This is a genomic window from Arthrobacter sp. 05T45, assembly GCF_056395875.1.
Genome location: NZ_JBFTKI010000007.1, coordinates 1 through 115,343, shown reverse-complemented (window position 1 = coordinate 115,343; position 115,343 = coordinate 1). Strand labels below are relative to the sequence as shown.

The 115,343-nt window shown below is 68.0% G+C and carries 87 protein-coding genes, 2 tRNA genes and 1 pseudogene (1 of these 90 running past the window's edge); 34 read left to right on the top strand and 56 right to left on the bottom strand.

All coding sequences use genetic code 11. From position 1 onward, the window contains the following. The 7 genes from AC1DGD_RS09985 to AC1DGD_RS09955 form a co-directional block, all read left to right on the top strand. Positions 1–1,236, top strand: the 3' portion of a protein-coding gene (locus AC1DGD_RS09985) for a polysaccharide biosynthesis protein (protein ID WP_476856698.1). The gene continues 15 nt to the left of window position 1, outside the view; only the last 1,236 of its 1,251 coding nucleotides appear in the window; its start codon lies beyond the left edge, outside the window; the stop codon is at positions 1,234–1,236. A gap of 123 nt (positions 1,237–1,359) precedes the next feature. Continuing rightward, positions 1,360–2,112 carry a glycosyltransferase family 2 protein gene (locus AC1DGD_RS09980; protein ID WP_476848800.1) on the top strand — a complete coding sequence of 251 codons (753 nt, stop codon included), beginning with the start codon at positions 1,360–1,362 and terminating at the stop codon, positions 2,110–2,112. Further along, on the top strand, positions 2,112–2,486 hold the full coding sequence (locus AC1DGD_RS09975) for a DUF2304 domain-containing protein (RefSeq protein ID WP_043435190.1): 375 nt from the start codon (positions 2,112–2,114) through the stop codon (positions 2,484–2,486). The genes AC1DGD_RS09980 and AC1DGD_RS09975 overlap by 1 nt, the downstream gene beginning before the upstream one ends. 9 nt (positions 2,487–2,495) lie before the next feature. Then, positions 2,496–3,383 carry a glycosyltransferase gene (locus AC1DGD_RS09970; protein ID WP_476856697.1) on the top strand — a complete coding sequence of 296 codons (888 nt, stop codon included), beginning with the start codon at positions 2,496–2,498 and terminating at the stop codon, positions 3,381–3,383. Next, positions 3,380–4,315, top strand: coding sequence for a glycosyltransferase (locus AC1DGD_RS09965; RefSeq protein ID WP_476856696.1), 936 nt, complete (start codon positions 3,380–3,382; stop codon positions 4,313–4,315). The genes AC1DGD_RS09970 and AC1DGD_RS09965 overlap by 4 nt, the downstream gene beginning before the upstream one ends. Positions 4,316–4,390: 75 nt before the next feature. Next, a complete protein-coding gene (rfbA, locus tag AC1DGD_RS09960; protein ID WP_028276020.1) occupies positions 4,391–5,254 on the top strand; it encodes a glucose-1-phosphate thymidylyltransferase RfbA in 864 nt (287 codons plus the stop codon). Between the two features lie 12 nt (positions 5,255–5,266). After that, positions 5,267–7,255 carry a DUF6541 family protein gene (locus AC1DGD_RS09955; protein ID WP_476856695.1) on the top strand — a complete coding sequence of 663 codons (1,989 nt, stop codon included), beginning with the start codon at positions 5,267–5,269 and terminating at the stop codon, positions 7,253–7,255. Between the two features lie 130 nt (positions 7,256–7,385). Here the strand turns inward: AC1DGD_RS09955 and AC1DGD_RS09950 are convergent, their stop codons facing one another. From AC1DGD_RS09950 to glf, 5 genes are all read right to left on the bottom strand, one after another. Next, positions 7,386–9,548: an acyltransferase family protein gene (locus tag AC1DGD_RS09950; RefSeq protein WP_476856694.1), complete on the bottom strand. Its 2,163-nt coding sequence runs from the start codon at positions 9,546–9,548 to the stop codon at positions 7,386–7,388. Positions 9,549–9,678: 130 nt separating this feature from the next. Further along, positions 9,679–10,404 (bottom strand): ABC transporter ATP-binding protein, encoded by a 726-nt coding sequence (locus AC1DGD_RS09945; RefSeq protein ID WP_243181203.1) that lies wholly within the window; start codon positions 10,402–10,404, stop codon positions 9,679–9,681. After that, positions 10,405–11,286 (bottom strand): ABC transporter permease, encoded by an 882-nt coding sequence (locus AC1DGD_RS09940; RefSeq protein ID WP_476848794.1) that lies wholly within the window; start codon positions 11,284–11,286, stop codon positions 10,405–10,407. Position 11,287: 1 nt separating this feature from the next. Beyond that, positions 11,288–13,285 carry a glycosyltransferase gene (locus AC1DGD_RS09935; protein WP_476848793.1) on the bottom strand — a complete coding sequence of 666 codons (1,998 nt, stop codon included), beginning with the start codon at positions 13,283–13,285 and terminating at the stop codon, positions 11,288–11,290. Then, positions 13,282–14,469 carry a UDP-galactopyranose mutase gene (gene glf / locus AC1DGD_RS09930; RefSeq protein WP_223916143.1) on the bottom strand — a complete coding sequence of 396 codons (1,188 nt, stop codon included), beginning with the start codon at positions 14,467–14,469 and terminating at the stop codon, positions 13,282–13,284. The genes AC1DGD_RS09935 and glf overlap by 4 nt, the downstream gene beginning before the upstream one ends. A gap of 289 nt (positions 14,470–14,758) precedes the next feature. Between glf and AC1DGD_RS09925 the strand changes: the two genes are divergently transcribed. After that, on the top strand, positions 14,759–19,198 hold the full coding sequence (locus tag AC1DGD_RS09925; protein ID WP_476856693.1) for an FtsK/SpoIIIE domain-containing protein: 4,440 nt from the start codon (positions 14,759–14,761) through the stop codon (positions 19,196–19,198). On the opposite strand, the gene AC1DGD_RS09920 is transcribed toward AC1DGD_RS09925, so the two are convergent. Beyond that, positions 19,166–19,525, bottom strand: coding sequence for a hypothetical protein (locus tag AC1DGD_RS09920; protein WP_476856692.1), 360 nt, complete (start codon positions 19,523–19,525; stop codon positions 19,166–19,168). The genes AC1DGD_RS09925 and AC1DGD_RS09920 overlap by 33 nt on opposite strands. A gap of 440 nt (positions 19,526–19,965) precedes the next feature. Between AC1DGD_RS09920 and AC1DGD_RS09915 the strand changes: the two genes are divergently transcribed. After that, complete coding sequence (locus AC1DGD_RS09915; RefSeq protein ID WP_003804966.1) at positions 19,966–20,214, top strand: WhiB family transcriptional regulator; 249 nt, start codon at positions 19,966–19,968, stop codon at positions 20,212–20,214. A gap of 153 nt (positions 20,215–20,367) precedes the next feature. Here AC1DGD_RS09915 and AC1DGD_RS09910 read toward each other — a convergent pair whose 3' ends face one another. The 4 genes from AC1DGD_RS09910 to AC1DGD_RS09895 are packed head-to-tail and all read right to left on the bottom strand — an operon-like array spanning position 20,368 to position 28,757. Beyond that, the gene (locus AC1DGD_RS09910) at positions 20,368–21,837 is read right to left on the bottom strand and encodes a sensor histidine kinase (protein ID WP_223916150.1); all 1,470 of its coding nucleotides are present in this window, start codon (positions 21,835–21,837) and stop codon (positions 20,368–20,370) included. Positions 21,838–21,873: 36 nt separating this feature from the next. After that, positions 21,874–26,739 carry an NAD-glutamate dehydrogenase gene (locus AC1DGD_RS09905; RefSeq protein ID WP_476856691.1) on the bottom strand — a complete coding sequence of 1,622 codons (4,866 nt, stop codon included), beginning with the start codon at positions 26,737–26,739 and terminating at the stop codon, positions 21,874–21,876. Positions 26,740–26,796: 57 nt separating this feature from the next. After that, entirely contained in the window at positions 26,797–28,116 is a 1,320-nt protein-coding gene (locus AC1DGD_RS09900) for a CpaE/TadZ family protein (RefSeq protein WP_476856728.1), read from the bottom strand. After that, positions 28,113–28,757, bottom strand: a complete 645-nt coding sequence (locus AC1DGD_RS09895; RefSeq protein WP_476856690.1) for a CpaB family protein — start codon at positions 28,755–28,757, stop codon at positions 28,113–28,115. Before AC1DGD_RS09895 ends, AC1DGD_RS09900 begins: the two co-directional genes overlap by 4 nt. Positions 28,758–28,908: 151 nt before the next feature. On the opposite strand from AC1DGD_RS09895, the gene AC1DGD_RS09890 reads away from it, so the two are divergent. Continuing rightward, a complete protein-coding gene (locus tag AC1DGD_RS09890) occupies positions 28,909–29,130 on the top strand; it encodes a helix-turn-helix domain-containing protein (protein WP_018775212.1) in 222 nt (73 codons plus the stop codon). 14 nt (positions 29,131–29,144) lie between these two features. Here AC1DGD_RS09890 and AC1DGD_RS09885 read toward each other — a convergent pair whose 3' ends face one another. Further along, the gene (locus tag AC1DGD_RS09885) at positions 29,145–29,714 is read right to left on the bottom strand and encodes a hypothetical protein (protein ID WP_476856689.1); all 570 of its coding nucleotides are present in this window, start codon (positions 29,712–29,714) and stop codon (positions 29,145–29,147) included. 129 nt (positions 29,715–29,843) lie between these two features. Here AC1DGD_RS09885 and AC1DGD_RS09880 point away from each other — a divergent pair, with 129 nt between their 5' ends. Beyond that, on the top strand, positions 29,844–30,704 hold the full coding sequence (locus AC1DGD_RS09880; protein ID WP_476856688.1) for a LysM peptidoglycan-binding domain-containing protein: 861 nt from the start codon (positions 29,844–29,846) through the stop codon (positions 30,702–30,704). Positions 30,705–30,849: 145 nt separating this feature from the next. Continuing rightward, the gene (locus tag AC1DGD_RS09875) at positions 30,850–31,335 is read left to right on the top strand and encodes an Rv3235 family protein (RefSeq protein WP_476856687.1); all 486 of its coding nucleotides are present in this window, start codon (positions 30,850–30,852) and stop codon (positions 31,333–31,335) included. A gap of 233 nt (positions 31,336–31,568) precedes the next feature. Here the strand turns inward: AC1DGD_RS09875 and secA are convergent, their stop codons facing one another. From secA to mtrA, 7 genes are all read right to left on the bottom strand, one after another. After that, positions 31,569–34,307, bottom strand: a complete 2,739-nt coding sequence (secA, locus tag AC1DGD_RS09870; protein WP_476856686.1) for a preprotein translocase subunit SecA — start codon at positions 34,305–34,307, stop codon at positions 31,569–31,571. Between the two features lie 103 nt (positions 34,308–34,410). Then, positions 34,411–35,628 carry a winged helix-turn-helix domain-containing protein gene (locus AC1DGD_RS09865; RefSeq protein WP_476856685.1) on the bottom strand — a complete coding sequence of 406 codons (1,218 nt, stop codon included), beginning with the start codon at positions 35,626–35,628 and terminating at the stop codon, positions 34,411–34,413. Positions 35,629–35,661: 33 nt separating this feature from the next. Then, entirely contained in the window at positions 35,662–36,387 is a 726-nt protein-coding gene (gene hpf, locus AC1DGD_RS09860; RefSeq protein ID WP_476856684.1) for a ribosome hibernation-promoting factor, HPF/YfiA family, read from the bottom strand. A gap of 171 nt (positions 36,388–36,558) precedes the next feature. After that, a complete protein-coding gene (locus AC1DGD_RS09855) occupies positions 36,559–37,509 on the bottom strand; it encodes a ComF family protein (RefSeq protein ID WP_476856683.1) in 951 nt (316 codons plus the stop codon). 202 nt (positions 37,510–37,711) lie between these two features. Then, positions 37,712–39,430, bottom strand: a complete 1,719-nt coding sequence (locus AC1DGD_RS09850) for an LpqB family beta-propeller domain-containing protein (protein WP_476848783.1) — start codon at positions 39,428–39,430, stop codon at positions 37,712–37,714. Continuing rightward, positions 39,427–41,346 (bottom strand): MtrAB system histidine kinase MtrB, encoded by a 1,920-nt coding sequence (gene mtrB / locus AC1DGD_RS09845; RefSeq protein WP_476848782.1) that lies wholly within the window; start codon positions 41,344–41,346, stop codon positions 39,427–39,429. The genes AC1DGD_RS09850 and mtrB overlap by 4 nt, the downstream gene beginning before the upstream one ends. 178 nt (positions 41,347–41,524) lie before the next feature. After that, positions 41,525–42,199 (bottom strand): MtrAB system response regulator MtrA, encoded by a 675-nt coding sequence (gene mtrA, locus AC1DGD_RS09840; protein WP_026538469.1) that lies wholly within the window; start codon positions 42,197–42,199, stop codon positions 41,525–41,527. A gap of 202 nt (positions 42,200–42,401) precedes the next feature. Between mtrA and AC1DGD_RS09835 the strand changes: the two genes are divergently transcribed. Then, positions 42,402–43,109, top strand: coding sequence for a DUF4166 domain-containing protein (locus AC1DGD_RS09835; RefSeq protein ID WP_476848781.1), 708 nt, complete (start codon positions 42,402–42,404; stop codon positions 43,107–43,109). Positions 43,110–43,185: 76 nt separating this feature from the next. On the opposite strand, the gene AC1DGD_RS09830 is transcribed toward AC1DGD_RS09835, so the two are convergent. The 7 genes from AC1DGD_RS09830 to mnmA form a co-directional block, all read right to left on the bottom strand. Continuing rightward, entirely contained in the window at positions 43,186–44,229 is a 1,044-nt protein-coding gene (locus AC1DGD_RS09830) for a uroporphyrinogen decarboxylase/cobalamine-independent methonine synthase family protein (RefSeq protein WP_476856682.1), read from the bottom strand. Positions 44,230–44,231: 2 nt separating this feature from the next. Beyond that, positions 44,232–44,648 (bottom strand): chorismate mutase, encoded by a 417-nt coding sequence (locus tag AC1DGD_RS09825; protein ID WP_230011813.1) that lies wholly within the window; start codon positions 44,646–44,648, stop codon positions 44,232–44,234. A 196-nt stretch (positions 44,649–44,844) separates the two neighbouring features. Continuing rightward, a complete protein-coding gene (locus AC1DGD_RS09820; protein WP_476856681.1) occupies positions 44,845–46,548 on the bottom strand; it encodes an ABC transporter ATP-binding protein in 1,704 nt (567 codons plus the stop codon). Next, positions 46,545–47,558: an ABC transporter permease gene (locus AC1DGD_RS09815; protein ID WP_476848779.1), complete on the bottom strand. Its 1,014-nt coding sequence runs from the start codon at positions 47,556–47,558 to the stop codon at positions 46,545–46,547. Before AC1DGD_RS09815 ends, AC1DGD_RS09820 begins: the two co-directional genes overlap by 4 nt. A 2-nt stretch (positions 47,559–47,560) precedes the next feature. Continuing rightward, entirely contained in the window at positions 47,561–48,652 is a 1,092-nt protein-coding gene (locus AC1DGD_RS09810) for an ABC transporter permease (protein WP_476856680.1), read from the bottom strand. 135 nt (positions 48,653–48,787) lie between these two features. Then, the gene (locus AC1DGD_RS09805) at positions 48,788–50,416 is read right to left on the bottom strand and encodes an ABC transporter substrate-binding protein (protein WP_476856679.1); all 1,629 of its coding nucleotides are present in this window, start codon (positions 50,414–50,416) and stop codon (positions 48,788–48,790) included. A gap of 319 nt (positions 50,417–50,735) precedes the next feature. Next, complete coding sequence (gene mnmA, locus AC1DGD_RS09800; RefSeq protein ID WP_476856678.1) at positions 50,736–51,848, bottom strand: tRNA 2-thiouridine(34) synthase MnmA; 1,113 nt, start codon at positions 51,846–51,848, stop codon at positions 50,736–50,738. Between the two features lie 280 nt (positions 51,849–52,128). On the opposite strand from mnmA, the gene AC1DGD_RS09795 reads away from it, so the two are divergent. Next, complete coding sequence (locus tag AC1DGD_RS09795) at positions 52,129–53,367, top strand: NAD(P)/FAD-dependent oxidoreductase (protein WP_476856677.1); 1,239 nt, start codon at positions 52,129–52,131, stop codon at positions 53,365–53,367. Positions 53,368–53,375: 8 nt separating this feature from the next. Here AC1DGD_RS09795 and AC1DGD_RS09790 read toward each other — a convergent pair whose 3' ends face one another. Further along, complete coding sequence (locus AC1DGD_RS09790) at positions 53,376–54,617, bottom strand: cysteine desulfurase family protein (RefSeq protein WP_476856676.1); 1,242 nt, start codon at positions 54,615–54,617, stop codon at positions 53,376–53,378. Between the two features lie 151 nt (positions 54,618–54,768). Between AC1DGD_RS09790 and AC1DGD_RS09785 the strand changes: the two genes are divergently transcribed. Further along, positions 54,769–55,770 (top strand): DMT family transporter, encoded by a 1,002-nt coding sequence (locus AC1DGD_RS09785; protein ID WP_476856675.1) that lies wholly within the window; start codon positions 54,769–54,771, stop codon positions 55,768–55,770. Here AC1DGD_RS09785 and AC1DGD_RS09780 read toward each other — a convergent pair. After that, positions 55,712–56,482, bottom strand: a complete 771-nt coding sequence (locus AC1DGD_RS09780; RefSeq protein ID WP_476856674.1) for a helix-turn-helix transcriptional regulator — start codon at positions 56,480–56,482, stop codon at positions 55,712–55,714. The two genes, AC1DGD_RS09785 and AC1DGD_RS09780, sit on opposite strands and share 59 nt — an antisense overlap. Positions 56,483–56,574: 92 nt before the next feature. Between AC1DGD_RS09780 and AC1DGD_RS09775 the strand changes: the two genes are divergently transcribed. Beyond that, positions 56,575–57,003, top strand: a complete 429-nt coding sequence (locus tag AC1DGD_RS09775; RefSeq protein ID WP_476856673.1) for a hypothetical protein — start codon at positions 56,575–56,577, stop codon at positions 57,001–57,003. Between the two features lie 61 nt (positions 57,004–57,064). Here AC1DGD_RS09775 and AC1DGD_RS09770 read toward each other — a convergent pair whose 3' ends face one another. Then, positions 57,065–57,982, bottom strand: a complete 918-nt coding sequence (locus AC1DGD_RS09770) for a diacylglycerol/lipid kinase family protein (protein WP_476856672.1) — start codon at positions 57,980–57,982, stop codon at positions 57,065–57,067. 141 nt (positions 57,983–58,123) lie between these two features. Between AC1DGD_RS09770 and AC1DGD_RS09765 the strand changes: the two genes are divergently transcribed. From AC1DGD_RS09765 to AC1DGD_RS09750, 4 genes are all read left to right on the top strand, one after another. Further along, on the top strand, positions 58,124–59,110 hold the full coding sequence (locus AC1DGD_RS09765; protein ID WP_476848771.1) for a J domain-containing protein: 987 nt from the start codon (positions 58,124–58,126) through the stop codon (positions 59,108–59,110). 83 nt (positions 59,111–59,193) lie between these two features. Next, on the top strand, positions 59,194–59,661 hold the full coding sequence (locus AC1DGD_RS09760) for a tRNA (cytidine(34)-2'-O)-methyltransferase (RefSeq protein WP_476856671.1): 468 nt from the start codon (positions 59,194–59,196) through the stop codon (positions 59,659–59,661). A gap of 306 nt (positions 59,662–59,967) precedes the next feature. After that, positions 59,968–60,573 carry an ECF RNA polymerase sigma factor SigK gene (sigK, locus tag AC1DGD_RS09755; protein WP_223913940.1) on the top strand — a complete coding sequence of 202 codons (606 nt, stop codon included), beginning with the start codon at positions 59,968–59,970 and terminating at the stop codon, positions 60,571–60,573. Between the two features lie 10 nt (positions 60,574–60,583). Next, positions 60,584–61,483 (top strand): anti-sigma factor, encoded by a 900-nt coding sequence (locus AC1DGD_RS09750; protein WP_476856670.1) that lies wholly within the window; start codon positions 60,584–60,586, stop codon positions 61,481–61,483. Positions 61,484–61,598: 115 nt separating this feature from the next. Here the strand turns inward: AC1DGD_RS09750 and AC1DGD_RS09745 are convergent, their stop codons facing one another. The 6 genes from AC1DGD_RS09745 to AC1DGD_RS09720 form a co-directional block, all read right to left on the bottom strand. Continuing rightward, complete coding sequence (locus tag AC1DGD_RS09745; protein ID WP_223913985.1) at positions 61,599–62,993, bottom strand: GntT/GntP/DsdX family permease; 1,395 nt, start codon at positions 62,991–62,993, stop codon at positions 61,599–61,601. Positions 62,994–63,047: 54 nt separating this feature from the next. Then, on the bottom strand, positions 63,048–63,578 hold the full coding sequence (locus AC1DGD_RS09740; protein WP_476856669.1) for a gluconokinase: 531 nt from the start codon (positions 63,576–63,578) through the stop codon (positions 63,048–63,050). A gap of 74 nt (positions 63,579–63,652) precedes the next feature. Then, positions 63,653–64,432, bottom strand: a complete 780-nt coding sequence (locus tag AC1DGD_RS09735; protein ID WP_459385285.1) for a PIG-L deacetylase family protein — start codon at positions 64,430–64,432, stop codon at positions 63,653–63,655. A 4-nt stretch (positions 64,433–64,436) separates the two neighbouring features. Next, positions 64,437–65,387: an electron transfer flavoprotein subunit alpha/FixB family protein gene (locus AC1DGD_RS09730; protein WP_223913937.1), complete on the bottom strand. Its 951-nt coding sequence runs from the start codon at positions 65,385–65,387 to the stop codon at positions 64,437–64,439. A gap of 16 nt (positions 65,388–65,403) precedes the next feature. Further along, the gene (locus AC1DGD_RS09725; protein ID WP_476856727.1) at positions 65,404–66,204 is read right to left on the bottom strand and encodes an electron transfer flavoprotein subunit beta/FixA family protein; all 801 of its coding nucleotides are present in this window, start codon (positions 66,202–66,204) and stop codon (positions 65,404–65,406) included. Positions 66,205–66,459: 255 nt separating this feature from the next. Continuing rightward, the gene (locus AC1DGD_RS09720) at positions 66,460–68,190 is read right to left on the bottom strand and encodes a S1C family serine protease (RefSeq protein WP_476848767.1); all 1,731 of its coding nucleotides are present in this window, start codon (positions 68,188–68,190) and stop codon (positions 66,460–66,462) included. Between the two features lie 296 nt (positions 68,191–68,486). Between AC1DGD_RS09720 and AC1DGD_RS09715 the strand changes: the two genes are divergently transcribed. The 3 genes from AC1DGD_RS09715 to AC1DGD_RS09705 all read left to right on the top strand — a co-directional run bounded on the left by AC1DGD_RS09715 (position 68,487) and on the right by AC1DGD_RS09705 (position 73,084). Then, positions 68,487–70,532 carry a TPM domain-containing protein gene (locus tag AC1DGD_RS09715; RefSeq protein ID WP_476856668.1) on the top strand — a complete coding sequence of 682 codons (2,046 nt, stop codon included), beginning with the start codon at positions 68,487–68,489 and terminating at the stop codon, positions 70,530–70,532. A 155-nt stretch (positions 70,533–70,687) separates the two neighbouring features. After that, positions 70,688–71,479: a PspA/IM30 family protein gene (locus AC1DGD_RS09710; protein ID WP_223913934.1), complete on the top strand. Its 792-nt coding sequence runs from the start codon at positions 70,688–70,690 to the stop codon at positions 71,477–71,479. A gap of 180 nt (positions 71,480–71,659) precedes the next feature. After that, positions 71,660–73,084, top strand: a complete 1,425-nt coding sequence (locus tag AC1DGD_RS09705) for a cryptochrome/photolyase family protein (RefSeq protein ID WP_476856667.1) — start codon at positions 71,660–71,662, stop codon at positions 73,082–73,084. A 97-nt stretch (positions 73,085–73,181) separates the two neighbouring features. Here the strand turns inward: AC1DGD_RS09705 and AC1DGD_RS09700 are convergent. The 4 genes from AC1DGD_RS09700 to AC1DGD_RS09685 all read right to left on the bottom strand — a co-directional run bounded on the left by AC1DGD_RS09700 (position 73,182) and on the right by AC1DGD_RS09685 (position 78,192). Next, positions 73,182–73,255 (bottom strand) — tRNA-Met (locus AC1DGD_RS09700). Between the two features lie 239 nt (positions 73,256–73,494). Continuing rightward, positions 73,495–73,568: transfer RNA gene (locus AC1DGD_RS09695), tRNA-Met, on the bottom strand. A 264-nt stretch (positions 73,569–73,832) separates the two neighbouring features. Next, entirely contained in the window at positions 73,833–76,829 is a 2,997-nt protein-coding gene (locus AC1DGD_RS09690) for a UPF0182 family membrane protein (RefSeq protein ID WP_476856666.1), read from the bottom strand. Positions 76,830–77,043: 214 nt separating this feature from the next. Then, positions 77,044–78,192 (bottom strand): YlbL family protein, encoded by a 1,149-nt coding sequence (locus tag AC1DGD_RS09685; RefSeq protein WP_476856665.1) that lies wholly within the window; start codon positions 78,190–78,192, stop codon positions 77,044–77,046. Between the two features lie 257 nt (positions 78,193–78,449). Between AC1DGD_RS09685 and AC1DGD_RS09680 the strand changes: the two genes are divergently transcribed. Continuing rightward, positions 78,450–79,940, top strand: coding sequence for a zinc-dependent metalloprotease (locus tag AC1DGD_RS09680; protein ID WP_476856664.1), 1,491 nt, complete (start codon positions 78,450–78,452; stop codon positions 79,938–79,940). 7 nt (positions 79,941–79,947) lie between these two features. On the opposite strand, the gene AC1DGD_RS09675 is transcribed toward AC1DGD_RS09680, so the two are convergent. The 3 genes from AC1DGD_RS09675 to nudC form a co-directional block, all read right to left on the bottom strand. Continuing rightward, positions 79,948–80,592 (bottom strand): M48 metallopeptidase family protein, encoded by a 645-nt coding sequence (locus tag AC1DGD_RS09675; protein ID WP_476856663.1) that lies wholly within the window; start codon positions 80,590–80,592, stop codon positions 79,948–79,950. Next, positions 80,592–82,694, bottom strand: coding sequence for an ATP-dependent DNA helicase UvrD2 (locus AC1DGD_RS09670; RefSeq protein WP_223913982.1), 2,103 nt, complete (start codon positions 82,692–82,694; stop codon positions 80,592–80,594). The genes AC1DGD_RS09675 and AC1DGD_RS09670 overlap by 1 nt, the downstream gene beginning before the upstream one ends. Positions 82,695–82,875: 181 nt before the next feature. After that, positions 82,876–83,967 (bottom strand): NAD(+) diphosphatase, encoded by a 1,092-nt coding sequence (gene nudC / locus AC1DGD_RS09665; protein ID WP_476856662.1) that lies wholly within the window; start codon positions 83,965–83,967, stop codon positions 82,876–82,878. A 187-nt stretch (positions 83,968–84,154) separates the two neighbouring features. Between nudC and AC1DGD_RS09660 the strand changes: the two are divergent. Next, positions 84,155–85,423, top strand: a pseudogene (locus tag AC1DGD_RS09660) (macrolide 2'-phosphotransferase); the annotation flags it as partial. Between the two features lie 377 nt (positions 85,424–85,800). Here the strand turns inward: AC1DGD_RS09660 and AC1DGD_RS09655 are convergent. From AC1DGD_RS09655 to AC1DGD_RS09645, 3 genes are read right to left on the bottom strand one after another with little or no spacing between them, the layout of a single operon-like run. Further along, positions 85,801–89,376: an ATP-dependent helicase gene (locus AC1DGD_RS09655; protein ID WP_476856661.1), complete on the bottom strand. Its 3,576-nt coding sequence runs from the start codon at positions 89,374–89,376 to the stop codon at positions 85,801–85,803. Next, positions 89,373–92,726 carry an ATP-dependent helicase gene (locus tag AC1DGD_RS09650; protein WP_476856726.1) on the bottom strand — a complete coding sequence of 1,118 codons (3,354 nt, stop codon included), beginning with the start codon at positions 92,724–92,726 and terminating at the stop codon, positions 89,373–89,375. Before AC1DGD_RS09650 ends, AC1DGD_RS09655 begins: the two co-directional genes overlap by 4 nt. 26 nt (positions 92,727–92,752) lie before the next feature. Beyond that, positions 92,753–93,169 (bottom strand): MGMT family protein, encoded by a 417-nt coding sequence (locus AC1DGD_RS09645; protein ID WP_476856660.1) that lies wholly within the window; start codon positions 93,167–93,169, stop codon positions 92,753–92,755. Between the two features lie 110 nt (positions 93,170–93,279). On the opposite strand from AC1DGD_RS09645, the gene AC1DGD_RS09640 reads away from it, so the two are divergent. The 4 genes from AC1DGD_RS09640 to AC1DGD_RS09625 all read left to right on the top strand — a co-directional run bounded on the left by AC1DGD_RS09640 (position 93,280) and on the right by AC1DGD_RS09625 (position 96,836). Continuing rightward, the gene (locus tag AC1DGD_RS09640) at positions 93,280–93,990 is read left to right on the top strand and encodes a 3'-5' exonuclease (protein ID WP_028277186.1); all 711 of its coding nucleotides are present in this window, start codon (positions 93,280–93,282) and stop codon (positions 93,988–93,990) included. 408 nt (positions 93,991–94,398) lie between these two features. Next, complete coding sequence (locus AC1DGD_RS09635) at positions 94,399–95,334, top strand: ABC transporter substrate-binding protein (protein WP_223913927.1); 936 nt, start codon at positions 94,399–94,401, stop codon at positions 95,332–95,334. 3 nt (positions 95,335–95,337) lie between these two features. Next, positions 95,338–96,102, top strand: coding sequence for an amino acid ABC transporter permease (locus AC1DGD_RS09630; protein WP_028277188.1), 765 nt, complete (start codon positions 95,338–95,340; stop codon positions 96,100–96,102). Continuing rightward, positions 96,099–96,836, top strand: coding sequence for an amino acid ABC transporter ATP-binding protein (locus AC1DGD_RS09625; protein ID WP_028277189.1), 738 nt, complete (start codon positions 96,099–96,101; stop codon positions 96,834–96,836). The genes AC1DGD_RS09630 and AC1DGD_RS09625 overlap by 4 nt, the downstream gene beginning before the upstream one ends. A 79-nt stretch (positions 96,837–96,915) precedes the next feature. Here the strand turns inward: AC1DGD_RS09625 and hemL are convergent, their stop codons facing one another. From hemL to hemE, 10 genes are all read right to left on the bottom strand, one after another. Beyond that, entirely contained in the window at positions 96,916–98,247 is a 1,332-nt protein-coding gene (hemL, locus tag AC1DGD_RS09620) for a glutamate-1-semialdehyde 2,1-aminomutase (RefSeq protein ID WP_476856659.1), read from the bottom strand. Between the two features lie 45 nt (positions 98,248–98,292). After that, positions 98,293–99,393 carry an LLM class flavin-dependent oxidoreductase gene (locus AC1DGD_RS09615; protein WP_476856658.1) on the bottom strand — a complete coding sequence of 367 codons (1,101 nt, stop codon included), beginning with the start codon at positions 99,391–99,393 and terminating at the stop codon, positions 98,293–98,295. Then, positions 99,390–100,373 (bottom strand): porphobilinogen synthase, encoded by a 984-nt coding sequence (gene hemB, locus AC1DGD_RS09610; RefSeq protein ID WP_476856657.1) that lies wholly within the window; start codon positions 100,371–100,373, stop codon positions 99,390–99,392. Before hemB ends, AC1DGD_RS09615 begins: the two co-directional genes overlap by 4 nt. Beyond that, positions 100,370–101,338 carry a uroporphyrinogen-III synthase gene (locus tag AC1DGD_RS09605; RefSeq protein WP_476856656.1) on the bottom strand — a complete coding sequence of 323 codons (969 nt, stop codon included), beginning with the start codon at positions 101,336–101,338 and terminating at the stop codon, positions 100,370–100,372. Before AC1DGD_RS09605 ends, hemB begins: the two co-directional genes overlap by 4 nt. Positions 101,339–101,357: 19 nt before the next feature. Beyond that, positions 101,358–102,356, bottom strand: coding sequence for a hydroxymethylbilane synthase (hemC, locus tag AC1DGD_RS09600; protein ID WP_230010623.1), 999 nt, complete (start codon positions 102,354–102,356; stop codon positions 101,358–101,360). Next, entirely contained in the window at positions 102,353–103,636 is a 1,284-nt protein-coding gene (locus AC1DGD_RS09595; RefSeq protein ID WP_476856655.1) for a ferrochelatase, read from the bottom strand. The genes hemC and AC1DGD_RS09595 overlap by 4 nt, the downstream gene beginning before the upstream one ends. Further along, positions 103,633–104,379: a hydrogen peroxide-dependent heme synthase gene (hemQ, locus tag AC1DGD_RS09590; protein ID WP_476856654.1), complete on the bottom strand. Its 747-nt coding sequence runs from the start codon at positions 104,377–104,379 to the stop codon at positions 103,633–103,635. The genes AC1DGD_RS09595 and hemQ overlap by 4 nt, the downstream gene beginning before the upstream one ends. Before the next feature lie 157 nt (positions 104,380–104,536). Next, on the bottom strand, positions 104,537–105,403 hold the full coding sequence (locus AC1DGD_RS09585; protein ID WP_476856653.1) for a hypothetical protein: 867 nt from the start codon (positions 105,401–105,403) through the stop codon (positions 104,537–104,539). Positions 105,404–105,650: 247 nt separating this feature from the next. Beyond that, positions 105,651–107,186: a protoporphyrinogen/coproporphyrinogen oxidase gene (locus AC1DGD_RS09580; RefSeq protein WP_476856652.1), complete on the bottom strand. Its 1,536-nt coding sequence runs from the start codon at positions 107,184–107,186 to the stop codon at positions 105,651–105,653. A 4-nt stretch (positions 107,187–107,190) separates the two neighbouring features. After that, on the bottom strand, positions 107,191–108,348 hold the full coding sequence (gene hemE, locus AC1DGD_RS09575) for a uroporphyrinogen decarboxylase (RefSeq protein WP_476848750.1): 1,158 nt from the start codon (positions 108,346–108,348) through the stop codon (positions 107,191–107,193). A 170-nt stretch (positions 108,349–108,518) separates the two neighbouring features. Here hemE and AC1DGD_RS09570 point away from each other — a divergent pair, with 170 nt between their 5' ends. Further along, entirely contained in the window at positions 108,519–109,913 is a 1,395-nt protein-coding gene (locus AC1DGD_RS09570; protein WP_476856651.1) for a glutamyl-tRNA reductase, read from the top strand. A gap of 38 nt (positions 109,914–109,951) precedes the next feature. On the opposite strand, the gene AC1DGD_RS09565 is transcribed toward AC1DGD_RS09570, so the two are convergent. Next, positions 109,952–111,001 carry an SDR family NAD(P)-dependent oxidoreductase gene (locus tag AC1DGD_RS09565; RefSeq protein WP_476856650.1) on the bottom strand — a complete coding sequence of 350 codons (1,050 nt, stop codon included), beginning with the start codon at positions 110,999–111,001 and terminating at the stop codon, positions 109,952–109,954. Between the two features lie 85 nt (positions 111,002–111,086). Then, the gene (gene moeB / locus AC1DGD_RS09560; RefSeq protein ID WP_476856649.1) at positions 111,087–112,310 is read right to left on the bottom strand and encodes a molybdopterin-synthase adenylyltransferase MoeB; all 1,224 of its coding nucleotides are present in this window, start codon (positions 112,308–112,310) and stop codon (positions 111,087–111,089) included. Between the two features lie 156 nt (positions 112,311–112,466). Here moeB and AC1DGD_RS09555 point away from each other — a divergent pair, with 156 nt between their 5' ends. From AC1DGD_RS09555 to AC1DGD_RS09540, 4 genes are all read left to right on the top strand, one after another. Then, complete coding sequence (locus AC1DGD_RS09555) at positions 112,467–113,114, top strand: TetR/AcrR family transcriptional regulator (protein WP_476856725.1); 648 nt, start codon at positions 112,467–112,469, stop codon at positions 113,112–113,114. Between the two features lie 61 nt (positions 113,115–113,175). Continuing rightward, a complete protein-coding gene (locus AC1DGD_RS09550) occupies positions 113,176–113,400 on the top strand; it encodes a DUF3107 domain-containing protein (protein WP_028278253.1) in 225 nt (74 codons plus the stop codon). A 57-nt stretch (positions 113,401–113,457) separates the two neighbouring features. Further along, positions 113,458–113,760, top strand: coding sequence for a hypothetical protein (locus tag AC1DGD_RS09545; RefSeq protein ID WP_476848746.1), 303 nt, complete (start codon positions 113,458–113,460; stop codon positions 113,758–113,760). A gap of 167 nt (positions 113,761–113,927) precedes the next feature. Next, positions 113,928–115,343, top strand: a 1,416-nt coding sequence (locus AC1DGD_RS09540; protein ID WP_476856648.1) for a DUF222 domain-containing protein, incomplete at its 3' end; no start/stop codon positions are given.

Genomic DNA, 115,343 nt, shown 5'->3' with positions numbered 1-115,343 from the left:
TTCAGGCTTGCAGGCTTCACCCTGTTGCCGCTGCTGGCACTGGTCTTGCCGTTCCTGCTCCTCCCGGTCGTTTCGCGCGTCGTGGGGGCCGCCGGTTGGTCCAGCATCACCTCCGGCCAGGCCATTGGCATCTTTGCGTCGACCATCATTCTCTGGAGCTGGAACATCTCCGGCCCGGTCGAGATTGCCCGTGCCGGCGCCTTCCCGCTGCGGGCGGCACTTTATTCCAGGAGCGTCCGTTCGCGGATCCTGCTCGCGGTCGTCGTGCTGCCCGTCATGAGCGTGATCGTCGCGCTCGTGGCCCGGGAGGGTTTCCGCCTCGATGCCATCACCATGGCCTGGGCCACGGCGCTGACCGGTTTCTCGCCGGCGTGGTACGGCATCGGCACCGGCCAGCCCCGGATCCTCGCCGTCTACGACACCCTCCCCCGCTTCTTCGCGGCCATCATCAGCGCCCCGGTCATCCTGCTCACCGGACAAGTCTGGACCTACGGGCTGGTCTCGGTCTTTACGACGCTCGTGGCATTGATCGCATTCCACCGCCGGTTCGGCGAACCCCGGACCTGGCTGCCCCGGAGCCCGCGGACCGTCGTGCGGGAGATCGTGCCCACCGCGGGTACGGCCGGCATCAACTTCACGGGAAGCGCCTACGGCTCGTCCCCGGTTCCGATCGCCACCGCGACGGTGCCGTCGGCCGCTGCCACGGCCGGTTTCGCCTCGGCGGACGCCATCTACCGCCTGGGGCTCTTCACGATCGTGGCGCTCGGCAACACGTTCCAGGGCTGGACCCTGGAGCACGATGCCGCCGACCCGCGCCGCCGCCACTTCGCGGCCATGGCTGCCCACGCGGCCCTGGGGCTCGCGGGCGGGATCTTCCTCACACTGTTCGGCCCGTGGGTCTCCGGCGTGATGTTCGGCGAAGCTGTCCGCGCGGACACCCTGACCTGCCTGTTCTACGGGGTGTCCTTCTTCTTCATCTCCTCATCGACGCCCCTGATCCGGAATGTGCTGATCCCGGCCCAGCGCCAGAAGTCGGTGCTGATGTGGACCGCGGTTTCCGCCGTCGTCGGCGTGCTGCTCATGGTGGCGGCCGGGCTGGCGGCCAACGTTCCCGGCATCGCCCTGGGCATGGCAGTGAGCGAGGCCGTCCTGTTCCTGGGCCTGCTGCGCCCTTCCCTCCGGATCCTGCCAGCGGGCGCCCGCGGCCGGGGCCGGAAGGTAGGATCAGCAGCGTGATCGCCGGATGCCCGCGGCCGGTCGCCGCCGTCAACACCGCATGCCCCCGGGTGATCACGAATCCCGAGCCGGACGCCGCCCACTCCGTCAGCCGCCTCCGGGCCGTTGATATATTGGAGAACTATGAAAATTCTTGACTCGACCCGTGTGCTGGTCATAATGCCGGCGTGGAACGAAGCCGAGTCCGTGGGGAATACCGTCCGGGAAGTGCTCAGCGTCGGCCGGCCCTACGATGTCCTGGTGGTCAATGATGGCTCTGCGGATGCCACCGCGACGGTCGCGAAAGACGCTGGCGCCACCGTCCTGACGCTGCCGTTCAACCTGGGCGTCGGCGGTGCCATGAGGGCCGGTTTCAAGTACGCCCAGCGCCTCGGTTACCAGCGCGTGATCCAGGTGGACGCCGACGGACAGCACGATCCCCGCAATATCCACGAGGTCCTGGCAGGCCTGGAGCACGCGGACATCTCCATCGGTGCCCGCTTTGCCGACCGCGGCGACTATTCGGTCAGCGGACCCCGCAAGTGGGCCATGCAGCTCCTCGCCAAGGTCATCTCAGGACTGGCCAAGACCCGGCTCACGGACGTGACCAGCGGCTTCCGGGCCGCGAACGGGCGCGCCATCAACCAGTACCTGGACCACTACCCTGCGGAGTATCTGGGTGACACCATCGACTCCCTGGTGGTGGCGATCCGCTCCGGCTGCCGGGTCACCCAGGTCCCGGTGGAAATGCGCCCGCGCCAAGGCGGGACTCCCAGTCACAACCCCGTCAAGTCCGCCGTCTACCTCGGCCGGTCCGTCTTCGCCCTCATGTTCGCGCTGACCCGCAAGCGGTCCACCATTTCCGACCCCGCACTGGCCGCCAAAGGAGCCGTCTAATGGGCAACTGGCCCGCCTTTTTCCTTGCCCTGGCGATCGTCGGCGTCGTCTTCGAGATGCTCCGCCGGAAGAAGCTTCGCGAGAAATACGCAGCACTCTGGCTCTTCGTGGGCATCGGCACGCTGGTTCTGGCCGCGTTTCCGAGCCTGCTGACGATCGTGGCCGAACGCGTCGGCGTCCAGCTGCCGTCCAATCTGCTGTTCATCATCAGCATCCTGCTGCTGCTCGGTGTCTGCCTGCACTTGTCCTGGGAGCTGTCCGTGGTCGAGGACGAGACCCGCACCCTCGCGGAGGAAGTGGCCATCCTCCGGACCATGGTCGAGGACATGTCCTCCCGGGACGGCGACGCTCCGGCGACGCCGACGACGAAGTAGGAGGCCCCGGTGGCACTGGACATCTTTATCCCCTACTGGGGCGACGTTAACTACATGAAACTGGCCGTCGACAGCGTCCTGGCCCAGACCAGCCCGGACTGGCGCCTGACGGTGGTTGACGACGCTTACCCGGGCGACGACGTCAGACGCTACGTCGAGGCCGCGGACGATCCCCGGATCACGTATATCCGCAAGGACAAGAACGAGGGCATCACCGAGAACTTCAGGACCTGCGTCTCGCTGGCCAGCCAGGACGTCCTGGTGGTCATGGGATGCGACGACCTTCTGCTGCCGAACTTCGTGGACGTCGTGCTCCGCGCCCACGCCGAATTCCCCGACGCCTGGATTATCCAGCCCGGCGTCCAGATCATCGACGAGGACGGCAAACCCTCCGTTCCCCTGGTGGACATCGTCAAGCAGCGGCTGGTCAAACCGCGCGGCACCGGGTCCCGGCTCGTGGGCGGCGAGCGGCTGGCGGTCAGCCTCCTGCACGGCGACTGGCTCTACTGGCCCTCCCTGGCCTTCCGCCGCGACCGGATCCGGGACTACGATTTCCGTGACGGTTTCCCCGTCATCCAGGATCTCGCCCTCGTCATGGACATGGTGCTTGGCGGGGCCGAGCTGCTGATCGTCCCGGATATCTGCTTCGAATACCGCCGGCACACTCACAGCGCGTCGTCCGCGAAACTCGTCGACGGGTCCCGCTTCATCGGTGAGCGCGACTTCTTCGACCTGGCCGCGGCGCTGTGCACGGCGAAGGGCTGGCGCAAGGCGGCCCGCGCGGCCCGGCTGCGGCTCACGTCCCGTGCGCACGCACTCCTGATCCTCGCCGGCACGCTCCGGCAAAGTGCCTCCGGGACGCTCGGCATCCTCCTGCGGCATTCCTTCGGAAAGTGAGCGAACCCCACGTGACCGGCGAGTCCCCCGTCCCTGCCACGGGCGCCACCGGCGTCACCGGCGTCGTCACCGCGTTCCGGCCCACGGCGGCGCTGATCGGCAACGTCGAATCGCTGCGGGAGCAGGTGGACGCCGTCGTGGTGGTTGACGACGGCGGCGGCCCCGGCTTCGAGCCGATCTTCGCCGCGTTGGCCGCGGCCGGCGCAGAAGTGGTGCGCCTCCCGGAGAACGCCGGCATCGGCGCCGCCTTGAACGCCGGCATCCGCACGGCACGCCGGCACGGGAACCCGGACTTCATCCTGACCGTGGACCAGGACTCCCTGCTGCCCGCGGGTTATGTGCAGGCGCTGCGCCGTGCCGCTGCGGACGCGCGGGCCGCCGGCCTCGAGCCCGGTCTCATCTCCCCGTCCAGGATCCACGGAAACCCGGTGCTGCGCGCCGGGACCCGGAACGGCGTCGCCCTGGGCCGGGAGCCGATCCAGTCGGGCCTCCTGATCCCGGCCGGCACGCTGGACGCCCTTGGCGGGTTCTGGGAAGAGCTCTTCATCGACCTGGTCGACACCGAGTACTATTACCGCGCACTCGCCGCGGGCCTGCCCACCGTCCTCGCGGCGGCGGAGTTCGACCACTCCCTGGGAACGATGGTGGAGGCCAAGGTGTTCGGCCGGCCCGTCCCGGCGGGCGGCCGCCCGCTGCAGGTGCGCACCGCCGCGACCTGGCGCTACTACTACATCTTCAGGAACCGCCTCGTCACGGGCCGCCGGTACGCGGTGCGGTATCCCGCCTGGGTGGCCGGCGGGATGTGGGGCGATCTGCGGCACCTGCTGATCGTGACCCTGCTGGCGCCCGGCCGCACCGCCCGGCTCGGCTCGGCGCTCCGCGGCACCGCCGACGGCCTCCGCGGACGGACCGGGCGCCGGCATTCGGCCTGACACCACCGGGCACGCGGGCCGGCAGGGCCTCCACGGGTTTGGCCGAGTGCAGACCGGTAGGAGAGTATGTATACCATGCGCGGAATAATTCTTGCCGGCGGGACCGGTTCTCGTCTTCATCCCATCACCCACGGCATCAGCAAGCAGCTCGTCCCGGTATACGACAAGCCGATGATCTACTACCCGCTGTCGACGCTGATCCTGGCCGGCATCCGGGACATCCTGATCATCACCACCCCGCATGACGCCGAGCAGTTCAAGCGCCTCCTCGGCGACGGTTCGCAGTTCGGCATCAACCTCAGCTACGTCCAGCAGGCCTCCCCCGACGGACTGGCGCAGGCCTTCATCCTCGGCGAGGAGCACATCGGCAACGAGACGGTTGCCCTGGTGCTGGGTGACAACATCTTCTACGGCCAGGGGATGGGAACCCAGCTGCGCAAGCATGAAAACATCGACGGCGGTGCCGTCTTCGGCTACTGGGTCAAGAACCCCAAAGCCTACGGTGTCGTGGAGTTCGACGACGCCGGCCAGGCCGTCTCGCTGGAGGAAAAGCCGGAGCGGCCCAAGTCCCACTACGCCGTGCCCGGCCTGTACTTCTACGACAACGACGTCGTCGGGATCGCCAAGGACCTGAAGCCCTCGCCCCGCGGCGAGCTGGAAATCACCGACGTCAACCGGACCTACCTCGAAAGGGGCAAGCTCCGCGTCGAAATCCTGCCCCGCGGCACGGCCTGGCTGGACACCGGAACCTTCGATGACCTCAACGACGCGTCGAACTTCATCCGGACGGTCGAGAACCGGCAGGGCCTGAAGATCGGCGCCCCGGAGGAGATCGCCTGGCGCCAGGGCTTCCTGAGCGACGATGAACTCCGCCAGCGCGCCGAGCCGCTGGTCAAGAGCGGGTACGGCGCGTACCTCCTCGAACTCCTGGAGCCGTAACCCTTCATGTGGATGTCCGTCTTACCGCAGGTCCTGATCGCCTGCGCTGTCCTGGTCCTGCCCGGGCTGATCATCTCCGTTGCCCTGCGATTCAGGGGATTCAGCGCCCTGGCGCTGGCCCCTGCACTGACCGTGGGTGTTGTGGTCATCACCTCCACGTTGGCCCCGTTCCTAAAGGTTAAGTTCGGGCTGCTCCCCGTGGCCGTGGTGGCGGTGGCTCTGTCCCTGCTCGGTTTGTGGGCGGCGCGGTTCCGGCCCTCCGGCCCGGCCGCAACCGGCCTGAATCCGTTGAGGGTGCCGGACGTCCGCGGCGACCTCGCGGCGCTGGCCGGAGCCGTCATCGCCGGCGGGCTCCTCGCCGTCCACACCGTCCACCTCATCGGCAGCCCGCAGGCCATTTCCCAGACGTATGACGCCGTCTTCCACCTGAATTCGGTCAGGTTTGCCCTGGATACCGGCCAGGCGTCGTCGTTGACCCTGGGTGCGATGACCGGCGGCGGCGCCTACCCGGCCGGCTGGAACGCTGTAGCCACCCTCGTCGCCATGGCAACGGGCGCGAGCGTCCCGCTCGCCGTCAATATCACCAGCATCGTCCTTGCGGCCGTGTTCTGGCCGTTGGGATGCCTCCTGTTGGCGCGGTCCGTGGTGGGGGGACGCCCGGCCGCGCTGGTCGCCGCAGGCATTGCGGCGGCGTCGCTGGGTGCCTTCCCGCTGCTCATGATGGACTTTGGGGTCCTGTATCCCAATCTGCTGGCCATTAGCGTGTTGCCCTCCAGCGTCGCCCTGGCGGCGGCGTGTGCCGGGTTGGCGCCCGGACTGGTCCGCCGCGATCTCGCGTCGATACTTGCCCTGCTGCTGGCGCTCACCGGCCTGATTGTCGCCCATCCCACGACGTTCATGGCCTGGCTGACGTGGACACTGCCCATGGTGGTGACGCTGGTGTGGCGCTCTGCGGCTGCCCTTCGGCGGAAGCAGGCCCGCGCCCGCTCGTACGTCTTGAGGCTGGCGTTGCCGGTCGCCGGGTACGCCGTCGCGTTCGACCTGCTGTGGACCAATCTGCGCCCGCCCTTGGAGGCTTCGTTCTGGGGCCCCTACCAGAGCATTCCGAAGGCCATCGGCGAAGCCGTCACCATCTCCCCCGATGGCCTGGCATTGGCCTGGCTCGTGGCCCCGCTGGTATTCCTCGGCCTCTGGGCGTGCTTCCAGGACCGCTGGCAGCGTTTGTGGATCGCCGCCGTCTTCGCCTTGTTCAGCTATCTGTTCGTTGTGGTCTCCGGCTTCACCAGGTCGGAAACCCGGGACTTCCTCACCGGCGTCTGGTACAACGACAGCTACCGGATTGCCGCCCTGCTGCCGCTGGTTGCGGTCCTGCTGGTCGCCGTCGGCATTGACTGGGCAGGGCGCCGCATCCTGACGGTGCGCGGCCGGTCCAAGGCCCTCGCGGTGGCCCTTGACGGCTCTCCGCGCTGGGGGCGCGCCGGAACCGCGGCCTACCGGACCGTGGGCATCGCCGCCGTCGTGCTGGCCGCCATCGCCCTGGGACAGCAGGGCGGCCTGGAGCTGGAGGTTGAGCAGGGCTCGAGGAACTACAGGCTCGCCGCCGATTCGCCGCTGGTCTCCACCGACGAGCTCCAGCTCATGAAGCGCCTGCCCCAGACTGTCCCCGAAAATGCCCTGCTGATCGATAATCCCTACACCGGTGCGGCGCTGTCCTACGCGCTGGGCGAGCGGAAGTCGGCCCAGCTGCATGTCATGAGCTACGTCTCTCCGGATGTGAAGCGGATCTACGATTCGATGGGCAACGTGACGACGGACGCCAGCGTCTGCCAGGCAGTCCGCGCGGCGAATGCCTACTACATCCTGGACTTCGGCCCGGTCGAAGTCCACGGCGGAGACCACACTCCCGCCGGGCTGCGGAATCTCGCAGCGAACCCCGGTGTGCAGCTCATTGACAGCCAGGGCGAGGCGAAGCTCTACAAGGTCACGGCCTGCGGGAACTGAACCCCGGCGTGCTGCAGGCTGCGGGGCAGGTTCCGCAGCCTGCAGCGGCACCTTGCCCGCAACCTGCCCGCAGGCTGCGCCGGTCCCTGGCCCGCGGGGCAGGCTCCGGGGGCACCTCCGCGGCCGCTGCCTAGAAACTGAGTTGTCGGGCCAGTGCCGGTGCCAGCGTCTTGGCAAAGGTGTTGGTCATGTGGTTGTCCCGGTACACGAGCACGTTGCCGATCACGGCCGGGCAGATCCCCTGCCGGCAAAAATAGGCGGACATATCCAGAACCTCGACGCCGGGCACGCGTGCTCCGGCCAGCTGCAGGGGGTCTGCGGCGGTGCCGGCGTCGGATGCGCTGAACTGGCACGCGGGCGAGCCTGGTCCATTGGCCTGGACGCAGTCCGGTGCCGAAAATTCCGGATACGGCGTGTCGGGCACGACGGCCACGCGGATCCCGGCTTCCCGGAGCGGCTTCAGGAGCTGGACATAGCCGTTGACGAGTTCTTCCGGGCTGCCCCACGTCCAGTTGAGGGCTTCGCGGTAGCCGGCCGGCGCCATTCCCGATACCACCACCAACCGTGGACGCAGCGTCAGGATGCGCTGCAATGTGGCCTTGTTCTGTTCCGAGCAACTGCGGTACACCGTGGTGCCATTGGCGGCCGGCGCTGCCGTGAAGGGGCATCCGTTCCGGACCATGGCCTGTACTTTCCAGCCCCCGTCTGCGCCGGCAATCACTAGCGGATCCACGTACTGCGCGGCGTGTGAGTCCCCGACGACGACCACCGTCTGGGTGGCCTCCGGCGCGCCGAAAACGCATTGGTCAACCCCGGTGACGGCCGGGTTGAACTTCCCGCACGTCTCCGTCCAGGTCAGTGGCACATCCTTCATGGCGACGGCGGGATCGGGCCGGACGGGCACGCCGTCGGGGACGGCGGCGGGCCGGACGGGATCAAATGCCGTCGCGCCGGGATAGTCGCGCAGGTTCATGGCCGCGTTCAGCTGCTGCGACTTGGCTTCCACGACGCCCCACGGCACCGCCGCTGCCACCGTCGACGCCACGATCAGTCCTGCTGCCAGGACGAAGGCATTCCGGCGCAGCAATCCCCACCGTCCGGGCGTCGATCCTTGGGCGGCTGGGCTTCCGTGCCGGAACTTCTGCTCGACGAGGTGGTAGGAAGCGACCGCCAGGGCCAGGCTGATGGCCACCATGGCGGTTCCCTGGATGACGCCCGGAGCCCGCCCGAGGTGGAAGACGTAGATCACGACGACGGGCCAATGCCACAGGTAGAGGGAATATGAGAGATCGCCGATGTAGGTCACTGGCCGCAGGCTGAGGACCCGGCTTGCCGAGTAACCGGCAGGGCTGCCCGGAGTGGCCGGTTCGGCCGCCGGCGAACCCGCGGTGAGCAGCAGCAATGTCCCCGCGACGGGCAGGAGGGCGATGCTGCCCGGGAAGTCCATCGCAACGGAGAGTGCCATCGCGGAATAGACGATCACGCCCAGGCCGATCCAGCCCGAAAGCCAGGCCCGCACCGGGCCCAGGCGCAATTTGGGAATCAGCAGGGCGCCGATGCCCCCGGCGCCCAGCTCCCAGATCCGCGTGGTGGTCGCAAAGTAGGCCATGTCGTGCTGGGAGGACGAGAAGGCGACGCTGTGGACGAACGACGCCAGTGACACCACCGCCAGGATCCATAAGGAGACGGTTTCGATCCGGAGGCGCCGTTTCACGGTGACGGCCACTCCCGCCAGCAGGATGACGGGAATGATCAGGTAGAACTGCTCTTCCACGGCCAGGGACCAGAAGTGCTGCACCGGGGACACCAGGGCGGTCGCCGCGGCGTAACTGTCCACGCTGAAGGCCTGGTTCCAGTTCTGCACTTGCAGGGCGGACATGATGACGTCCAGGGAAATGGATTGCCAGCGGTTCTGCGGCAGCAGGACCACGGCGCCCAGCATGGTCGCCAGCAGAACCGTGGTGGCAGCCGGCAGCAGGCGCCTGATCCGTTTCGCGTAGAAGGTAGAGAGCCGGATGTGTCCGGTACGCGCCAGTTCCTGGACGAGCGATCCCACGATCAGGAAGCCGGAGATGACGAAAAAGACGTCGACCCCGACAAAACCGCCGGGGAGAATGCCGGGCCAGACGTGATAGATGATCACCATGCCCACGGCCAGGGTGCGCAGCCCCTGGATGTCCAGTCGCCGGCCGTTCCTTCCCGCCCTGGAAGTGCCCGTGTTGCTGGCGGGCCTGGCCCGCTCGGGGGAGCCCTGGGGCTGGGTCAGGACAGCCGCCGACGGCACAGAGGTCACAGTTCTCTTTCGGTTTTCAAACAACGTCATCGGTATTTTGCGCTGTGTGCGCTTGCCTGGAACCTGTTGGGACCATGTCCAGTGGACATGGTCCCAACAGATGCGCTGCCGATACCGGCCGCGGCACTGCCTAGGCCCGGAGGCGGGCAACGGCCTCATGAATAGGTCCGTCGAATAATACGTTGCCATGCTCGAGATAGACACCCCGGGAACAGATCCGCGACACCAGGTCAAGGTCGTGGCTGACAACCACCAGAGTCTTGCCCTGCTGGGCCAGTTCCTGAATCTTGGCTATGCATTTGCGCTGGAACGGCTCATCTCCGACGGCGAGGATTTCGTCGATCAGGAAGACCTCGGGGTCGGTGTGGACTGCCACGGAAAACGCCAGGCGCAGGTACATGCCGGACGAATAGAACTTGACTTCCGTGTCGATGAATTCGCCGATCTCGGAGAATTCGATGATCGCGTCGAAGCGTTCGTTGATTTGCTTCTCTGTCATCCCCAGGATCGCTCCATTGAGGTACACGTTGTCGCGGCCGGACAGGTCAGGATGGAAACCCGCCCCGACCTCGATCAGCCCGGCCACGCGGCCGCGTGTATAGACACTGCCGGAATCCGGGAGCATCACGCCGGAGATGTGCTTGAGCAGCGTGGACTTGCCGGAGCCGTTGAGGCCGAGCAGCGCCACGGTCTCCCCCGTTTCCACCATCAGGGAGACGTCCTTCAGGGCGTGGAACTTCTTGGAAAGATCCCCCTTGCGGCCCTTCACGAGCCAGACAACCGCCTCTTTGATGGAACGGGTGTGGCGGAGCACGAACTCCTTGCTGACATTGGAAACTTCAATCGCGTTTGCCATCTAGAGCTCCTGGGCAAAGCGGCCTTCAAGCCGCCGAAAAGTTAGCTGTCCCAGTGCCAGGACCACCAGCGAAATGATCATGCCGACCGGCAGCCACAGGCTGAACAGGTTCGGCGGCATCGCGGCAGAACCGTCAGTTGTGGGGTACCAGAAGGCATAGTGGAACAACTCGACGCCGACCGTGATGGGGTTTGCCTGGTAGAGGGCGAAGAGCCCGGGTCCCAGCTTTGATTCCACCATGGTCCAGGAGTACATGACGGGCGATGCCCAGGTCGCCACCATCAGGAGCATGTCAACGAGGTTTTCCGAATCACGGAAATACACGTTGGCGGCCCCGAACAACAGCCCGAGCCCGGTGGCCAGGAAGCCCACAATGGCGAATCCGCCTACCGCCGCCAGGAGCTGGAACGCGTCCGGGTGCCACCCGGCGACGACGCATCCGATTACCAGGACAACGAGTTGGGGGAAGAAATGCACGGCCGATACCCAGACCGACGCCACCGGAAACAGCTCCCGGGGAAGATAGATCTTCTTAATCAGGTTGCCGTTGTTCACGATCGATCGCGCGGAGTTCCCGAGGGCTTCGGAGAAGAAGTTGATCAGCACGATTCCGGAGAAGAGATACACGGCATAGTTCGAGAGGCCGTCCGGGTTCCGTGCACTGCGTTCCAGGCCCAGGAAGACGCCCAAGGCCACATAGAACACGAGAAACTGCACAGCGGGCTTCACATAGGACCAAAGGAGACCCAGAACGGAGCCGCGGTAGCGGACTTTCAGTTCCTTGCGGACCAGCAGTTTCAGCAGAAAACTGGACTGGCGAAGATCCCGAAATCCACCACCGAGACCCGGGCGGGTCAATTCCCCGGAAATCGTGGTTGTCACGCTATTTCACTTCGCTCTGGGTGTGTTCTTCGAAGATTTTCTTCCAGGAATCCAGGGACGTAAGTTCCGGCATCGCCGCCTTGTACTGCTTGCTCAGCGACTGCCAGTCCTTGAGCAGGGCAGCGTGCAGGCGGCTGCTCTCGGTGAGCATTTCCCGCACGCGCTTGGGGTCCCGCTTGTACCAGGAAGCCCCGGTTCCTTCAGCGTTGGAGACGATGGCGCTGTCGAACTGCGCGATCCGCCACCAGCGGTTGTCCTGGTGCGCAATGTTGGTCTGCGGACGTTCCGCACTCGTCTTGGTGACCGGGCGGAACAACTGGCGTGCGACCGTCTTGGCAGCCCAAGGAAGGAGGGTGACCCTGGACGGCTGCGACACGCCGTGCCCGCGGCGCGGCGGCTTGTCCATCTTGGGCGTCGGGAAATCGTCCGCGTCGGCCTGGAAAATCGAGTCCGAGTAGCCGGCCATCATCTTCCGGATCTCGGGCAGCTTCGAGGGCAGCAGGTCCGGCAGGTCGGTCGGGCCCTTGAGAACATCCTCAAGCGCCCAGCCACGGCCGTGCGCGGTCGCATACTGCATCGACACGAGGTGCTTGATGTCCGCATACTGCGATTCGCGCACCACGCGGCCGCCGTGCTCGTAGGGGCTGTGGAGCAGCGCCGCCACGATCCGGTTGCGGGCGTGGAAGTAGGCCTGCCAGCCCACGAGGTCGTCTTTGTCGATCCAGGACACATGCCATACGGCCGAACCCGGCAGGGAAACTGTCGGGAAGCCGTGCGCCTTGGCGCGCAGCCCGTATTCCGAGTCGTCCCACTTGATGAAGAGCGGAAGCGAGAGGCCGATTTCCCGGATAACCGAGGTCGGGATCAGACACATCCACCAGCCGTTGTAGTCCACATCGCAGCGGCGATGCAGCCAGGAGGTCTGGCGCAGGTTCGAGGACAGGAAATCATGCCCAAGGACCATGTCCTCGCTCGGCAATGACGGCTGGAAGCGGTAGGGGTTGACCACCTCGCCGAACGTGTGGAGAACCGTCCGGTTGTAGAGGTCGAACATGTGGCCGCCGACGATCGTCGGCGTCTTGCAGCGGTCCGCGAACGTGAGCAGGCGGATGATGCTTTCAGGCTCAACCACGATGTCGTCGTCCATGAGCAGGACGTAGTCACTGCCGTTTTCGACGGCCTCGAACATGCCCCGGGCAAAGCCGCCGGAGCCGCCGAGGTTCGACTGGTTGATGATCCGCAGCTTGCCGCCAAGAGATTCACGGACTTCGGCGAAGCCGTCCGCGTCCTCGACCTTCTGCGTGCCCTGGTCAACCAGCAGGATCTCCTGGACATGCTTGAGGGCATCCGGGTTCTCGGCCAGCAGCCGAAGATTGTTGAGGCAGAAGTCCGTCTTGTTCAGCGTCGTGATCTGCAGGGTGACAGACCCGGGCGTGCTCTCAACAGCGGGGCCCTGCCATTCGGCGTCGACCATGACAAGCGGTTCGGAGCCCGCCACGAGGTCGAACCAGTACCAGCCGCCGTCGCCGAAGGGCGCAAGGGACAGCTCAAAGGTGTTCTCCGCCGAACCCTCGACGCGCCGCGTGTCGACGCGCTGCAGGGATCCGCGGGCGTTGGACTTGTAGACGATGACGGATCCGGCGCCCTGGGTGCGGACCTGAAGGCGGACCTTGTCCACCGACGTCCAGCGCCGCCAGTAGCTCGCCGGGAAGGCGTTGAAGTAGCTGCCGAACGATACCCGCTCCCCCGAACGGACCTTGGTGGAGCTGCGGGACAGGAAGTCTTCAACGTGGGCTTCCTTGGTGGAGCTGCTGAAGGACTGTGCCCGGGCCTTCTTGCCGTCGCCGCTGCCGACCGTAGGAAGCTGGATGCCGGTCGCGGTACCCATGTCCATGTACAGGGGAACCGTGTCCATCTGGCTGGCGTTGGGCAGGATGACCCGCTGCAGGGTGTCCCACTGCTGGGCGGAATCTACCTGGGTGTCGGTTGCGGCGCTCATGCGTCCACTCCTCCGCTTTCAATCTTTGCGCCGCCTTCGAAGTGCGGGCGGATCTTGTTGTCGAACATGGTCAGGGCCGAGCCGATCGCCATGTGCATGTCCAGGTACTTATAGGTACCGAGGCGGCCGCCGAAGAGGACATCCTGCTCGGCCGCGGCCAGGTCGCGGTACTTCAGGAGCCGGTCGCGGTCCGTGGGCGTGTTGATCGGGTAGTAGGGCTCGTCGCCCTTCTCCGCGGCACGGGAGAACTCGCGCATAACGACCGTCTTCTCCGTCTGGTAGTCGCGCTCCGGGTGGAAGTGGCGCGGCTCGATAATGCGGGTGTACGCAACGTCTTCGTCGTTGTAGTTCACTACCGACGTGCCCTGGAAGTCCCCGACGTCGAGCACTTCTTCTTCGAAGTCGATGGTGCGCCAGGACAGATCGCCTTCGGCGTAGTCGAAGTAGCGGTCAACAGGTCCGGTGTAGACGACCGGGATGTTGCCGACCACCTTGCCCTTGCTGTATTCGTGGGACTCATCGAAGAAGTCCGTGTTGAGCCGCACCTCGATGTTGGGGTGTTCGGCCATCTTCTCGATCCAGGCCGTGTAGCCGTTGGTCGGAAGGCCCTCGTACTTGTCGTTGAAGTACCGGTTGTCGTAGTTGTAGCGCACCGGAAGGCGGGAGATGATGCCCGCGGGCAGGTCCTTCGGATCCGTCTGCCACTGCTTGCCGGTGTAGTGCTTGATGAACGCCTCGTAGAGCGGGCGGCCGATCAGCTGGATGCCCTTGTCGTTCAGGTTCTGCGGATCGGTGCCAGCCAGTTCGCCGGCCTGCTCCTTGATCAGTTCCTGGGCCTGCCCGGGGGTGAGGTTGGCCCGGAAGAACTGGTTGATCGTGGCCAGGTTGATGGGCAGGGAGTAGACCTCGCCCTTGTGCACGCCGTAGACCTTGTGGACGTAGTTCGTGAACGTCGTGAAGCGGTTTACGTACTCCCACACGCGGTCGTTGGACGTGTGGAAGAGGTGGGCACCGTAGCGGTGCACCTCAATGCCGGTCTGCTCTTCCTTTTCGCTGTAGGCGTTGCCGCCAATGTGGTGCCGGCGGTCGATGACGACTACCTTCAAGCCCAGCTCAGTGGCGGCCTGTTCTGCGATTGTCAGGCCGAAAAAGCCCGACCCTACGATGACGAGGTCAGCGGTCACAAACTCTCCTGGTTCGAATGCGGGCAGCGCAATGTTGTGCATTGTCTGCTGGTCTAGCCTACCTGAGACCCTGCGGGTACCGGCGAATCGCGGCTGGCCCCGCGATCAGATGCCACCCCCGTCACGGGCCCGGGAGCCTCGCATGGCGGGGGCAGCGGCGCCGCTCCGAAGCGTTTTCCACATGGATCATTTTCCCCGGCGCTGCCGGGCCGGAGCCTCCCTACTCTGGAACCGGACCCGGGGAACCGGACCCGGGGAACAGGACGGCCGCTCGGAAAGGATGCCGCGGATGATTTACCACTGCACTCTCGCGCCCAGCAGCCTGATGCAGAGCGCCCCCGCAGCAGGTACGACGCCGGACGGGCAGCTCATTGAGCTGTCCGTCGAGGTCCCCGACCCGTGCCCGGGCGCGGACCTGGAGGCTGCCGTCGCCCGGTGCTACGGGACCGGTGAGCTGTCGGTCCGCGGAGCGCCGGTCGCCGCCATGACCGTTGGCATGCCTCCCCTGGTCCAGGGTGCTGTGCTGGTTGAGGGTGCTGTGCCGGTTGAGGGTGCTGTGCTGGTTGAGGGTGCTGGGCTCGTGCCGGGATCGGGGGCGGGATTCAGCTCCGGGCCGGGCCGACGGCACACTGCCACGTTGCTGCTCGCCGTGGACAGCGGTCCCGGCGCGGGCACGCTGGTCGCCCTGCGGCGGGGAAGCTTCCGGATCGGACGCGGGGGCACCGAGGTCGTGATCCCTGATGCCGCGCTCTCCCGGGAGCACGCGCGCCTGGACGTCGGGGACTCGGACGTCACGATCATGGACCTCGGCAGTGCGAACGGCACCAGCGTCGATGGCCGGAGCGTGCGAACGGCCCCGGTGACCACGGCGTCCTCGATCCGATGCGGCGATTCCACTATCTCGCTCCGGCTCGGGCCATCGGGCGTGCCCCGTGCTGCCCCGGACGCCGTGACGGTGCTGGCAGGCTCCAGCGTTGCCGCGCCGCTGGTTGTCCGCGGCACCGCCGCCCAAGGCCACCGGGCCGCCATCGCGCTGGCCGCGGTGCTGCCGCTCCTGGTCGGCGTCGGCATGGCATTTCTCACCGGCATGTGGATGTTCCTGGCCTTCACCGCAGTCTCTGGCGTGTCCGTCCTGGTCCCGTTCCTCTCGGGCCGCCGCCAGCGTCGCGAGTTCCAGGCCGCTGTGGCGGAGGCCGCCCTGCAGGACAGGGAACGACGCCGGCACGCCGCACCTTCCGCGGCTGACCTGACCATTGGTTGCGCGGCTGCGGTGCCCCCGGCAGCCCGTGCGCCTGGCGGGGAGCCGCCGGACATCTGCCTGCGGCTCGGGCTGGCGGAACAGAGCGCGAATATCCGGCCCGAACCACCCGACGCCGGCTTTCGGCCACCGTCGCTCGGCCAGGTGCCCCTGACCTTGGACCCGGTCCCGGCGGTGGTGACCGTCCACGGCCCCGCGCCCGCGACGGCCGGACTGATGCGCTCGTTCATCCTGCAATTGGCCGCCTATCCCCTGGCGGACAGCACCCGACTGCTGCTGCATGGCCCTGCGGACACGGTGCCGTTGCCGGCGCGCTTCCTGCCCGGCGTCACACTGTCCGCGAATGACGCCACCACTGCGGCCGTGCTGGCCGCCGGTTCCGCCGCTCCCGACGGTCCAGGCGCTCCCGACGGTCCAGGCGGTCCAGGCGGTCCAGGCGGTCCCGGCCGCCCCGGCGGCCCCGGCGGCCCCGGCGGCCCCGGCGGCCCCGGCGGTCCCGGCGGTCCTCCGGGTCATGGCGGGGGATTTGACCGCGGCGTCCTCATTCTTTGGGACACTCCGGCGCAGTCAGGCGCCGCGCCCGGTCCCGGCGCTGCTGGCGCCGGCCCGGCATTCAGGGCAATGGCGGCGGCGCATGGGTGGAGGGTGATCGAGTGCTCGCCGGAGCCCGGTCCCGGCGTACACCCCGGCATTGTCCTCGGCCGGCGCGGCGCCCTGATCAGGGTTGGGTCCCCGCCCGTGGACTTCGTGCCGGATCTGGTCCCGGCCGAGGTCTTTGACCGCTTTTGCCGTGGGTTCAGCGCCGCACGGCGTACGCCGCCGGCTCCCCCGCCGGCTATCCCCCGGCATTGCAGCCTGGCCGACGTCCTTCCCCTCGCGGCAGAGGACATCTCCCGGCGCTGGTCCCGGAGCGGCGCGGAGGCCGGGCTGGGTACGCCCGTCGGCGTGGCGGCCCGGGGTGCCGTGCGGATCGACCTGAAGGCTGACGGTCCGCACTTCCTGGTCGCGGGGACCACGGGTTCCGGAAAGTCGGAGTTGTTGCGGACTCTTGCTGCCGGCCTCGCGGCCAGCCATCCGCCGGACCGGGTCAACTTGCTCTTCATAGATTTCAAGGGCGGCTCCGGCTTGGGTCCGCTCACCGGCCTCCCACACTGCGTCGGCATGCTGACCGATCTGGGCGCTGCGCAGGTGGAGCGCACATTGGTTTCCCTGCGGGCCGAGGTCCGCCGGAGGGAGGAACTGCTCGCCCGGGCCAATGCCCCGGATCTCGCGGCCTACGAGGCGTCACCGGCCGCCGGACCGCCCGTCCCCTCTCTGGTCATCATCGTTGACGAGTTCAGGATCCTGGTGGACGAAGCGCCCGGCGCCCTCACCGAACTTATGAGGATTGCCGCCATCGGCCGGTCACTGGGGATCCACCTCATCATGGCCACCCAGCGCCCGCAGGGAGCCCTGAACGCCGACATCAGGGCCAATGTCACCACCTGCATCGCGCTCCGGGTCCAGTCCGGCCCCGAATCCTTCGACGTTATGGGCTCCGGGCTCGCGGCCGCGATTCCCATCGCACGCCCCGGGCGGGCGTTCCTGGTCCGCGGTGCACAAGCTCCGGAGAAATTCCAGACAGCCACCCTGACGCCCCGGGCCGACCCGCGGTCAGACGGGACGGTCGCGGTTCGCACGGCCACGGACGAGCTGACCCGGCCACCGGCAGCCGCCGGTTTCCGGGCCGACGGCTCCGCCGGACGCGAAGCAGACGACGGCGCGGCCCTGGCACCGGTTCCGGCTCCGGCGCTGGCTCCGGCCTTGACTCCGGCGCAGGGGGCGGCGGCGTTGATCGACGCCGCTGCGGCCGTGTGGCAGGGTCTCGGCACACGAAGGCCCCGCCGGCCGGTGGCAGATCCGCTGCCGGCCCTGCTGCCGCACCCAGGTTCCGGGCACGCCGGGCGGGACATGGTCCGGCTGGGGCGGGTGGACCTGCCGGAGCTCCAACGCGTCACGGAGCTGGGCTGGAGTCCCGCCGGGCATGGGCATCTGGGCCTTGTCGGCGCTGAAGCAGGTGCCGGGGACCGAGTATTGGCCCTCGCGGTTGATCAGCTTCTGGCCGGCAGGGTGGAGTCGCACCTGTACATACTTGACGCCGCCGGCGCTTTCAGCGGCGCCGCAGCGGAATCCCGGGTCGGCGCCGTAGCCGGCCTGCACGAAGTGCGCCGGGCTGCCAGGGTGCTGCGGCGGATTGCCGAAGAAGCCACGTCACGGCTCGGTGCGCCTGCGGGCCGGCCGCGGCCCGGGCTGGTCCTGGTGGTCAGCGGCTGGGGCGCCTGGGTTTCGGCATTCCGGTCCGGGCCGCTGGCCTGGGCAGAAGACCTCGTTCATGACATCGTGCGGGACGGTTCCCGGGCAGGGATCACTGTCCTCGTCTCCGGCGGGCGTGAGCTCGTGACCGCGAGGTTCTTCGCTGGCCTGCCCAACCGGATTTTCTTCCCTTTAGGCTCTACCGACGAAGGCCGCCTTGCATGGCCGCGGCTTCCCGCGCTGGAGCCTCTCCCCGGCCGCGTGGCCGTGTTCGGCGCTTTTGTTCCCGCGCCTGTGGCGACCGGGCATGCGGCCCAGCTGTTCGAACCAGCGGCCGCGGACGGGCTGCGTCCCACGAGTGGGGCCGTCTCGACGAGGCCCTTCCGGGTGGACGCGCTGCCCGGGTCGGTGACCGTGGACGAGGTGCTGGCCCGGTGCGGCTCCGGTCCAGGGCAGAGGATTCCGGCGCCTGCTGCCGCGCCCGGCGCCATGCCCGGCCCGGCTGATGTCCCGGTCCCGGCGGTTGCTTTGGTCCTCGGGGTCGGCGGCGACGAACTGCGCCCGCAGGGGATCCAGTTGCCCTCCGGCGGCGTTCTCGCGGTCCTCGGCGGCCCCGGCTCGGGCAAAAGCACGCTGCTGGCTGCGCTGCCGGGGATGAACCCTGCTTGCGCCTGGCTCGCGCCGCGGCCGGGAACCGCTTCCGGCCAGTACTGGTCCGGGCTCCACGCCAGCGCGCTCGCGGGCACCTTGGACCGGACAGCGATTGCGCTCGCAGATGACGCCGATCTGCTCTCACCCGAGGCCAACAGGGCCTTGGCGTCCCTGAACAGCCTGGGCTGGAGGGTGATCCTCACCGCGGGATTTGGCCCGGGCTTTGGGCAACGGGTGGATCTCGCTGCCATCGCGCGCGGCCAGGGGCGGGCGGTCCTGATACGTCCGCGCGGGCTCATGGACAGTGAGCCGTTCGGGGTCCGGTTCGAACCGGAGCACAGTCCTCCGCCGGGACGCGCCGTCGTCATTTCCGACGGCCGCGCGACGCCCGTCCAGCTGGCTGCGCTCCGCCCGGCCGGCCGGGCGGCACTCCTCCGCGCCGCCGGCGGCCCGGACCACATCTCCCCCGGGCGGCACGCCGCACGGGACGGACCTCTACAGGGCGGGAGGGGCTCCGGCAGCCCGTGAGGCGAACGCTATGACCCGCTTGTCGAACAGAAGCACGATCGCCGTCACAGCGGGGATCAGCATGGCCAGTCCGGCCAACGGATAGCCGCCGGTCAGGGTGGGGAAGCCAATGGTCAGCACAAAGATTTGGGCCACCAGGGCACCGGCCCGCGGCCAGCGGAACCCCCGCAGCAGGAAGCGTGCGACGGCAAAGAGCCACACGGAGAAGGCCAGCAGCAGGCAGAGCGTAAAGACGGCACCCCAAAAAGAGAGTACCGGCGCCCCGGTCAGAAGCTGGGTCCCGTACCAGACGGCAGCCACGAGCAGCGCCGTGGCTTCCAGTGCCACGACCACAGCGATGACAACAATTCCCCGAGGCCGCACAAGGCCACTGCCAGGGGCTTCGCCCGGATTCGGCAGTGAATTTGCTTCGGGAGGCCCGCCGGCATTTTCAGGGAGACTCTCACCGGGGTTTTCGCGGGGATTCTCACCGGGGTTTTCGCCGGCATTTTCACGGGGATCTTCAGGGTTCACAGGGGGCCTTGACACACTGGCACACTACCGGACATAGTCGTCTAGATGTGAGGACGCCGCCACTGAATGTGATGCATCGCTCACGGTCTCGAGGCATCTTGGCCTCTATTACCCCTTGTTTACACAGCGTTAACATGACACGCTTAATCCAGATGACCGAGGGGGCCCCAATGGGCCCTTTTCTTATGAAGCCTCTAGTGAATAATTTCACAAAGGCATTTAACGAGTTCCCAGGAATGGAGTGACTGATCAGCATGGATTGGCGTAACCGCGCAGCCTGCCTTGACAAGGACCCGGAGCTGTTCTTCCCCGTAGGAAACACCGGCCCTGCCCTCCTGCAGATCGAGGAAGCGAAAAGTGTTTGCCGGCGCTGCCCGGTCGTGGACACCTGCCTGCAGTGGGCATTGGAGTCCGGCCAGGATGCCGGAGTGTGGGGCGGGATGAGCGAGGACGAGCGCCGCGCCCTCAAGCGCCGCGCAGCACGGGCACGGCGCGCCTCCTAATTCTGCTGCCCAAGCACCGATAGCTACGGTGCCGGCAACGATCGTACGACCCTGCAGCAATGGCCGCGGACCCACAGGTCCGCGGCCATTGTCCGTTTAAGCCGGTGCGCCCGGAGCCGGCGGTGCGCCCGGCATCAGCGCGGCGTCAGGATGTCAGCGCGGCGTCAGGCTCAGGACAATCTGGACTGCGGTTCCCCCGCCGTCCCTTCCCTGCCAGTGGATAGTGCCACCGAGTTCACTCATGACCAGCGTGCGGACAATCTGCAGGCCCAAGCCCTCGACGTAAGGCGTGTCCGGCAGTCCGACGCCGTCGTCCTCCACCGTCACGGTGAGAAGTTCATCCCCGTCCTCGCTCTCCGACCGGTCGGCGATGAGCCAGACAGTACCGGTGCGCCCCTCCAGCCCGTGCTCGACCGCGTTCGTGACCAGCTCGTTGATGACCAGGGCCAACGGGGTGGCGAAGTCGCTCGGCAGGTCGCCAAAGAGGCCGGAACGCTGTGTCTTGACCTGCTGCGAGGGCGAGGCGACCTCGGCAGAGAGCCGGAACTGGCGGCCGATGAGCTCGTCAAAATCAACGCTCTGGGTCAGGCCCTGCGAGAGCGTCTCGTGAACGAGGGCAATGGTCGCCACCCGCCGCATGGCCTGCTCGAGCCCCTGTTTGGCCTCGTCACTGACCATGCGCCGCGACTGCATCCGCAAGAGGGCGGCGACAGTCTGCAGGTTGTTTTTCACCCGGTGGTGGATCTCGCGGATCGTGGCGTCCTTGGTGACCAGCTCCATCTCCCGGCGGCGCAGCTCCGAGACGTCCCGGCACAGGACCAGGGCGCCGAACCGCTGCTGCTCGTCGCGCAGCGGGATCGCGCGCAGCGAAAGACTCACGCCGCGTGACTCGATTTCGCTGCGCCACGGCATCCGGCCCGTGACGACGAGCGGCAGGGTTTCATCGACCATGCGCCGGTCCCGCAGAAGCCCGGCAGTGACCTCGGCGAGGGACCGGCCCTCGAGGGACTCGCCGTCGCCGAGGCGGCGGAACGCGGAGACCCCGTTGGGGCTGGCATACTGCACGATCCCCTCGGCGTCAAGCCTGATCAGACCGTCCCCCACACGCGGCGCGCCGCGGCGCGAGCCTGTGGGCGACGCGAAGTCCGGCCACAGGCCCAGGGTTCCCATGCGCAGCAAATCGTAGGCGCATTGCCGGTACGTTAGCTCGAGCCGCGAGGGCATCCGCGAACTCGACAGGTCCATATGGGAGGTCACGATCGCCAGGGTGCGGCCGTTGCGGACCATCGGAACCGCCTCGACCCGCAGGGCCATGTCGCTGCTCCAGTTGGTCTCGTTGGAGCGTTCGATCGCGCGGCTCTCCCACGCCTTGTCGACCAGCGGCTGCAGGTCCGACCGGATCCCCTCCCCCACGAAGTCGGCGTGGAACACCGTGTGCGTGGTGGAGGGGCGGACGTGGGCCAGTGCCACATAACCGAACTCCGGGTGCGGAAACCACAGGGCCAGGTCGGCGAACGCGAGGTCGGCGACCATCTGCCAGTCGCCGACCAGGAGATGCAGCCATTCGGCATCCCCCGGGCCAAAATCAGCATGTTCCCTGATTGGGTCCGTAAAGATTGCCACAGCACCTCCATTTGCGACGCCAGGGACGGCAGCCCCTTAGCGTCGGACGATTGACCTCAAGAGCCTCAATGCTACCGACAGTGAGGCCATGTCATCGGCCTCGAGCGCATTGACCTCATCAAACATTGACTTCGCCCGGCCCAGCTGCTCCGCGTTCTGGCCCTCCCAGACCGCAAGACGCTCCTCGGCGGGAGTCCCGGCCGGCGTGCACTCGAGCACCGCCGTCGTCATGTCCGAGACGGTGGAGTAGAGGTCATCGCGCAGGGCTGCGCGGGCCAGGGCCTGCCAGCGGTCCTCCCTCGGCAGCTTGGTGATGCGTTCGAGCAGGGAATCTGCATGGAAGCGGTTGAAGACCGTGTAGTACACGTGGGCAATATCGGCCACGGATTCCTTGCTGCCGTGGACGATCTTGGCGATGTCCAGGAGCACGAAGCTCTCGAACAGTTCCGCCCAGCGGTGTGCCAGGTCTTCCGGAAGGTCCCAGCTGCGCGCCTTCTCCAGCCATTCGGCCACGCGGGCGCGGTCGTCACCCCGGAGGTAGTCGAGCAGCCGGGCCCGCATGGGATCCATCAGCGGTTTGAATTCGGCCACGATCTCGGCGATCGGACGGGACGCCGACCCCTGGCCGAGGAGCCACCGGACGGCGCGGTCCAGCAGCCGCCGGATGTCCAGGTGGACGGTGCTCCAGTGTTCGGTCGGGAACGACGCCGGCAGTTCGTTGAGTTCCTTGACCATGATGTCGAGCTCGTAGACCTCGCGGAGGGCCACGAACGCCTTGGCGACGGCGGCCTCCGTGGCCGAGGTTTCCTCGATGGCACGGAACGCGAAGGTGATGCCGCCGAGGTTGATCATGTCGTTGGCAACCACGGTCGCGATGATCTCCCGGCGCAGCGGGTGGGTGTCCAGTTCGGCGTCGAACCTCTCCCGCAGCTGCTCCGGGAAGTAGGCCCGCAGCGTCATGCGGAACCACGGGTCATCGGCGAGGTCGCTGTCGCGCAAAGCGGTGGCAAGTTCGATCTTGGCGTAGGCGGCCAGGACCGACAGCTCCGGGGAGGTCAGCCCCTGGCCCTGTTCCAGGCGCTCGCGCAGCGTGTCCGTGGTGGGCAGGGCCTCGAGGTCCCGCTTGAGGTCCGCCGACTTTTCCAGCCAGTCCATCAGCCGTTCGTAGCTCGGGCTCCATTCGGAGACCCGCATCCGGTCGTTGAGGAGCAGGATGTTCTGGTCGATGTTGTCCTCGAGCACCAGCCGGCCGACCTCGTCGGTCATGGAGGCCAGGAAGTCCGCACGCTCGGCGGGCTCAAGCTTGCCTGCCGCCACCATCCGGTCCACGAAGATCTTGATGTTGACCTCGTGGTCCGAGCAGTCGACGCCGGCCGAGTTGTCGATCGCGTCCGTGTTGAGGATGACGCCCTGCAGCGCGGCCTCGATGCGTCCGCGCTGGGTCATCCCCAGGTTTCCGCCTTCCCCAACCACCTTGACCCGCAGTTCGCGGCCGTCAACGCGGATGGCGTCATTGGCCTTGTCGCCGACCTCGGCATTCGTTTCGGTGCTGGCCTTGACGTAGGTGCCGATGCCGCCGTTGTAGAGCAGGTCGGCCGGGGCGAGGAGGATGGCGCGCAGGAGCTCCGGCGGGCTGAGTTCCGTGGTGCCCTCCGGGAGGCCGAGGGCGGTCCGGATCTGCGCGGACACGGGGATCGACTTGGCCTGCCGGGCAAAGACGCCGCCGCCTTCGCTGATGAGCGATTTGTCGTAGTCATCCCAGGAGGACCGGGGCAGTTCGAAGAGCCGCTGGCGTTCCGCGTAGGACGTTGCCTCGTTAGGGGTGGGGTCGAGGAAGATGTGCCGGTGGTCGAAGGCAGCCAGCAGGCGGATGTGCTTGGAGAGCAGCATGCCGTTGCCGAACACGTCGCCGGACATGTCGCCGACGCCCACCACGGTGAAGGGCTCGGCCTGGGTGTCGAGGTCCAGTTCGCTGAAGTGGCGCTTGACCGACTCCCACGCGCCGCGGGCGGTGATGCCCATGGCCTTGTGGTCGTAGCCGACGGAGCCGCCGGAGGCGAAGGCGTCGCCGAGCCAGAAGCCGTATTCGCCGGCCAGTCCGTTGGCGATGTCGGAGAATGACGCCGTACCCTTGTCGGCCGCGACCACAAGGTAGGAATCGTCGTCGTCATGGCGCACGACGTCGGCCGGGGGCCGGACGGTTTCGCCTTCGGGCGTCACGATCAGGTTGTCCGTGATGTCCAGGAGTCCGCGGATGAACGTTTTGTAGCTCTCAACACCTTCGGCCATCCAGGCGCTGCGGTCTGCGGCGGGGTCCGGGAGCTGCTTGGCGTAGAAGCCGCCCTTGGCGCCCGTCGGAACAATGACGGCGTTCTTGACGGTCTGCGCCTTCACCAGGCCCAGGATTTCAGTGCGGAAGTCCTCGCGCCGGTCCGACCAGCGCAGACCGCCGCGGGCCACCTTGCCGAAGCGCAGGTGCACGCCCTCGACCCGGGGCGAGTAGACCCAGATCTCGAACATCGGCCGCGGGAAGGGCAGGCCCTCGATCAGGGACGGATCCAGTTTGAAGCTCAGGTGGGGCTTGTTCTGGAAATAGTTCGTGCGGAGCGTGGCCTGGATCAGGTTCTTGAACGTGCGCAGCAGGCGGTCGGCATCGAGGGTCGCGACCTGCTCGATCGCTGCATCCAGTCCGGCGAGGACCTCTACCTCCCTGAGCACGCGGTCGGAGTCGCTGAGCGCCGGGTCGAACCGCGCTGTGAACAGGGCGCTGAGTCCCCGGGTGACGTCCGGGTTCGCCAGCAGGGTGTCAGCCAGGAATCCGAACGAGTTGGTGTTGCCCATTTGCCGCATGTACTTGGCGTAAGCGCGCAGTACGACAACCTGGCGCCAGTGCATGCCCTCCCGCAGTACCAGCCGGTCGAAGCTGTCGGATTCCACGGCGCCGGTCACGGCGGCGCCGAAGAACTCGCCCAGCAGCTGGCCGGTGGCCTGGGGATCCACGCCGGCGGGGTACTTGAGGCCGAGGTCGTAGAGGAAGAAGTCCCGGTGATCCGCGGTCTCGATCTCGAACGGGCGTTCGTCCAGGACCTCGAGGCCGAGGTTGTGGAAGTACGGCAGGATCTGGCTCAGGCTCTTCGGCTCCAGCATGTACAGCTTGACCCGGGCGTCCTCTTCCAGTGTGGCTCCGGCGCCGTCGGGGAGGTACACGTGGACGCCCGGGTGCTCCTTGACGGCTTCGCCGGCCCGTTCGGCCGCGGCACCGTACTTTTCGAAGCGGTCGATGTCTTGCAGCGCGTCTTCGATCTCGTAGTCCACCCGGTATCCGGCCGGGAACGCCTCGGCCCAGACCGCTGCCAGTTCCTTGGTGCCGTCCTCCTTGGTGCCGCCGTCGCCGCGGGCGCGCAGAACTTCGGAAATGCCTTCGCCCCAGGAACGGGCGGCCCGGACCAGTCGCTTCTCCAGTTCGTCGCTGTTGACGTTGCTGACGTCGGCGTCCTTGGGCAGCCGGATCCGGAAGAAGAGGCGGGCCAGAGCGGACTCTGTCATGCGCGCCTCATAGTCGATGGAGACGGCGTTGAAGGTCTCCCGCAGTTCCTGCTCAATGCGCAGGCGGACGTTGGTGGTGTAGCGGTCGCGGGGCAGGTAGACGACGGCGGACATGAAGCGGCCGTAGATGTCGGGGCGGAGGAAGAGCCGCGTCCGGCGGCGTTCCTGCAGCCGCTGGATGCCGGTGGCGATGGCGGCGAGGTCCGGGATTTCGATCTGGAAGAGCTCATCGCGCGGATAGGTTTCAAGGATGCCGAGGAGGTCCTTGCCCGAGTGCGAGTCCGGCGGGAAGCCGGCGTCGCTGAGAACAGCGGCGACTTTCTCCCGGACTACGGGGATATCGCGGACGGAACCGGCGTAGGCGGTTGTGGCGAACAGGCCGATGAAGCGGCGTTCGCCGTTGACGTTGCCGGCCGCGTCGAAGCTTTTAACGCCGATGTAGTCCAGGTACGCCGGGCGGTGCACGGTGGAGCGGGAGTTCGCCTTCGTGATCACGAGTGCGCGCTTCTCGCGGGCCTTCTTCCGGCCGGCCTCGGTGAGGTGCTGGACCTGGCGGGTGTCCGCACCGGCGCGGAGCAGGCCGAGGCCGCTTTCCTCGCGAAGTTCAAGGACATCCTCGCCGGATTCGTTCACGAGGTCGTATTCGCGGTAGCCGAGGAAGGTGAAGTTCCCGTCATCGAGCCAGCGGAGCAGGTCCTGGGCCTGGCGCAGCTCGGCAATCTGCGCCCGGTTGGCTACCCTGTCCAGATCCGCGGAAATTTCAAGGGCTTTCGTGCGCATCTTCGGCCAGTCTTCGACTGCGGCGCGGACGTCGCCAAGCACGCGGGAGATTCCCTTGACCAGCTCCGCGCGCTTCTCCTCGCCGACGAGGTCGATCTCGACGGCGATCCAGGATTCCATGTGCGAGGCGTTGTCGCCCTCGGCGATCAGGTGGGAGAGGTTCGGCATGGCCGCCGTGTCACCGCTGGAGATGCCCAAGTGGGAGGGGACGCGGGCCACCTTGACGAGGTTGCCCGTCTCCCGGTTGCGGGTCACCACGAAAAGCGGGTGCAGCACGAGGTGGATGGGCGCGTTCTGGCGGACCAGCTCGGCGTTGACGGAGTCCACGAGGAAGGGCATATCGTCGGTGACGATGTACAGGACGCTGCAGTCTGCCTCGTCACGAAGGTCGATGTTCGCGATGCCCGGCTTCCGCGTCGCCGCGATCTGGCGGTGGGTTTCGGTCCTTGCCGTCAGGACTTCCTGGGGATAGGCCCGGAAATCCTCCTCCGCGAGGTGCTCGTAGTAATCCCCGAGGTAGCTTTCGCTGCTACCGATCGAAACGGGCTGATCCTCCACGCTGGACCCAGACGACATCGAAACGCCTCCATAAAAGAAGTTCACAGCCGCCTCTTTGCGGCCCTTACGTTGACCCTAACCCTTTGCCCGGCGTCGTGCTGTGGAAGAAAAGACAAAGGATTTCTTATTTCGCTGGGCAGGTGCACAAACCAAAATGGCGATCGCGTGCCTCAACTCGGATTCAGGGGCGGATTCGAGCAAAAGTGCCCCGGACAGGAGGGCGGCGTCGCTCGCCGCGGGGTCGGACGGCAGGAACGCCGACAACGGCGCCGAGGGGCCGTACCGCTCCCAGGCGGCCCGCAGCTGGCGTTCGGGCGAGCGCCCAACGGCGGAGGTCCTGACTTTGTTCAGGACCACTTGCGGCGCCGCCTGCGGGACGGCCGCCCGAAGCTCGGCGAGGCCGCGGACGAGCCTCGGCACCCCGATGGAGTCCGCCGCCCCGACGGCAAAGACCGTGTCGGCCAGCTCCAGGCTTCGCAGGGTCGCGGCGTTGCGGCGCGGCGCGCCACTGTCAAAGCCAAGCTCGTCATCGGCTTCGAGGCAGAAGCCGGTGTCCACCACAGTGACATCCGCAATCTCCCGGGCCCGCTCCAGCACCAGTGTGAGGGCCGCGGCGCGCAGTTCCGTCCAGCGGTCCGCCCGCGTAATCCCGGTGAGCACCCGCAGCGCGCCGGCCTTGGTCGGCACGGTCGTGGCGATCCTGAGCAGGGCATCGGCGTCAAGCAGGCCCTGGTCTGCCAGCCGGCAGGCCTGAGCCAGCCCGGCGGCCTCGTCAAGCAGACCCAGGAGGGCGGCCACGCTGGCACCGTAGCTGTCGGCGTCGACCAGCAGCACGGAATGGCCTTCCGCGGCCAGCTCCCCCGCGATGTTGGCGGCCACCAGGGTCCGGCCCGGCGCGCCGGCCGGACCCCAGACCGCAATGATCCGGCCCTTCGCGCCTGGGCTTGCGGTGACGGTGTGCGCCCCGGAAGACCGCGGCACCTGCCCTGCGGCGGCGACGAGCGCGGCGCCGTCCCCCGCGGCCGGTCCCGGGCCCTCTCCGGTGCCACTGAGCTGCGCCACCGCTGCGGAAATCCGGGCCGCCAGGGCCGCGGCGTCAACGGCCCGGGCTTCCGCTGCCACGCCAATGGTCCGCAGGCGGACAGTTTCCTCCGGATTGTCGGTCAAGGCGATGACGACGACGCCGACGGCGGACAGCCGGTCCACCAGCGAGGCCGTCAGCTCTTCGCTGCCGGCCGCTACGACGGCGGCGCGGGCCAACCCGCTCTGGCAGGCGGCCAGCAGTTCCGCCAGCTCGCTGCACCGCCGGACAACGGACACGGGCCCGTGCAGCCGCTCCAGTCCGCCGACCAGGTCATCGCGGGAGTCCCCCACAGTCACCACGGGAATGCTCATCGCGAGGTACCGCCCGGGTTCCACACGACCGCGATCTTTGCTTTGTTGGCCTGGGCCCCCAGCAACTTGGGCATCTGGGCGTCGGGAACGAGCACCATGACCACCGTGGAACGTGAGGAGCCCAGGGCCGTGCTGCCCGGGGTGATCTGGGCAATTTCGGCGCCGGAGAGGAGCAGGGAGGGCTCGCTGAAGCCGTTGCGGGTATCCGGCAACGCCACCCAGACATCCACGCGCGAGCCCGCCACGGCTTGGGCGGGAAGGGCCTCCTCGACGGTGACGGCCACGGGCTTGCGGTCCAGCCCGTCGAGCTGCCCGACACTCTCACGCGGCAGCAGTTGGTCCTTGCCGATCCGCTGCACGGCCACAAGTCCGGCATCCAGGCCGGCCTCCGGGGTCAGGTAGTGCTGTTCCACTTCGCCGAGCCGCACCTTGACCCGGTGCAGCTTGTCGGTTGTCAGCGTCTCGCCGACGGCGATCGGCTCCCGCGCCGCGTACGCTTCCGTGGTCTGGTCCGCGGCGCCGACCAGCGAGACCACGCCAACGACGGATGCCAGGACCAGCAGGATTCCGACGAGGAGCCGGGGGTCTTTCCAGGACGGCCTTTTCAAACGGGCCCCTTCGGCTGCCGCGCTTCCACTCATGCGTCCGCTCCCCCTGTCGTCGCCGTCCATTCCCGGATGCCGGGCACCCCTATTGTTGCGCCCGGGCCGCCCGGGTGGAAGATCCGGGGCCAAACAGGCGCAAACTGTGGATAACGGCGCCAGTAGGCCTCAACGGTGGCAAAATGGGTTCATGCCCCGATTCCTGACTCTCGCTGACGTTGCCGAGCAGCTCCAGATCAACTCTCCGGCCGCCTACGCGCTCGTTCGCAGCGGCGAGCTGAAGGCAATCCAGGTGGGCGGACGCGGCCAGTGGCGCGTCGAGGAGAAGATGCTCGAGCAGTACATCCAGGAGCGCTATGCCGAGGCCAGCCGCATGATCGAAGAGGCCAAGGCGAAGTCCGCCGGAAGTTGAACCTGGCGGGCTGACTAGCCGCCCACGGTACCTACGGACCTGATGCCAGCGAGGGCGCCGAAGGGGATGGCAATCACCTTCCGGGCGTTCGCCGGAGGCCGTTCCCCGCCGTCCCGTGTCACGGCCAGGTCCAGGAAGTCCCTGCCGACCGCGTCGATGATGCCGTGGAGCCCCGCATCTGCCCTCCCGTGACCGGCAAAGATCGTCACCCGTGCACGGTTCCTGGCGAGTCCCCGGAGGGCGCTGCCCAAACCGAGCCGCCGGCGGACGATTGACGGTTCGGAGACCGCCACCCGCGACAGGCCCCCATAGTGCGCGGCCGCGGCGTAGGGAATGAGCACTTGGTGTTGGGGCTCATCAAGGACCAGGGCCTCGCTGCCCGCGTGGCTCAGCACTCCCTCGAACACCCGCCCCAAGGACAAATGCACGCGGATACTGAGCCCGAGGGACCCGCGGAGCCGGTCCGCGAGCTGCACTCCCGCAGAGTCCACGAGTGCACGCTCGGCTATTTCAGCCTCTAATTCCAGCCGCTGGCGCGCGGCCAGCTGTGCCTCCATGTCCTCAAACAAGGCGTCCCACCGCATGGCGCCAGCGTAGGCGGCCCTCCCGCACTGGTCAATCCGAGGCCTCCACTATCCACAGACTCGGACTGCGTCTAGACAAACGGAGCACAACAGGATCAGACTCAATTAAACAGGCTTAAAAGTCATCAAATGGCATTAAACACCATCAAACGGTACACATTTCGACTGGAGGAACAGCCCATGGACCGGACAGCGACGCCGCAACCCGGGGACCGGCCCCTGCCCGTCCCCATGCCCAGACAAACAGTCCGGGCCGACGCCGCCATGGCCGCCGCCATCCTGTTGCTCGGGATCTTCCTCGCAGCTACGGGAAGTTTCCTGATTCAGCGCTGGCAGTCCGGCTCGGCACGCCGGCAGTCGCTGTCCTTCGAGGACCAGCTCGGGATCGTGGCAAATACGGCCGGGCTGATTGTCATCACCTGGTGGGTGATGTCGCTCGCTTTCGCCGTCGCGGCGGCACTGCTGGACCGCCTCGGCCGGACCCGCGCGGCGGCCGCCACGGGCCGGTTCAGCCCGGCGTTCATGCGGCGGCTGGTGCTCGCCGCCGTCGGACTGCAGCTGCTGACGGCGCCGCTGGCCAGCGCGGCCACTGCGCCTGGCGGGCCCGGACCGGAAAGACCCGGTCCGGCAGCGGTAGCGGCCTCCTGGACTCCGTCACCCGGGGAGGCCTTGGCACCGGAGCCACAAGGGCCGGGAGCCGGTTCCGCGCTGGATCCGCGCTGGAAGCCGCTGAGCCCGATCGTGGATGCCGGACCGCTGGCTGCACGCCATGTGCGCACACAGGACTTCCCCGGCGCCCGCAGGGAGGTCACGGTCCGGTCCGGCGATTCGCTGTGGAGCATCACCGCGGCCGCTCTGGGGCCGTTGGCTTCCGACGCCGACATCGCCAGAGAGTGGCCCCGGCTCTATGCGGGCAACCGCGACGCTATCGGAGCCGACCCGCACTTCCTGCGGCCCGGACAGGTCCTGGTCCTCCCGCCGCCGCGCTAGGGGCCGCCGCACCACAGGCCGGGCCGCAACGCCGGCCCCGGCCCCCCTGAAGACCACAGGACAAGCCGGTCGGAAGATTCGCCCGGTTCCAGCCACCCGCACCAGCCGCAAGCCACCCGCACCAGCCATCAGCAAAGGAACCGTCATGAACGCAGTCACCGGGATCCGCTCAGCCGCGGCGACCCCCGTCCCGCATGCCCCCGCCCTCCGGGTTGTGTCCGGCACCGCTACACCACCGGCCAACCACGCCACTGCGGCCCCGCCGCCGCTGCGCGTTGTTGACGAGGCCCGCGAGATTTGTGCGATTTCCCGGAGCACCGTGCAGGCGGCGATCGAGGTGCTGGCCGGGACGAGGCCCGCACAGCAGCTCTCCCGGCGCCTGGACCCGCGCTGTCTGGCGGCCCTGCAGCACCGAGCCGCATTGACCCGCCGGGTTGCCTCCGGCAGCTCGCCGACGGCGGGCAGGCTGCACCGCAACCCGTCTGTCAGGTCCGTCCGGGCCTGCCGCGTGTCGGAAGACGTCTACGAGGCCAGCGCCGTGGTGGTCGAGGAATCACGGGTTCGCGCGGTCGCGCTGCGGCTGGAGCGCGGCACGGCGGCCTGGCGCGTCACAGTGCTGGAGATCGGCTGAACGGCAGGGCCGGAGGCACAAAACAGGCAGAGAGTCCGCAGAAAACAGGCAGAAAGCCGACAACAGACAGGCAGAGAACCGGCAGAAGCCAGTCGCCGCCGAGGGCAGCGACGGGCACGAACCTGCGGAACCGGGCCCGGTCTGCAAGGGAATGCCCGGCATGTGAGGGAAAGGAGGCGCAAACACGGAAGGACCGGAGCAAATGCTCCGGTCCTCCCGTGTTTGCGTCGTGCCTAGCGCCGCTTCTTCTTCGCAGCGCGGCGGCCGATGTCCTGCGCCGCGGCCTTGGCCGGGTTTCCCGAACGTCCGGAGACCTTCGCCTCGATCCGGGTCTGGGCGGCACCGTCCTCGCCAGGGGCGGTGTACTGCAGCTGCGCGGGTTTCTCCGGGGCTTCGAGCCCGGCGGCATGGATCTGCGGCTCGTGGTGTTCGGTGTGCTGGCCCTCGGCGTCCGCCACCACAACGTCTTCGGCCGGCGTCACTTCGACGTCAAGGTTGAACAGGAAGCCGACGCTCTCTTCGCGGATGGCCTCCATCATGGCCTGGAACATGATGAAGCCCTCGCGCTGGTACTCCACCAGGGGGTCACGCTGGGCCATGGCGCGCAGCCCGATGCCCTCCTTGAGATAGTCCATCTCGTAGAGGTGTTCCTGCCACTTGCGCCCGATGACGGACAGGACCACCCGGCGCTCCAGTTCGCGCATGCTCTCGGAGCCAATCGCCTGCTCCCTGGCCTGGTAGACCAGACGGGCATCGGAAAGGATCTCTTCCCGGAGGAACTCGGTCGTGATCCGGGACTTGCCGCCGGCCTCGTCAATGACGTCGCGAGGGGTGAAGCTCACGGGGTACAGGGTCTTGAGGTTGGACCACAGGAGGTTGAAGTCCCAGTCGTCGCCGGTGCCCTCGGCTGTGGCTTCGTCGATGAAGGCGTTGATGGTGTCTTCCAGGAAGTACTGGACCTTCTCGTGGAGGTCATCGCCTTCGAGGATGCGGCGCCGGTCGCCGTAGATTGCCTCGCGCTGGCGGTTCAGGACGTCGTCGTACTTCAGCACGTTCTTACGCTGTTCGGCGTTGCGGCCTTCCACCTGGCCCTGGGCCGAGGCGATGGCGCGCGAGACGAGCTTGGATTCGAGTGCGACGTCGTCGGGCACCGAGCTGTTCATGAGCCGTTCGGCTGCGCCGGAGTTGAACAGGCGCATCAGATCATCGGTCAGCGAGAGGTAGAACCGGGACTCGCCGGGGTCGCCCTGGCGTCCGGAACGGCCGCGGAGCTGGTTGTCGATGCGGCGGGACTCGTGCCTTTCGGTGCCGAGCACGTAGAGTCCGCCCAGGTTCAGGACTTCCTCGTGTTCGTCCTTGACGGACTGCTTGGCGGATTCGAACACCTCGGGCCACGCGGCCTCGTATTCCTCGGAGTTCTCCTCCGGGTCCAGGCCGCGCTTGGCCATTTCGGCGACGGCGGTGAATTCCGCGTTGCCGCCGAGCATGATGTCGGTACCGCGGCCGGCCATGTTGGTCGCGACTGTGACGGCGGCCTTGCGGCCGGCCTGGGCCACGATGGACGCTTCACGGGCATGGTTCTTGGCGTTCAGGACCTCGTGCCGGACGCCTTCCTTGGCCAGCAGCCGGGAGAGGTATTCGCTCTTCTCGACGCTGGTGGTGCCGACGAGGACAGGCTGGCCGTTTTGGTGGCGTTCGGCGATGTCCTTGACGACTGCGTCGAATTTGACGGTCTCGTTCTTGTAGACAAGGTCGGCCTGGTCGATCCGTGTCATGTCGCGGTTGGTCGGGATGGCAACGACGCCGAGCTTGTAGGTGCTCATGAACTCGGCGGCCTCGGTCTCGGCCGTGCCGGTCATGCCCGCGAGCTTGTCGTACATGCGGAAGTAGTTCTGCAGCGTCACGGTGGCGAGCGTCTGGTTCTCGGCCTTGATCTCGACGCCTTCCTTGGCTTCGATGGCCTGGTGCATGCCTTCGTTGTAGCGGCGGCCGGCGAGAATGCGGCCGGTGTGCTCATCGACGATCAGCACCTCGCCGTCGAGGATGACGTAGTCCTTGTCGCGCTTGAACAGCTCCTTGGCCTTGATGGCGTTGTTCAGGAAGCCGATCAGGGGCGTGTTGGCGGACTCGTAGAGGTTGTGGATGCCGAGGTAGTCCTCGACCTTTTCAATGCCGGCCTCGAGGACACCGACGGTGCGCTTCTTCTCATCGACCTCGTAGTCGGTCTCGGCCTGCAGGCGTGTGACCACCTTGGCGAATTCGCTGTACCAGCGGTTGGTGTCCCCCTGGGCCGGACCGGAGATGATGAGCGGGGTGCGGGCCTCGTCGATGAGGATCGAGTCCACTTCGTCGACGATGGCGAAATGGTGGCCGCGCTGGACGAGTTCCGAGCTGTCCCACGCCATGTTGTCGCGCAGGTAGTCGAAGCCGAATTCGTTGTTCGTTCCGTACGTGATGTCCGCGGCGTACTGTTCGCGGCGCAGCGCAGGGTCCTGGTTGGAGAGGATGCAGCCGCTGGTGAGGCCGAGGAAGCGGTAGACGCGGCCCATGAGGTCTGACTGGTATTCGGCGAGGTAGTCGTTCACGGTGACGACGTGGACGCCCTTGCCGGTGAGGGCGTTGAGGTAGGCCGGAGCGGTGGCCACCAGGGTCTTGCCTTCACCGGTCTTCATTTCCGCGATGTTGCCCAGGTGCAGGGCGGCGCCGCCCATGAGCTGGACATCGAAGTGGCGCATGCCGAGGGTACGGGACGAGGCCTCGCGTACGGCCGCGAACGCTTCGGGCAGCAGATCGTCGAGCTTCTCGCCGGCCTGGTGGCGTTCGCGCAGCCGGTCAGTTTCTTCACGGAGCTCGGCGTCCGTGAAGGTCTGGAAGGAGCTCTCCAGGGCATTGATGGAATCGGCATAGTTCCGCAGTTGCCGCAGGGTTTTTTTGTCACCCGTGCGGAGAAGTTTTTCGATAAGTGATGCCACGTGAAGTTGCTCCCAGTCTCAAGCTGCCGAATTCTGGCGTGTTTAGTCTACGGGAGAGACGCAAGGCCGGTGGCGCCTGTTCCCTCACAGCGGATAGTGCGGTTTACCGGGCAGCCACGGCTTCGGCGAGCGCCGGCGCAAGGTTCCCCATTGGCGAGACAACTACGTCGTCCATTCCCAGCCACTCTGCCATGAGCTGCAGTTCCGCGGCGAGTTCGACGGCGGTGTCCTCCGGCGCGCCGGGTTCGGCGTGGGCGGCCCTGGCCAGGAGCCGCCCGCCGGCCCGGTCCGCTTTGAGGTCGACCCGTGCGACGATCGCGTCGCGGAGCAGGAACGGCAGGACGTAGTAGCCGTACTTCCGCTTCGGCTCGGGCGTGTAGATCTCGATCCGGTAGTGGAATCCGAAGAGCTCCTCGAGCCGCCGGCGTTCGAACACGAGGGAGTCGAAGGGGCTCAGGAGCGCCCGGCCGGTGGCCGAGCGCGGCAGTTTCGCCTCCACGTGGCGGTACAGGGGCCGGTCCCAGCCGGATACCGTGACCGGCTGCAGCCGGCCGCTGTCCACGAGGTTCCGGACGGCGACGGCGGCGTCCTTCTGCGGTGTCCGGAAGTAGTCGGCGAAGCATCGCACAGTCCCGATACCGTGGGCCTGGGCCGCGGCGTCGATCAGCCGGTCCATGGCCGCGGCCGCATCCGGTTCGGGTGCCACCGCTTCCTTGCCCGGTCCGGGGAGCACCCGGGCGGTGAGGGTGTAGCGCCGTTCGAAGGAGTCGGTCCGCGAGGATGCGGAGACCAGGCCCTCTTCGAAGAGATGTTCCAGCACCCTTTTAACGGCGTTCCAGTTCCAGCCCCAGTTGTCCCGCTGCTGGTCTTCCACGTGGCCGAGCCGGGCTGTCAGTTCGGCGGCGGTCAGCGGCTTCCCGACGGCCAGGGTTTCCAGGACCTTGGCCGCCACCCCGTTGCGCAGTTCGGGGTCCATCGCGTGCGCGCCCACCCATTTGCGGCTCTGCCACTGCACGAGATCGTGGAAATGGTCCGGGCGGATGAAGCAGGCTTCGTGGGCCCAGTACTCCATCATCCGGCGCGGGTGGGTCCCCGCCATGCGCGCCAGGATGGTGCGGTCGTAGTTGCCGAGCCGCGAGAAGAAGGGCAGGAAGTGGCTGCGGGACACCACATTGACGGAGTCGATCTGAACCAGGTGCAGCCGGGCAAAGGTACGGCCCACCGCCCGTGCACTCACGGGTCCGGTGGGCCGTTCCTTCTCCAGTCCCTGGGCTGCCAACGCGATCCGCCGTGCCTGTGCCAGGCTCAGCGATGCTTGCACGTTAGTCCCTTCGTCGGAAAAGTCTGCACCAGCTTATGCGCTGGCGGGCTCATCCTCTGAACGGTAGGCCAGGATTTTGTCTTCCAGACTCGAATGTCCGGGCTCGCACGTCTGGTCCAGGGAGATGACCCCGTAGGTCCAGCCGTCACGGCGGTAGACGACCGACGGCGCCTTGGTCTCCTTGTCCACGAAAAGATAGAAGTCGTGACCCACAAGTTCCATGTTGTCGACGGCGTCATCGAGCGTGAGCTGGGACGCGGCGAACACCTTCCGGCGGATCAGTACAGGCGAGTCGCCGGCCGGAATATCGTTCTCGACCTCATACGGCGACTTCTCTGCCGCCATCGCCTGGGTCTCCTGCTGCTGCGCCGCCTCCACATAGAGGGGTTCGCTGGGGCTGGCCGGCTCCAGGGCTGCCGTCGCCTCGGTGACGGACTTCGGGGTATGCCGGCCGTGGTGGACCTTTCTGCGGTCCCTGGCCCTGCGCAGGCGTTCAAGAAGCTTGTTGTAAGCGAGATCGAACGCAGCGAACTTGTCGGCGGCACTCGCTTCTGCGCGGATTACTGGGCCGCGTCCCAGGACTGTCAGCTCAACCGTGAGCGATTCGGCGGTCTGGCGGGCTTTGGTCTCTTTGGTGACCTTCGCGTCTACCCTCTGGACCTTGTCTCCCAACGACGCGATCTTTGAGATCTTGTCGTCGGCATATTCGCGGAACCGGTCTGAGACCGTCAAGTTGCGTCCGCTGATCATGAACTCCATGGTGCCCTCCAAATGACTTCGGTGACACGACGGCGGTACTTCCCGGGGGCCGATCTGACTGACAGTCGAGCCCCTTTCCGAGCCGCTATCGACAGGTACATCTGTTCTTGGTACCCATCTTCGACGTTAGTTCATAGACACCTGTTATTCATCCTTTTACGGTTTATTTTTTTAGCTCCCACCGATCATCCGCGCCGCCGCGGGGATGGCGGCGCCGACATCGGTGGCGGCCGGCGGGCGTGTCGCGGCCAGCACGACGGCGCCGCTGACAATGGCCCCCGCGGCCCGGAGCGCACGGGCCGCCTCCGCCAGGGTGGCGCCGGTGGTCAGCACGTCATCGACGATGATGCAGACACGTCCTTCGACTCGCGCAGGCCACGGACCGGACCTGGCCCGCATGGATCCGCGCACGCGCCGGGCGCGCTCACCCCGGCCCAGTCCCTTCTGTCCGCCGGACAGGGAGCCGGCCCCTGTGGGGCCGTCCCGCAACCGGCCCCACAGGGGCAAAGCCGGGGGTTTGGTGTTCCGCGCGGGCGGCACGGATTTCCGCAGCGCGTCCGCGACGGTGAACCCTGGGATTTCGTCCCCGCGGACGAGCCGGCGGAGCAGGATATGGACCGGGCTGAAGCCCCGCCTGCGGTAAGCGGCGGCGCTCGTGGGCACGGGGACGAGGACGAGTCCCTGCCCGGGCCCGGACGCGGCGTGGAGGGCGCGCGCCAGTCCCCGGGCCAGCTCGGCGCCCAGCCGGGCCTGCCCGTGGCTTTTGAAGGACAGCAGGCACTGCGCCAGCTCGGCCCGGTATGCCCCGGCCGCCACCACGGGCAGCAGCACGGAGCCGTCCATGTCCATCAGGGCCGGAGCCTGGGCCTCTGCCCGGAACGGCCGGAGCGTCAGCAGGCGCAGGTTACGGGAGCACGCGCCGCAGAGTGCCGAGTCCTCCGCCCCGCAGCAGACGCAGTCCACTGGAATGGCCAGGGCGAGCACCTCAGCCGCCGCTTCGGCTGTCCGGTCGCCCAGCCTCGCCAGCGGCCACGCGTAGCTCCCGCGGTGTCGCGCCGCCCTGGCCGCGGCCGGGGCAAGGTCAGGGTCCGCTGCCGGGACCCGGGTGGTGTGGCTGCCCATCCTCCGATCCTGGACCGGGTGCGCCCCCGGTAGTAGCCCGGCGGGCCGCTATGTGGACAACACCCCCGCCGGAACCTTCGCGGAACCTTCACCGGATCCGGGTGCCGGCGGCACCGCCGTCGTCGTCGCCGTCGTCCGAGGGGGCCTCGGTCAGCCGGGGAACGAAGGGACGCCGGTCAGCCGTCGTCCGAGGGGACGCCGGTCAGCCGGGGAACGAGGGGTCGATGGGGCCCTTGAGCTGCGGTGACCAGCCGTTGCCCAGCCGCTGGAAGATCCCTTCCGCGGACTGGCCGTAGATCTCGGCCGGTCCGTTGCCCGCGCTGAGGGCGGTCAGCCCGGGCCACGGCGCCAGCTGCTGCGGCTGTGCCGATGTCAGCGACAACAGCTCGGGGGTGACGGCATCGCTGGCGGATGCCTTCATGACCGCGACGGTGGTGTCATCCACCCAGACCCCTTGGTCCGGGTCCCGGGGGGTCAGGAGCGTCAGGGGCACGGTCAGGTCCCTCGGGGTGCCGTCCGCGTTCCGGATGATCCCGGTGATCTGGACCTTGCTCTTGCCGTTCTGCTGCGAAATGACGAGGGCCCGCGTGCCGTCCCGGGAAATCCGGAACTCCTTCACCGTCCGGCCCGCGAGCCATCCGGGCGACAGGGTCACAGTGGGTACGCTGGCGTTCTCCGCCGCACCGACCGGCCGGTAGGCCACCACCTCGGTGGCGCCGCCGGCACCCGGCCCGGCAGTCCAGACCCAGTCATAGCGGCCGAACGAAGGCCGGGACAGCGCGGCCCGCGTGGTCAGCGCCCTGGCGGGCTGGCCCGGAACGATCGAGTACAGCGTGGTGCGGGCGGCGTTGAGGAACGCGGCCGCCTGCGACTCGGTGGACTCCGCAGGCGCCCGGGGTGAGAGGGCTGCGACGGACCGGACGTCCGGGAGCGGTGAAATCCTGTTGTTTTCGTACCGGACCAGGTCATTGTTGCTGACGGCGATCTGGTAAGCGGGGACGCTTTCGTCCTGGACCGGAGGCAGGACCGTGCCGTTGTCCTCGACGCGCACCAGGTCCTGGTTGGCCCGGAGCTCAACGTTGATCACATCCGGTTGGCTGCGGAACGTCAGGGCAAGCTGCGTCTGCATCCGCAGCCGGTCCTCGTTGGAGGCCTCGACCAGGTCCTTGGCGGTGAGATCCACCTGCGCGGCGCCGGACACCACGGGCACTGATTCGCGGGCCAGCTTGATGCCTGAAGGGAACGCGCTGACGACGGCGCCCTTGAGGTAGGGGGCGGGTCCGCCCAGGAGCGCGCTCGTCATGGCTTTGACGGTCTTCTTGCGGATGAACCACCGGACGTCGGGCACTGCGTAGGTGAACGTGGGGTCGTAGAAGTAGATCGGGAACGCGCCGTAAATGACCTTGAAGGTTTCTTCCGGAATGGCCGTGCCGTCAGGAAGATCGGAGATTCGCCATTCGCCGTCCACCTGGGTCACGGTGACGGGTATGTTTTCGGTGGTGCCCTCGGGAAGCTGCGTGGCCACGCCGTCGGCGTCCACCGAATAGGCGAGGTCGAGCTGGTAGTTGAAGACATTTTCGACGCCGGTGGCCACCACCGTGGCCTTGCGGAACACGAGCGCCCGCTGGTCCGGCTTCCACGTCACCGACGAACCCTGGGTGAGGTACTGCCGGGCCACGGCGTAGTCGTCCTCGTAGCCGCTGCCGGCGAGGTAGAAGTCTTCGATCACCGCTTCGGGTCCGGCGCCGGGACGCGGCGCGGCCGGAAAGAAGACCGGGGCGTTCGGGTTTCCCGCACTCTCGTCCGTGCTCTTGCCCACCGGCCCCGAGCGCGGAATCTGGGCGCACGAGGTCAACAGAAGCAGGATGAGCGCCAGCAGCGCAGCCCCCACGCGGGTAAACCTGCCCGAAACCCCACTCATGCCCTGCCCTCCGTCCCGGTCCCCCGGGGGCCGGCCGGGCCGCCGTCCGGGATGGCCCCGCCGGCGGCACCGCTGCCGCCGTCGTCAGAAAAGTCGTCATCGAAGCCGTCTGCGAATCCGTCCGAGGATCCCTCAACACCGGTCCCGCCCGCGGTCCGGAGCGGGTCCAGCAACACCACGGTGCGCTGGCGGCCTGCCTCGGGGAGCCCGACGTTGACCGGTTCGAGCTGGAGCGGGGACCTGGTGATCGGCTCGTCGCGGCGCAGGGGAAGGGTCAGGCGGAAGTTCGACCCTTCTCCCTTGCTCCCCCAGGCCTGCAGCCAGCCGTCGTGGAGCTTGGTGTCCTCGGCGGCAATGGACAGTCCCAGCCCGCTGCCGCCCGTGGTGCGGGCCCGGGCCGGATCGGCGCGCCAGAAGCGGTCGAAGACGCGCGCCGCCTCAGCCGGGGTCATGCCGATTCCGTGATCCCGTACGGCCACAGCCACGGCGGTGCCGCTGGCGGCCACGGAAACGTTGACCGGCCGGCCCTCGCCGTGTTCGAGGGCGTTCAGGATCAGGTTGCGCAGGATCCGGTCGATCCTGCGGTCGTCCATGTCGACAATGACGCTGCCGGCCGGGGCGTTGAGGGTGACGGCGGACCCGTATTCGGCGGCGACGGGCGCCACCCCCTCGATGACATGCGCGACAAGCTGGACGATGTCGGTGGGCTCGGCGTCCAGGGTAGCGGCGCCGGCGTCAAAGCGGGAGATTTCCAGCAGGTCCGCCAGGAGCGACTGGAAGCGTTCCACCTGGTTGTAGAGCAGCTCCGCGGAGCGCTTGTTGATGGGGTCGAAGTCCTCGCGGGCGTCATAAAGGACTTCGGCGGCCATGCGCACCGTGGTGAGCGGGGTGCGGAGCTCGTGGGAGACATCGGAGACGAACCGCTGCTGCATCTGGGACAGCGTGGCCAGCTGGGTGATTTGTTCCTGGAGGCTGGCGGCCATGTGGTTGAACGAGGCGCCCAGGCGGGCAACCTCGTCCTCGCCTTTGACCACCATGCGCTCCTGCAGCTGGCCGGCGGCGAGCTTCTCGGAGACGACGGCGGCATGGCTGACCGGGCTGACCACGTTGCGGGTCACATACCAGGCGACGCCGCCGATCATGAGCACCAGCAGCGCGCCGCCGGCCAGCAGGACATTCTGGATCTCGTCGAGGGTCTTCTGCGCCGTGTTGAGGTCATAGATGAGGTAGAGCTCGTAGACGGTGCCGTTGAAGGTCACCTTGTTGCCGACGGCGATGCCGGGCCGGTCTTCGGTCCCTACCGGGAACTGGGTGGACGCCCAGTACTGGTCCTTGCCCGAGTCCTGCACAGCCTTGCGCAGGTCCGGGGGGATGACGCCGATGGTGAGTTGGTCCGAGGCCCGGGATTCAACCCAACGGTTGCGCGGCTTGGTCTGCTCCGGCATGGCCTCGAAGACGTAGCGCCGCTGGATCACGGATCCGCGGCCTTCGACCGCGTTCAGGGTGTCATAGACCAGGGTGATGACGCTGGACTGGTCGGTGACCTGGGCGCCGTCGAACGTGTCCTGGACCTGCTTGACGTTGTAGCGCGTCTCCGATTCGGCCTGGGCGAGCCGTTCCTGGAACAGGTTGTTGGCGATCTGGTTGGACAGGTAGGCGCCCACCACCGCGAACGAGCCCATGGCCAGCATCAGCGTGGTCAGGACCGTCCGGAACTGCAGCGAACGCCGCCACTTCCGCTGTACCGCCCGGAGCAGGTACAGGATGCCGGGCCACAGGCGCTGCATCCCGGTGCGGACCAGCCGCGCGACCCGGACGCCAACGATCCTCGCGCGTTTGGCCCACAAACGGGTCCGGAAGGCCAGACGCCGCCACGGGCCTGGCCCGCCGCGGGGCGTTTCGGGCGCGCGGGGCATGGACGTCTCCGGCGATGAGGCCGCAGATGACTCAGCCGGCGCCGCGGACGACTCGGCCGGCGGCGCGGATAACTCGGCCGGCGGCGGCGCGGATAACTCGGCCGACGGCGGCGCGGCTGACTCAGCCGGCGACGCCGTATCCGTTGCTATGGACTGCCGGACACTGCGGTCCGCAGGCTCAGGAACCTGCTTTATAGCCGACACCACGGACCGTCAATACAACTTCGGGGGCTTCCGGGTCGCGTTCGATCTTGGACCTCAACCGCTGGACATGGACATTGACCAGCCGGGTGTCGGCGGCGTGCCGGTAGCCCCAGACCTGCTCCAGGAGCAGTTCGCGCGTGAACACCTGCCACGGCTTGCGGGCCAGGGCGACGAGGAGGTCGAATTCCAGCGGCGTCAAGGAGATCCGGTCGTTGCCGCGGCTGACCAGGTGGCCGGCCACGTCGATCGTGACATCGGCGATCCGCAGGGTTTCCGGTGCCTTCTGGTCACCCGGGCGGAGCCTGGCCCGGACCCGGGCGACGAGCTCGGCGGGTTTGAACGGCTTGGGCACATAGTCATCGGCACCGGACTCGAGGCCGCGGACCACATCCGAGGTATCCGCCTTGGCCGTGAGCATCACGATCGGGACGTCGGACTCGGCTCGGACCTGGCGGCAGACTTCAATGCCGTCCATCCCCGGCAGCATGAGGTCGAGCAGGACGAGGTCCGGCTTGGAGGAGCGGAACACGTCCAGCGCCTGTGCGCCGTCCGCGCAGAAGACGGGTTCGAAGCCGTCATTGCGCAGCACAATACCGATCATCTCGGCCAGAGCCTCGTCATCATCCACTACCAGAATGCGTGCCTTCATAGTTATATATTCCCCCATTGAATTGGCTTTGTCGTATCGGGCGGCCCGCCGGCATGGTGCAACCGGGCCTGCCACCGCCGCCGGAACCCCGCCGGAACCGGCCCGGAACCGCGCCGATGCACGGGACGCTGTGACAATTGCCGCGTTGTCCTGCATGCTGTGGACAGGCCCAGTGAACCGGCCCGGACCGCAGGAGGAACCCGTGAACACCCCGATCTACCAGCGCGCCCTGGGCAGCGACTTTGCCCGACTGCAGCCGGAGCTTCAAGAATACTTTGCTTTGGCACCGGGATCCGGCCACTACGGCGTCGGCGAGGGGGTGTTCGACGTCGTCGGCTGCCGGCAGGCCTGGCTGCGTCCCCTGCTGCGGCTCACCACCGGCGAGCAGGCCTTCTTCCCCGAGTACGGCGAGGGCGTCCGCTTCCGGATCGAGAACCACGCCCACCTGGACCCGTTCGGCAGGTCCAGCCTGACGGCCCGCAGGGAAATCTTCTTCCCGGGCACCACCCGGCTGTTCCAGGACACCACCAGCTTTGATGACGGCGGGCTCGGGCCCGGGCTCGTGGACTACGTGGGCCGGTACCGGCGGCTCGTCACCGACCTCAATCTCAGCGTCACGCCGGAGGGCCGGCTGCGCGGCGTGTCCGAGGCGTCGCGGCTGTTCGTGGGACCGCTCCGGATTCCGCTGCCGGCGGCCCTCGACGCCAAGGCCTACGCCGAGCAGTGGTGGGAGCCGCAGGACGGCGGCAGGCACCGGATCCAGGTCAAGGTGATCCAGCCCCAGCTCGGGCTGGTGCTGGTCTACGCCGGCCATTTCGACTACCGGCTCGAGCCCTACCCCGGCGGTATTGCGGCGCCGGGCTACCTGCCAGGGCACGCCCGACCGGACGCCTGGGAAAGCAGGGTCTGACCAGGGCCAGCAGGGCACAGCGGAGGCACCGCGGGCACGGTTGCGCCCCGGGCCGCCGGCGGCCGAAGGTGCCGCGCTAGCCGAGGGCAAGCTGGTTGAGCCCGTCCGCCACCTGGGTCAGCCGGGTCAGGACCGCCGCCGCAGTGGCGGGTGAGTGCCGCGCCAGGCCCTCCGACGGCGTGACCCGGAGCGCACCCAGCGTGGACGCCGGCAGACCCAGCTGCCGCCATGGGCGCCATACGTTTTCCACGACGTCGCGGACCCGTGGCAGTGACGCGGCAGGATCAGCCACGTCCAGCGCGCCGGCCCAGAGCCGCTTGCCGGCCTCCACCGCGCCCGCGAGTTGTTCCCACTGGCGCGAGGTCAGGGCCCGAAGCGGCACAGCGATTCCATCCGCGCCTGCCGCCAGGATCCGCTCGAACGGCGCCTCTACCTCGGAGACGGCCACAACGGTTTCGACGGCGCCCGCGGCCCGGAGCGCGTCGATCACCAATTGCCAGGACTCGGTCACTTCCCGGCCCGGCACCGAACGCAGGGTCCGGTAACCGCTGGCGGTGGGAATGGTGCCGGCCAGCACCGACGCAATTTCAGGTTCGTCGATCTGGACGACGATCCGGGCACCGGGGGCAGCCGCCGCCACCCGCTTGAGGTAGCCTTCCACGCCCGCTGCGAGCGAGTCCGCGATGTCCCGGCGGGCACCGTAGTCGATCAGGGCCCGCTCGCCGTTGTGCAGGTGCAGCCCGGCGGCAAGGCTGAGCGGCCCGCGCAGCTGGATCTTGATATCGTCCGACGGCACTTCCTCGACGCCGATCACGTCCGCCAGGATGTTGATGTCGGTGGACAGGGCCGACTTGGCCCGCTGCAGGTCCTTGCCGGGCCGGTCCACGAACCGCCATCCATGCGGCTGGACGTCGACGGCTAGTTCGACGAGCAAAGAGGCGGTCCGGCCCAGGGCATCGGAGCCGACGCCGCGATCGGGAAGCTCGGCGAGGAACGGCAGGTGCGGGCTGCCCAGTTCACCGCGGATGATGCGGGCGGCCTCGGCCGGGTCCTCGCCCGGCCAGGGGCCAAGGGCGGTCGCGGTCACTTGGCCCGGTGCGGGCGCGTCTGGTACTGCCATGGCTAGGCGTCTGCGGCGCGGGCGGCGTCCGCGGAGCCGGAGGCCTGGGCGGCCTGGTGGTCCTCGGCGATGGCCTCGTGGTGGCGGATGACCTCGCCGATGATGAAGTTCAGGAATTTCTCCGCGAAGGCCGGGTCCAGGTGGGCTTCGGCGGCGAGGTGCCGCAGCCGGGCGATCTGCGCCGTTTCACGGCCCGGGTCCCCGGCGGGAAGTTGGTGCGCGGCCTTGAGGAAGCCGACCTTCTGGGTGGCTTTGAAGCGTTCGGCGAGGAGGAAGACGAGGGTGGCATCGATGTTGTCGATGCTGGAGCGGATCGACAGCAGCTCCGCCATGACCGCGGGATCCACGGAACCGGCCAGGGAGCTTGCCGCCGGGTCGTAGGAATCGGTTTCGGGAAGAGTGGGGTTCTGCTCGGTCATTGACCCAGTCTAGGGGTTCCGCGGCCAATGCCTCCCGCTGTTAAGCACCGTTGCAGGCGCCCGCGGAGACACCAAGGGGCATGCCCACCGTTCGTGGCGAACGGTGGGCATGCACCTTGGCTGTGGCCCTGCCGGAGCCCTGGCCGGCGCAGGATCGGGCCGCGCCGGATCGGGCAGGTGTGCCCGGTTCCGGCAGTTAGCTGTGGAGCACGGCCTTGAACGCCTCGCGGCGCCTGGCCTGTTCGTCGGGGTCCGGAACAGGCAGGGAGGCGATGAGTTTCTTCGTGTAGTCGTGCTGCGGGTTGCCCATCACCTGGTTGCCGAGGCCCTGCTCCACCATCTTGCCCTTGTAGAGCACGCCGACCCAGTGGGCGAGCATGTCCACCACGGCGAGGTCGTGGCTGATGAACAGGCACGCGAAGCCGAACTCCTGCTGGATCTCCTTGAACAGCTCCAGCACGACGGCCTGCACGGACACGTCCAGGGCCGACGTCGGCTCATCGGCGATGAGCAGCTTCGGGTTCAGGATGAGCGCCCGCGCCAGCGAGGCGCGCTGGCGCTGCCCGCCGGAGAGTTCGTGCGGGAACCGGTCAGCGTACGACGCCGGCAGCTGCACGGACTCGAGCAGCTCCCCGACCTTCTTGCGTGCCTCGGCCGCGGTCGGGTTGGAGTGGATGATCAGCGGTTCCGCCACGCAATCGCCGATGGTCAGCTGCGGGTTGAACGAGGCCGCCGGGTCCTGGAAAACGAAGCCGATCTCCTTGCGGAGCGGCTTGAAGGTGCGCTCCTTGAAGTTCAGCATCTCGTAGCCCAGCACATTCAGGCTGCCGCCCGTGGTCCGGTTGAGTCCCGCGATCGCCCGGCCGATGGTGGTTTTGCCGGAGCCGGACTCCCCCACGAGGCCGAAGACTTCGCCTTCGGACACGGTGAAGCTGACGCCGTCGACGGCCTTGAACGCCGGGCTGCCGAGCCGCCCCGGATACTCGATGGTCAGGTTCTTTGCCTCGACCAGCACCTTGCCGCCCTGGTGGGCGCGTTCGACCATGCCCTCCGAGGCGGAGTTGCGGCCCAGGTGCGGGACGGCGGCGAGGAGCTTCTTGGTGTAGTCCTCCCTGGGCTCGGCGAACAGCACCCGTGAGGATGCCTCCTCCACGACGTCGCCCTGGTACATGACCACGACGCGGTCGGCGAGGTCGGCGACGACGCCCATGTTGTGCGTAATCAGCACGATGGAGGTCCCGTAGTTGTCGCGCAGATCCCGCAGCAGTTCAAGGATCTCGGCCTGCACGGTGACATCCAGGGCGGTCGTGGGCTCGTCGGCCACAATGAGGCCAGGGTTCAGGGCCAGCGCGGCGGCAATCACGACGCGCTGTTTCTGGCCGCCCGAGAACTGGTGCGGATAGTAGTTGACCCGAGTTTCCGGGTCCGGGATGCCCACTTTGCGGAGGGCTTCAATTGCCCGCGCTTTGGCTTCCTTGGCCGAAACCTTGCTGCGGCCGCCAGAGCCGGCGTGTGCGCGGATTCCTTCGGCGATCTGCCACCCCACGGTGAAGACCGGGTTGAGGGCGGTGGATGGCTCCTGGAACACCATGGCCACGTCGCGGCCCCGGATCTCCCGCAGCTTGGCTTCGCTGACGCTGATGACGTTGTTGCCGTTGATCAGGACGGCGCCTTGGCTGATGGCCGTCTCCGGCAGCAGTCCCAGGATGGTCTTGGCGGTCACGGTCTTGCCGGATCCCGACTCGCCAACAATGGCGACGACTTCGCCGGGGTTGACCTGGAGGCTCACGTCCTTGACGGCATACACATCCCCGGCGTCGGTGGCGAAGGTGACTTTGAGCCGGTCGATGTCAAGGACCGGGCCTGCGCCTGCGCCGGGCTTGTCGATGTTGGTGGTCATAGAACTCTCGATTCTGCTTCGAGTGCAGCCTGGGTGCCGGCGGTGGAGTCGGGTCCGCCCTTGCCTGCCACAGCCTTCTTGCGGCCCCGCAGGCGGGGATCGTTGAGGTCGTTGATGCTCTCACCGACGAGGGTCAGCCCAAGCACGGTCAGGACGATCGCAGTACCGGGGTAGACACCGGTCCACCAGATGCCCGAGGAGGCATCTGCAATGGCCTTGTTCAGGTCATAGCCCCACTCGGCGGCGGAGGTCGGTTCGATGCCGAACCCCAGGAAGCCGAGGCCCGCCAGGGTCAGGATGGCCTCGGACGCGTTCAGCGTGAAAATCAGCGGCAGCGTGCGGGTTGCGTTCTTGAAGATGTGCCGGCCCATGATGCGGATGCTGGAGGCACCCACCACCTTGGCCGATTCGACGTACGGCTCCGCCTTCAGCCGGATGGTCTCGGCACGGATGACCCGGAAGTACTGCGGGACGAACACCACCGAGATGGAGATGGAGCAGGCAACAATGCCTCCCCAGAAACTGGACTGCCCGTGGCTGATGACGATTGACATCACGATGGCCAGGAGCAGTGACGGGAAAGCGTAGATCGCATCGGCGATCACCACGAACACCCGGTCCAGCCAGCCGCCGAAGTAGCCGCTGACGAGGCCGAGGGCTACGCCGAGGAAGATCGACATCGCGACGGCCACGATGATCACCACGGCGGCCGTCTGGGCACCCCAGAGCACCCGGGAATAGACGTCATAGCCACCAACCGTGGTGCCCCAGATGTGGGCCGGGCTGGGGGGCTGCTGTGTCGGGAAGGGACCGGCGGCGTCGCTGAGCTGGGCAAACCCGTAGGGCGCGATCCACGGCGCAAACACGGCGACGAGCAGGAAGACGGCGGCCAGCACCATGCCCGTGACGAGCATGCCGCGTTGCAGCCCGACGCTCGAGCGGAAATGCGAGATCACCGGCAGCCGGTAGATGAGGGGCTGCTTGCGCCCGCTTACTTTGGTTGCATTCATGGCTAGTACCTCACTCGCGGGTCGATCAGGGCTGCGACGACGTCCACCATGAAGTTCGTGACGGCAACGATGACCGCCAGCATCACGACGATTCCCTGGACGGCGACGAAGTCGCGGGCGTTCAGGTATTGCACCAGCTGGTAGCCGAGGCCCTTCCACTCGAAGGTGGACTCCGTGAGGACGGCGCCGCCGAGCAGGAGGGCAATCTGGAGCCCCATGACAGTGATGATCGGGATGAGGGCAGGCTTGTAGGCATGCTTGGTCACGAGCCGGTAATTACTGACGCCACGGGACCTGCCGGCCTCGACGTAATCCTTGCCGAGCGTGCCGATGACGTTGGTGCGGACCAGCCGCAGGAAGACCCCTGCCGTCAAGAGCCCCAGGGTGAGTGCGGGGAGGACTGAATGGGCCGCGACATCGCCGAACGCGGCCATGTTGCCGCTGCGCAAGGCATCCAGCCAGTAGATCCCGGTGGGTGCGGCCAGGCTTCCCATGGCCAGCTCGGTCCTGGTGGAGGCCCGTCCTGCGACGGGCAGCCAGCCCAGCCAGACGGAGAAGGCCAGCTTCATCAGCAGGCCGGCGAAGAACACCGGGGTCGCGTAGCAGAGGATGGCGAAGAACCGCAGGAATGCGTCCGGGGCCTTGTCGCGCCGGTAGGCGGCGATCAGGCCGAGCGGGATGCCGACCAACAGCGCCACGATAAGGGCATTGATGGCCAGTTCCAGGGTTGCCGTGCCAAACGTGATGATCATTTCGACCACAGGGCGGCGGTCGGTGATGGTGGTGCCGAAGTTGCCGGTCGCCACCTGGCCAACGTATTCGAGGTACTGCACGAGGATCGGGCGGTCGTAGCCGGCGTCGTGGATGCGCTGCGCGAGCGCCTCCGGCGGAAGCCTGCCGCCCTGGGCTGCGGTGATGGGGTCGCCGATGACCCGCATCAGGAAGAAGACCAAAGTCACCAGAATGAAAATGGTCGGAATGATCAGGAAGAACCGGATCAGGATGTAGGTCCCCAAGCCCCCACCCGAGGATTTTTTCTTGGACGGAAGAAGTCCGTCGGCGTCGTTTAGCGGCGCCTCAGTCAATGTTGTCATTGGTACCTAAGATTGTGCTGTCGCGGCCTTGGGCGGGCCGGCGTGAACTGCAGGATGCGGCAATGACCAGCAAAGGCGGGGCGCCTCGAGGGGCGCCCCGCCTCGCAGGCTGGTCAGGACAGCAGGGCTGCAGCCTTACTTGGAAAGAGTTCCCAAACGGAACTTGAAGGAGGCATCGAGGGTGGAATCGACACCCTTGACACCGCTGCCGGAAATGGCAACCTGCGCGCCCTGGAGCAACGGAAGCGTGGAGATGTCCTTGGCGAGGGCATTCTGCGCATCCTTGATCGTGGACTCGCGTTCAGTCTTATCGACGGTGGTGAGCTGCTTGCTGATCAGGTCGTTGACGGTGGGGTTGTTGTAGTGGTTCTTCAGGAAGCCGCCCTCCGGGAAGAACGGGGTCAGGTAGTTGTCGGCGTCACTGAAGTCGGGGAACCAGCCAAACTGGAACAGCGGGTATTCGTCGGCGCGGCTGGCCTTGCTGTAGGTGACCCATTCCGTGGACTGCAGGTTGACCTTGAACAAACCGGACTTCTCCAGCTGGTCCTTGATCATGGCGTACTCATCGCCGGAGGACTTCCCGTAGTGGTCCGGGTTGTACTGAAGGTTCATCGAGACAGGGGTCGTCACACCGGCGTCGGCGAGGACCTTCTTGGCCTTGTCCAGGCTCGGCTTGCCGGCGTCGCCGTAGGCGTCCTTGAACGATTCGTTGGCGCCCAGGAAGCCGTTGGGAACGTTGGAGTACAGCGGCAGGTAAGTGCCCTTGTAGACCTGGTCCGCGATGGACTGGCGGTCAACGAGGTTCGCGATGGCCTGGCGGACGGCGAGCGCCTTGGCCGGATCGGCGTCGGCAGCCTTGGCACCGAACGGCATCGTGTCGAAGTTGAACGTGATGTAGCGGATTTCGCCGCCGGGGCCAACGTTGACCTTGACCTTGGAGTCCTTCTTGAGGTCATCGACGTCGGTGGCGCTCAGGCTGCGGTTCGCGACGTCGATGTTGCCCTGCTGGATGTCCAGCTTCATGTTGGTGGGGTCGGCGTAGTACTTGATCGTGGCGGCGTCGTTGGCCGGCTTGCCGAGGACCCCTTGGTAGTCAGGGAATGCCTTGAAGCTGACCAGCTCGTTCTTCTTGTACGTGTCGATCACGTACTGGCCGTAGAACGCCTTGGCCTTGACGATCGAGTCGTCGTCGAGCAGTTTGTCGGCCGGGAAGACTTCATCGTCTACGATCGGCGCGGCGGGGCTGCTGAGGATCTGGGCGAAGGTCTGGTCGTTCGCCTGCTTCAGCTTGAAGACCACGGTGTTGGCATCGGGGGCGGTGATGCTTTCGATGTTGGTCAGCAGGCTTGCGGGACCGGCAGGATCGTTGATCTTGGTCTGCCGGTCGAAGGAGAACTTGACGTCCTTGGAGTCGAGCGTGTGGCCGTTGGCCCACTTGAGGCCCGGCTTGAGCTTGACCGTGTACTCGTTCGGCGAGGTGAAGGACGCGGACTCGGCCAGGTCCGGCACGGGATCTGCGCTGCCGGGCTTCGAGTTGAGGAGGAAGGAGTAGATCTGGTTCATCACCATGAACGAACCGTTGTCATACGCGCCCGCCGGATCCAAGGCAGTGACCTTGTCCGTGGTGCCGTAGGCGATCGGACCGCTTGCTGCGGCTGATGACCCGCCAGCGCCCCCGGTCGGCCCTGTGCAGGCCGTCAGTGCAAAGGCGGAAACCCCGGCCAGCGCGATGACGCTGTGCCAGGCCTTTTTGTTCATTGCCATCTGTGAACTTTCTGTTCGATGCGTTCTAGCGCAGCCCGAAGTGAAACGACTACCTCGTCGGGCGGCACGCTTTGCTGATCCCTAGATTCAACCAGACAATCATTCGGTGAAACGTTGCATTTTGTGAGTTGAGACACAAAATTTACACGATTCGAAGGTTTCTCTCATTTTCTTCAGGATTCCGCCCGGATCTTCGGCAGGGTCTCTGCGCATCCGGGCGCCTCGGACGGCCGGGTAGTCGGACGACGACGGAGGGCACAGACGACGAAGGGCCCCGCCAACTGGCGGGACCCTTCGCTGGAGTCGGTGGGGCGGGCGGCTAGAGCGCGGCCCGCTGCAGCGAGCGCGCGGCATCGATCGTGGCCTGGCCGAGCACGCGGCTGCCCTGGTAGAGCACCACCGTCTGGCCGGGGGCCACGCCGCGCAGCGGCTCGGTGAGGGTGACCACAAGCTCGTCGTCCGCCATGTGCGCGCGGGCAGGGACGGGGTCGCCGTGGGCGCGGACCTGGGCGTAGCAGTCAAACTCTTCTCCGGTCGCCACCTCGGCGATTGGCAGCCCCGCCCAGGAGACCTTGATGCCTCGGATTTCGTCGATGGCGAGCAGGGCCTCCGGGCCCACCACCACCTTGTTCTCCTTGGGCCGGATCTCCAGCACGAACCTCGGCTTGCCGTCCGCGGCCGGGGTGCCGAGCTTCAGCCCGCGGCGCTGGCCCACGGTGAACGCGTTGGCGCCCGGGTGCTCGCCGACCTTCGCGCCGGATTCGTCCACGATGTCCCCCGTGGTCATTTCAATCTTCTCGGCGAGCCAGCCGGCGGTGTCGCCGTCGGGAATGAAACAGATGTCGTGGCTGTCCGGCTTGTTCGCCACGGAGAGGCCGCGGCGCTCCGCCTCCGCGCGGACCTCGGCCTTGGACGGCGTCTCGGCCAGCGGGAACATCGAGTGTTTGAGCTGTTCGTGGGTCAGCACCCCCAGCACATAGCTCTGGTCCTTGGCCCAGTCCGCAGCGCGGTGCAGTTCGGGGTTGCCGTCGGCGTCCGTGATGACCTTCGCGTAGTGGCCGGTGCATACGGCATCGAAGCCCAGGGCGATGGCCTTCTCCAGCAGGGCGGCGAATTTGATCCGCTCGTTGCAGCGCATGCAGGGATTGGGGGTGCGGCCTGCGGCGTACTCATCGATGAAGTCCTGGACGACATCTTCCTTGAACCGTTCGGAAAAGTCCCAGACGTAGTACGGGATCCCGAGGATGTCGCACGCACGCCAGGCGTCGCGGGAGTCCTCGATGGTGCAGCAGCCGCGGCTGCCGGTTCGCAGGGTGCCCGGCATCCGGGACAGCGCGAGGTGGACGCCGACGACGTCGTGCCCCGCCTCGACGGCGCGGGCGGCGGCAACGGCGGAATCGACGCCGCCACTCATGGCTGCAAGAACTCGCATACTGGCTTTCTCTAGGGTTCGGGGGTCACAGGCCCCGGGGCTGCTGTTCGCAGCTGCGGTGCTGCTGGGCTTTTAGTGCTGGGCTACTGCCGGGCTTTCACTGCTGGGTTGAACCGCAGTGCTACTGCTGGCCCCCGGAAATAGCACAATGCCTGCCCCGCCATTCTATCGCCACGCCGAATCCTCCCCAAAAGGCCTTGACGGGACCGTCTCCCCCTTCTAGCGTCAGGACAAGCGGTTTTAGAAAACGGAAGCGCACCGACGCGGGAATCGAGCGGACATGGCTGTCGGGAACATCGTGATCGTGGGCGGCGGGCTGGCCGGCGCCACCGCCGCCAAAACATTGCGGGCGGAGGGCTTCAGCGGTCCGGTGGTGCTGGTGGCCGCCGAGTCCCACCAGCCGTACCTGCGCCCGCCGCTGTCCAAGGAGTACCTGCTGGGCAAGGCCGGCGACGACGCCCTGCCTGTGGTGCCCGAGGACTGGTACGACGCGAACGACGTCGACCTCCGGCTCGGCGTCCAGGTCACGGCGGTGGACCCGGCTGCCCGGGCTGTGGTTCTGGATGACGGGCGGCGGCTGGAGTACGGCTCGCTCCTGCTTGCCACGGGAGCGCGGCCCAGGACCATCCCGCTGCCCGGCAGCGGTCTCGAGGGCGTCAGCACGTTCCGGACGGTCGAGGACAGCCGGCGCCTGCACGCCCGCCTTGCCGGCGGCGGTTTGCACGTGGTCATGGTCGGGTCCGGCTGGATCGGGATGGAACTGGCCGCTGCCGCCAGCACCTTTGGAAACACCGTCACCCTGCTGGGGCTGGAGGACGTGCCGCTGGGCGCGGCGATTGGCCCGGACCTGGGCGGCTTCTTCCGCGGGCTGCACGAGGCCCACGGGGTACGGTTCAGGCTTCCGGCGTCCGCTGCCGAGATTCAGGGGTGGTTTGGACGGGCGACGGCAGTGGTCACCGACTCGGGCGAAGTCCTGCCCGCCGACCTCGTGGTCATCGCCGTCGGCGTTGTGCCGGAGGTCGGGTTGGCCGAGGCGGCCGGGCTCGGGATCCGCAACGGCATCCTCACCGACGCGTCGCTGCGGACCTCGGCGCCCGGGATCTTCGCCGCAGGCGACGTCGCCAACGCCCTGCACCCGTTCACCGGGGAACACCACCGCAGCGAGCACTGGTCCAATGCCCTGAATGGCGGCAAGGTGGCAGCCAAAGCGATGCTCGGCCTCGACGCCACGCTGGAGACCATCCCGTACTTCTACACGGACCAGTACGACGTCAGCATGGAGTACTCGGGCTTCCCGACGCTCGTTGCCGGCCCGCCGGTCATCCGCGGCTCGCTTGCGGACAAGGAGTTCATTGCCTTCTGGCAGCGCGAAGGCCAGGTGATCGCCGGAATGAATGTCAACTGGCCCCGCGCCGCCAAGCCGCAGAAGGCGATCAAGGCGCTCATCAACGCCCGCACCGCCGTGAGCCCGGACCTGCTTGCCGACTCCTCGGTACCCCTGGATCAGCTCCTGGATTAGCTCCTGGATCAGCTCCTGCCGGAAGCCTGACGGGCGGCCTCGCGCGCGACCGTTCCGGCGGTCTGGATGCTGGACTCATGCCCGGCCATGCCGGCCTGGCGGCCCCGCGCGTAGGCGCCCGGCAACGCCGCGAGCAGGGCATCGACGTCGGCGTCGGTTGAGGAATGCCCGAGCGTAAATCGCTGCGCCCCCCTCGCCGTGTCCTCGTCCAGGCCCATCGCCAGCAGCACATGGGAGGGCCTCGGAACACCGGCGGTGCAGGCGGAGCCCGTGGAGGATTCGACGCCGGCGAGGTCCAGCAGGAACAGCAGCGAGTCCCCTTCGCAGCCGGGGAACGTGAAATGCGCATTGCCCGGCAACCGCCCGGGGCCCGGGGCGCCCCGCAGGACGGCTTCGGGGACGGCCGCACGGACCCCCTCAATCAGCCGGTCCCGAAGGGCCGCGATCCTGGCGGCTTCCTCGGGGAGTTTCGCGGCAACGGCCTCGGCGGCCGCGGCAAACGCGGCGATCGAGGCGGTGTCCAGCGTCCCGGAGCGGACGTCGCGTTCCTGCCCGCCGCCGTGCTGGACCGGGGTCAGCTTCACCGCCCGGCCCAGGATCAGCGCGCCCACGCCGACCGGTCCGCCGATCTTGTGCCCGGAGACGGACATGGCGTCCAGGCCCGTCCCGCGGAAGTCAACGGGCAGGGAGCCGAAGGCCTGGACGGCGTCGGAGTGGACGGGTACGCCGGCGGCGTGTGCCAGTTCCACAACCCGGGCGACGGGCTGGATGGTGCCGACCTCATTGTTGGCCCACATGACGCTCACCAGTGCGATCGAGCCCGGATCCCGGGACAGCTCGGCTTCGAGCACGGCCAGGTCCACGACGCCCGCGTCATCCACGGGGAGCCAGCACACGTCGGCGCCTTCATGCCGTTCGAGCCATTCGACGGTGTCCAGCACCGCGTGGTGTTCGACGGCGGAACAGAGGATGCGGGTCCGCGCCGGGTCCTCGGCCCGGCGGGCCCAGTACAGGCCCTTGACCGCCAGGTTGTCCGCCTCGGTCCCGCCGGAGGTGAAGATGACCTCCGAGGGATGGGCGCCGGCGGCCGCCGCGAGTACTTCCCGCGCGTCCTCCACGGAGCGCCGGGCACGGCGGCCCGATCCATGCAGCGAGGACGGGTTGCCGGTCCGGGCCAGTTCGCGCGTCAGCGCGGCCAGCGCTTCCGGGGCGAGGGTGGTGGTGGCGGCGTGATCGAGGTAGACAGGCACAGCCCAATTCTACCTGCGCGCGCCCGGGCCGCCGCGGTGCCAGGGCGAAGGCACAGTCTCAGGGCAGAGGCACAGTGTCAGGGCGAAGGCACCGGCCTGAGGCACAGTGAAGGGCACAGTGAAGCACCCGGGGCTGGTGTACATTCAAGCGGTGAAAGCGCCACTCTGCCTTGTGCTGGCCACCTTGTTCTGGTCCGGCAATTTCGTCGTCGGACAGACCGCCAGAGCCTCAATGACACCGCTGGACCTGACCTTCTGGCGCTGGAGCCTGGCCGCCGTGCCGCTGCTGATCCTGGCCCACCTCATTGAACGGCCCGACTGGGGCGCGGTGCTGCGCCGCTGGCCCGTGCTTCTGCTGCTGAGTGTCCTGGGCATGAGCGGCTACACACTGCTGCTCTACGGCGCGCTCGGATTCACGTCCGCGATGAACGCCTCGCTGGTGACGGCCGCAAACCCGGCCCTCATTGTGGTCATGGCGATCGTCCTGCTCGGTGAGAAGACCACACGGCTGGGCTGGCTCGGCATCTGCCTTGGCCTGCTGGGTGTGCTGCTGGTCCTGACCCAGGGCGAGCTGGCCCGCGTGGTCAGCCTCGCCATCAACACCGGTGAGCTCATGATGATTGGCGCGATCATCGTCTGGGGCTTCTACACCATCGTTGCCCGCCGGCTGGATGTGCCGCCCGTCGCGGCCACAGCGGTGCAGGTGGTGATCGCAACCGTGACTCTGGCGCCGTTTGCTCTCGCCATGAACGTGCGGTTTCCCGATACCGCGGCCGAAGGCTGGTCGATGGCGTATATCGCCCTGTTCCCGTCCCTTGGTTCCTATCTCCTCTGGAACCTGGCGCTGAAAACCACCCCGTCCGGGACCGCCGGAAACTACCTCAACCTGATGGTGGTCTTCACCGCGATCATCACCGTGCTGTTCGGGACCCCGCTCACCCTCGTGCAGATCGCAGGCGGCCTCCTGGTGATCGCCGGCGTGCTGCTGACCGGAATCAAGGGCCAGGCCCGCAACGCCGGTCACCCCAGCGGCAGGGCCCAAGCCGGGCCGCCCGCCGCCGCTTCAGGCAGGCAGGCTCACGCAGGCAGTCCGGTCACGATGGAAGAAGACGGGCACAGCACTGCCCGGGCCGCGCGCCGCCCTGCTCCCTGAGATCTTCGATGGCGAGCGCTTCGATCCGGCCCGGTTCGATCCCCAGGGCCATTGAGGCCCCGCCGAGAAAGGCTCCGTTCATGGCACACACCACGTCTGCGTGCCCGGCGGCGAGGCGATGGAACGGGCAGTTCAGCAGCACCAGTCCCCCGCCGCCGTCGTCCGCCGGGCAATAGCCCTGCCCCGCCAGGAAGTCCTCGAACGGGCCGGCGCCATCGGGGCTGCCGGCGGAGTCCGCAGGCCCCGCCCCGGCGGCCCCCGCCGGCTCGCGGCCGGCTGCGCGGGCTGCCGACTCACCCGCCGACTGCCCCCTCGCGCGGGCAGCCCGAAGCAGGGCCTCCCGCGGCGAACCGCCGCCGCTGGTTGCGTCCTCGATCGCGGACACCAGCAGCTCGGCGGCGAGATCATAGTGGCGATCGGGCACCGAGGCCGCGACCTCATCCACGGCGGCCCGGTACAGCTTGGCGGGCCGGCCGGACCCCGGGCCCTCCCGCCCTCCGAGCTTGCGGAACTCCACAGCCAGCAGCCCGTCTTTCACGAGCCGGTCCAGATGGAACGAGGCAGTGCTCCGCGCCAGGCCCACGGCCTGCGCGGCATCGTCCCGGCCAACGGCATCTGCCGCTGAGGCGACGAAGTCAAACAGCCTCCTGCGGCTCTCGTCTCCCAGCGACGCGACCGCCGCCAGCCTGTGGTTCCACGGAAGCTTGGTCATGACACAAGAATATCTCTAAAAACAAGAATCATTGCTTAATCGCTGCGGGGCTCTCTAAAATCGAGATATCTATTTTTAGAAGGAGCAATGCCATGAAAGTTTCCCCAGCCCTCGCCAATCCCGCACAGCAGCTCACGGCGGACCGTCAGGCCTTCCTGCTGCTGCGGACCGTCTTTACGGTTGCGCCGATCCTGTTCGGCCTGGACAAGTTCACGAACCTCTTGACCGACTGGACGATGTACCTGGCGCCCGTGGTGACCCAGGTGGTCCCGCTGCCGGCCCAGACGATCATGTACATCGTTGGCGTGGTGGAAATCGTCGCCGGCGTGGCGGTGGCGCTGCGCCCGCGCTTCGGATCGGTGCTCGTGGCCGCCTGGCTGCTGGGCATCATCATCAACCTGATCGTCCTCGGCGGCTTCTACGATGTCGCTCTGCGTGACTTCGGGCTGCTCGTGGGTGCCCTGGCGCTGAACAGGCTGTCCCCGCGCAAGGCCGTGCCGGCCGCGACGCCAGGCAGCTAGGCCAGACGGCGGGTCCCGGCAACTGGTCCCGGCAGCTGGGCGAAGACGCCGGGCCACGCCACTACGCCAGGACGCAGACGGCCCGCGGAACGACCTCAATGGTCATCGGGAGCGCCCCGATCCGCTCGCCGTCGGCGTAGGCCACGATATTGCCGGCAGACAGTTCCACGGTGCGGACCCGGCGAAGCTGCACGGCGGGGTGGCCCACGTGCTTGCCGGCAAAGACCTTGGGAAACACGGCCAGCAGCCGGGTCCGGGACAGCCGGTTGACAATGAAGAGGTCCAGGTAGCCGTCATCAAGGGCGGCTCCCGGGACGATCCTCATCCCGCCGCCGATCGACTGGCCGTTGGCGACGGAAATCAGCATGGCGCCCTGCTGCCACTTCTCGCCGTCGGCCGTCACCGTGTAATCGATGGCCCGGAACGACGCCAGTTCCCGCAGCATGGCGAGCTGGTAGCGGATCTTGCCGCGCGGCCAGCGCCAGTCATTGGCCCGCTCATTGACTGCGGCATCGAACCCGGCCGAGACCACGCCCGCAAACAAGCGGGAGGATCCTCCGGCGGTGATCCTGCCGGCGTCAATCATCCGGCCGCCGCCGGCCAAAGACTCCAGGGCCCGTTCACAGGCCGCCGGGAGGTCGTGCAGCGGCAGGCCCAGCGAACGGGCCGTGTCGTTGCCCGTCCCGGCGGGAATGATGCCCAGTGGAACCCGCCGGCGGGCACCGGCACCTGCTCCGGCACCGGCACCTGCTATCGCGTTAAGCCCGAGGTGGACCATGCCGTCGCCGCCCACCACCACGAGGGCATCCACGCCCGACTCCAGCGCAGCCTCAACTGCCTGCGCGAGCCCGGCATAACTGTCCGCGCACAGCAGCAGGACCTCCGCCCCGGCTGCACGGAAGTACGCCGCCGCGTCCTTGCCGGCGTGCCGCGCCCGGCCAAAGGATGCGCGCGGGTTGACGGCGACGGCGATCAGCATGCGCTGAATTATGCCAGCCGCCGGGAACCATCCCTGTGCACGCAGTCGTTATTCCTCCAGCCGGTTAAACTGGGCACGCCGGACGCCCACGAACGGTCCGGCGTTCCCACCGCCGGCACCATCAACGAAAAGGATCTCTGTTTGACGCAGGGCAGCAGCTCGCATTACCAGGTCCTCGGGATCCCCGTGACGGCGACGGAGAAGGACATCAAAGTCGCGTACCGCAAGGCCGCCCGGACCGCCCACCCGGACCATGGCGGCGACCCTGCAGCGTTTCGGCGCGTCACGCTCGCGTACGAGACCCTCATCGACACCAAGCGCCGCGCGGACTACGACCGCTCCTACGGCAGCGCATCCGGCGGCGCGTATTCGTCTCCCGCCGGCGATGAGGGCGCCCACTTCGACGCGCCCGCCGCGGGCAGCCGGGCCTCCGCCAACGTGCGCCGGCCGAACACGCCGCGGAATACGGCCGCAGATCCACCCGTCTATGTTCCACCGTTCGAGCAGTTTGACGGCGGGTCGGCGGTGCCGCTGATTCCCGCCAGCGTGGCCCGGCAGCAGGTCCACGGCATGCCCCGCAAGCGCGGCATCTTCGGCGCCGAAGCCCGGATCCAACGCGAGATGCGCACCGTGCAGCTCATCAGCAGGCAGATCCTGACCACCATCCCGGCGGCGCGCCTTGTCAACGGGCTGCAGTCCCCGGCGGACAACAGCCACATCGACCACGCGGTCCTTGCCGGGTACCGTCTCGCGATCGTCGGATCCATGCTCCTGCCGCCGGGTGCCTATGCATGGAACGGCAGCACGTTGACCCACGGCGGACGCTCCGTCGCCCCGCCCCAGCTGGGCCACATCGTGCGCCGGATGCAGGACATATTTCCCGAGCTCAATGTCACCGGCTGGATTGTCGTCCACAGCACGGACGGCAATCTGCATCAACCGGTCATCGACCGGCACCGCCGCGCCCCCGGCGGCCAGGGAAGCGGGTACGGGGAAGGCTCGGGCCTTGTCGAGGTGGTCAACGCCGCGGGCCTGGCCCGCGGCCTGAAGTTGTTCCTCGGCTCGGGACCGGCGCCCAACACCGTCAACGTTCCCGTGCTGGCCCGTCTGCTGCGCGGAATGCACTAGATTCCGCCCGGGCGCTCCCCTGCGCCCCGGGGGAGGGAAGGCCCGAGGCGCGTTCGACGCCGGCGGCTCGCTAGGATGGGACGGTGTTCCGCATCCTCTTCCACACCCCAGAAATCCCCGGCAATACGGGAAACGCCATCAGGCTGGCTGCCATTACGGGGGCCGAACTGCATCTGGTGGAGCCCCTGGGCTTTGACTTTTCCGACGCCAAACTCCGGCGGGCGGGCCTTGATTACCACGACCTCGCCGTCGTGACCGTCCACCCGGACATCGAGGCGGCGTGGGCCGCTCTCGAGCCGGAACGGGTATTTGCCTTCACCTCCGACGGCGAGACCACGTACACAGACATCCGCTACCGTGCCGGCGACGTCCTCCTGTTTGGTCCTGAATCCGTAGGCCTGCCCGAGGAAGTCAAACACAGTCCCCGGGTGACGTCCCGGGTGCGCCTGCCGATGCTCCCAGCCCTCCGGTCACTGAACCTGGCCAACGCGGCATCCATCGCCGTCTACGAGGCGTGGCGCCAGAACGGGTTCGCAGGGGCCAAGTTGTAGCGGTCCGCCGCGGAGGCCCGCCAGGACGTGCGGCGGCCCCTGGGCGGCCCGCGGGAAAGAATTCCCGCGCAGCACGCCCATCCAGATGCCGTGGCGTACCGAATCACTTCTGAAGGCGGACACCAATCCGCCCACTCACATTGTGTCTACCGGGCATAGTGCGGAGAAACGGAAGGGAGCGAGGAGCGGCAGGTGAGAACAGTACATCTGGACAGATCCTCTGCCCGCGTGGCAGGGGACGGCCCCTCGCCGCATGCCGCACCGATTGGCCCGCGTTGGGCTGCAAGCGCCCTATGCTTGGGAGTGATGGAAACTCCGAATGCCCCGAACCCCGAGGCCGCCGCACCGGCGGACACCTCAGCCGACATCAACGGCCGGCTCAGCAGCCTGCTGGCACTGATTGCCCAGGGCGACCAGACGGCGTTCGCGGAATTTTACAGCCTCACCTCCAGGCGCGTCTTCGGCATGGCACGCCGGGTCCTGATCGATACCGAACTCAGTGAGGACACCACCCAGGAAGTCTTCCTGCAGGTCTGGCAGAACGCCGCCAAATTCAATCCCGCCGCCGGCAGTCCGCTCGCCTGGCTCATGACGATCTCGCACCGACGCGCCGTTGACAAGGTCCGGTCCTCGCAGTCCGCCACCGACCGCGAAGCCAGATACGGTGCCAGCAGCCAGGAGATCGACCACGATTCCGTCTCGGACGAAGTCGGCAGCCGGCTCGAGGCCGAGGCCGTGGTCCGGTGCATGGAGACGCTGACCGATACGCAGCAGGAGTCCGTCCGGCTGGCGTACTACGGCGGCCTCACCTATCGGGAAGTGGCCGAGCGGCTGAATGCCGCGGTACCTACCATCAAGTCCCGCATCCGCGATGGACTCATCCGACTGAAGACCTGCTTGGGGGTGAGCTGAATTGACCGATATGAACGCACATGAGAACAACAACCGCCTCCCCGGCGGCTTCACCGCCGAGATCGCCACCGACCTGTCGTCCGGCCGCGTGGTGGACCTTGCCGAGGTCTATGCCCTCAACGCCGTGGACGACGCCGAACGCGCCTCAATCGAGCAGTTCCTCGCCTCCGCACCGGCAGCAGACAAGGCTGCCTTCAACGAGCGGGTCCGGCAGGCCCGGGAGACCCTGGCCACCAGCTTCACCGCAGAGGAAGAGCCTCCGCCCGGGCTGCTGGACCGGATCATGTCATCCTTGCCTGCGCAGACAGCAGAGCAGGCCGCAGCGCAGTCCCCCGCCGCAGTGCCGCTTCCCGGCACGGCTCCGCAAGCGACGCCGGTGCTGCCGCATCCGGTACGCGACGGCTCCGCGCTGCCCGCCATCGACGAACTCGGCGCGGCCCGCCAGCGCAGGGAAGAGCGCCGCCGCCCGCAGGGCATGCGGAACTGGCTTATCGGCGTCGCCGCAGCAGCCGTGATCGCCCTCGGCGGTGTGGGCGTCGGAGCCTACGTGGCCAACCAGAACGATCCCCTGAATCAGGTGATGCAGGCCAGCGACGTCCGCCAGGCTACTGTCGACGTCAACGGCGGCGGCACCGCCACCGTGTCGATTTCCCCGTCCAAGGATGCCGCCGTCGTCAAAATGAACGGCGTCCCGGCCCCGCCCGTGGGCAAGGTCTACCAGATGTGGCTGATCCCCAAGGACGGCTCGGCCCCGGTCTCGCAGGGCCTCATGGACGCTGAAGCCCTGTCCAAGCCCGCGGTGGTCAAGGGCATCGGTTCCGCGGCCGCGCTGGGCATCACCGTGGAGCCCGAAGGCGGATCCGCGTCGCCTACCCTGCCGACCGTCGCCGCCGCACCGCTGGACGCCTAGCCGCCCGCACACACAAAGCCGCCCGGGCCTTGGCTCCTTCCGTAGAAGGACTCAAGGCCCGGGCGGCTTTGTGTTGTGACCGGCGGACGTCCTGTCCGGCCGCTGTCCTGCCCGGCTAAATGACCAGCGAGAGCAGCATGACCAGGCCGAAGCTCACCACGGAGATCAGGGTTTCCATGACGGACCAGGTCTTGAAGGTCTGGCCCACAGTGAGTCCGAACAGCTCCTTGACGAGCCAGAACCCGGCGTCGTTCACGTGCGAGAAGAACAGCGAGCCCGCGCCGATCGCGAGGGCCAGGAGGGCGGCGTGCGTCGGCGACAGCGAGCTGGCCAGCGGTGCCACGATGCCGGCGGCCGTCACGGTGGCGACGGTGGCTGAGCCTGTCGCCAGGCGCAGGGCAACGGCCACGATGAAGCCGAGCACAAGCACGGACATGTTGGTCCCCTCGGCCCAGGCCTTCACCGAGTCACCCACACCGGCACCAATCAGCGTCTGCTTGAAGCCGCCGCCTGCGCCGACAATCAGGATGATCCCCGCGATCGGGCCCAGGCTGGCAGCGATCTTGCTCGTAATCTTGGCGCCGTTGAGGCCCACGGCGTAGCCGAAGGTCACCATGGCCAGCAGGACGGCCAGGGTCATCGCCACCAGCGGCTGCCCGACGAAGTCGAAGAACATCCGGATCGCGGGGGCCGTCTTGGGGTCCGGCCAGATGATGTCCACAACGGCCCTGAGCAGCATGAGGACCACCGGGAAGATGATGGTCAACAGCGTGACGGTGAAGTTCGGCGGGCGCTTGACGCCCTCCATGTCCGCGCCGTGCACGGTATCGACGCCGCCGGCGACGGCGGGGGCACCCACCGGGACCCACCGGGCCGCCAGGCGGGAGAAGAGCGGGCCGCAGATAATCACCGTGGGGACGGCGATGAGGATGCCGAGGGCCAGTGTGGTGCCCAGTTCAGCCTTGACGGCGCTGATCGCGATCAGCGGTCCCGGGTGCGGCGGCACCAGCCCGTGCAGCACGGACAGGCCGGCCAGCGCCGGGATGGCGATGCGCATCAGGGGCATCTTGGAGCGCTGCGTGACCAGGACGATCACCGGCAGCAGCAGGACGAGACCGATCTCGAAGAACATCGGCAGGCCGATGATCACGGCTACGAGCGTGATGGACCAGACCAGCTTGTTTCCGGTGGCCTTTGCCAGGAGGGTGTCGACCACCCGGTTCGCGCCGCCGGAGTCCGCGAGCAGCTTGCCCAGCATCGCGCCGAGGGCGACCAACAGACCGACTTCCTTCAGGACGCCGCCCACGCCGTCCTCGAAGTTGATGATCACCTTGGCCGGTTCCACACCGGCAGCGAGGCCGACGAATCCTGACCCCAGAATCAGGGCCAGGAAGGGGTGGAACTTGAATTTGGCGATCAGGACCACGAGCAGGGCGATGCCCAGACCCGCGATGATCAGTAGTTGGGTATTGACGCCGGTCCCGGCCTCAACGGCAGCCGGAAGCTGCATTGCTATCAGTGATTTCACAAAAAATTCCTTGGTCGCGGCGAAACGCGGGAAGGCTCAGGGCCTGGCGTCGGCGGCGTCGAGATTAAGTCGGGTGATGATTTCCTGTGCTTCTTCCGCCGGCGTTGCGGAGACGGACAGGGAGATGAAGTTTTCGTCTGCCGTGGGGGCTTCGAGCGCGTCGAACTGGGACTCCAGCAGGGCCGGGGGCATGAAGTGCCCGTGGCGGGAGGCCAGCCGGTCGGAGATCCTGTCCCGTGATCCCTCGAGGAACACGAAAACCACCCCTTCGCCGCGCAGAACGTCCCGGTAGCGCTTCTTCAGCGCCGAACAGGTCACGACGCCGGGATTCCCGGCGCCGGTGTGGGCCCGGATCCAGTCCGCAATGCTTTCGAGCCAGGGCCACCGGTCCTCGTCGGTCAGCGGCTGTCCTGCGTGCATCTTTGCCACGTTTGATTCGGGGTGCAGGTCGTCGCCCTCGGCCAGGTCCCAGCCCAGCCTGCCGGCCAGAAGTCCCGCGACAGTTGATTTGCCGGATCCGGAGACGCCCATGATCACAAGAACGGGGTGTTGCGCAGTCTTCGCCATCAAAGTCTGCCTTCCATCAATAAATATGATTTAAACAGAGGCCAGCATATGGCAGAGGTTGTGCTGCAGCAACACTAGAAACCGGCGATGGTCCCCTGGCCGTTGACTGTTACGACATGGAAGGCCTCGGCGCTGCGCCCGGCGGGAAGTCCGGCCCGGGCCCCGGTGCCGAGCATGAGGGCGCGGACCGTGCGCTCCATGGCGTCGACGTCGGGGTGCTGGCTGACGTGGATGTGGATGGCGGCCAGCTTGCTCTCCACATGCCCGGTGACGTCCACGAAGTGGTTTTCGCGCTCTTCCGGCCCGGCGAAGAGCCACAGCCAGGGCAATTTGTAGGCCTCCAGCCCGGACTCGGCCAGTTCCGGGTATGCGAACGGGTTTTCCAGCGCGGGGTACACGGCGCGGGTCACCGCCTCCCCCACGGCGAGATGATCCGGATGGCTCTTCTGGATCCGGTTCCAGTTGCGTTCCGGATGCATGGAGAGCACGACGTCGGGCCGGAGCTGCCGGATCAGGCGCACCACCTCGCGCATCACCTCATGCGAGGGTTCGAGGTAGCCGTCACGCTGGTGCAGGTAATGGATGTCCGTGACGCCGACCAGGGCGGCGGCGCGCTGCTGCTCCGCAACGCGCAGCCGCACAATTTCCTCGCGCTGCTCCGGATCAAAGCCGCCGGCGTCGCCGTCGGTCATGATGCAGTAGCTGACCTGGACTCCGGCGGCGGTCCAGGCTGCAACCGTGCCGGCTGCGCCGAAATCGATGTCGTCCGGGTGGGCCGTGAAACAAAGCACCCGCTCAATCCGGGTGGTCTCCGGGTCGAACGGGCTTTGTGCCGGGACGGCGGTGGTGCTCATGCGGTCAGCCTCTGCGCTTCTTGATTTCGGCGGTGGCCTGCGGCAGGACCTGGAAGAGGTCGCCCACAATGCCGAAGTCCGCGATCTCGAAAACCGGCGATTCGGCGTCCTTGTTCACGGCCACGATCACCTTCGCGGTCTGCATGCCTGCCTTCTGCTGGATGGCTCCGGAAATGCCCGCGGAGATGTAGAGCTGCGGCGCGACGGTCTTGCCGGTCTGGCCGATCTGCGCGTCGTGGCCGATCCAGCCGGCGTCCGTGGCAGCCCGCGAGGCTCCGATGGCTGCGCCGAGGGCGTCGGCGAGTTCCTCCAGCGGACCAAAGTTGCCGTCCACGCCACGGCCGCCGGCCACGACGATCCGTGCCTCGGACAGATCGGGGCGTCCGCTGGCAGGCTTGTCGGTGCGCGCCGTAACCCGCGCGGCAGCCGCAGTCACGTCAGGAACCTGGACAGTGATGCTCTCCGGCGCCGTGCCGGTGACCGCGGGCTCGGGCGTGATGCTGTTGGGCTTCACGGTCAGCACGGAAACGGGTGTCACCGCCTTCGCGGCGCTGGTGTAGGACCCGGCCAGAACCGACTTGTGCGCCGTTCCGTCGGGATCCACGGCTACGACGTCGGTGATGACGCCGGCGCCGAGCCTGATGCCGAGCCGGGCGGCGATTTCCTTGCCCTCGGCCGAGTTCTCGGCCAGGACCACGCCCGCACCGGCGGCGGCGGCGGCCGCGGCCAGGAATGCCGCCTTGGGTCCGACGAGGTAGTCGTCGAGGTCCGTGGCGGACGGGCGGTACAGTGCCTGGGCGCCGTACGCGGCCAGGGTCGAGGCGGCGTCGTCGTGCAGTTCGCCGTTGACGGCGGCGACGGTCTCGCCCAGGGACCGGGCGATGGTGAGCAGTTCCAGGCTCGACTTCTTCAGCGCCGCACCGGGGTTGTCGATGAAAACGAGTACTTTTGCCATGTTCGGATAATCCCCTTTAGAGCAGCTTCTGGGCGGCCAGGAACTCGACCAGCTGGATGCCGGCGTCGCCTTCGTCGGTAATGATGGTGCCGGCCGTCCGCGGCGGGCGGGCCTCTGCGGTCTCGACGGCGGTCCAGGAACCGGTCTGGCCCACCTGGGCGGCGTCCACGCCGATGTCGGCAAGGCTCAAGGTGGTGATGGTTTTCTTCTTCGCCGCCATGATGCCCTTGAAGTTCGGGTACCGCGGATCATTGATCTGGTCGGTGACGGAAACGACGGCCGGGAGTGTGGCCTCGATGGTGTCCGCGTGGGTGTCGCCGTCGCGGCGGGCGGTGAGCTTGCCGGCGTCGAGCTCGAGGGACGCGGCGAAGGTGACCTGCGGGAGGCCCAGCCGCTCAGCGAGCTGTGCCGGGACCAGCGAGGTCTCGCCGTCCGTGGAGGCCATTCCGGTAAGGATGAGGTCCGCGGGGACATCCGCGCCCAGGTGGCGGATCGCGGCGGCCAGCGCCAGCGACGTGGCCGCGGCATCCGAGCCGGCCAGGGCCTCATCGCTGAGGTGCACGCCTTCCGTGGCGCCGATCTGGAGGGACTTCTTCACCGCATTGACTGCCCCGGCCGGGCCCATGCTCAGCGCAATGACCTTATTGCCGGCCGCTTCTCCGCCGCGGGCCTCGGTCAGCTGCAGCGCAGCTTCCAGGGCGTATTCATCCAGTTCGGACAGGATGCTTTCGGAGCGGTCCACCGTGTTGGCCTCACCTGTGAGGTGGCGGTCGAACTGCGCATCCGGGACGTGCTTGACCAGCACAATGATTTTCAGAGTTTCTTCCACTGTGTCTACAGCAGCCTTCCATGCGGGTGGACAGCCGCCCCTGACGGGGTCATGGCCACGGAATGCCCGGCAGCCGGGCTGTTCCTAGCTAACCATATAGCCGCCGGGCAGCGCGGCCAGGGTTAAGGTCTGTGTCAGTGAACTGGCCCGGGACGGCAAAGGCCGGGCCGCACCTTTTCGGTGCCGCCCGGCCTGTTTGCTGCTGCCTTGATTTACAGCTGCGCTGTTTGCTTTCGCCCAGCTCTACTGCTCGGCTGCGGCGCCGAGCGTCACGTCGACGTCCTTGAGCTGGCCGCCGCGCAGCACCGTCACCTTGACCGTGGCCCCGGCGGCCTGTTCCCGCACCGCCGCGGTCAGCTGGTTGGGATCGCTGATGGTCAGGTTCTGGAACTTCGTCACGACGTCGCCGACCTTGATGCCGGCCTTGTCTGCTGCCGAGCCGGACTCGACGGTCGCGACCTCCGCGCCGACCGAGAACCCGGAGGAGGACGAGCCTGCGGCCTTGGGCTTCACGCTGACCCCGAACTGCCCGTGGGTGGCTTTGCCGGCGCTGATGATCTCCTGGGCCACGCGCTTGGCGTTGTTGATGGGGATGCTGAAGCCCACGCCTATGTTGCCGCTGCTGCTTCCGCTGGCCGCGTCGCCGCCGGCGGAGGCGATCGCGACGTTGACGCCAATGATTTCGCCCTTGGTGTTCACCAGCGCGCCGCCGGAGTTACCCGGGTTGATGGCCGCGTCCGTCTGGATGACGTTGATCGAGATGGATCCCTGATCCGCGGTGCTCGGAGTCTCGCCGCCGCCGGGGGGCGCGAACTGGAAGCCCTGGTCACCGCCCTGGGAGTTGTCCGCACCGCCCTTCGGCGCAGCCGAGGATGCCACGCTGATGGTCCGGTTCAGGGTTGAGACGATGCCGTCCGTGACTGTGCCGGTAAGTCCCAGCGGCGATCCAATGGCGACGGCGGTGTCACCGACGTTCAGCTTGCCCGAGTCACCGAGAGTTGCCGGGACCAGTCCCGAGGGGTTGTCGATCTTGATCACGGCGAGGTCGGAAAGCGGGTCGGTACCGACGATCTTCGCGGAGTAGACCTTGCCGTCGCTCGTCCGGACCTCCATGGTGGCGTTCGCGGCCTTGCCGTCGAGCGTCACCACGTGGGTATTGGTCAGCACATGGCCCTGGGTGTCGAGGATGATCCCGCTGCCGGTGCCGCCGTCGCTGCCGCTGGTAGCTTTGATGGTCACCACACTGGGGGAAGCCTTGAGGGCGGCGGCGCTGATGGCGTTGACGTCTTCCCTGTTGTTGACGATCACCGGACCGGCCTGGCTCGTGTTGCTCGCGGCGGACGGGGAAAGGCGATCGCCCAGCAGGGCGTTGCTGCCGGCCACCACGCCGCCGCCGATCAGGCCGGCGGCCACGATGCTGGCCACGAGGGTGGGGACGCCGAATGCCGCCTTGCGTTTGGGGGCGTGCGCCGGGTCGTTCGCAAAGCCGGGGCCGGAAGGGTAGGACGGACCCGGCTGCGGCTGGCCGCCGTAAGGGTTGGCGCCGTAGTGGGCCTGGCCGTACTGGGTTTGCGGCGACTGCCCGTACGGGGTTTGCTGGGACTGGCCGTAGGGCGGGTGGCCGGGCTGGGCGGGCTGGCCCTGGCCGGACTGGGAGAACCCGCCGTACGGGCCGGTTTGCTGGGCCGGGGCGCCGATCTGCTGGGTATCCGCGGCGGAGGGCTGTTGCTGCTGGTACACCGGACGCGGCGCGCCGTCCTCGGCGCGGTCCAGCCGGAGGGTCGGGTTCTCGGGCGCCGGGCTTCCGACTACTGAGTTTTCGGACGTCGTGCTTTCGGATGCCGGACTTCCCGGTGCCGCCTCAGGCGCGCGGCCGGCATGCGGCTGCTCCGGCGAGCCCTCCCGCACTCCCGCCGGTTCCTGGTTCTGTTGTGTCGGCTCCGGTGACACACCCGGCACTGGGTTCTCAGTCATGAGACTTCCTTTCGTCCTCGTCTGCCTATAACTATGAACGCTCAGGCTGACACTAGAGCGGACATTTGCTGGGAGGTTCCTGAACGGACAGTTTGCGGCCTGCGGGCCCGTGTTTCCCAGTTTAAGCCCGTTTCGCTGGTGGCATATTCCCCTAGGTGGACTGCCTTTTGGGTGCACCATAGAATCAAATGGAAATGCCACAGCGACCTGCGGCTTTACATCTGCGTGGGGGCGCTGCTGCTTTCTGTGACGGCTGGTTCGACCGAACCGGTCCCAGAAGTGCTGAAGGGTTGCACATGCGGTCTAAGTTGAATCGTTTCCTCGCCGTCCTTGGCGTCGCTGGATTGCTGGCGCTCCCCGCCGCTCCGGCCCTCGCCGAAGATCCGGTGACCATTCCGTCCGGGCAGAACATCGTGGACAGCGCGAACGTGCTCGGCAGCCGCAAGGCCGAAGTCCAGGACGCCATCCAGAAGCTCCTCAAGGACCACAAGTACAACCTCTACGTCATCACGGCAAAGACGTTCGAGAATCCGGCCGAACCCAAGGCGTGGGCCCAGGCCGTCGCGACCAACAAGGGCATGGGCAAGGCCGACGTCATCCTGACCATGTCCGACGACGGCAAGTACTACTTCTCCCCCAGCTCGGCCAGCGCCATCTATCCCAAGACGTCCACCATCGTCCAGAACGCCATCGTGCCGAACCTGGCCGGCGGAAAGCGCGACTTCGCCCAGGCAGCCATTGACACGGCCGCTGCGGTGGGCGACGCGGCGGGCGGCGGCAGCGGAACGGTGCCGTCCGGCGCCGGAGCGGGCAGCGCCGTCCTCGTGGGAGTCGGCGTCGTGGCTGTGGGCGGTGCGGGAACGTATCTGTACCTGCGCAGCCGCCGGAAGAAGGCCCTGCAAAGTTCGGGGGCGTCAGCCGGGGCCCAGGGCGGGCAGCCGGACCCGCTGGCGGGGCTCAGCGTGGCTGAGCTGCGCCGGAAGAGCGATTCGCTGCTGATCGAGGCCGATGACGCCATCAAGTCCAGCGAGCAGGAGCTGGGATTCGCCCAGGCCCAATACGGGGACGCCGCGGTGGGCAATTTCACCAAGGCTCTGCAGGAGGCCAAGGGCCACATGACGGAATCGTTCAAGCTGCAGCAGCAGCTTGACGACCACATCCCCGACACCGAGGAGCAGCAACGGAGCTGGCTCGTTGAAATCATAGGCCGCTCCGAAGCCGCGCTGGCATCGCTGCAGGAACAGAAAGCCGATTTCGATTCCCTCCGGGAGCTGGAAAAGAACGCCCCGCAGGCCCTCGCCGCCGTCGGCGCCGGCGCCGCGGACGCCCAGGCAAAGCTTGCCGCCGCCGAACAGTCGCTGACCGATCTGCGGGCCAAGTACGCCGAGAGCGCCCTGGTCCAGGTCGCGGACAACATCAAACAGGCCAAGGAACGTCTCGACTTCGTGCAGAACGCCTCCACGGCGGCGCAGGAAAAACTCGCCGCGGGTGAAAGCAGCCTCGCCGCGGTCGCCGTCCGCGCCGCCGAGGAGAGCCTGCACCAGACGAACGTGCTGATCGGCGCCATCACCAAGGTGGCCGGCAGCCTCGACGAGGCACGCAACAGCCTCGAAGCCGCCGTCGTCGATACCGCGCAGGACCTGGCCCAGGCGAAGGCGATGATCCAGTCCGGCGCCCATCCGGAACTTGCCGGACCCGTGGCTGCGGCGGAAGCCGCGCTCGCCCAGGTCAAAACGGAAATCCAGGGCGGCAAGATTGATCCGATCGCGACGCTGGAACGGGTCGTCACGGCCCACCAGGCACTCGACCAGTCCCTGGCCGGAATCCGCGACCAGCAGGACCAGGCGCGCCGGGCCCAGGCCTCACTGCAGCAGAGCATCATGTCGGCCCAGGCCCAGATCAGCGCGACGTCGGACTACATCACCGCCCGCCGCGGCGGCGTAGGCACCGATGCGCGCACACGCCTGGCGGAAGCCCAGCGGAACCTGGACTATGCGCTCTCCATTTCCCGCACCGACCCCGTCACGGCCTTGCAGTACGCACAGCAGGCCTACGCGCTGGCGGCACAGGCCGCGCAGCTGGCCCAGTCCGACGTCGACCAATTCGGCGGCTACGCCAACCAGGGCCAAGGCTACGGTCGGGGCGGCATGTTCGGCGGCAGCGGCGGGGGCGGCCTCGGCGGCGCGATCCTCGGCGGAATCCTCATCAACTCGATCCTCCACGGCGGAGGCGGCGGAGGCTGGGGCGGCGGCGGAGGCGGCGATGACTCCGGCGGCGGCTGGGGCGGCGGCGACTTTGGCGGCGGCGGAGACTTCGGTGGCGGGGACTCCGGAAGTTTCTAGCCTGTTCGCCACCCCGCAGGGGACACAGTGGGAAAGCAGTAGCAGGAAACTCGACAGACCAGCGCCGGCCGCACGGGCCCGGACAGCGGATAGATGCGATACATCATCGATCACTGGAATCAGTGAGACAACGGAGCAGGACGAAAGGTAACACCATGGTTAAGCAGTCCATTTTCGGCCGCATGGCGCAGCTGGCGAAGGCAAACATCAATTCGCTGCTGGACCAGGCCGAAGATCCGCAGAAAATGCTGGACCAGATGGTCCGTGACTACACGAACAACATCGCGGAGGCGGAGTCCGCCGTGGCCCAGACCATCGGCAACCTGCGCATGCTCCAGGACGACTACAACGAGGACGTCCGCAACGCCCAGGACTGGGGCAGAAAGGCCCTCGCAGCCTCGCGCAAGGCCGACGAATACCGGGCGAAGGGCGACGTCGGCGATGCCGAGAAGTTCGACAACCTGGCCAAGGTGGCCCTGCAGCGCCAGATGGGTTCCGAGAACGAGGCCAAGGCCGCCGAGCCGAGCATCGCGTCCCAGACCGAGGTGGTGGACAAGCTCAAGCACGGCCTCGACCAGATGAAGGGCAAGCTCAACGAACTGACCAGCAAGCGCAATGAGCTGGTGGCCCGGTCCAAGACCGTGCAGGCCCAGAGCCAGGTCCACGACGCCCTCAAGAGCATCAACATCATGGACCCCACCTCCGAGGTGGGCCGCTTCGAACAGAAGATCCGCCGCGAGGAAGCCAAGGTCCGCGGCCAGCAGGAGCTCGCCGAGTCGAGCCTGGACGCCCAGTTCAATTCGCTGGAAGATCTTGGCGAGCAGACCGAGATCGAAGCCCGGCTGGCAGCGCTGAAGTCCGGCGGCGCCCCCGCTGCCATCGGCACCGGCGAAAAGAGCGCCGAGTCCGGTTCCACGGTCGAGGAGGCCGACTTCGACAAGCTCTGACCCGCCGGTCCGGCGCTTCCGCAGGACTGCTGCACGCTTCGGGCCCGGGGCCGGGCTCCGGCGGACGAACCTGACACCTCAGGATCGCCCGCCGGGGCCCGGCCCTCGTTGTGCCCTGCATGGCCCCATGTCTCACCGCACAGGCGCCCGCGGCGGCGGGCGCGCGTGTACCGTGGATCCATGTCTGCGACCCTTGTGTGGCTCCGTGATGACCTCCGGCTGGATGACAATCCGGCTCTGGCGGAGGCCGCTGCCCTGCACCAACCCCTGACCGTCGTCTATGTCCTGGATGAGGAGTCACCCGGCATCCGGCCGCTGGGCGGCGCGGTGAAGTGGTGGCTCCACCATTCCCTGGCCGGCCTGGCCGCCGCGCTGGAGGCCACTGGCTCGCGGCTGGTGCTCCGCCGCGGCCCCGCCGCCCGGGTCATCCAGGACCTCGCGGTGGAAACGTCGGCAGACGCCCTGCTGTGGAACCGCCGCTACGGCGGCCCTGAACGCGCCGTCGACGCCGGCCTGAAGAGCTGGGCCGGCGGGGAGGGCCTCAACGCCACGAGCTTCCAAGCGAACCTCATGTTCGAGCCGTGGACCGTGCGCACCGGCGGCGGGGGCCCCTACAAGGTCTTCACGCCGTTCTGGAAGGCCTGCCTGGCCGGTGCCGAGCCCCGGCAGCCGCTGGCGGCTCCGGACCAGCTGCCGGGCCCTGCACGCACCCAGAGCGGCGGCCTGCCGGCGAGCGAACCGCTCGAAAGCTGGGGCCTGCTCCCCCGGAGCCCGGACTGGAGCCTGGGGCTGGCCGACACCTGGACGCCGGGAGAAGCCGGCGCCCTCAGCCGCCTCGAGGACTTCGTGGATGGCCCGGCCGCAGAGTACGGCACCGGCCGCGACGTCCCGGGCGTCGAGGGCACCAGCCGGCTCTCCCCGCATCTGCGCTTTGGCGAAATCAGCCCCTTCCGGATCTGGCACACGCTGCGCCACAGCTTTGCGGCGGGGGCGCCGGCCGACGTCGGGATCTTCCGTTCCGAACTTGGCTGGCGGGAATTCTGCTGGCAGCTGCTGTACGAGAATCCGGATCTGGCGACACAGAACTACCGGCCGGAGTTCGACCGCTTTCAATGGCAGCCGGCGTCGGGCGACGAGCTCCAGGCCTGGCAGCAGGGCCGTACGGGCTACCCGATGGTGGACGCGGGCATGCGCCAGCTCTGGCAGACGGGCTGGATGCACAACCGCGTGCGGATGGCGGCCGCGTCCTTCCTGGTGAAGAACCTGCTGGCCGACTGGCGGCTGGGCGAGGCCTGGTTCTGGGACACGCTGGTGGACGCCGATGCCGCGAGCAATCCGGCCAACTGGCAGTGGGTGGCGGGCTCGGGTGCCGACGCGTCGCCGTACTTCCGGATCTTCAACCCGGTCACGCAGAGCAAGAAGTTCGACGCCGCCGGTCGTTACCTGCGCGGGTACATTCCCGAGCTCGCCGCGCTGGATGACAAAACCGTCCACGAGCCCTGGAAGGCCGACAGCGCCGCCCCCGGCTACCCCGCACCGATCGTGGACCTTGCCGAGTCCCGGGCGCGGGCGCTGGCAACCTATCAGCGGCTCAAGGACGGCTGAGAGCCGGCACGGGGGCGCCGCCGGCGTTGCCCGCCACCGCGGACTTAAAGCGAAAGGTCCGGAACACTGTTTCCAGTGTTCCGGACCTTTTCTCCAGTTGCGGGGACAGGATTTGAACCTGTGACCTCTGGGTTATGAGCCCAGCGAGCTACCGAACTGCTCCACCCCGCGTCGCTTGATCAACTCTACCCTAGTTTCCGGACCGCCCTGACCACGTGCCCAGCCGCCGTCCAGTCCGGCACATCCAGATCCATGGACTGCGAGGCGATGGACTGCGGGGCGAGCCGCTCGAGCGGTCGCCCTTTTGTCCTATGACCGGTTTCCCGGTTCCCGGCTTCCGGACCGCCCCCCAGCGGCTTAAAGCAAAAGGTCCGGAACACTGTTTCCAGTGTTCCGGACCCTTTCTCCAGTTGCGGGGACAGGATTTGAACCTGTGACCTCTGGGTTATGAGCCCAGCGAGCTACCGAACTGCTCCACCCCGCGTCGCAAGATCAACTCTACCTGCCGGTGAACTTGAGGCCAAATCGAGGCGACGTGATGTGCATCTCGCCGCCGACCGGAGCGTCCGCCCTGGTCGCCTCGGCCTCCCGGGCCGGCCAGGGCCGCACAGGGATGAAATCCGGTCCGGCTACGCCACAGGCCGGGTTTGCCCCTCCGTAGGGGCAAACCCGGCCTGTCGCACCGTTCACAGCCTGCGCCCGGCCCTCGCGCAGCGCGTAAGGACCTGCCAGGGTCAGCTGCGCAGCGTTAGCCGCCCGCCGTCGCCGACGGTGTGGGCGACGGTGTGGCGGTGCCCGCCGGCGCGGCCGGGGTTTCCAGCTTTGCTTCGGCCTCAAGTGCCTTTTGCAAGGCAGCGTTCAGCTTCTTTTGCTGCTCACCGTAGGTCGCGAAGTCGCCCTTCGCGAGGGCGTCCTGGCCGGCCTTGATCGCGGCATTGGCCTCGTCCAGCGCGGCCTTCAGGTCTGCCTTCGCGTCGGTAGTGCCGGGCGGCGGGGTGGCACCACCTGGCGTGGTGGGCGTGGCCGGTGTTTGTCCCTTGTTGGCCGAGTCACCTGCTGCGGCACCCGAATTTCCGCCGAAGAGCTGGTTCAGGGCCTCGTCCAGTGTGGGCGCGAACCCGATCTTGTCGCCGAACGCCACCAGGACCCGCTGCAGCGTCGGGTAGGAGGTCTCCCCCGTGGAGCGCAGATAGACCGGCTGGACGTACGCCATGCCGCCACCGACCGGCAGGGTCAGGAGGTTGCCGTTGAGCACCGCCGACGCACCCTGGCGCAACAGGTTAAGGGCCTGCGAAACGGTGGGGTCGGAGTTGAACTTGTTCTGCGCCTGGCCCGGTCCGGGGACCTGGGTCTCCGGCGGGATCTGCAAGAGCCTCAGCTGGCCGTAGCTGTCCGCTTTGACGCCCTTCTGGTTGCCGGCGTCGGAGTCCGCGGCCAGGAAGCCGTAGAGCACGTTGCGGGCGTTGCCGTTGACCACCTGCGGGATGAACGACGAGGTCAGCTGGAACGCCGGCTTGTCCTGGTCGGGCATCTTCAGCGACATGTAGTACGGCGGCTGTTTGACTTCGTCCTTGACGGTGGGGTCGTTGGGAACGGACCAGGCGTCAATGTTGGTGTAGAAGCTGTCCGGGTTGGTCACGTGGTAGCGGCCCAGAAGCTCGCGCTGGACCTTGAACAGGTCCTCCGGGTAGCGCACGTGGCTCATGAGCGCACCGGACATCTCCGAATACGGCTTCACCGACGTCGGGAAGATCTTCTGCCAGGCTTTCAGGACCGGATCCTGGTCGTCCCAGGCGTACAGCGTCACGGAGCCGTCATAGGCGTCCACGGTGGCCTTGACCGAGTTGCGGATGTAGTTCACCGAGCTGTTTGGCAGGGCTACTGTCCGGTTCGCGGCGGTCTGTGAGTCGGCCGTGGCGGCAGAGAGCTGCTCCTGCTGGGAGTACGGGAAGTACGGGCTGGTGGTGTACCCGTCCACGATCCATTTCACCCTGCCGTCGACGACGGCGGGGTACGGATTGCCGTCAACAGTCAGGTAGGGCGCCACCTTTTCGACGCGGTCCCGCGGGTTGCGGTCGTAGAGGATCTGGGACTCGGCGTTCACGCCGTCGGAAAGCAGCAGGTCCGAGGACTGGAACTTGATCGCGTAAAGGATCTTGTTGAAGAAGCTGCCCACGTTCGGCCCACCGTTGCCGGTGAAGGTGTACTGCGTCTCGCCGTCGCCTTCCTTGGCCGCGGGCCGGTCCTGCTCACGGTGCGGTGCACCGTCCGGGGCGCCCACGATCGAGTAGTCGGGCGAGTCCTGGCCGAAGTAGACGCGGGGCTGATAGGTCGAATCGTTGCCGAGCGCGCCGGTGGACGGGATGCCCGCCTGCAGGAAATCCGGCTTGCCGTCCACGGTGAACTTGTTGCCCTTGGCGGCGACGACGCCGTAGCCGTGGGTGTAGACAACGTGCCGGTTCAGCCAGGACTGCTGGTTCGTGGCGAGCCCGTCCGGGTTGAGTTCGCGGACGGCGATGACCGTGTCCTGGATCTTGCCGTCGATCTCGTAGCGGTCCACGTTCAGGGCGCTGGGGAACTGGTAGTAGGGCCGGTACTGTTCGAGCTGCGAGAACGCATCCGAGATCAGGTTCGGATCCAGCAGCCGGATGTTGGCGGTGGTCTGCGCATCGGGGGCCAGCGCGCCGGTGGTGGCGTTGGTGGTGGCGTTGTACCGCTTTTCCTGGACCTTATCCAGGCCGTAGGCGGCACGGGTCATCGCGATGTTCCGCTTGATGTATTCGTTTTCCAGCGTCTGCTCCGAGGGCCGGACCTGGAACTGCTGGATGACCCACGGGTAGACGCCGCCGGCCAGGATGGCCGTGATGATGAGCATGGCGGTGCCGATCACCGGCAGCCGCCACTTGCCGATGACCGCGGCGACGATGAACAGCACGGCGACGATGGCCGCGGCCACGGCCAGGATGGCCTTGGTCGGAATGACGGCGTTCACGTCCGTGTACAGCGCACCGGCCCAGCGCCCGCCGTTATTCTGCACCGTGGAGTAGCGGTCCAGCCAGAAGTTGAGGCCCATCAGCACCAGGAAGGCGGCGCCCGTGACAGCCAGGTGGATCTGTGCGGCGCGGCTGGTGAAGATCCCGCGTTCCATGATCCGGATGCTGCCGTAGAGGTAGTGGGTGAGGATGCCGGCAAGGCCAGCGATCACCGTGACGCTGATGAGGAACCCGGTGACGAAGCCGAGGAAGGGAAGAGTCATGAGGTAGAAGCTGATGTCGAGCCCGAACTGCGGATCGTTCTGGCCGAATGCCTCCTGGTTCAGGAACAGGAGGACTTTCTGCCACTGGCTGGCCGCGGCGCTGCCGGCGAACAGGCCAAAGAGGATGGGAAGCCCCACCATCACGACGCGGCGGATCGGTTCGAGCTGCGCCTGGTAGCGGTTGAGGTTGTCCCGGATTTCCGAATCGGGGGCGTATACCGGCCGCGCATGGTAGGCAATCCTGATGGCGAAGAAGACGGCCAGGAACATGACAGCGAAACCTGTCAGGAAGATCACGATCCTGGCCAGGTTCTCGGTCAGGAACACTTCGAAGTAGCCGAGCTGCTGGTACCAGAGGACATCCGTCCAGACATTGGCGAAGAAGATGAATCCGACCACGATCAGGGCCACGATGATCAGCGTCGGCGTCAGGGCGCCGCGTCGTGTCTGGGGTCTTCCGGGCGGGACAGTGCTGGCGGGACGGGACAAACTCGGTACCTCATAGCTGGTCGTCTACTGCTGGTTTTTAGTTATCAGTCGCTGCTGTGGCTCAGTCTGGCGACCAAGTGCCGGTGTTGCAGGTTGATGCATTCTAACGGCCGTCACCGCCGTTCCGTCAGGGCCCTGCAGCAGGGTCCCGGCGGGACGGCGCGGCCGTCAATTAGTGCCACGAGTGGGGACGGCGCTTAGTTCCGCGGCCAGTCTAGTTGTTGGTGCAGACCGGCAGTCCCGATGTGTCGCCGCCTGACGCGGCCAGTTCAACTGCCTTGCGGGCCTCGGTGAGGTTCTCGACCCGGACCACCTGCAGGCCGTCGGGGATGTGGCCCAGGACGTCTTCGCAGTTGGCCGCCGGGGCCAGGAACAGCGTGGCCCCGCCGGACCGCGCCCCCTGCATCTTCTGGGCGATCCCGCCGATGGGTCCTACGGCACCGTCCGGGGTGATGGTTCCGGTTCCGGCGACGTGCTTGCCGCCGGTCAGGTCCCCGGGAGTGACGGTGTCAATGATGCCAAGCGCGAACATCATGCCCGCACTGGGGCCACCGACCTTGTCGAGCGAGATGGTGACATCAAACGGGAAGGTGAACTTGTACTGCAGCAAGACGCCCAGGATGTAGCGGCCCGCACTGTTTTTGGCCGGCGTAATGGTGACTGGCACCCGGGCGCCGGCGCGTTCGACAATAACCTTGGCGGGCTTGCCGTTGCCGGCGGCCAGTTCCGCCTGGACCACGCCGAGCGCAGTGATGGGCTTGTCATTGATGGAGACAAGTTCGTCCCCTGCCTGCAACAGTCCTTTCGAGGCGGAGTCGTCCGGGAGCCCGGCCACCTGCATTTTCTGCCCGAACGGAATCTTCAGTTCCTTCAGTGCCGAGGCGATGGCGTTCTCCTGGGAGGTGGTCATCGCTGTGGCGCTCTCCTGCTGGGACTGTTCCTTGGTGACGCCGGTGGGGAAGAGCAGTTCCTGGGGGTAGACGGCCTTGGTCCCGTTCAGCCATGCCGAGAACGCCTCGAAGACGCTGACCGGACCGTTGGGACCGCCGTCGACATAGACAGTGGTCAGGTCAAGGCTGCCCTTGGCGGGAAACGACTCATGGCCGCTGACGCTGATCACCGGTTTGCCGTTGTCCTGGCCGATGGTGTTGAAGGTGGGGCCGGGAGACTCGATCACGTAGGGCACGGGCAGGCTCACCGCGGTGATGCCCAGTGCGGCGGCAAGCAGCCCCGAGACAAGCATGGCTGAAGACCGGTTGTTGCGCGGGCGCCGCACGCCGGCGCCAGCCAGTCGCGCCCACCTGCCCCGGGCAGGGTCGGCCGCTGGGTCGCTGGCGGGCTGCTCACCGTGGGTGATTGTCATTGAACGACCTCTCCGTGCCGGCACGAGGGGCTGCGGCCCTGCCAGGACAAGCCCGAGAGGACACCGCGACCACGCACCAGGGCCGCAGCCTAACCCGAGGCTGCCGCGTGCAAATATTCCAACTTCCAAGCCTACGCGCTTGGGACCCCGGACCGCTCTTTGCCTACAGCGAACGTGGCGCGGTTTCGGCAGACAGCCACTCTTGCACAGGGGTACCGTGAAGTTGAGAAGCAGCCACACCGACGATCGGCGGGATCATGACCTCCAACCCACTCAATCCGTCCAATGGCGACGAGGAGCCCAAGGATCCTTTGGCCGAAATGCTCAAAAACCTGATGGGCGGGCAGGGCATGGGCAATATCGACCCCGCCGAGCTCGCCAAGGCAGCAGGCCTCCCGGACGATCCAAACCTCCTGGCCCAGATGTTCTCCCAGGTGCAGGCGATGATGAGTGCCCCCTCGGAGGGGCCCGTCAATTGGCAGCTGGCACATGACAACGCCCGGCGCGTCGCCGCCAGCGGAACTGACCCCTCGGTCACGGCGCATCAGTCGCGGGAGGTCGATGAGGCCCTTCGGCTGGCCGAACTGTGGCTCGACCAGGTCACCGGGCTTCCGGCCACGGGACTGATCGGCCGGGCGTGGTCCCGCGCCGAATGGGTCGAGGAAACCCTTGGGACGTGGAAGCGGCTGACCGAGCCCGTGGCCAACAGCATTGCCAATGCGCTCTCGGCCGCCATGACCGAGCAGATGCCCGAGGAAATGAAGTCCATGATGGGCGGCGCCTCCTCGATGATCCAGAACATGGGCGGGGCGATCTTCGGCATGCAGCTCGGCCAGGCGATCGGCGCGCTGTCGGCCGAAGTGGTCAGCTCGACGGACATTGGCGTGCCCCTCGCAGACCTCGAAATGGCGCTCCTGCCGGCCAACGTGGCGAAATTCGGTGAGGGCCTCAGCCTGCCGGAAAACGACATCCGCCTGTTCCTGGCCGTGCGCGAAGCGGCACACGCCCGTCTCTTCGTCCAGGTCCCCTGGCTGCGCGGGCACCTGCTCGGCGCGATCGAGGCCTACGCCCGCGGCATCCACATCGACACGTCCAAGATCGAAGAACTGGCACGCGAGATCGATCCCAGCAACCCCGAGGCCATCCAGGAGGCGCTGTCGCAGGGAGTCTTCATGCCGCAACGCACTCCCGCCCAGGAGCAGGCCCTCGAAAAGCTGGAGACCGCGCTGGCCCTGGTGGAAGGCTGGGTGGACGAACTCACCTGGGGTGCAACCGAGAAGATGTTGCCGTCCGCGGCCGCGTTGCGCGAAACCGTCCGGCGGCGCCGGGCCACTGGGGGCCCCGCGGAGCACGCGTTCTCCTCCCTCGTGGGACTCGAACTGCGGCCGCGCCGGCTCCGCGAGGCCGCCACGCTGTGGGCCTTGCTCAAGGAAGAGCGTGGGGTCGACGGCCGCGACGCCGTTTGGCAGCATCCCGACCTGCTTCCCACGGCAGAGGACCTGGAAGATCCGCAAGGCTTCAGCGAACGCCGTAAACTCGCCGAAGCCAGCGACAGCGAAGTGGACGACGCCCTGCAGAAACTGCTTAGCGGAGGGTTCGACGAGCCGGCCGGCGCCGACGCCACGGACACCGAAGGCACGGCGGATTCAGAAGGCAAGGCGGATTCAGAGGGCACGGACGAACCGGCGGCCAAGGACGACGACCGTCAGGACGGCGGACCGGACGACGGCGGCACGCCCAAGGCCTAGCCGAACGCTAGTTGGCCCCGGCCGGGATTTCGGTTCCGTCCGGGGCTTCGTCGTATCCGCCGTCGGGCGCCAGGCCGCGTGAGGTCGCGAACGAGACCCCTTCCAGGAAGGCCTTGGCACGCTCAGTCTCCGGGTACGCCGTCAGCAACCGCCAGAAGGCGGCATCGTGGCCGGCCACCAGGAGGTGGGCCAGTTCGTGAAGCAGCACGTAGTCGATCACCCACTGCGGCATGGGCTGCAGCTTCGCCGAGAGCCGGATGGTCCCTTCGGACGGCGTCGCGGAACCCCAGCGCGAATTCTGGTTGGTGACCCAGCGGACCGAGGAGGGCACCGCCCTGCCGCCCAGGTACTTCGCCGACAGATCCGCGGCGTGGGCGGCAAGATCGGCATCGCTGCGGGGGCGGCGCCGGCCGGAACCCCGCGCCGCCCGGTCCCCCTGGCGCCGGAGTTTTTCCAGCATGCGATGGACCCACTCCCGTTCCTGCGCCCTGCTGAAGGACGCGGGGATGGCGACGACGGCGGTGCCGTCCTCCCAGAACGCGGCGACCGTGCGGCGTCGGCGCGCAGAGCGGCGGACCACTACCGGGGCACCGTCGGCGGTGGTCAGCGGTGTGGCCGCCGGACCTGAACCGGGCATCACTGAACCGGGCATCACTGAACCGTGCTTTCGGCCAGGACTGTCAGAACGGCCTCGCCGTACTTCTCCAGTTTGGATGGACCCACGCCGGCGAGTTTGGCCAACTGCTCCAGCGACTCGGGGCGCGCCTCGGCGATGGCGGTCAGGGTGGCATCGGTGAACACCACGAATGCCGGGACGTCCGCCTCAAGGGCCACGTCCTTCCGCCACTGCCTGAGCGCGTCGAACGTCTGTTCCTCGTAACTGGGGGGGCACTGGTTGCAGCGGCCCACCTTGCGCTCCGCGCCGCTGGAGAGCATGCTGCCGCAGACCCGGCAGGACGCCGGAACGGCCGCCTTCCGGCGCGGCGCCGGGCCCTTGCCCCGCAGGTGGGAGCTGGCCACCGAGTCGGGGCGCAGGCCGTCCAGGAAGCGCGAGGGCTTGCGGTTGGCGCGTCCGCCGGGTGTCCGGGCAGTGGACCAGGACAGGGACAGGTGTTCGCGGGCGCGGGTGATCCCGACGTACAGGAGCCGGCGTTCCTCGTCCACCGCTTCAGGAGTGTCCGCGAACGAGATCGGCACGAGGCCCTCACTCAGCCCGACCAGGAACACGGCGTCCCATTCCAGGCCCTTGGCGGCGTGCAGGGATGCCAGGGTAACGCCCTGCACAGTCGGCGCGTGCTGGGCCAGGGACCGTTCCTGGAGCTCGTTGACAAAGTCCGGGAGCGAGAACTGCGGGCCCCTGCTGATCACGAGTTCGTCGGCCAGCGCCACGAGGGCGGCCAGCGATTCCCAGCGCTCCCGGAGAGCGCCGCCGCTGTGCGGCGCCGCGTCCGTGTAGCCCAGGGAGGCGACGATGTCCCGGACCAGCTGCCCGAGCGGCTCGGGCGTGGCAGTTTCAGCCACCGCCCGGGTCGCGGCCCGGAGCTGCAGGATGGCGTCCCGGACCTCCTTCCGCGCGAAGAACCGCTCACCGCCGCGCAGCTGGTAGCCGATCCCCGCCGAGGCCAGCGCCTGTTCGTAGGCTTCGGACTGCCCGTTGGTGCGGAAGAGCACGGCGACCTGGCTCGCCGGTGTTCCGGCGTCGAGGAGTTCGCGGATCCGCGCGGCGACAGTGGCGGCCTCCGCCTCGTCATCCGAGCATTCGGTGAACCGCGGCACCGGGCCTGCCGGCCGCTGCGCCACCAGCTGCAAAGGCGTTGCCCAGGCGGCGTCCGCCACCGGGCCGCCGCTGCGCCGGCCGGCGAGGAGGTCGTTGGCGAGCCTGACGACCTGGGGCGTGGACCGGTAGTCCCGGATCAGCTTAACGACGTGGGCCTCGGGATACATCGCTTTGAACCCGAGCAGGTGCTTCGGGGAGGCGCCGGTGAAGGAGTAGATGGTCTGGCTGGCGTCGCCCACGACGCAGAGCTCGTCGCGTCCGCCGAGCCACAGCTCCAGGAGCCGCTGCTGCAGCGGCGAGACGTCCTGGTACTCGTCGACGACGAAGTGCCGGTACTGTTCCCGGACGGTCGCTGCCACCTTTGGGTCCTCCTGCAGGATCCCCACGGTGATCAGCAGCACGTCCTCGAAGTCGATGACGTTGCGGTCGGTCTTGACGTCCTCATAGGACTGGAAGACCCGTGCCACGGCCGTCAGGTCGAAGCCGCCCGGATTGCCCCGGCCCTGGGCGTTCTCCAGATAGTTCGCCGGGGTCAGCATGGATACCTTGGCCCACTCGATTTCGGAGGCGAGGTCCCGGATGGAGGCGCGGTCCGTGCTGAGCCGGAGCCGCCGCGCGGCCTCGGCAATCATCTGTGCCTTGTGGTCCAGCAGATTGGGCAGGGTGCCGCCGACAGCCTGCGGCCAGAAGAACTGCAACTGGCGCAGCGCCGCGGCGTGGAAGGTACGGGCCTGAACGTTGCCGACGCCGAGGTCACGGAGCCGGCTGCGCATCTCGGCGGCAGCCCGGGCCGTGAAGGTGACAGCGAGGAGCCGTTGCGGGCTGTACACCCCTGAGTGCACGCCGTAGGCGATCCGGTGCGTGATGGCGCGGGTCTTGCCGGTCCCGGCACCGGCCAGGACACACATGGGCCCCTGGAGGGTGCTGGCAACCTCGCGTTGCTCAGCGTCGAGGCCGCCGAGGATCCGTTCCTCCAGCGAACGGCCGTCAGGTTCCGGGGCATCGGCAGGCGGGGCATCGCCCGACGTCGTGCCGCCCGACGGTTCCCCGCCGGGGATGGTGCTGAAGTTCAATTTCTCTGTGGTCACTTTTGCTGCTCAGTCGGTAGTCGGTGTCCTGCGGATAGGGGCAGGCGGTGTCAGCCTGTATGGGGCAGTGTCAGGCGCTGTCCGCGGCGTCCTGAATGATGCCGCCGTACCAGTGTTCAATAAGGGACCGGGCGATGGAGAGCCTGCTGGAAATGACGATCTCGCCGCTGAGGACGGCGTCCTGCAGTTCGCTCCGGCTGAACCACCGTGCCCTGGTGACCTCGACGCCGTCGGGCCGGGCTTCGGTGTCCGGCGTGGTGGCCGTGAAGCCGAGCATTAGGGAGGCGGGAAACGGCCAGGACTGCGATCCAAGGTACTGGGACGCGGTGACGCGGACCCCGACTTCCTCGCTGATTTCGCGCTGCACGGCCTGTTCGAGCGACTCCCCCGGTTCGACGAAGCCGGCGAGGGTCGAATAGTTCCGGGCGTCGAGTGGGCCGCCTCCGCCCAACAGCAGTCTCCCGTCGGGGCCCACCACGGTGACGATGATGGCCGGATCCGTCCGGGGGAAGTGCTCGGAGTTATCGGCCGGGCAGCGCCGGACCCAGCCACCGGCTTCCGGCTGCGTGGGAGTGCCGCAGCGCGGGCAGTGAGTGTGGGTGGAATGCCAGTTGGCGATGGCGCTGGCTTCGATGAACAGCGCAGTGTCCGTGGCGTTCAGGCGTGCCGCGACTTCGCGGAAACCCACCCACTGCGCATCGCTCGGAACGCCGGCCACGTGAGCCTCGAATTCCTCGGCCTGGACTTCGAACTGAAGCGGGAGGACAAAGAGGACAAGCTCGGTGCCGGCGTCGAGGTCCGAACCGGCCAGGGCGGAACCGAGGTAAATCACGTGTTCGGGAGCGTACGGGGTGTTGGCCAGGTGCCCGGAGAGCTCGGCCGCGTTGAGGAGCACGAGGCTGTTGCCGCTGACGAGGGCCTGCCTGCCGGAGAGCACCACGGCCTGCGCCGCGCCTGAACCGACCAGCTCCGCGAGCATTCCGGGTTTCACCCGCGCGGCGGATCCGCGGTCGATCAGGGCCGGGCGCACGGGAAGGACCGTCTCCATGAGGTGGTTTGCCGGCAGGAGATGCAGCGGCGGCGCCGCACCGTCGGATGCCGGGGATTCGGAGGGTGTTTGCTGTGATGCCGATGAAGATGCCGCTGACTCCGCAAGACTCATACACCCACCGTACTGACTCGGGCAGACAATTGACATTTGCCGACCATGCCGCCGGGCGCTCCACAGCATGTGCGGGACAAGCCGCCTGCCCCGGATTCAGCGCCTATTTCCCTCCGATTTGTCCCCGATCTCAAGACTCGCCGGAGTGCATCGCCGACTTGGGCGCCGCTCAATCTACCGTGGAAGGGTGAGAAGGAAACCAATCGAACTGGCAGCTGTAGCAACGGCGGCGGTACCCGGCCTGACCCCGACCGCCGTCAGCTCTGCGCCCGACGATCCGGCGGACTTCGACGCGGCCCTCCTGCTGGACTCTGAGGGCAAGCGTTGGCGCGTCCGCTCCCCCCGGCATGCCGAAGCGAGCGCCCGGCTGGAAACCGAATTCCTGGTGCTGCGTGCGTTCGCTCCCGGCATCCGGGCCGAGCTCCCGTTCCTCATGCCCACAGTGGCGGGAACGGTCCGGCAAGGCCAGCTCAGCACGTTTGTCTATTCGCACCTGGCCGGCGCCACCCGCTCCCTGGACGAGCTCAGCAACGGCTCTCCCGCGCTGGCCCGCGAAATCGGGGCGGCCCTGGCCGCGATCCATGACCTCCCACGGTCAATCGTGAGCAACGCCGATCTGCCCAGCTACACGCCCAACGAATTCCGCCAGCGGCGCCTCAATGAACTGGACCAGGCGGCCACGACCGGAAAAATCCCGCCGCTGCTGCTGCGGCGCTGGGAACACGCCATGGAAGACGTCTCGCTCTGGCGCTTCAATCCCTGCGTCGTTCACGGCGACCTCCACGAGGACAACCTGCTGGTCGAGGGTGAGCGTGTGACCGCAGTGACAGGCTGGACCGACCTGCGCATCGGTGACCCGGCGGACGACATGGCCTGGCTGGTCGCCTCCAACGAACAGGACTTTGTGAATGCGGTCCTGGATCACTACACCTCCAGCCGGCGCGACGCGCCCGATGCGCACCTGTTGCGGCGGGCCGCGCTCTCCGCCGAATTCGCCCTGGCGCAGTATCTGGTCAAGGGCATGGCCGCCGGCAACCAGGAAATGATCGACGAGGCGGAATCCATGCTCGCCACACTGGCCGAGGACGTGGCCGAACACGGCGGCCAGCCGATCAGCGTGGAACCGCTGCCGCAGCCGGTCGCGGCACCCGAACCCGGCACCGAACAAGCCATTGCCGACGCCGGTGCTCATGTCGATGCGCCGACGGTCCCGGCCGCGCCGGCCCCAGCGGCCAACGGGACGGCGCCCGCCGTCAGCAAGGTCACGCTGCTGCCTATGGAGCCGGTCACGGGCAGCGCTCCGGCTGATGATGCCACTGCCGGCATCAGTGCCAGGCCCGCTGTGCACGTCACGCCTATCCCCCGCGAAACGGGGGCTGACGAACCGGCGGCTGTCCCCCAGCCCATCGCAGACACAACCGCAGCCGCAGCCGCAGCCGCTGAAGCAGGCGACCAGGCAAGCGCCGAGCCGGGCGCCGGTAAGGCCGCAGGTGCGTCCGCCGACATCACCGCAATCCCCGGCGCCGCCAAGTCCTCCGAGCCCTCCAGCGCTGATGCCGCGCTGGACGGCGCCCCGCAGGCGGCGGCCCCCGACCCGGACTCCGGGAAGGTCAGTGAGGCCGGTGACAGCGACGCCGGGGCCGCGGTTCCAGCCGGTACCGACACATCGACGCAATCGATCGCCGTCGTCCAGCCCGGGTCCGGTGACAACACGTCAACCGCCGCGATCACGGTGGTCGACTCCGCGTCCCGCTAGCGCCGGCTGCCGGCCGGTTCAGGTGTACTGCCCCGCCCGGATCGTTCGGCGGGCTTTCTCCGGCCGGCTGACATCCGCTAGGCGCCGCTGTGCGTCGCTGTCCTCCCTAGCGCCGCCGACACGATTTCCTCAAGCTTTTCCGCTGATCCGAGGTCATGGGGGCGGACCACCTGGTTGTCGGCCACGTAATAGAAAGCGGCCCGGACGTCCTCCAACGGGACCCCCTTGAGCCGGGCCCAGGCCAGCCGGTAGACGGCGAGCTGGACTGCCTTGACCTTCAGTTGGGCCGCCGAGGGGCGGCGGCCGGTCTTCCAGTCCACAAGATCCCAGCGGCCGTCGGCGTCGCGGAACACGGCGTCGATCCTGCCCCGGACCACGACGTCGCCGATCCGTGTCTCGACCGGGACCTCGACGTGGGCGGGGGCGCGGTGGGCCCACTCGGACTGACGGAAAGTCTCCACCATGGAATCCAGGCCGTAGGCCTCGTCGATGTGGTCGTCAGCGCCGGCTGCCTCACCCAGGTCCAGCATCCCGGCGGCGCCGAAGTATTCCTCCACCCAGGCGTGGAAGGCCGTGCCCTTGCGCGCCGACATCCCCGGTTCGCGCGGGATCGGCCTGCGCAGGCGGGCCACAACGGAGCCTGGGTCATCTTCCAGGTCCACGAGAGTCGACGCCGAGATGTGCCCGGGCAGATGCACATCCTGGACCACCGAACGCCGGGAGCGGCGTTCCAGCAAAGTGGCCGCCTCCTGCGCCCACCCGGCGGCGGGACCGCGCAGGATGGGACGTTTTCCGGCGTCCGCGCCATCCGGGCCGGATGCCATTGCCTGCAGGACACGGGCCGCTGCGGATTCCATGGCCGCCCGCCGGCCCGGGACAAGCCGTAGCCGTTTTCCCGTCCGGGGGTCATGCGGGCCCTCCAGCGGATCATAGGGCCAGGCGGCGACTTCGAGTTCAGAGGTCAGGGGGCTTTCGGCCGGCAGCGCGTCCTCGCTGACGGACAGCGGATGGATTTCGGCCGCGCCGTCGGCGGTGAGGCCCTCGAGCCCGGCAAGGAAGGGAGACATCTCCGCCAAACCGGCCCGGGACCCCACCCACGCGGCACTCGATAGCCAGAGCACGTGTTTGGCACGGGTGTACGCCACGTAGGCCAGGCGCCGTTCCTCGGCCTCGCCGTGCGCCTGGACGGCCGACTTGAACTCCTTCTCGGCGTCAAGCCAGCCTTTTTGGTCCGGCTGGTCCAGGTCCCACTGGGGCAAATCGGTGCGATCGCCGCGCAACGGCCACGGCAGTGCCGCACTGCCGCTGCTCCACCGCGAGTCGCGGCTGCTGGGGAACGCCCCGGAATTGAGCCCGGGAACGAACACGACATCCCATTCCAGCCCCTTGGAGGCATGCACGGTCAGCAGCTGGACGGCTTCGTGGTTCACCTCCGGCGCTGCGGCATCCAGACCGTTTTCCTCGGCCGCCGCAGCTTCCAGCCATGCGAGGAACGCCAGGACATCTACCCGCTGGGAGGTGTGCAGGAACCCGGCCGCCGCGTCCTGGAAGGCGTCCAGGTTGCGGCGGGCCTGATGGATGCTGATCCCGGGCCGGGCCGCAACTTCGATGTCCAGGAGCATCGCCCGTTCGACCTCCCCGAGCAAAGTGGTGAGGTCGTCCCCCATGTAGCTGCGCAACTGCCGGAGCTCGTCCGAGAGCCGCTGCAGACGGTCCCGGGCCTCCGGGCTCAGTCTGCGTCCGTGCGCCGAGGTCCAGCCGTCGCGGGGCAGCCAGTCCAGGGCCTCGACCAGGCTGGCGGCGTCCGTGATGTCGCCTTCGATCACAGCGTCATCCAGCGCGTCCTCGGCGGCACGCCCGTCATCCTCGGCACCCTGTCCGGCGTCGCCGGCCTCCAGGCCGCCGGGGCGACCCCGACGGCGGGCCAGGAAACTCGACCAGTCCCGCAGGGCCATCAGGTCCGCCGGGCCGATCCGCCACCGCGCGCCGGCCAGCAGGCGCATGAGGGAGTCCGAGCGGCCCGGGTCGGCCAGGACCCGGAGCGTAGCGACAAGATCGATGATTTCCGGCGTGTCCAACAGCCCGCCGAGCCCAACGATTTCATAGGGAATACCCCGGACTTCGAACTCGCGGCGAATGCATTCCATCTGTGCCCGGCGCCGGCACAGGACAGCCATGGCCGGCGGAACCGGGTCGGCGGAGTGCGCGGCGTCGAAGTCTGTCACGCGAAATTTCAGCACGTCGCCTGCGATCGCCGCGGCCTCGGCTTCGTCCGTGGCGAACCGTCCCATCACCACCCTGCCGTCCACCGCGGCCGGGCTGGGCTGCAGTGGCGGGACCTCGACGGCGTCGGCGCTTTCCCGGGCCCCGGCGGCCCCGAGGTTCGCCGCCGCTTTGCTCAGCGGCGCCGAAATGAGGTTGGCCGTGGCCAGGATGTTGCGTCCGTTGCGCCACGCTGTAGTCAAGTAGGAGGTGGGCGCCACGGCAAAGCGCCGGGCCTGCCCGCTGCCCCGATCCCCCTCGCCGCCGTGGGCGGTGCCGGTGACTTCGCTGCTGACGAGGATCGGGAATTCGCGGACGAAATGGAAGAGTTGCCCGGCGGACGCTCCCCGAAATCCGTAGATGGACTGGTTCGGATCCCCCACCGCGGTAACCGCATGGCCGTCGCCGAAGAGCCGGGAGAACAGCACCAACTGGGCGTGCGAGGTGTCCTGGAACTCATCGAGAAGCACCACCTTGTAACGCTGGCGCTCTGTTTGGGCGGCGACCGGAATCTCACTGGCCACCCGCGCCGCCAGGGCCACCAGGTCACCGAAGTCCAGGGCGCCGCGGGCGCGCTTCGCCTCGGAATAGCGGCCCACCATGTCCGCGACGCTGGCCCGCGTGCGAAGCATCGCGCTGAGCTCGCCCGCAGCCTGGGTGGGGTTCTTCTTGGCTTCTGCGACATACGGGAGCGACTCGAACGCGGCGACCCGCTCCAAGAGCCAGCCGCGGACCTGGGCCGGGTCCTGCAAATGCTCGGAGCACTCTCCCGCCAGCTGGATCACGGCCTTGACGAGCGTTGATTTGGCGGACCGGAAGTGTTCGTAGTCCCCGTCAAAGGCTTCCACCACCTCGCTGGCGAGCTGGAACGACTGGGCGCCGCCGAGCAGCACGACGTCGCGTTCGACGCCGAGGCGGAGACCGTAGTCGGACACAATGCCGCTCGCATACGAGTGGTATGTCGAGACCTTGGGTTCGAGCGCATCCGCGCTCAGCAGCCCGGCAGGGAAGAGCGTGTTCCCGGTGTCGGCCGCCGCGATGCGCGCCAGCGCGGCCAGCTTGGCCCGGATCCGCGAGGCGAGTTCACCGGCGGCCTTGCGGGTGAAGGTGACGCCGAGGACTTCCTCCGGCCGGACCCAGCCGTTGGCGACGAGCCACACTACCCGGTCCGCCATGGTGGCGGTCTTCCCCGAGCCCGCCCCGGCGATCACGAGCCGCGGCGTGAGGGGCGAGGAAATGATCAGGGACTGTTCGGCCGTGGGGCTGTTCCCCTCCCCCAGCAGTGCCGACAGCTCTTCCGGGCTGAACCGCGGCTCAGGAAGGGGCTCGGGGAGGGGAGCCGGTGCCGGATGCGGGTCGGTCGGGCCGCTTGCCGGCGCCTCGGGGCTCATTCAGTAACCTGCTTTCCCCGCACGCACAGCGGGCACACTTCAGGAAGCCGGCAGCCGTGGCCGCCGTGGCCTCCCTTGGACGGATCGTGGCGGGCCTGGAAAACGCTGCCGGACATCACGCGGGCGGCGTCGCCGACCATCTCCAGTGCCCAGTTGTCCTGCGGATCCAGCGGTGCCTGGGCCTGGATGCCGGGGCTCTTGGTGGTGGTGCCCAGCTGGGCCAGGACGGCGCCGCCCGGCAGCGGCGGCGGACCGTCGTCGGGACCCGCGAAGCCGCCGGCCAGCACGGCGGCCTGGTAGGCACCGAGCTGCGGGTGCCGGTCCAGATCCGCTTTGCCGGGCTGGCGTTTGCCGGTCTTGAGGTCGATGATCACCAGCCGGCCCTCGCCGTCGATCTCCAGCCGGTCGACCTGGCCCCTGAGCACGGCGGGCCGCGCAGGACCGGCGCTTCCGCCCTCGCCCGGATCGGATCCGGCGTGTGTGGAAGCGGCCTCCGCCGGAACGTCCGGCAGCTTCACCTCAAAGTCCTGTTCGACGCCGATCAGGCTCCGGCCCTCGCTGCGCATCACGAGGACATACTGGGCGAGCTTGCGGACCATGGACTCGGCTCGCTGGAAGTCCAGTTTGCCTTCCCAGTTGTCCTTCATCCCCAGCGTGGGCCAGCGCCGGACGAGTTCGGCGACATACTCGCTTCCCGAGGCGTCCGGGAGGTCCTGCGCAATGGCGTGGACCAGCGTTCCGAGGCTGCGGGCAAAATCGGTGGCGGCTTCACCGCCTGCGGCTTGGATAAACCAGTCCAGCGGAGATTTCTGCACGGTTTCGACCTTCGAGGGCGACACGAACACGGTACCGCCCGGCGGAACCACCGCCTCCTCCGAGGACAACTCCGCCAGCCCCCACCAGCTCGCGGGGTGCGCGCCCGGAACCGGCGGCTGGGCCGTGGCCAGGCCCCCCAGGACGGCCGCGGCTTCCGCCGATTCGGCCGCCCTCGGGTCGAGCTGGGCGTACTGCCGCAGTTCCGCGACCAGCGCCCGGAGGGTCAGCGGACGCTCGACCGGGGTAAAGCCCCGGCGGTCCTGCCCGGGCCGCAACGGCGCCACATAGTCCAGGAACGAGGACGGCTGCTCGTCCTCCGAGGACACCGCCGTGCAGATCAGCACCTCCCGGGCGCGGGAGACTGCCGTGGAAAAGCTCCGGAGCTCGTCATAGCGTATTTCGCGCAGCCGGCTCTGCGGATCCAGTCGCAGGGCATACTCCACGCCGTGTTCGACGGCGTCGGCCAACAACGTGCTGCCGAGCAGCTCGCCGCGCAACCGGGTGTTGGGCCACACGCCTTCCTGAAGTCCGGGCACAATGACCACCGGCCATTCGCGGCCGGCCGCGCTGGCAGGGGTCATGAGCTCCACCGCGTCTTCCAGCTGCGCCCGGGCGGCCAGGGTATCCATGGGAAGTTCCTGGCTGAGCAGGTATTCAAGGAACTGCTCCGGGCCGGAACCCGGCAGCTGGTCCACAAAGCGTTCCGCGGTATGGAACAGCGCCATCATGGCATCAAGGTCACGGTCGGCCCGGGCACCGGCTGAGCCTCCGGCGAGGGCGGCGTCGGTCCAGCGGGAGGCCAGGCCGGTGGAATGCCAGAGCGCCCAGAGCACCGTCTCGGCGTTGCCTCCGGGGGCACCGGCGGCGTCCCGGCCCGCTGCGATCATCCGGGCAATCCGGCGGGCCGAGTGCCCCTCGATGCCCAGCGTTGCGAGCGCTCCCGGCTCCAGCAGGGCTTCGACCAGGAGCGCGTCGCTGGTGCGCCCGCCGCCGCCCAGGAGTTCCTCCCGGCGCAGCGACTGCCGCAGCCTCCGCAGTTCAATCGCGGTGGCGCCGCCTATCCGGGACGTCAGCAAGGACACCGCTGACTCGGGTGTGAGCACGGCAGGGTCCAGGGCCACCGCATAGGCATCGAGAAGCGGACGGACCGCCACCTCGTCCCGGACGGCGGATTCGGCGACGGGAATCCGGACCGGGATCCCCTGGCCGGCCAGGTACCGCTGCAACTGGCTGAGCTGGCCGCCGTTGCGCACGATCACGGCGATGTCCCCGAGTTCCCGGGCGTCGTTCAGCTGGGCTTCGAGGATCCGCTGGGCCACATACCGCAGCTCGTGGACCGGGGAGGGCAGCAGGTGGGCCTCGACCGTCCCCGCGCGGGCGCCGGCGGCTCTGTCCGGTGTCGGGACTGGTTGCCCGTCCGGCGCCGGCACCGGCCCGGGCTGTTCGAGCCGGCGGGCGGACTGCCCGCCGGACCTGCGGGAGATGCGCCCGGCCACTGACAGCCATGCCTCCGCCACTGCCGGGTCCTGCCGATGCGCCGTCCACAGGGGCCGTTCCAGGATCGTCCCGTCAGGTGCCAGGAGGCCGGGAAGCTCCGCCACGAGATCGGGGCGTGCCCCGCGGAAGCCCTGAACCACGGTGTCCGGCGAGGCGGTGATGATGGCATCCTTGCCGGCGGCGATGTCGGCAAGCAATTCGAAGACCGCCGGGTTCGCCTCCTGGATGTCATCCACGAGAATCAGCTGCAGGCGGTCGCGTTCGGCGGCGAGGAAATCGGGTGAGTCCTGGAAGATCTGGCGCGCGGCAGTGATGATGCCGGCGGGGTCGAAGGCCTCGGGCATGCGCAGGTCCAGGACATCGCGGTATTCGGAGTACAGGGCGGCCGCCGGAATCCAGTCCGGCCGGTTGCACTGCCGGGCCAAGGCCACAAGGTCCTCGGCGGTCCGCCCGGATTCGATGATCCGGTCAAAGAGCTGGCGCACTTCCTGCCGGAAACCGCGGGTCTGCAGAGCGGCACCCAGGTCCTCGGGCCAGGGCAGCTCGAGGCCGGGCAGCGCATGGCCCTCCAGCAGTTCCTTGATGATCAGGTCCTGTTCCGGGCCGGAGAGCAGCTTCGGCTGGCGCGGAAGCGGCAGGAGGCCTTCGGCCTTGGCACGGCGGATCAGATCGAAGGCATATGACGCCCAGGTCCGTGCCGGCGTCGTGCTCAGGCTCCGGTCCAGGCGGGCCGTGAACCGGTCGCGGAGCGTATCCGCGGCGAGCCGCCCGGGAGCCAGGATGAGCATCCGCTCCGGATCCAGACCATCGCGCAGGGTGCGGCGGACGGCAGCCTCGACAAGGACCGTCGACTTGCCGGTGCCGGGCGCGCCGGGCACCAGGACGGGGCCGGAGCCGGGCGGGACCTCGACGGCGGCAAGCTGGTCCGGTGACAGCACCGGCACCGCGCTGTGCTGGGTCCGGGGCGGCAACAGGCGCAGCCCCGCTCCCGTTGCGCGCCCCGCCCCGGGAAGGGGACGGGACCCGGACCGCTGCAGGCTTGGTTCAAGGTGGCTGGGGGTACTCACACAGTCATTTCATCATCGGGTACCGACAATTTATGCGACTCCCGCTCGAGCCGCTCCGCGATGGCATCGATCCGGTCGAAATCGGCGTCGGTGGGCGTCCACCGGCCGGAGGCCAGGTCAACACGCCAGCGCCCCTCGCCGGTCCGGCGGAAGTCCTCGTAGCGGCCCAGAAGCGGCGTCCCCTCCTGCAGATAAAGGCCCAATGCCTCGTGCTCCAGGCCGGGCGGGGCGTCTCCGCTGGATTTCAGGACACGCCACCAGGGCACGCTGCTGCCATAGTGGCTCATGACCGATCCGACCTGGCGCGGGCCGCCGGCGCCGAGGAGTTCCGCAACGTCGCCGTAGGCCACCGCCGTGCCGGCCGGGATCAACGCCACGAGCTCCAGCACCGCCTCCACATACTCCGTCCGCATCGGTCCAGCCTAGCCGTTCCGGACTCCGGAACAGCGCCGGGACGGCAGGCGGAGGCGGCACGCCGCCACCCCGGTCAGGAACTGTCAGTGGCAGCAGGTAGCGTTGAAGCATGAGCACTTGGAACACCCTCCCCCGCGCAGCCTTCGACCTCGAAACCACCGGGCGGAACTCCCGCGCGGCGCGGATTGTCACAGCATCCATCACCGTGGTGGACTCCGACGGCGGGATTGTCCAGGAACACGAGTGGCTCGCGGACCCCGGGGTTGAGATTCCCACCGAGGCCAGCGACATCCACGGCGTCACCACCGAGAAGGCCCGCAGCGAAGGCCGCCCCGCCGCGGAAGTGACGCGGGAGGTCGCCGCCGTGCTCCAGGAGCTTTTCGACACGGGTGTGCCGGTCATCGCCTTCAACGCCAGCTACGACTTCACGGTGCTCGCCGCCGAGTCTGCCCGCTACGGCGTCCCTCAGTTGAGCCGCTTCCCCGTGCTGGATCCGTACGTCATGAACAAACAGGTGGACCGCTACCGCAAGGGCAAGCGCACGCTCACCGCCTTGTGCGAGGAGTACGGCGTCAATCTGGACAACGCGCATACCTCCGCGGCCGATGCCCTGGCAACCCTTCGGATGCTCGATGCCATGGCCGGAAAATTCCCAAAGCTCAGGATGCCGGCGGGCAACCTGCACCAGCTCCAGGTCGAATGGGCCTCTGCCCAGGCCGCGGACTTCCAAAGCTACCTGCGCAAGACGAAGCCGGCCGCCGTGATCGAAGGCGACTGGCCCGTCCTGCCTCCCGAGGACGCCAGCCGGGGCGACTTCTAGGATTTCCGGACGCTGGGATTCCGGACGCTGGGCCCCGGCGCGGGAGCACTTCTTAAAACGAAACGTTCGCCGGCGGAACGGCTTAACTAGTCCCCCGCTGCGCGCAAATCCAGTGATTGCGACGGAGGTCACACGGCCCGGGGCTTCCACTTGCCGCCCGCTCCGGCGCCGATGATTCCGCGCCACCCCGCCAGCACTATCAGGATCAGCGCCGATCACGCACGATCCCGAAGATAGTTCGCAGAACGCACACATCATCTCTGATTTGTTCGGATTGAATGGGCGCCCACGTCGGATGACACAATTATCTTTCGCGGCGTGTCTGCTCCACCCGGCGCCCAAGCCAGCGGCCGGGGGCCCGATGAGCCTCCCGCGACCCACTGAATTTCAGACGAAAGTGATTGCGTGATGAAAAGCAAAGCCTTGAAGTGGCTGACCACCGTTCCCGTGGCCATCGCCGTGGCGGTTTCCCTTGCAGCCTGCGGCGGCGGTTCGGCCCAGTCAACGGCGTCACCGACGGATGCCCTCCAGGGCAGCGACCAGAAGTCCCTGGACAAATACACGACCAAGGACGTCACTCCCCTGGACCAGATTGACAAGTCAAAGCTCGGCCTGATCAGCGACGGAACCCTGACTGTGGGCACCCTTTCGGACGCCCCGCCGAACATCTACATCGACAAGTCGGGCAAGTTCACCGGCTACGACAACGAGCTCCTGCGCGCCATTGCGGACAAGCTGGGCCTCAAGGTGGAGTTCAAGGCGACCGGCTTCGCCTCGCTGCTCGCCCAGGTTCAGAACAAGCAGTTCGACCTCGGGTCCTCCTCGATCTCCACCACTGACGCGCGCCGCAAGACCGTGGGTTTCACCAACGGTTACGACTTCGGCTACATGGCCGTGGTCGCCAAGAAGGACTCCAACATCAAGGGGTTCAAGGACCTGACCAAGGACACCCGCATCGCCGTGGTCCAGGGCACGGTGCAGGATGACTACGTCACCAACACCCTCCAAATCGAGCCCGTCCGCTTCGAGGACTACAACACCGCGTATGCCAACTTGAAGAACGGCCAGGTCGACGCCTGGGTCGCTCCGTCCCAGCAGGCTACCGGCCAGGTCAAGGAAGGCGACGGCACGGTCATCGCCGAGTCGGTTGTAAACACCCAGAACTTCACCGCGTACGCCGTGAACAAGGAAAACCAGCCGCTCATCGACGCGCTGAACTCCGGCCTCGACGCCGTGATTGCCGACGGCACCTGGTCCAAGCTGACCAAGGAATGGTACCCGGACCGCGAGACCCCGGCCACGTGGTCCCCGGGCTCCAAGGCTGTCACCGTTCCGAAGTCCTAGTCCATGGATGCACTCGATCAACTCGTAAAGACCTTCTTTGACTGGGAGGCGATGGCAGCCGTCCTGCCGAACATGATTATGTTCGGCCTGCCCAACACCCTGATCCTGGCGGTTTCCTCGGGCGTGCTCGGGTGCATCCTGGGCATGGTCCTGGCCGTCATGGGCACGTCCCGCCTGACGCCGCTGCGGTGGCTCTCCCGGATCTACACGGACATCTTCCGCGGCGTTCCGGCTATTGTCATCATCCTCCTCATCGGCCTCGGGCTCGGACCCATAGTCCGGGTAGCGACCGGATCCACGAACCCGTTCCCGCTGGCCATCTTCGCCCTGACGCTCATGGCGGCGGCCTACATCGGCGAGATCTTCCGCTCGGGCATCCAGAGCGTGGAAAAGGGCCAGCTGGAGGCGTCCCGGGCCCTGGGCTTCAGCTATGGCTCGTCTATGCGCCTCGTGGTGATTCCACAGGGCGTCCGGCGCGTGCTCCCGGCCCTGGTCAACCAGTTCATCGCGCTGATCAAGGACTCGTCCCTGATCTATCTGCTGGGCCTGATCGCCAGCCAGCGCGAGATCTTCCGGATCGGTAACGACGCCGCCGCCAATACGGGAAACCTCTCGCCACTGGTTGCCGCCGCGTTCATGTACCTCATCCTGACCGTTCCGCTCACCCACTTGGTCAACTACATCGACAAGCGTCTGCGCACCGGCCGTCCGGAGAAGCGTCAGCCTGACGACGCCGCGGCCTTGATCGGGAAGGGAGCACAGCCATGAGCGAATTCGCCTCCGGCTCGCTGACCGGCAAGAACCTGCACTTGTCCTTCGGCACGAACCATGTCCTCCGCGGCATCGACCTTCATGTCGAGAAGGGCACCACTGCCTCGGTGATCGGGCCCTCCGGCTCAGGAAAATCGACGCTGCTGCGTGTCATGAACCGTCTGATCGAACCGGACCAGGGCGACATCCTGCTCGATGGCCGCTCGGTCCTGAAGGACAACCCGGACGAGCTGCGCCAGCGGATCGGCATGGTGTTCCAGCAGTTCAACCTGTTCCCGCACAAGACCGTGGTGGACAACGTCTCGCTGGCGCTGCGGAAGCTGCGCAAGCTGCCGGCGGAGCAGGCCCGGGCCGAGGCACTCGAGCAGCTCGACCTGGTGGGGCTCAAACACAAGGCCGACGCGCGTCCTGCCAACCTCTCCGGCGGCCAGCAGCAGCGTGTCGCCATTGCCCGCGCCCTGGCCATGAAGCCGGAGGTGATGTTCTTCGATGAGGCCACCTCCGCCCTCGACCCCGAGCTCGTCAAGGGTGTGCTGGCGCTGATGGCCGACCTCGCCAAGGGCGGCATGACCATGGTGGTGGTGACCCACGAGATGGGCTTCTCCCGCAATGTCTCGGACACCGTGACGTTCATGGACGCCGGCGTCGTCGTCGAGTCCGGTCCCCCGGAACAGATCTTTACCAGCCCGCGGACCGAGCGGCTGCAGGGGTTCCTCGCGGACGTTCTGTAGTTCGCTCCAGCGTCACGGCAGCTTAAATGACTGATGGCACCCGCAGTGGCGGGTGCCATCAGTCATTTAAGGGCTGAGGCTACGGCTTGGCGCCGGCCGCCGCCTTCGCCGCGGCTGGCAGTGCGTCGAAGATCCGGTTCATCGCGGCGTCGTCGTGCGCGGCGGAGAGGAACCAGGCCTCGAAGACCGACGGCGGCAGGTAGACGCCGGAGTCCAGCATGGAGTGGAAGAACGGGGCGTAGCGGTACACTTCCTGGCCCTGGGCGTCCTCGTAGTTGTGGACACCCCGGGCGCCCGTGCCGAAGGCCACGGAGAACAGGTTGCCTGCGCGCTGGATGGAGTGGTCCACGCCGGCCGCATCGAGTGCGGAGGACAGCGCCGCGGAGAGTTCCAGCGAGCGGGCATCCACGAACGAATAGACCTCGGGGGTGGCGTGCGTGAGGGTCGCGACCCCGGCGGCCATGGCCACCGGGTTACCGCTCAGAGTCCCGGCCTGGTAGACCGGGCCCAGCGGCGCCAGGTAGTCCATGACCTCCGCGCGTCCGGCGAGAGCCGCCGTCGGCATGCCGCCGCCAATCACCTTCCCAAATGTCAGCAGGTCCGGGGTCCACGGCTGGGCGGCACCGGCGGCGCCGCCGGTGAGGCCCCAGTAGCCGGAGTAGCCGGTGCGGAAGCCGGTCAGGACCTCGTCGAGGATCAGCAGGGCACCGTGTTCGCGGGTAATCCGGGAGAGGCCGGCGTTGAAGCCGTCGCCGGGGGCGACCACGCCCATGTTGGCGGGAGCGGCTTCGGTGATGACGGCGGCAATGCTGTCACCGTGCTTGGCGAAGGCGGCTTCGACGGCGCCGAGGTCGTTGTAGGGCAGCACGAGCGTCTCGGCGGCGGTCGCGGCGGTGACCCCGGCCGAGCCGGGCAGCGCGAGGGTCGCCAGGCCGGAGCCTGCGGCGGCGAGGAGGCCGTCGAGGTGGCCGTGGTAGCAGCCGGCGAACTTGATGATCAGATTGCGGCCGGTGAAGCCGCGGGCGAGCCGGACGGCCGTCATGGTCGCCTCGGTGCCGGTGGAGACCATCCGGACGCGCTCGGCGGCCGGGACGCGCTCCTTGACGATTGCGGCAAGGTTGGCCTCGTCCGGCGTGGAGGCACCGAAGGAGAGACCGCGGTCGACGGCGGCGTGCACGGCCGCCAGGACCTCCGGGTGGGCGTGCCCCAGCAGCGCCGGGCCCCAGGAGCAGACGAGGTCGACGTAGTCGGCACCGTCGGCGTCGGTCAGGTAGGCACCCTTGGCGGACACCATGAACCGCGGCGTCCCGCCCACGGAGCCGAAGGCGCGCACGGGCGAGTTCACGCCGCCCGGCATCAGCTGGCGGGCACGGTTAAAGAGTTCCTCGTTGCGAGGCATGCTGGAAGTCATGGTTTCTATTCTTTCAGTTCGCGGCGAGGTCTGTTCGCGGCCAGTTCAGTTGGCGCTAAGCAACGCGGCCACGCGGGGCGCCACTTCGGTGCCGAACAGCTCAATGGAGCGCATCATGGCCGTGTGCGGCAGGGTGCCGTTGCTGTACTTGAGGTCAAAGCGGTCCACGCCCAGGTTCTTTTTGAGCAGGGCAATCTTCGCGGCCACGGTTTCCGGCGACCCGACATAGAGGGCTCCCTCGGGCGTACACATCGCGTCGAACTCGCCCCGGCTGGCGGGGCCCCAGCCGCGTTCGGCCCCGATCCGGTTCCGCTGCTGTAGCCAGTGCGGGAAGAACTCCTCGCGGGCGTCCTCATCCGTGGCGGCAACGTGGCCGGGCGAATGCGTGGCCATCTGCTGCATCGGGTGCCCGTACTTGGCCATGGCCTCACGGTAGAGGTTGGCGAGGGGCGCGAACGACCGCGGCTGGCCGCCGATGATCGCGAAGATGATCGGGTAGCCGTACTCGGCACAGCGCAGCACCGACTCGGGGGTGCCGCCCACGCCGATCCACGTCGGCAGAAGGTGGTGTTCCAGCGGCGGATAGACGCTCAGGCCGCTGATGGCCGGCCGGGTGCGTCCCTCCCAGTGGACCGGTTTCTGCGCCCGGACCTTGTCGAAGAGCTCGAGCTTTTCCTCGAAGAGGACCTCGTAGTCCGCCAGGTCCAGGCCGAACAGCGGGAAAGACTCGATGAAGGACCCGCGGCCCAGCATGACCTCTGCCCGGCCGCCGGAGATGGCGTCCACGGTGGCGAAGCGCTGGAACACCCGTATCGGGTCATCGGAGCTGAGCACTGTCACGGCCGAGCCGAGCCGGATGTTCTTGGTCCGGGCAGCCGCCGCGGCCAGGAATACCTCCGGGGCGGAGACAGCGAAGTCGCGGCGGTGGTGCTCCCCCACCGCGAAGGCGTGCAGGCCGACCTGGTCCGCGAGTTCGGCCTGTTCCAGGAGCTGGCGCAGCACCTGGGCGTGCGGGACGGGATGGCCGTCCGGGAAGACCCCGACGTCGCCGAAGGTGTTCAGGCCCAGGAGGATGCGGTTGGGCCCCACCGGCGCGGTGGGCGTGGAATTGAGCGGGGCGTCCGCGGATTCGGGGGCCGTGTTCATCGGGTTTCCTTGAGCCAGCCGGCGAGCTCGCCCGCCCAGTAGGTCAGCACCATGTTGGCGCCGGCGCGTTTGATGCCCAGGACGGACTCGGTGATGGCGGCCCGGCGGTCGATCCAGCCGTTTGCGGCGGCGGCCTCGATCATCGAGTACTCGCCGGAAATCTGGTAGGCGGCCACGGGGACCGGGCTCATGGCGGCGACGTCGGCGAGGATGTCCAGGTAGCTCATGGCAGGCTTCACCATGACCATGTCGGCGCCTTCGGCCAGGTCCAGGTCCACCTCGAGGATGGCCTCCCGGCGGTTGGCGGCGTCCATCTGGTAGGTGCGGCGGTCGCCGGTCAGCTGCGAGTCGACGGCCTCGCGGAACGGACCGTAGAACGCGGAGGCATATTTCGCGGCGTAGGCCACGATGGCGGTGTTGGCGTGCCCGGCGTCCTCGAGGGCCTGCCGGATCACGGCGACCTGGCCGTCCATCATGCCCGACGGGCCCAGGACGTGGGCGCCGGCGTCGGCCTGGGCAACCGCCATCTGGCCGTAGATTTCCAGGGTGGCATCGTTGTCGACGTAGCCGTTGGCGTCCAGGACACCGCAGTGGCCGTGGTCGGTGAATTCGTCGAGGCACACGTCGCTCATGACCACGAGGTCGTCGCCGACCTCGGCGCGGACGTCCCGGATGGCCTTGTTCAGCACGCCGTCGGGGTCCAGCGACGCCGTCCCGCGCGCGTCCCGGACGGCGGGAACGCCGAACAGCATGATGCCGCCGACGCCCAGCTGGACAGCCTCGGCCGCGGCACGCCTGAGCGAATCGGTGGTGTGCTGCTGCACGCCGGGCATCGAGGCGATCGGGTTGGGCTCACTCAGGCCTTCGCGGATGAAGGCCGGCAGGATGAGCTCCGAGGCTGAGAGCCGGTGTTCGGCCGTCAGCCGGCGCATGGCCGGGGTGGTGCGGAGCCGGCGGGGGCGGTGGGTCGGGAAGCTCATATGGTGTCCTTTGCTGAGGGCTCTGCGGCTGACGGAGGCGGTGGGGGCTGCTGGTGGTCAAGGGACCGCACGACGGCGGCAACCAGGCCGGACGCCGTCGGCTCTTCGGCGACGGCGTCGACGCTGAGTCCGAGGGAGGCCGCCTCGGCCGCCGTCGAGCGTCCGATGGCGACGAAACGGCAGGTGCCCAGCGGGGTGAGGTCCGCGTGGATGCGGCGGGCGGCGCTCGGGGAGGCGGCGACGACGGCGTGCAGCCGGCCGGCCCCGATTTCGGCTTTCGCCTCGGCCGTGGTGAGCACGGTGGGCGGCGGCGCGTCCTGCCCGGCCGGACTGATCCCCTGCGACAAGGTCGCCTGCGGCGGGGCCGGCGGGAATGCGGGCAGGGCCCGGCGCGGATCGGCAGGATAGTCGACGGTGTTGTACGCGGTGACGGCCTGGACGGCCGCACCGCGGGCCTCGAGGCCCTTGCGGAGCCGCGGGTCCGCTATGTCTGCCTGGGGCAGGAGCACGCTGCCCTGGTTCGCGGGCCAGATGTCGAGCAGGCCCGTGCCGGATTGCTGGCCCGTGGGGGCAAGGTCGACGCTGATGCCCCGGGACTCCAGCTCACGGCGGGTCGCCGGGCCGATCGTGGCCACGAGGATGCTGCCGGGCAGCCAGCTGCTGAGGGAGGCGCCGCGTTCCGCGGCTTTCGCCTCAAGTGCCTGGACTGTGGTCACGCTGCTGATCACGAGCCACGTGTAGGCCCCGGCGCCGAGGGCGTCGAAGGCGACGTCGAGGGAGTGCTGGTCGCTGGCCTGCTCAAAGTCAATCAGCGGGAGCAGCAACGGCTCGGCGCCGACACGGCGGAGGGCCGTGACGAGTTCCCCCGCGCGGTCCGGGCTGCGGGCAACCAGCACGCGGGCGCCCTCCGGCACCCTCATGCCGGTTGGGCCGCCCGTGTGGTTGCGGTCGCTGTGCCGTGCCATGAAGTGGTGGATCCGCGGTTCAGGAAGCTGCCAGGTCCGCGATGTCCGCGGCGCCGCGGGCCAGCAGGACTTCCGCCAGCTCGATCCCGAGCAGCGTTGCCCCGACCTCGGTGAGGCCGTCGGTGGCTTTCTTGTCGCGGACGGTTGCCGTGCCGTCGACGGCGCAGACCACCGCCTCGAGGTGCAGCATGCTGCCCTTGCGGTAGGCGTAGGCGCCCACCGGGGCGGCGCATCCGGCCTCCAGCCGGGCCAGCAAAGCCCGTTCGGCCGTGACGGCGAGCCGGGTGTCCGGATCATCGAGGGCCGCGAGGGCCTGCGCCAGCACGCCCTGGGAGCCTTCCGTGGACCCGGCCCGGCGGGGAGCGTCGGCGGTGCGGCATTCGATCGCCAGGGCACCCTGCCCGGCGGCCGGCAGCATGATGTCCGTCTCGAGGTATTCGCTGACCGCGTCGAGCCGGCCGATCCGGTGCAGTCCGGCGGCTGCGAGCACGACGGCGTCGAGGTCGTTTGACTTGCCGTCAACGACGGCGTCGTTCGTGTTGCCCGACAGCCCGGGGACGCGTCCCAACCGGGTGTCCACGTTCCCGCGGATGTCGCGGATGTCCAGGTCCGGACGCACGGCGCGGAGCTGGGCCGCGCGGCGCGGGGAGCCGGTGCCGACGCTCGCGCCGCTCGGCAGGTCGGCGAGCTTCAGCCCGTCGCGGGCGCACAGCACGTCCCGGACGTCGACGCGTTGGGGTGTGGCCGCGAGGCTCAGGCCGAGGGCCGGACCGGTCGGGAGGTCCTTGAGCGAATGCACGGCGATATCGCAGACGTCCTGCAACAGGGCGTCGCGGAGCGCGGCGACGAAGACGCCGGTACCGCCCATCTGGGACAGCGAGCCTTTGAGGACGTCGCCGTCGGTCCGGATATGGACCAGCTCCACGGGGAACCCGCCGACGGCGGCCAGTTGGTCCGCGGTCTGCTGGGTCTGGGTCAGGGCGAGTTTGCTGGCGCGCGTGCCGATCCGGACGCTCATGCGGTCCCCTGGCCCGCCGCCGCAGCAGCCGTGCCCGAAGCCACAGGGGCGGCCGGGTAGGGATCGTGTCCGGTCCCGACGGTGGTGTCGGCACCTGCGATGGTGGGCTTTTCGCCGCGGAAGTTAGCGCAGCAGCCGGGACGGCAGACGTCGTACCAGGGGCCGAGCTTGGTCAGGTGCGGCCGCTCGGCGATGTTGTTCGCGACGGTCCGCTCGCAGATCAGGTCCACAAGCCCGGCGACAAACTTGCGGTGCGTTCCGGGCGTGGGGACGCGGGTTGCGGCCAGTTCCAGCCGGGCGCAGGTCTCAAGCGCCTCGGTGTCCAGATCCCAGACCACTTCCATGTGGTCGCTGACAAAGCCCAGCGGCACAATCACGATGCCCTTGACGCCCTGGCCTGCGAGCTCCTCGATGGCGTCGTTGATGTCCGGTTCGAGCCACGGCACGTGCGGGGCGCCGGAGCGGGACTGGTAGACGAGGGACCAGGGTGCGGTCAGGCCGGTCGCGTCTTCCACCCGGCGGATGATCTCGGTGCCGGAGGCCAGGTGCTGTGCGGCGTAGGCGGAGTCTTCCTCAAAAGTGCGCGGCTCGCCCTCGGACCGGCCGGCGGCCTCGGCATCGCGGGTCGGGATGGAGTGCGTCGCGAACAGGATGTGCACGGGGGCGTCCGGGGTGCCGGCGGCGGCCAGCTGGGCACGGACGTCGGCGAGGCCGGCGGCGGTGCCCTCGATGAAGGGCTCCACGAACCCGGGGTGGTCGAAGTACTGGCGCACCTTGTCGACCTCGAGCTTGCCGTCGAGCCCGGTTTCGGTCAGCGCCATGCCGATGTCCTCGCGGTACTGGCGGCAGCTGGAGTAACAGGAGTAGGCGCTCGTGGTGAGCATGAGCACCTTGCGGTGGCCGGCGTCGTACATCTCCTGCAGGGTCTGCGGGATGTACGGATCCCAGTTGCGGTTGCCCCAGAACACCGGCAGCGCGATGCCGCGGGCTGCAAGCTCGGCCTCGATGCCGGCCTTGAGCTGACGGTTCTGTCCGTTGATGGGGCTGATGCCGCTGTTGGCGCGGTAGTGGTGCGAGACCTCTTCGAGCCGTTCGTCGGGGATGCCGCGGCCGCGGGTGACGTTGCGGAGGAACGGGATGACGTCCTCCTGGCCTTCGGGTCCGCCGAACGAGGCGAGGAGCACGGCGTCGTACTCCTTGGGGGCCATCCGGCCGGCCTCGGTGACGGTGTTCACGGCGGTTACCGGGGCGGCGGATTCCTGCGGATCGAGCGGGCTCATGCCAGGACCTCGGCAATCTCGGCGGCGGTGACGCGGCGGCCGGTGTAGAAGGGGATTTCCTCGCGGACGTGGTGCCGGGCTTCGGTGGCGCGCAGGTGGCGCATCAGGTCCACGAGGTCCACGAGCTCGGGGGCTTCCAGCCCGAGGATCCATTCCCAGTCGCCGAGGGCGAAGGAAGAGACGGTGTTGGAGATGACCTGGGGGAAGTCGCGGCCCAGCATGCCGTGGTCGCGGAGCATGGCGCCGCGCTCGGCGTCCGGGAGCAGGTACCACTCGTAGGAGCGGACGAAGGGGTAGACGCAGAGCCATTCCGCCGGTTCCACGCCGCGGGAAAACGCCGGGGTGTGGTTCTTGGCGAACTCGGCCTCCCGGTGCACGCCCATGGCGGACCAGACGATCTCGGTGCCGGCGAAAAGTTTGCTGCGCCGGATGTCCCGCACTGCCCGCTGCAGCGCTTCAGCCCGGGGACCGTGCAACCAGACCATGATGTCCGCGTCGGCCCGCATCGCCGAGACGTCGTAGCTGCCGCGGTGGACAACTCCGGCGTCGGCGAGGCTTTTCATCAGGGCCTCGAAGTCCTCAGCGGCATCGGCGCCGCGCAGGATGTCCGCTGACCGCTTGAATACGGTCCAAAGGGTGAAGAACTGCTCAGTTGAATCTTCGGGCGCCGATGCCCCGGCGACTGATTCTCCGGGGGCTGACATTCCGGTTTTAGTGACAGATTCGGCAGAAGTGTGGCTCATGGATACCAGTCTGCCTCCTCTCCCCAGCTAAGTCGAAAAAAAGCACTTCTACAGCGCGTAGAAGTGCTTTATTTCACATGCGGGGCACGGGAGGTGGGTGCGCGTCCGCGGGAGGCGGGTCTGCGGGAGGGTGCGCATCCGCGGGAGGCGGGTCCTGTCAGCTCCGGCGCATCCGGAGGACCACGGCGCCGGCGCCGAGCGAGAGCGCCACCAGGCCGATGCCCCAGCCGACCAGCGGGGACAGGCCGGCCGGTTCCAACGTCGAGGTTGCCTCGAGGGAGGAGTTGCCGGAGTGGCCCTTGGCCGGAGCCGGCGCCTGGGTCCAGCCGGCTGTGTTTGAACCCGTTGGGGACGGGTGCGGTGTGGCCGACGTCGAGGCCGACGCCTGCGCGCCGGCACCGTTGCCCGCGGCCGGCACCGCGGTGCCGGACTGTGGATCGGCGGCCGGGTCGGCGGCCGCGCTGCCCGGTGCCGGCCGGCCCGGGGCCTGTCCGGTGGGGGCAGACCCGGCGGATCCGCCTGCGGCGGGAGCTCCCGGAGCCGGGGCGGCGGGCGGCGCGGCGGGGTCCTGCGGCCCGCCGGGCGGCGCAACCTTCGAGGGCGGGGTGCTCGACGCCGGTGGAGTGCTGGTGCGCGGGGCCGTGGGTTCGGGATTGCTGGGCTCGGGGTCGCTGGGTTCCGGGTCGCTGGGCTCGGGGTCGCTGGGTTCCGGGCTGCTGCCGTGCGACGGCGGCGGCTGCGACGGGGAGGACTCGCCCGAGCCGGCGGACGGCGAGGGGCTCGGCGTCGTCGAGGAACCCAGCAGGCTGTCCAGCACGTCGCCGAGGCCGAGGGTCAGCGAACCCTGCGCGGACGGTGCGGTGGACGCCGCCGCGGACAACCCTGCGGCCGCCTGCGAGGCAGGAGCCCCGGCGGTGCCAGCCAGTACGGCCCCGAGCGCGACCGCCGCCGCGCCGCTTCGAAGGCCCCGATGGCGGCCGGTCTTCGTTGTTGACACCTTGGACCTGAAAATAAACATGGTCATCGAGCCTAGCCGGAATCGACCAGCAGGAAAAACTTGCAAGTACCGCGAATTTCCGGCACGAAACCGCCGTGACCGGAGGGGTTCAGGGTGCCTTTGGAACCGCTGTGATTCCTGTGACTGAAGGTGTGCTTGGGACTCGGAAACCTCGTTCGGAACAGCCAGATTCAGGGTCACCGAATTCAGCGCAGGCACATCGAGGCAGCCACGTTCAGCGCAGCCACGTTGAGGACGACGTTGAGGACAACGTTCAGGACAACAGGGCGCGGACCTGCTGCGGGGTGTCGGCCACGATCGCTGCCAGGCCATTGCCGGACAGCCAGCCGCCCACCACGGCAAGCGTGCCGTCCGCGGCACAGACGCTCCGGACGGCCGCGACGCGCTGCCTGTGGCCCAGGGACGCAAACGGCAGCGCGCCGGCCCAGCGGACCACGTCCCAATCGGCCACGTCCCCGGCGCCGACTGGCACCGCCAGCAGGGCCGACGCATCAGCCAGGGCTGCGCGGAAAAGTTCATCGTCGGAGCGCGGCGCCGCGGCCAGTCCGCCGCCGCGGGGCTCGGGCAACGCCCCGGGAGTAACAGCCTCTGGAGCTGCACTCCGCCCGTAGGAGAGCCGGAGCACATGCCGTCCCGGGCCTGCCTGCTCCGCCAGCCACGCCCATTTGGCGGTGGCGTGCGTCAGCGCCTTGGCCTGCACACCCGGGCTCTGCGGCGCAACAAGCACGCCGGTGCCGCGTGGCGCCGCGTCAAGGGCCGTGAGGTCCACCACGAGCGTGACAAGGCTGACGTCGGGTCCGGCATCGGGGCGGTGGCCGGCAAGTTCCGGCAGGGACTCCTCAAGCAGCCCGACGGCGGCGGGACCCTCGACCGCAACCGCGAGGAGCCCGGCGTCGAAAGTGGCCTCGTCCGTGGCCACGCGCCAGCCGTCGGCTGTGCGCCGCACTGACCGGGCCGCGGTGCCGGGCAGCAGGGTGACTCCGCGCTGACGCAGATCGGCCAGCAGGGCGGCGACGAGGGTGTGCATGCCGCCGCGCAGCCCGGCGACGGCGGAACCGGCCTTCTGGAGCCCGCCGGCCTGGCCTGTTCCGGACGGTCCGGCTGTTCCGGCTGGTCCGGGGGGTCTGCCCGTGGCGGCCGCCGCTCCCCTGCGCTGGGCCGCGACGGCGGCGGCGAGGGAACCGTGCTGGCGGATGCCGGCCCGCAGACCGGGGGCCACCATGTCGACGTCGAGCACTGAAGGGTCGGCCGAGTGGACGCCGCCGACCACCGGTGCGACGAGCCGGTCCAGGACCCGCCTGCCCATCCGCCGGCGGACAAGGGCTGACACGCTCGTTGCCCCGGCAGCGGTGCCCAGCGAGGCCGGCAGCACGGCGTCGACGGAGGCGCGGAGGGATCCCAGCAGGCCCAACGACCGGCGGACTTCCGGGTCCCAAGGGCTCGCCGGGATGCCCAGCACACCGGTCCTAGGCAGTTCCCGGGGGCCGTCAGGCAACTGGACCCAGGCCCCGCCGGGGTTCGGCGCGACGATCTGGCCGGCCAGCCCCAGCTCCGCGGCGAGATCGGCTACGGCGGCGGTGCGGGTGGCGAAAGACTCCGCGCCGCTGTCCAGGGTCAGTCCGGCCACGACATGGCTGCCGACGCAGCCGCCCCAGGCCTCGCCGGCCTCCAGGACGGTGGTGCGGACCCCGGCCCGGGCGAATTCCCGTGCCGCAAGCAGTCCGGAAATCCCGCCCCCGATCACGACGGCGGTACCTTCCACGGGAGTCCCGGCGGCGCCTGCGTCCACGCCCCTACTCCGGAGCGATGGAGTGGATGAGTTCGACGACGCGCGTGAGCACCTCAGGGTCCGTCTCCGGCGGCACGCCGTGGCCGAGGTTCAGGACGTGCCCGGGCGCCGCGGAGCCGGCCGCGATCACCTCTCGGACGTGGGCTTCGAGGACTTCCCACGGTGCCGAAAGCAGTGCCGGGTCGATGTTGCCCTGCAGCGGGACGGTGCCGCCGAGGCGGCGGTTGGCTTCGTCCAGCGGCAGCCGGTAGTCGACCCCCACGACGTCAACGCCGACGTCGCGCATCGCGACGAGCAGTTCCGAGGTGCCGGTGCCAAAGTGGATCAGGGGTGCGCCCAGGTGCCGGACATGGTCCAGGGCGCGGGACGACGCCGGCGCAACGAAGCGCTGGTAGTCGGCAAGTCCCAGCGAACCGGCCCAGGAGTCGAAGAGCTGGCCGGCGGAGGCGCCGGCTTCCAGCTGTGCGCGGAGGAACATCCCCGAGGCATCGGCGGCCCAGTTGGCCAGGGCAGTCCAGGTTTCGGGGTCGGCGTGCATCATGGTGCGCGGGCCGAGGTGGTCGCGGGAAGGCTTGCCTTCCACCATGTACGCGGCGAGGGTAAAGGGCGCACCGGCGAAGCCGATCAGCGGGGTGCTGCCGAGCTCGGCCACCGTGAGCCGGACGGCTTCGCGGATGGGCTCCAAGGCCTCCCAGGTCAGCTGCGGCAGGGCGGCAACGTCCGCGGCCGTGCGGACCGGCTTGTCCAGGACGGGTCCGACGCCGGGCACGATGTCCACTCCGACGCCGGCCAGCTTGAGCGGGATGACAATGTCCGAGAAGAAGATGGCGGCATCGACGTCGTGGCGGCGGACCGGCTGCAGGGTGATCTCGGAAGCGAGCTCGGGGCGCAGGCACGAGTCCAGCATCGCGACGCCCTCACGGACCTTGAGATATTCGGGCAGTGAGCGGCCGGCCTGGCGCATGAACCAGACGGGACGGCGGGAGGGCTTGCCGCCGCGGTAGGCGGTGATCAGCGGCGAATCCGCGGTGCGGCCGTCCATCAGCGGGTGGCCGGCATCGAGGCCGCGGGCGGCGCCGTCAATGGCTGCATTGCCGGCTGCGCCGTTGTCGGACGTACTGAATGTGGTCGTGCCGGCACGTGCCGCAGCGCTTGGAGTCATGACTTCGATTGTGCCCAAATTTGTGCCTAAAAGATAACGACAGCCTGTCACGCCGGCTCTGACACCGGCCCCGAGTGCCGCGTCGTGGCGGGAATCACAGGCCAGGGTGCCTGAGCCCACGCCCGGACAGTTGTTCTACACGGACGCGAAAAAGCTATGATGGTGATGCTGTGGTTCTTTTTTCATTGGTGGCTACACACGCCGACATCGACCTCGAAACCGTTGCTCAGTTGAGCACCGGTGCTTCAGGGATCGCCACATCCGCCCTCGCCGGATCGCCGGCCGTGGCGGGTGCCGTTGTCCTTGCCACCTGCAACCGCCTTGAAATCTACGGTGAAGCCCCCCATCCGGACGCCGTCGCCGCGGCCCGGGCGGCCCTCATCACCCACATCAGCGGCGCCAGCGGACTCAACGATCAGCTCGTCTCCCGCGCCTTCAACACCCGCACCGGCGCCGAGGTCAGCCAGCACCTCTTCTCGGTCAGCTCCGGTCTGGACTCCGCTGTGGTGGGCGAACGGGAAATTGCCGGGCAGGTGCGCCGCGCCTTGATCACGGCCCAGCACGAGGGCACCGCCAGCTCCGGCCTGGTCAGGCTGTTCCAGGCCGCGTCCAAGACCGCGAAGGACGTCGGCGCCCAGACGGCGTTGGGTTCGCGCGGGCTCTCCATCGTTTCCGTGGCCCTGGACCTCGCCACTGACCTGTCGGAAAACCCGGACTGGTCCGCCAAGAAAGCCGTCGTCTTCGGGACCGGCGCCTATGCCGGTGCCACCATGTCCCTGCTGCGTGAACGTGGCTGCACCGATGTCTCTGTTTATTCCTCCTCCGGCCGCGCCGCCGGCTTCGTCGCCACCCGGGGCGGCACGGCACTGAACGAGGACACGCTTCCGGGCGCAGTTGCCGGTGCCGACGTCATGATCGGCTGCAGCGGCTCCGACAGCCGGGTCGAAGCGGACGAACTCGCCCGGATCCGGGCGAACTCGCCCCAGCCGCTGATCGCGATCGATCTCGCTTTGACCCATGACTTCGACCCCGCTGTCGGCGACCTCGACGGCGTCGAACTGCTGACGCTGGAATCGGTCCGGCTGGCCGCACCGCAGGAACAGGCCGAGTCGCTCGAACAGGCCAGCAGCATCGTGGCCGGGGCGGCCAGCGCCTTCGAGCAGGAGCGCGAGGCCAGGAGCGTCGACTCGGCGATCGTCGCCTTGCGCCGCCACACGATGAACGTCCTGGATGCGGAAATGGAAAAGGTCCGGGCCCGGCACGGCTGCACGGCCGCCGCCGAAGAAGTCGAATTTGCCCTGCGCCGCATGGTGAAACAGCTTCTCCACGTCCCCACCGTCCGGGCCCGCGAACTGGCCTCCAACGGACAGCAGGACGCCTACATTGCCGGTCTTGAGGCGCTGTACGGCATCACGGTGGAGCCCACCGCCGGCGCAACGGTTGCAGGTGCCGCCGGTTCCGGGGCCGCGTGCCCTGTGGACCACAACGCCGCTGTCCACAACCCCGGTGCCCACAACCCCGGCGACCCCGGCCCCGCCGCGGGCGACATCCGCGAAACCGCGTAGCTGCCCCGCGCGTTCCCGCGCCGCGGTTTATCCCTGGATTATCCGGGGAAAGCGTTGATCCCGGTCATTTCGGCCGACACCTGCCACAGCCTAGTGGCCGCCTCCCGGTCCACCGCGTGGGCATCCACTCCCCTGATCCTGGCTTCGGGCGATCCCGGCACCGTGGCTTCGGCGATGTCGCAGTCCTCGCAGTAGACGCCCCCCATCCCTTCGAGCGCCGGCGCCGTCGCGGCCCAGACCGAGGTGGCGGCGCCCTGCGCGGGTGTCTTGAAGCGCGGGTCGAGCTTGCCGTGCTCGTCCATCCAGCCCGCGGCGATCATCTCCTCCCGCGGCAGGTGCCGTTGCAGCTCCGTCATGATCCCGCCGGGATGTACTGCGAAGGCGCGCACGCCAAAGTTGCGGCCCAGGGCATCGAGCTGGACGGCGAAGAGCGCGTTCGCCGTCTTGGCCTGGCCGTAGGCACGCCATTTGTCGTAGCCGGCGTCGAAATTGATGTCATCGAAGCGAATGGCCGAGAGCTTGTGGCCGGTCGAGGAGAGCGAGACCACGCGGGCTCCCTGCGCCGCGGCAAGCGCCGGCCACAGCAGGTTGGTCAAGGCAAAATGGCCCAGGTGGTTCGTGGCGAACTGTGATTCCCAGCCGGGTCCCACCCTTTGCTCCGGACTTGCCATGATGGCGGCGTTGTTGATGAGGATGTCCAGGCTGCGGCCTGAGCCCGGCGCCGCGCCAGGTGCCGGGCCGGCCAGGAAGCCGGCGGCGAACTCCTTCACACTGTCCTGGTCCGCCAGGTCCAATTCGGCAACTTCCAGTTCGGCAACGCTGACGCCGCCGCCAGCCTTTGCCGGCGTCAGCCCGGCCGCGGCCAGGACGTCGCGGGCATGCTCGGGCCGCCGGGCCGGCACCACGACGGTGGCGCCGGCGGATGCCAGCGCCCGCACGGTCTCCAGGCCCAGCCCCGAGTAGCCGCCCGTGACAATAGCGGTCTTCCCGGTCAGGTCGATGCCGGCAATGACGTCGGCCGCCGTCGAATCCCGGCCGAACCCGGAGCCAATCTTGCGCTGGGACGTCACTGTATTTTCCTCGCTCATGACCAGGCCTTTCGTTTTAGGGCGCCGCTCGGCGGAGCATGTTGTGCGGTATCGCGGCCTTGCTGGCCATATGGGCCGCCGCGGCTCAATACACCGGTTTCCCGGGCTCCACGTCCCGTACCCAGGCGAGAATGCCGCCTTCGAGGTGGCTGACGCGCTCGTACCCGACGGCGCGGGCTGCGGACAGGACGGCGGCGGATCGTGTTCCGGCCTTGCAGTGGAAGACAATTTCGGCATCCTGGGGCAGTTCCTGCCACGCCTCGCCGGCAAGGATGCGGCCTTGCGGGATCAGCTCCGACCCCTCAATGCGGACGATTTCGTATTCTCCCTGCTCCCGCACGTCCACGAGGTGGAAGTCTTTGAGGCCGGCCTTGCGGGAGGCCAGCATGGTGGCGAGCTGGGTCGCCGTCACGGTGTGCTCGGCACCGGCATCCGCCGTTGGAGTGATCCCGCAGAAGGCCTCGTAATCGGTGAGTTCGGTGATTCGTGCTGCCGCCGGGTCCTTGGTCACCTTGATCTCGCGCCAGGTGCCGCCCAGAGCGTCATAGAGCGCCAGCCGGCCCAGCAGGGACCGGCCGACGCCGGTGATCAGTTTGACCGCTTCGGTCACCATCAGCGCTCCGACGGCGGCGCACAGCATGCCGAACACGCCGCCTTCGCCGCAGGACGGCACGGATCCGGGCGGGGGTGCCTCCGGGTAGAGGTCCCGGTAGGTGGGCCCGAACTGTTCCCAAAAGACGCTGACCTGGCCGTCGAAACGGAAAATCGATCCCCAAATGTAGGGCTTGCCGAGGATGGCGGCGGCGTCGTTGACGAGGTAGCGCGTGGCAAAGTTGTCGGCGCCGTCGAGGATCAGGTCGTAGCCGGCAAAGAGCTCCAGTGCGTTGGACGCGTCGAGCCGGACGTTGTGCAGCCGGACGTCCACGAGCGGGTTCAGGGCCTTAATGGCGTCGCGGGCGGACTCGATTTTCGGCCGGCCCACATCCTCGACACCATGGATGATCTGGCGTTGGAGGTTGCTGAGGTCGACGTCGTCGTCATCAACGATGCCAAGGGTGCCGACCCCCGCGGCGGCGAGATAGAGCAGGGCCGGGGAGCCGAGGCCACCGGCACCGATCACCAGGACTTTCGCGTTCTTGAGGCGTCGCTGGCCGATCGCGCCGATCTCCGGAATGATCAGGTGCCGCGAGTAGCGTTCCACCTCGTCCGGCCTGAGGTCCGCAGCCGGGTCGACCAACGGTCCGGGCTGCGGATCCAGCTTCGTCTGGGGGGTTGCGGGGGCACCGGCGGCGGTGAACTTGGAAGCCATACTTCAATCTATGCCCGAAGATACCACCAGGTCATATTACCCGCGCGTAAGGTGTAATTGAGTGCAAGGTAGTTCAGTACAAAATGCAAAATATTGCCATTGCGCGCAATGGGGTGAATAAGGGAAAGAAGGCCGACAGTGGTTCATCAGGCACCGTTGGAGCGGGACGAGTCCGGCAAGCCGACGGCAGGGCAGCCCCGGAGCGGACAACGCTCGGCCCGCCTCCCCCGCGACGAACGCCGGGCGCAGCTGCTGGCGGCCGCGCAGGAAGTTTTCGTGGCGAACGGCTACCACGGTGCCGCCATGGACGAGATCGCCGAGACCGCCCACGTCAGCAAGCCGGTGTTGTACCAGCACTTCCCTTCCAAGCGGGACCTCTACCTGGCTCTGCTGGACAGCCACCTCAGCAAGCTGACCGACCTCCTGCTTGGCGCCCTGAACTCCACCACCGACAATGACGAGCGCGTCCAGGCCGTCATGCGCGCCTACTTCCGCTTCATCGCGCACGACGACCAGGCCCACCGGCTCGTCTTCGAGTCGGACCTGATTAACGATCCCGACGTCAGCGCGCGGCTGGAAACGTTCAATAAGACCTTCGCCGACGCCGTCGCGCACGTCATCGCCGAGGACACCAAACTGCCTGAGCTGGAGGCCCAGCTGCTGGGCCGCGGACTCGCCGGCATGGCCCACGTGAGCGCAAGGTATTGGCTGGAAACGGACGGGAACCTGGATCTCGACGTAGCCAGTGACCTCATCTACCGTTTAGCTTGGCGCGGAATCTCCCGCTTCCCCAAAGAGACCTAGACTACAACTAGAGATTGACCTTAGACATTTTTTGGACGTTGATTGGCTGGGAGGCCTTGCTGTGGAAGTAAAGATTGGTATTCAAAACATTGGCCGCGAAATTGTCCTCGAATCGGCGCAGGATGCCGAAGCCGTCGCCAAGGTAGTTGGCGACGCGATCGCCAAGGGCAGCGAACTGCGGCTGACGGACGACAAAGGCCGCCTGGTGATCGTCCCCGCCAATGTTCTGGGCTACGTGGAAATCGGCGCAGAAGAGGCCCGCCGCGTCGGCTTCGGTGCCCTCTAGCCCCGTTCTTCCCACGACCGTCCTTCATCGCAGTTTCTACATCGTGAGGTGTCCTGAATGCTTTCCCTGATTGTGGTCGCCATGGTGACCGTGGCTGCGGGTTTCGTGGTGTGGGCCAACGACAAGCGGCACCAGAAGTACGGCGTCGCCGTCCCCGCGGGGGTTGCTGCATCCGTCGGTATGCTCAGCTGGATCATCTTCATAGCGGCCGGATTCGGCTACCAGCCGGGCCTGACCTGGATCCCGTGGATCCTGCCGATGGTCCTGGGCACTGCGGCCTCGATCGCAGCCGTCGTGTATCTCGGCAGGGCCCGGACGCGGCAGGACACCGAGAGGCTCACGGGCATCCTGAAGCTCTAGTTCGTTAGCCCCGCGCAGCTGTTTTCGGCGCGCAACTGTGACCACGCACCCAACGGGGTGCGTGGTCACAGTTCGTTTGGGGTTCGGCCGAGTGCGCCGTACCGGAGTCATTCCGAGGCGGAACCGTGCCCATCACTTTTGTCGGAGCCCTCAAATAGACTCGAGCCATGGAAGCCGTCAGGGATTTCATCAGGGATTTCACCGTCTGCGGGGACGAGGCGGAGGGCACGGAGCGGGGTGCAGCCCCGGTCGGGCAATCCGGTATGGACGCCGCCCTGGCCGCGCTGCGGGCGGTGGGTTCGACGGCGGTGGAGGATGCGGGGTCGTGGGGCTTCCGGGCCGCGTCGGACTTCGCCGGCAGTGTGGAGGAAGTCTCCCGCGCGGTGGAGTATCTTCAGCTCGTCGCGGCGGCCGCCGTGGACCGGACCAGGAAGCAGTCCGCAGCCGCGGCCACGGGGGCTGTAACGGGGGCGGTCACCGGGTGGACCACCGGCTGGCGTGAGAGCCCCGCCGGGTGGCAGACCGGCACACCCGGAACCGCGAAGCCTGCCGGCGCCTCCCTGGCCTCGGCTCCCGCGGGCACGTCCGCTGCTGCGGAGCCCTCCGGCACGTCCGCTGCTGCGGAGCCCTCCGGCACGTCCGTTGCGGCGGCTCCCGCCGGAAGCCCCGGAACGGTGGAACCGGCGGTGCCGGAATCGGTGCTGGATGACGGGTACCGGAACACGGTGGAGTTCCTGCGGGCACGGCTGCGGATCAGCGCCGCCGAGGCCAGGCGCCGGCTGGCGCTGGCCGACACGCTGCTGCCCCGGCAAGGACTCGCCGGCCGGCCCATCCCGCCCGTGCACCCGGAGCTCGGAGCCGCCGTCGCGTCCGGCGAGGTCGCCTCCCGCGCAGCGACCGTCATCACGCTCGCCCTGGACCGGGTCCGGCACAGCTGCCTCCCGGAGGCCGTCGCGGCGATGGAGCACGCCCTGACCCGCACCGCGGCCGAGAACGACGCCGACTTCCTGGCCCGGATCGCCCGCCGGTGGACGGAGGCGCTGGACCAGGACGGCGCCGAGCCCTCCGAGGAACTGCTCCGCCAGCTCCAGGGCGCCTTCCTCCGCAAACCCCGGCACGGCCTGCAGCACCTGGAAATCTTCGCCACCACGGACCAGTTCGAACACCTGATCACCGTGATGAACACCGCCACCAACCCCCGCACCGGCCCCGACACCGGCCAGGGCACCGCCACCGGCAACACGGCACAGGCCGGACCGGGCGAGGCGGGCGAGGGCGGGGCGGGTGACGGGTCCGCGGCGGCGGATGCGCCAGGCCCGGCTGCGGAGCCCGCCACGGTGGAAGAGGACCCGTCGCTGCCGGTTCTGGACCTCCGCTCCCGGCCCCGACGGCTGCTCGACGGCCTGGTCGGCGCGTGTAAGGCGGCCCTCGCCGCCGGAGGGCTGCCCGCCGCGGGCGGGCTCCGGCCCCAGGTCATGGCCACCATCGACTACCGCGACCTGCTCACCCGGCTCGGGACGACTCCCGCCGAAGCAGGCACCCCTGCCAACACCGCACAGCACGGCACCGGAACCAGGCACGGC

Bases quoted from the DNA above. Each gene is read 5' to 3' on its own strand.
- AC1DGD_RS09805 (WP_476856679.1), bottom strand. From the start codon at position 50,416: ATGGCAATGAACAAAAAGGCCTGGCACAGCGTCATCGCGCTGGCCGGG.
- AC1DGD_RS09955 (WP_476856695.1), top strand. From the start codon at position 5,267: ATGTCCGTCTTACCGCAGGTCCTGATCGCCTGCGCTGTCCTGGTCCTG.
- AC1DGD_RS09710 (WP_223913934.1), top strand. From the start codon at position 70,688: ATGGTTAAGCAGTCCATTTTCGGCCGCATGGCGCAGCTGGCGAAGGCA.
- AC1DGD_RS09815 (WP_476848779.1), bottom strand. From the start codon at position 47,558: ATGAATGCAACCAAAGTAAGCGGGCGCAAGCAGCCCCTCATCTACCGG.
- AC1DGD_RS09915 (WP_003804966.1), top strand. From the start codon at position 19,966: ATGGATTGGCGTAACCGCGCAGCCTGCCTTGACAAGGACCCGGAGCTG.
- AC1DGD_RS09735 (WP_459385285.1), bottom strand. From the start codon at position 64,432: ATGAGCACCACCGCCGTCCCGGCACAAAGCCCGTTCGACCCGGAGACC.
- AC1DGD_RS09820 (WP_476856681.1), bottom strand. From the start codon at position 46,548: ATGACCACCAACATCGACAAGCCCGGCGCAGGCGCAGGCCCGGTCCTT.
- AC1DGD_RS09825 (WP_230011813.1), bottom strand. From the start codon at position 44,648: ATGACCGAGCAGAACCCCACTCTTCCCGAAACCGATTCCTACGACCCG.
- AC1DGD_RS09780 (WP_476856674.1), bottom strand. From the start codon at position 56,482: ATGACCAAGCTTCCGTGGAACCACAGGCTGGCGGCGGTCGCGTCGCTG.
- AC1DGD_RS09935 (WP_476848793.1), bottom strand. From the start codon at position 13,285: ATGAGCGCCGCAACCGACACCCAGGTAGATTCCGCCCAGCAGTGGGAC.
- sigK (WP_223913940.1), top strand. From the start codon at position 59,968: ATGGAAACTCCGAATGCCCCGAACCCCGAGGCCGCCGCACCGGCGGAC.
- AC1DGD_RS09730 (WP_223913937.1), bottom strand. From the start codon at position 65,387: ATGGCAAAAGTACTCGTTTTCATCGACAACCCCGGTGCGGCGCTGAAG.
- AC1DGD_RS09770 (WP_476856672.1), bottom strand. From the start codon at position 57,982: ATGCTGATCGCCGTCGCCGTCAACCCGCGCGCATCCTTTGGCCGGGCG.
- AC1DGD_RS09630 (WP_028277188.1), top strand. From the start codon at position 95,338: ATGGATGCACTCGATCAACTCGTAAAGACCTTCTTTGACTGGGAGGCG.
- AC1DGD_RS09900 (WP_476856728.1), bottom strand. From the start codon at position 28,116: ATGAGCATTCCCGTGGTGACTGTGGGGGACTCCCGCGATGACCTGGTC.
- AC1DGD_RS09975 (WP_043435190.1), top strand. From the start codon at position 2,112: ATGGGCAACTGGCCCGCCTTTTTCCTTGCCCTGGCGATCGTCGGCGTC.
- AC1DGD_RS09745 (WP_223913985.1), bottom strand. From the start codon at position 62,993: ATGCAGCTTCCGGCTGCCGTTGAGGCCGGGACCGGCGTCAATACCCAA.
- AC1DGD_RS09645 (WP_476856660.1), bottom strand. From the start codon at position 93,169: ATGCGGACGGAGTATGTGGAGGCGGTGCTGGAGCTCGTGGCGTTGATC.
- AC1DGD_RS09715 (WP_476856668.1), top strand. From the start codon at position 68,487: ATGCGGTCTAAGTTGAATCGTTTCCTCGCCGTCCTTGGCGTCGCTGGA.
- AC1DGD_RS09635 (WP_223913927.1), top strand. From the start codon at position 94,399: ATGAAAAGCAAAGCCTTGAAGTGGCTGACCACCGTTCCCGTGGCCATC.
- mtrA (WP_026538469.1), bottom strand. From the start codon at position 42,199: ATGAAGGCACGCATTCTGGTAGTGGATGATGACGAGGCTCTGGCCGAG.
- AC1DGD_RS09720 (WP_476848767.1), bottom strand. From the start codon at position 68,190: ATGACTGAGAACCCAGTGCCGGGTGTGTCACCGGAGCCGACACAACAG.
- AC1DGD_RS09830 (WP_476856682.1), bottom strand. From the start codon at position 44,229: ATGGCAGTACCAGACGCGCCCGCACCGGGCCAAGTGACCGCGACCGCC.
- AC1DGD_RS09905 (WP_476856691.1), bottom strand. From the start codon at position 26,739: ATGTCGTCTGGGTCCAGCGTGGAGGATCAGCCCGTTTCGATCGGTAGC.
- AC1DGD_RS09895 (WP_476856690.1), bottom strand. From the start codon at position 28,757: ATGAGTGGAAGCGCGGCAGCCGAAGGGGCCCGTTTGAAAAGGCCGTCC.
- hemL (WP_476856659.1), bottom strand. From the start codon at position 98,247: ATGACTTCCAGCATGCCTCGCAACGAGGAACTCTTTAACCGTGCCCGC.
- moeB (WP_476856649.1), bottom strand. From the start codon at position 112,310: ATGGCTTCCAAGTTCACCGCCGCCGGTGCCCCCGCAACCCCCCAGACG.
- AC1DGD_RS09885 (WP_476856689.1), bottom strand. From the start codon at position 29,714: ATGCGGTGGGACGCCTTGTTTGAGGACATGGAGGCACAGCTGGCCGCG.
- AC1DGD_RS09605 (WP_476856656.1), bottom strand. From the start codon at position 101,338: ATGGCACGGCACAGCGACCGCAACCACACGGGCGGCCCAACCGGCATG.
- hpf (WP_476856684.1), bottom strand. From the start codon at position 36,387: ATGGAGTTCATGATCAGCGGACGCAACTTGACGGTCTCAGACCGGTTC.
- mnmA (WP_476856678.1), bottom strand. From the start codon at position 51,848: ATGCGAGTTCTTGCAGCCATGAGTGGCGGCGTCGATTCCGCCGTTGCC.
- nudC (WP_476856662.1), bottom strand. From the start codon at position 83,967: ATGAGTCTTGCGGAGTCAGCGGCATCTTCATCGGCATCACAGCAAACA.
- rfbA (WP_028276020.1), top strand. From the start codon at position 4,391: ATGCGCGGAATAATTCTTGCCGGCGGGACCGGTTCTCGTCTTCATCCC.
- AC1DGD_RS09625 (WP_028277189.1), top strand. From the start codon at position 96,099: ATGAGCGAATTCGCCTCCGGCTCGCTGACCGGCAAGAACCTGCACTTG.
- hemB (WP_476856657.1), bottom strand. From the start codon at position 100,373: ATGAGCTTCCCGACCCACCGCCCCCGCCGGCTCCGCACCACCCCGGCC.
- AC1DGD_RS09945 (WP_243181203.1), bottom strand. From the start codon at position 10,404: ATGGCAAACGCGATTGAAGTTTCCAATGTCAGCAAGGAGTTCGTGCTC.
- AC1DGD_RS09750 (WP_476856670.1), top strand. From the start codon at position 60,584: ATGAACGCACATGAGAACAACAACCGCCTCCCCGGCGGCTTCACCGCC.
- AC1DGD_RS09565 (WP_476856650.1), bottom strand. From the start codon at position 111,001: ATGAGCGAGGAAAATACAGTGACGTCCCAGCGCAAGATTGGCTCCGGG.
- hemC (WP_230010623.1), bottom strand. From the start codon at position 102,356: ATGAGCGTCCGGATCGGCACGCGCGCCAGCAAACTCGCCCTGACCCAG.
- AC1DGD_RS09925 (WP_476856693.1), top strand. From the start codon at position 14,759: ATGATTTACCACTGCACTCTCGCGCCCAGCAGCCTGATGCAGAGCGCC.
- AC1DGD_RS09810 (WP_476856680.1), bottom strand. From the start codon at position 48,652: ATGACAACATTGACTGAGGCGCCGCTAAACGACGCCGACGGACTTCTT.
- AC1DGD_RS09855 (WP_476856683.1), bottom strand. From the start codon at position 37,509: ATGGGCAGCCACACCACCCGGGTCCCGGCAGCGGACCCTGACCTTGCC.
- AC1DGD_RS09890 (WP_018775212.1), top strand. From the start codon at position 28,909: ATGCCCCGATTCCTGACTCTCGCTGACGTTGCCGAGCAGCTCCAGATC.
- AC1DGD_RS09980 (WP_476848800.1), top strand. From the start codon at position 1,360: ATGAAAATTCTTGACTCGACCCGTGTGCTGGTCATAATGCCGGCGTGG.
- AC1DGD_RS09640 (WP_028277186.1), top strand. From the start codon at position 93,280: ATGAGCACTTGGAACACCCTCCCCCGCGCAGCCTTCGACCTCGAAACC.
- AC1DGD_RS09795 (WP_476856677.1), top strand. From the start codon at position 52,129: ATGGCTGTCGGGAACATCGTGATCGTGGGCGGCGGGCTGGCCGGCGCC.
- AC1DGD_RS09675 (WP_476856663.1), bottom strand. From the start codon at position 80,592: ATGCCCGGTTCAGTGATGCCCGGTTCAGGTCCGGCGGCCACACCGCTG.
- AC1DGD_RS09740 (WP_476856669.1), bottom strand. From the start codon at position 63,578: ATGGCGAAGACTGCGCAACACCCCGTTCTTGTGATCATGGGCGTCTCC.
- AC1DGD_RS09680 (WP_476856664.1), top strand. From the start codon at position 78,450: ATGACCTCCAACCCACTCAATCCGTCCAATGGCGACGAGGAGCCCAAG.
- AC1DGD_RS09585 (WP_476856653.1), bottom strand. From the start codon at position 105,403: ATGACCATGTTTATTTTCAGGTCCAAGGTGTCAACAACGAAGACCGGC.
- AC1DGD_RS09595 (WP_476856655.1), bottom strand. From the start codon at position 103,636: ATGAGCCCGCTCGATCCGCAGGAATCCGCCGCCCCGGTAACCGCCGTG.
- AC1DGD_RS09545 (WP_476848746.1), top strand. From the start codon at position 113,458: ATGCTTTCCCTGATTGTGGTCGCCATGGTGACCGTGGCTGCGGGTTTC.
- AC1DGD_RS09875 (WP_476856687.1), top strand. From the start codon at position 30,850: ATGAACGCAGTCACCGGGATCCGCTCAGCCGCGGCGACCCCCGTCCCG.
- mtrB (WP_476848782.1), bottom strand. From the start codon at position 41,346: ATGCCCCGCGCGCCCGAAACGCCCCGCGGCGGGCCAGGCCCGTGGCGG.
- hemE (WP_476848750.1), bottom strand. From the start codon at position 108,348: ATGACTCCAAGCGCTGCGGCACGTGCCGGCACGACCACATTCAGTACG.
- AC1DGD_RS09685 (WP_476856665.1), bottom strand. From the start codon at position 78,192: ATGACAATCACCCACGGTGAGCAGCCCGCCAGCGACCCAGCGGCCGAC.
- AC1DGD_RS09775 (WP_476856673.1), top strand. From the start codon at position 56,575: ATGAAAGTTTCCCCAGCCCTCGCCAATCCCGCACAGCAGCTCACGGCG.
- AC1DGD_RS09850 (WP_476848783.1), bottom strand. From the start codon at position 39,430: ATGAGTGGGGTTTCGGGCAGGTTTACCCGCGTGGGGGCTGCGCTGCTG.
- hemQ (WP_476856654.1), bottom strand. From the start codon at position 104,379: ATGAGCCACACTTCTGCCGAATCTGTCACTAAAACCGGAATGTCAGCC.
- AC1DGD_RS09655 (WP_476856661.1), bottom strand. From the start codon at position 89,376: ATGAGCCCCGAGGCGCCGGCAAGCGGCCCGACCGACCCGCATCCGGCA.
- AC1DGD_RS09615 (WP_476856658.1), bottom strand. From the start codon at position 99,393: ATGAACACGGCCCCCGAATCCGCGGACGCCCCGCTCAATTCCACGCCC.
- AC1DGD_RS09880 (WP_476856688.1), top strand. From the start codon at position 29,844: ATGGCATTAAACACCATCAAACGGTACACATTTCGACTGGAGGAACAG.
- AC1DGD_RS09705 (WP_476856667.1), top strand. From the start codon at position 71,660: ATGTCTGCGACCCTTGTGTGGCTCCGTGATGACCTCCGGCTGGATGAC.